At 40.4% G+C, this 115,343-nt stretch carries 100 protein-coding genes, 4 tRNA genes, 2 pseudogenes and 1 riboswitch (2 of these 107 cut by a window edge); of the genes and pseudogenes, 51 read left to right on the top strand and 55 right to left on the bottom strand.

Annotated features, from left to right (window positions below; all coding sequences use genetic code 11):
* Window positions 1–157, top strand: partial view of a hypothetical protein gene (locus ATS75_RS01005; protein ID WP_058558567.1) — the end only. Its footprint begins 254 nt before the window's first position; 157 of the gene's 411 nt are visible here — the last part of the coding sequence; its start codon lies off the left edge, out of view; the stop codon is at window positions 155–157.
* Window positions 158–194: 37 nt separating this feature from the next.
* Here ATS75_RS01005 and ATS75_RS01000 read toward each other — a convergent pair whose 3' ends face one another.
* Entirely contained in the window at window positions 195–1,232 is a 1,038-nt protein-coding gene (locus ATS75_RS01000; RefSeq protein WP_058558566.1) for an AI-2E family transporter, read from the bottom strand.
* A gap of 130 nt (window positions 1,233–1,362) precedes the next feature.
* Here ATS75_RS01000 and ATS75_RS00995 point away from each other — a divergent pair, with 130 nt between their 5' ends.
* Together ATS75_RS00995 and ATS75_RS00990 are read left to right on the top strand one after the other, a co-directional pair.
* Window positions 1,363–2,265 (top strand): TIGR01777 family oxidoreductase, encoded by a 903-nt coding sequence (locus ATS75_RS00995; protein WP_058559057.1) that lies wholly within the window; start codon window positions 1,363–1,365, stop codon window positions 2,263–2,265.
* Between the two features lie 211 nt (window positions 2,266–2,476).
* Window positions 2,477–3,661, top strand: a complete 1,185-nt coding sequence (locus ATS75_RS00990; RefSeq protein ID WP_058558565.1) for a GGDEF domain-containing protein — start codon at window positions 2,477–2,479, stop codon at window positions 3,659–3,661.
* A 46-nt stretch (window positions 3,662–3,707) separates the two neighbouring features.
* Here ATS75_RS00990 and ATS75_RS00985 read toward each other — a convergent pair whose 3' ends face one another.
* Complete coding sequence (locus ATS75_RS00985) at window positions 3,708–4,658, bottom strand: LysR family transcriptional regulator (RefSeq protein ID WP_058558564.1); 951 nt, start codon at window positions 4,656–4,658, stop codon at window positions 3,708–3,710.
* A 123-nt stretch (window positions 4,659–4,781) separates the two neighbouring features.
* On the opposite strand from ATS75_RS00985, the gene ATS75_RS00980 reads away from it, so the two are divergent.
* On the top strand, window positions 4,782–5,729 hold the full coding sequence (locus tag ATS75_RS00980; protein WP_058558563.1) for a sodium-dependent bicarbonate transport family permease: 948 nt from the start codon (window positions 4,782–4,784) through the stop codon (window positions 5,727–5,729).
* Window positions 5,730–5,817: 88 nt separating this feature from the next.
* Here the strand turns inward: ATS75_RS00980 and ATS75_RS00975 are convergent, their stop codons facing one another.
* From ATS75_RS00975 to ATS75_RS00960, 4 genes are all read right to left on the bottom strand, one after another.
* Entirely contained in the window at window positions 5,818–6,201 is a 384-nt protein-coding gene (locus tag ATS75_RS00975; protein WP_152996163.1) for a hypothetical protein, read from the bottom strand.
* Between the two features lie 180 nt (window positions 6,202–6,381).
* Window positions 6,382–6,789, bottom strand: a complete 408-nt coding sequence (locus ATS75_RS00970; RefSeq protein WP_058558561.1) for a hypothetical protein — start codon at window positions 6,787–6,789, stop codon at window positions 6,382–6,384.
* A gap of 317 nt (window positions 6,790–7,106) precedes the next feature.
* The gene (locus ATS75_RS00965; RefSeq protein WP_058558560.1) at window positions 7,107–9,386 is read right to left on the bottom strand and encodes a collagenase; all 2,280 of its coding nucleotides are present in this window, start codon (window positions 9,384–9,386) and stop codon (window positions 7,107–7,109) included.
* 423 nt (window positions 9,387–9,809) lie between these two features.
* Window positions 9,810–10,217 (bottom strand): hypothetical protein, encoded by a 408-nt coding sequence (locus ATS75_RS00960; protein ID WP_058558559.1) that lies wholly within the window; start codon window positions 10,215–10,217, stop codon window positions 9,810–9,812.
* 416 nt (window positions 10,218–10,633) lie between these two features.
* On the opposite strand from ATS75_RS00960, the gene sbcB reads away from it, so the two are divergent.
* Window positions 10,634–12,079: an exodeoxyribonuclease I gene (gene sbcB / locus ATS75_RS00955; RefSeq protein ID WP_058558558.1), complete on the top strand. Its 1,446-nt coding sequence runs from the start codon at window positions 10,634–10,636 to the stop codon at window positions 12,077–12,079.
* 62 nt (window positions 12,080–12,141) lie between these two features.
* Here sbcB and ATS75_RS00950 read toward each other — a convergent pair whose 3' ends face one another.
* Window positions 12,142–13,023 carry an NAD(P)-dependent oxidoreductase gene (locus ATS75_RS00950; RefSeq protein WP_058558557.1) on the bottom strand — a complete coding sequence of 294 codons (882 nt, stop codon included), beginning with the start codon at window positions 13,021–13,023 and terminating at the stop codon, window positions 12,142–12,144.
* Between the two features lie 122 nt (window positions 13,024–13,145).
* Here ATS75_RS00950 and ATS75_RS00945 point away from each other — a divergent pair, with 122 nt between their 5' ends.
* The 3 genes from ATS75_RS00945 (at window position 13,146) to ATS75_RS00935 (ending at window position 15,518) form a co-directional block, all read left to right on the top strand.
* The gene (locus ATS75_RS00945; protein ID WP_058558556.1) at window positions 13,146–13,667 is read left to right on the top strand and encodes a glutathione peroxidase; all 522 of its coding nucleotides are present in this window, start codon (window positions 13,146–13,148) and stop codon (window positions 13,665–13,667) included.
* Window positions 13,624–14,613, top strand: coding sequence for a 2-hydroxyacid dehydrogenase (locus tag ATS75_RS00940; RefSeq protein ID WP_058558555.1), 990 nt, complete (start codon window positions 13,624–13,626; stop codon window positions 14,611–14,613). Before ATS75_RS00945 ends, ATS75_RS00940 begins: the two co-directional genes overlap by 44 nt.
* A 476-nt stretch (window positions 14,614–15,089) precedes the next feature.
* Window positions 15,090–15,518 carry a hypothetical protein gene (locus ATS75_RS00935; RefSeq protein ID WP_058558554.1) on the top strand — a complete coding sequence of 143 codons (429 nt, stop codon included), beginning with the start codon at window positions 15,090–15,092 and terminating at the stop codon, window positions 15,516–15,518.
* A gap of 414 nt (window positions 15,519–15,932) precedes the next feature.
* On the opposite strand, the gene ATS75_RS00930 is transcribed toward ATS75_RS00935, so the two are convergent.
* Window positions 15,933–17,080, bottom strand: a protein-coding gene (locus ATS75_RS00930) for an IS3 family transposase (RefSeq protein ID WP_152996162.1) whose coding sequence is annotated in 2 segments (ribosomal slippage) — window positions 15,933–16,843 and window positions 16,843–17,080 — 1,149 coding nt in all. Because the reading frame shifts where the segments join, the coding sequence is not laid out codon by codon here.
* Window positions 17,081–17,134: 54 nt separating this feature from the next.
* Between ATS75_RS00930 and ATS75_RS00920 the strand changes: the two genes are divergently transcribed.
* A complete protein-coding gene (locus ATS75_RS00920; RefSeq protein WP_152996161.1) occupies window positions 17,135–17,647 on the top strand; it encodes an SLATT domain-containing protein in 513 nt (170 codons plus the stop codon).
* 398 nt (window positions 17,648–18,045) lie between these two features.
* On the opposite strand, the pseudogene ATS75_RS20555 reads toward ATS75_RS00920, so the two are convergent.
* The 6 genes and pseudogenes from ATS75_RS20555 to ATS75_RS00895 form a co-directional block, all read right to left on the bottom strand.
* Window positions 18,046–18,436, bottom strand: a pseudogene (locus ATS75_RS20555) (type I restriction-modification system subunit M N-terminal domain-containing protein); the annotation flags it as partial.
* A 235-nt stretch (window positions 18,437–18,671) separates the two neighbouring features.
* Entirely contained in the window at window positions 18,672–19,016 is a 345-nt protein-coding gene (locus tag ATS75_RS00915) for a hypothetical protein (protein WP_058558551.1), read from the bottom strand.
* Window positions 19,017–19,150: 134 nt separating this feature from the next.
* A complete protein-coding gene (locus tag ATS75_RS00910; RefSeq protein WP_058558550.1) occupies window positions 19,151–19,417 on the bottom strand; it encodes a hypothetical protein in 267 nt (88 codons plus the stop codon).
* Between the two features lie 541 nt (window positions 19,418–19,958).
* The gene (locus ATS75_RS00905) at window positions 19,959–20,438 is read right to left on the bottom strand and encodes a zinc-ribbon domain containing protein (protein WP_058558549.1); all 480 of its coding nucleotides are present in this window, start codon (window positions 20,436–20,438) and stop codon (window positions 19,959–19,961) included.
* A 5-nt stretch (window positions 20,439–20,443) separates the two neighbouring features.
* Window positions 20,444–20,869, bottom strand: a complete 426-nt coding sequence (locus tag ATS75_RS00900) for a biotin/lipoyl-containing protein (RefSeq protein WP_058558548.1) — start codon at window positions 20,867–20,869, stop codon at window positions 20,444–20,446.
* A 36-nt stretch (window positions 20,870–20,905) separates the two neighbouring features.
* Window positions 20,906–22,228: a sodium-dependent transporter gene (locus tag ATS75_RS00895; protein ID WP_058558547.1), complete on the bottom strand. Its 1,323-nt coding sequence runs from the start codon at window positions 22,226–22,228 to the stop codon at window positions 20,906–20,908.
* A gap of 153 nt (window positions 22,229–22,381) precedes the next feature.
* On the opposite strand from ATS75_RS00895, the gene ATS75_RS00890 reads away from it, so the two are divergent.
* Window positions 22,382–23,131, top strand: coding sequence for a 4'-phosphopantetheinyl transferase family protein (locus tag ATS75_RS00890; protein ID WP_058558546.1), 750 nt, complete (start codon window positions 22,382–22,384; stop codon window positions 23,129–23,131).
* On the opposite strand, the gene lysC is transcribed toward ATS75_RS00890, so the two are convergent.
* Entirely contained in the window at window positions 23,105–24,505 is a 1,401-nt protein-coding gene (gene lysC / locus ATS75_RS00885; protein ID WP_058558545.1) for a lysine-sensitive aspartokinase 3, read from the bottom strand. The two genes, ATS75_RS00890 and lysC, sit on opposite strands and share 27 nt — an antisense overlap.
* A gap of 76 nt (window positions 24,506–24,581) precedes the next feature.
* A riboswitch (Lysine riboswitch) is annotated at window positions 24,582–24,753 on the bottom strand.
* A 108-nt stretch (window positions 24,754–24,861) separates the two neighbouring features.
* Window positions 24,862–26,109 (bottom strand): sodium:proton antiporter NhaD, encoded by a 1,248-nt coding sequence (nhaD, locus tag ATS75_RS00880; protein WP_058559056.1) that lies wholly within the window; start codon window positions 26,107–26,109, stop codon window positions 24,862–24,864.
* Between the two features lie 161 nt (window positions 26,110–26,270).
* Here nhaD and ATS75_RS00875 point away from each other — a divergent pair, with 161 nt between their 5' ends.
* The 4 genes from ATS75_RS00875 (at window position 26,271) to ATS75_RS00860 (ending at window position 31,718) form a co-directional block, all read left to right on the top strand.
* Entirely contained in the window at window positions 26,271–27,548 is a 1,278-nt protein-coding gene (locus tag ATS75_RS00875) for a hypothetical protein (RefSeq protein ID WP_058558544.1), read from the top strand.
* Between the two features lie 5 nt (window positions 27,549–27,553).
* A complete protein-coding gene (locus ATS75_RS00870) occupies window positions 27,554–28,099 on the top strand; it encodes a condensin complex protein MksE (protein ID WP_058558543.1) in 546 nt (181 codons plus the stop codon).
* Window positions 28,099–30,876, top strand: a complete 2,778-nt coding sequence (locus ATS75_RS00865; RefSeq protein WP_058558542.1) for a hypothetical protein — start codon at window positions 28,099–28,101, stop codon at window positions 30,874–30,876. Before ATS75_RS00870 ends, ATS75_RS00865 begins: the two co-directional genes overlap by 1 nt.
* A gap of 293 nt (window positions 30,877–31,169) precedes the next feature.
* Window positions 31,170–31,718: a DUF4136 domain-containing protein gene (locus ATS75_RS00860; RefSeq protein ID WP_058558541.1), complete on the top strand. Its 549-nt coding sequence runs from the start codon at window positions 31,170–31,172 to the stop codon at window positions 31,716–31,718.
* Window positions 31,719–31,779: 61 nt separating this feature from the next.
* On the opposite strand, the gene ATS75_RS00855 is transcribed toward ATS75_RS00860, so the two are convergent.
* Window positions 31,780–32,289: a peptide-methionine (S)-S-oxide reductase gene (locus ATS75_RS00855; RefSeq protein ID WP_058558540.1), complete on the bottom strand. Its 510-nt coding sequence runs from the start codon at window positions 32,287–32,289 to the stop codon at window positions 31,780–31,782.
* Window positions 32,290–32,478: 189 nt separating this feature from the next.
* Here ATS75_RS00855 and ATS75_RS00850 point away from each other — a divergent pair, with 189 nt between their 5' ends.
* Window positions 32,479–34,332 (top strand): TonB-dependent receptor plug domain-containing protein, encoded by a 1,854-nt coding sequence (locus ATS75_RS00850; protein ID WP_058558539.1) that lies wholly within the window; start codon window positions 32,479–32,481, stop codon window positions 34,330–34,332.
* A 65-nt stretch (window positions 34,333–34,397) separates the two neighbouring features.
* Here the strand turns inward: ATS75_RS00850 and ATS75_RS00845 are convergent, their stop codons facing one another.
* Window positions 34,398–34,646 carry a YkgJ family cysteine cluster protein gene (locus ATS75_RS00845; protein WP_201020941.1) on the bottom strand — a complete coding sequence of 83 codons (249 nt, stop codon included), beginning with the start codon at window positions 34,644–34,646 and terminating at the stop codon, window positions 34,398–34,400.
* Window positions 34,647–34,786: 140 nt separating this feature from the next.
* Between ATS75_RS00845 and ATS75_RS00840 the strand changes: the two genes are divergently transcribed.
* The 3 genes from ATS75_RS00840 to ATS75_RS00830 all read left to right on the top strand — a co-directional run bounded on the left by ATS75_RS00840 (window position 34,787) and on the right by ATS75_RS00830 (window position 40,770).
* The gene (locus tag ATS75_RS00840; protein WP_058558537.1) at window positions 34,787–35,959 is read left to right on the top strand and encodes an efflux RND transporter periplasmic adaptor subunit; all 1,173 of its coding nucleotides are present in this window, start codon (window positions 34,787–34,789) and stop codon (window positions 35,957–35,959) included.
* A 3-nt stretch (window positions 35,960–35,962) separates the two neighbouring features.
* A complete protein-coding gene (locus ATS75_RS00835; RefSeq protein ID WP_058558536.1) occupies window positions 35,963–39,142 on the top strand; it encodes an efflux RND transporter permease subunit in 3,180 nt (1,059 codons plus the stop codon).
* 173 nt (window positions 39,143–39,315) lie between these two features.
* A complete protein-coding gene (locus tag ATS75_RS00830; protein WP_058558535.1) occupies window positions 39,316–40,770 on the top strand; it encodes a serine hydrolase domain-containing protein in 1,455 nt (484 codons plus the stop codon).
* A 70-nt stretch (window positions 40,771–40,840) separates the two neighbouring features.
* Here the strand turns inward: ATS75_RS00830 and ATS75_RS00825 are convergent, their stop codons facing one another.
* A complete protein-coding gene (locus tag ATS75_RS00825) occupies window positions 40,841–41,779 on the bottom strand; it encodes a LysR family transcriptional regulator (RefSeq protein WP_058558534.1) in 939 nt (312 codons plus the stop codon).
* A gap of 122 nt (window positions 41,780–41,901) precedes the next feature.
* On the opposite strand from ATS75_RS00825, the gene ATS75_RS00820 reads away from it, so the two are divergent.
* On the top strand, window positions 41,902–42,558 hold the full coding sequence (locus ATS75_RS00820; protein WP_058558533.1) for a nitroreductase family protein: 657 nt from the start codon (window positions 41,902–41,904) through the stop codon (window positions 42,556–42,558).
* Window positions 42,559–42,618: 60 nt separating this feature from the next.
* Here ATS75_RS00820 and ATS75_RS00815 read toward each other — a convergent pair whose 3' ends face one another.
* The 6 genes from ATS75_RS00815 to ATS75_RS00790 all read right to left on the bottom strand — a co-directional run bounded on the left by ATS75_RS00815 (window position 42,619) and on the right by ATS75_RS00790 (window position 51,137).
* On the bottom strand, window positions 42,619–43,662 hold the full coding sequence (locus ATS75_RS00815) for a S66 peptidase family protein (RefSeq protein WP_058558532.1): 1,044 nt from the start codon (window positions 43,660–43,662) through the stop codon (window positions 42,619–42,621).
* 197 nt (window positions 43,663–43,859) lie between these two features.
* Window positions 43,860–44,336 carry a transcription elongation factor GreA gene (greA, locus tag ATS75_RS00810; RefSeq protein ID WP_058558531.1) on the bottom strand — a complete coding sequence of 159 codons (477 nt, stop codon included), beginning with the start codon at window positions 44,334–44,336 and terminating at the stop codon, window positions 43,860–43,862.
* A 51-nt stretch (window positions 44,337–44,387) separates the two neighbouring features.
* Window positions 44,388–47,606, bottom strand: a complete 3,219-nt coding sequence (gene carB, locus ATS75_RS00805; RefSeq protein WP_058558530.1) for a carbamoyl-phosphate synthase large subunit — start codon at window positions 47,604–47,606, stop codon at window positions 44,388–44,390.
* 16 nt (window positions 47,607–47,622) lie between these two features.
* Complete coding sequence (gene carA, locus ATS75_RS00800) at window positions 47,623–48,759, bottom strand: glutamine-hydrolyzing carbamoyl-phosphate synthase small subunit (RefSeq protein ID WP_058558529.1); 1,137 nt, start codon at window positions 48,757–48,759, stop codon at window positions 47,623–47,625.
* A 207-nt stretch (window positions 48,760–48,966) separates the two neighbouring features.
* Window positions 48,967–49,767 (bottom strand): 4-hydroxy-tetrahydrodipicolinate reductase, encoded by an 801-nt coding sequence (dapB, locus tag ATS75_RS00795; protein WP_058558528.1) that lies wholly within the window; start codon window positions 49,765–49,767, stop codon window positions 48,967–48,969.
* Between the two features lie 224 nt (window positions 49,768–49,991).
* On the bottom strand, window positions 49,992–51,137 hold the full coding sequence (locus ATS75_RS00790; RefSeq protein ID WP_058558527.1) for an MFS transporter: 1,146 nt from the start codon (window positions 51,135–51,137) through the stop codon (window positions 49,992–49,994).
* 88 nt (window positions 51,138–51,225) lie between these two features.
* Here ATS75_RS00790 and ATS75_RS00785 point away from each other — a divergent pair, with 88 nt between their 5' ends.
* The 6 genes from ATS75_RS00785 to ATS75_RS00760 all read left to right on the top strand — a co-directional run bounded on the left by ATS75_RS00785 (window position 51,226) and on the right by ATS75_RS00760 (window position 59,983).
* Complete coding sequence (locus ATS75_RS00785; RefSeq protein WP_058558526.1) at window positions 51,226–52,950, top strand: IucA/IucC family protein; 1,725 nt, start codon at window positions 51,226–51,228, stop codon at window positions 52,948–52,950.
* 1 nt (window position 52,951) lies between these two features.
* On the top strand, window positions 52,952–53,905 hold the full coding sequence (locus ATS75_RS00780) for a GNAT family N-acetyltransferase (protein WP_058558525.1): 954 nt from the start codon (window positions 52,952–52,954) through the stop codon (window positions 53,903–53,905).
* On the top strand, window positions 53,899–55,197 hold the full coding sequence (locus ATS75_RS00775; RefSeq protein ID WP_058558524.1) for a lysine N(6)-hydroxylase/L-ornithine N(5)-oxygenase family protein: 1,299 nt from the start codon (window positions 53,899–53,901) through the stop codon (window positions 55,195–55,197). The genes ATS75_RS00780 and ATS75_RS00775 overlap by 7 nt, the downstream gene beginning before the upstream one ends.
* Window positions 55,198–55,203: 6 nt before the next feature.
* On the top strand, window positions 55,204–57,423 hold the full coding sequence (locus ATS75_RS00770; protein WP_058558523.1) for a TonB-dependent receptor: 2,220 nt from the start codon (window positions 55,204–55,206) through the stop codon (window positions 57,421–57,423).
* Between the two features lie 373 nt (window positions 57,424–57,796).
* Complete coding sequence (locus ATS75_RS00765) at window positions 57,797–59,116, top strand: Na+/H+ antiporter NhaC family protein (RefSeq protein ID WP_058558522.1); 1,320 nt, start codon at window positions 57,797–57,799, stop codon at window positions 59,114–59,116.
* A gap of 90 nt (window positions 59,117–59,206) precedes the next feature.
* On the top strand, window positions 59,207–59,983 hold the full coding sequence (locus tag ATS75_RS00760; protein ID WP_058558521.1) for an outer membrane protein OmpK: 777 nt from the start codon (window positions 59,207–59,209) through the stop codon (window positions 59,981–59,983).
* Between the two features lie 95 nt (window positions 59,984–60,078).
* Here ATS75_RS00760 and ATS75_RS00755 read toward each other — a convergent pair whose 3' ends face one another.
* Window positions 60,079–60,876 carry a M48 family metallopeptidase gene (locus ATS75_RS00755; RefSeq protein ID WP_058558520.1) on the bottom strand — a complete coding sequence of 266 codons (798 nt, stop codon included), beginning with the start codon at window positions 60,874–60,876 and terminating at the stop codon, window positions 60,079–60,081.
* Between the two features lie 192 nt (window positions 60,877–61,068).
* Between ATS75_RS00755 and ATS75_RS00750 the strand changes: the two genes are divergently transcribed.
* The gene (locus ATS75_RS00750) at window positions 61,069–62,271 is read left to right on the top strand and encodes a Bcr/CflA family efflux MFS transporter (RefSeq protein WP_058558519.1); all 1,203 of its coding nucleotides are present in this window, start codon (window positions 61,069–61,071) and stop codon (window positions 62,269–62,271) included.
* A 25-nt stretch (window positions 62,272–62,296) separates the two neighbouring features.
* On the opposite strand, the gene grpE is transcribed toward ATS75_RS00750, so the two are convergent.
* Together grpE and ATS75_RS00740 are read right to left on the bottom strand one after the other, a co-directional pair.
* On the bottom strand, window positions 62,297–62,905 hold the full coding sequence (gene grpE, locus ATS75_RS00745; protein ID WP_058558518.1) for a nucleotide exchange factor GrpE: 609 nt from the start codon (window positions 62,903–62,905) through the stop codon (window positions 62,297–62,299).
* Between the two features lie 58 nt (window positions 62,906–62,963).
* Entirely contained in the window at window positions 62,964–63,929 is a 966-nt protein-coding gene (locus ATS75_RS00740; protein WP_058558517.1) for a hypothetical protein, read from the bottom strand.
* Window positions 63,930–64,033: 104 nt separating this feature from the next.
* On the opposite strand from ATS75_RS00740, the gene nadK reads away from it, so the two are divergent.
* The 6 genes from nadK to ATS75_RS00710 all read left to right on the top strand — a co-directional run bounded on the left by nadK (window position 64,034) and on the right by ATS75_RS00710 (window position 68,972).
* Window positions 64,034–64,918, top strand: coding sequence for an NAD(+) kinase (gene nadK, locus ATS75_RS00735; RefSeq protein ID WP_058558516.1), 885 nt, complete (start codon window positions 64,034–64,036; stop codon window positions 64,916–64,918).
* Between the two features lie 78 nt (window positions 64,919–64,996).
* The gene (locus ATS75_RS00730) at window positions 64,997–65,557 is read left to right on the top strand and encodes a hypothetical protein (RefSeq protein ID WP_058558515.1); all 561 of its coding nucleotides are present in this window, start codon (window positions 64,997–64,999) and stop codon (window positions 65,555–65,557) included.
* 175 nt (window positions 65,558–65,732) lie between these two features.
* Window positions 65,733–67,406, top strand: coding sequence for a DNA repair protein RecN (recN, locus tag ATS75_RS00725; RefSeq protein WP_058558514.1), 1,674 nt, complete (start codon window positions 65,733–65,735; stop codon window positions 67,404–67,406).
* Between the two features lie 58 nt (window positions 67,407–67,464).
* Window positions 67,465–67,884 (top strand): hypothetical protein, encoded by a 420-nt coding sequence (locus ATS75_RS00720; RefSeq protein WP_058558513.1) that lies wholly within the window; start codon window positions 67,465–67,467, stop codon window positions 67,882–67,884.
* 97 nt (window positions 67,885–67,981) lie between these two features.
* On the top strand, window positions 67,982–68,302 hold the full coding sequence (locus ATS75_RS00715; protein ID WP_058558512.1) for a GRAM domain-containing protein: 321 nt from the start codon (window positions 67,982–67,984) through the stop codon (window positions 68,300–68,302).
* Window positions 68,303–68,531: 229 nt separating this feature from the next.
* Window positions 68,532–68,972: a hypothetical protein gene (locus ATS75_RS00710; protein WP_058558511.1), complete on the top strand. Its 441-nt coding sequence runs from the start codon at window positions 68,532–68,534 to the stop codon at window positions 68,970–68,972.
* 243 nt (window positions 68,973–69,215) lie between these two features.
* Here the strand turns inward: ATS75_RS00710 and ATS75_RS00705 are convergent, their stop codons facing one another.
* Window positions 69,216–71,492 (bottom strand): acyl-CoA dehydrogenase, encoded by a 2,277-nt coding sequence (locus tag ATS75_RS00705; RefSeq protein ID WP_058558510.1) that lies wholly within the window; start codon window positions 71,490–71,492, stop codon window positions 69,216–69,218.
* Window positions 71,493–71,659: 167 nt separating this feature from the next.
* Between ATS75_RS00705 and ATS75_RS00700 the strand changes: the two genes are divergently transcribed.
* Complete coding sequence (locus tag ATS75_RS00700) at window positions 71,660–73,501, top strand: M2 family metallopeptidase (RefSeq protein ID WP_058558509.1); 1,842 nt, start codon at window positions 71,660–71,662, stop codon at window positions 73,499–73,501.
* A gap of 62 nt (window positions 73,502–73,563) precedes the next feature.
* Here ATS75_RS00700 and ATS75_RS00695 read toward each other — a convergent pair whose 3' ends face one another.
* The 13 genes from ATS75_RS00695 to ATS75_RS00635 form a co-directional block, all read right to left on the bottom strand.
* Window positions 73,564–74,352, bottom strand: coding sequence for a putative porin (locus ATS75_RS00695; protein ID WP_058558508.1), 789 nt, complete (start codon window positions 74,350–74,352; stop codon window positions 73,564–73,566).
* A 219-nt stretch (window positions 74,353–74,571) separates the two neighbouring features.
* Window positions 74,572–74,946, bottom strand: coding sequence for a PH domain-containing protein (locus tag ATS75_RS00690; protein WP_058558507.1), 375 nt, complete (start codon window positions 74,944–74,946; stop codon window positions 74,572–74,574).
* Window positions 74,946–75,857: an ABC transporter ATP-binding protein gene (locus tag ATS75_RS00685; protein WP_058558506.1), complete on the bottom strand. Its 912-nt coding sequence runs from the start codon at window positions 75,855–75,857 to the stop codon at window positions 74,946–74,948. The genes ATS75_RS00690 and ATS75_RS00685 overlap by 1 nt, the downstream gene beginning before the upstream one ends.
* Entirely contained in the window at window positions 75,854–76,645 is a 792-nt protein-coding gene (locus ATS75_RS00680; RefSeq protein WP_058559055.1) for an ABC transporter permease, read from the bottom strand. Before ATS75_RS00680 ends, ATS75_RS00685 begins: the two co-directional genes overlap by 4 nt.
* Before the next feature lie 149 nt (window positions 76,646–76,794).
* Window positions 76,795–77,976 carry a cystathionine beta-lyase gene (locus ATS75_RS00675; RefSeq protein WP_058558505.1) on the bottom strand — a complete coding sequence of 394 codons (1,182 nt, stop codon included), beginning with the start codon at window positions 77,974–77,976 and terminating at the stop codon, window positions 76,795–76,797.
* Between the two features lie 15 nt (window positions 77,977–77,991).
* Window positions 77,992–78,915, bottom strand: coding sequence for an NAD(+) diphosphatase (nudC, locus tag ATS75_RS00670; protein WP_058558504.1), 924 nt, complete (start codon window positions 78,913–78,915; stop codon window positions 77,992–77,994).
* 134 nt (window positions 78,916–79,049) lie between these two features.
* Window positions 79,050–79,844: a glucosamine-6-phosphate deaminase gene (gene nagB / locus ATS75_RS00665; protein ID WP_058558503.1), complete on the bottom strand. Its 795-nt coding sequence runs from the start codon at window positions 79,842–79,844 to the stop codon at window positions 79,050–79,052.
* Between the two features lie 214 nt (window positions 79,845–80,058).
* Window positions 80,059–81,198 carry a transmembrane glucosamine N-acetyltransferase NagX gene (gene nagX, locus ATS75_RS00660; RefSeq protein ID WP_058558502.1) on the bottom strand — a complete coding sequence of 380 codons (1,140 nt, stop codon included), beginning with the start codon at window positions 81,196–81,198 and terminating at the stop codon, window positions 80,059–80,061.
* Window positions 81,199–81,262: 64 nt separating this feature from the next.
* Entirely contained in the window at window positions 81,263–82,381 is a 1,119-nt protein-coding gene (gene nagA / locus ATS75_RS00655) for an N-acetylglucosamine-6-phosphate deacetylase (protein ID WP_058558501.1), read from the bottom strand.
* Complete coding sequence (nagK, locus tag ATS75_RS00650) at window positions 82,381–83,295, bottom strand: N-acetylglucosamine kinase (RefSeq protein WP_058558500.1); 915 nt, start codon at window positions 83,293–83,295, stop codon at window positions 82,381–82,383. The genes nagA and nagK overlap by 1 nt, the downstream gene beginning before the upstream one ends.
* A gap of 341 nt (window positions 83,296–83,636) precedes the next feature.
* Window positions 83,637–83,849, bottom strand: coding sequence for a helix-turn-helix transcriptional regulator (locus tag ATS75_RS00645; protein WP_058558499.1), 213 nt, complete (start codon window positions 83,847–83,849; stop codon window positions 83,637–83,639).
* 1 nt (window position 83,850) lies between these two features.
* On the bottom strand, window positions 83,851–84,279 hold the full coding sequence (locus ATS75_RS00640; protein ID WP_058558498.1) for a hypothetical protein: 429 nt from the start codon (window positions 84,277–84,279) through the stop codon (window positions 83,851–83,853).
* Window positions 84,280–84,405: 126 nt separating this feature from the next.
* Window positions 84,406–84,924 carry an NYN domain-containing protein gene (locus ATS75_RS00635; protein ID WP_058558497.1) on the bottom strand — a complete coding sequence of 173 codons (519 nt, stop codon included), beginning with the start codon at window positions 84,922–84,924 and terminating at the stop codon, window positions 84,406–84,408.
* 154 nt (window positions 84,925–85,078) lie between these two features.
* Here ATS75_RS00635 and ATS75_RS00630 point away from each other — a divergent pair, with 154 nt between their 5' ends.
* Window positions 85,079–85,705, top strand: coding sequence for a hypothetical protein (locus tag ATS75_RS00630; protein ID WP_058558496.1), 627 nt, complete (start codon window positions 85,079–85,081; stop codon window positions 85,703–85,705).
* Window positions 85,702–86,445: a DUF3307 domain-containing protein gene (locus tag ATS75_RS00625; RefSeq protein WP_058558495.1), complete on the top strand. Its 744-nt coding sequence runs from the start codon at window positions 85,702–85,704 to the stop codon at window positions 86,443–86,445. The genes ATS75_RS00630 and ATS75_RS00625 overlap by 4 nt, the downstream gene beginning before the upstream one ends.
* 33 nt (window positions 86,446–86,478) lie before the next feature.
* Here the strand turns inward: ATS75_RS00625 and ATS75_RS00620 are convergent, their stop codons facing one another.
* Window positions 86,479–87,891 (bottom strand): DEAD/DEAH box helicase, encoded by a 1,413-nt coding sequence (locus tag ATS75_RS00620; RefSeq protein ID WP_058558494.1) that lies wholly within the window; start codon window positions 87,889–87,891, stop codon window positions 86,479–86,481.
* 129 nt (window positions 87,892–88,020) lie between these two features.
* Between ATS75_RS00620 and ATS75_RS00615 the strand changes: the two genes are divergently transcribed.
* Window positions 88,021–88,443 carry a DUF1801 domain-containing protein gene (locus tag ATS75_RS00615; RefSeq protein WP_058558493.1) on the top strand — a complete coding sequence of 141 codons (423 nt, stop codon included), beginning with the start codon at window positions 88,021–88,023 and terminating at the stop codon, window positions 88,441–88,443.
* Between the two features lie 41 nt (window positions 88,444–88,484).
* On the opposite strand, the gene ATS75_RS00610 is transcribed toward ATS75_RS00615, so the two are convergent.
* On the bottom strand, window positions 88,485–89,324 hold the full coding sequence (locus tag ATS75_RS00610) for an isopenicillin N synthase family dioxygenase (protein WP_058558492.1): 840 nt from the start codon (window positions 89,322–89,324) through the stop codon (window positions 88,485–88,487).
* A gap of 210 nt (window positions 89,325–89,534) precedes the next feature.
* Window positions 89,535–90,269, bottom strand: a complete 735-nt coding sequence (locus tag ATS75_RS00605) for an alpha/beta hydrolase (protein WP_058558491.1) — start codon at window positions 90,267–90,269, stop codon at window positions 89,535–89,537.
* Between the two features lie 419 nt (window positions 90,270–90,688).
* Here ATS75_RS00605 and ATS75_RS00600 point away from each other — a divergent pair, with 419 nt between their 5' ends.
* Window positions 90,689–91,012: a hypothetical protein gene (locus ATS75_RS00600; protein ID WP_058558490.1), complete on the top strand. Its 324-nt coding sequence runs from the start codon at window positions 90,689–90,691 to the stop codon at window positions 91,010–91,012.
* Window positions 91,013–91,050: 38 nt separating this feature from the next.
* On the opposite strand, the gene ATS75_RS00595 is transcribed toward ATS75_RS00600, so the two are convergent.
* Together ATS75_RS00595 and aspS are read right to left on the bottom strand one after the other, a co-directional pair.
* Complete coding sequence (locus ATS75_RS00595) at window positions 91,051–91,656, bottom strand: pentapeptide repeat-containing protein (RefSeq protein ID WP_058558489.1); 606 nt, start codon at window positions 91,654–91,656, stop codon at window positions 91,051–91,053.
* A gap of 79 nt (window positions 91,657–91,735) precedes the next feature.
* The gene (gene aspS / locus ATS75_RS00590) at window positions 91,736–93,514 is read right to left on the bottom strand and encodes an aspartate--tRNA ligase (protein WP_058558488.1); all 1,779 of its coding nucleotides are present in this window, start codon (window positions 93,512–93,514) and stop codon (window positions 91,736–91,738) included.
* Between the two features lie 202 nt (window positions 93,515–93,716).
* Here aspS and ATS75_RS00585 point away from each other — a divergent pair, with 202 nt between their 5' ends.
* The 3 genes and pseudogenes from ATS75_RS00585 to ATS75_RS19990 all read left to right on the top strand — a co-directional run.
* Window positions 93,717–94,565 carry a DUF72 domain-containing protein gene (locus tag ATS75_RS00585; RefSeq protein WP_058558487.1) on the top strand — a complete coding sequence of 283 codons (849 nt, stop codon included), beginning with the start codon at window positions 93,717–93,719 and terminating at the stop codon, window positions 94,563–94,565.
* A gap of 4 nt (window positions 94,566–94,569) precedes the next feature.
* Entirely contained in the window at window positions 94,570–95,070 is a 501-nt protein-coding gene (locus ATS75_RS00580; protein WP_058558486.1) for a M48 family metallopeptidase, read from the top strand.
* Window positions 95,071–95,275: 205 nt separating this feature from the next.
* Window positions 95,276–96,201, top strand: a pseudogene (locus ATS75_RS19990) (TonB-dependent receptor plug domain-containing protein); the annotation flags it as partial.
* Window positions 96,202–96,304: 103 nt separating this feature from the next.
* On the opposite strand, the gene ATS75_RS00570 reads toward ATS75_RS19990, so the two are convergent.
* The gene (locus ATS75_RS00570) at window positions 96,305–98,554 is read right to left on the bottom strand and encodes an EAL domain-containing protein (RefSeq protein WP_058558484.1); all 2,250 of its coding nucleotides are present in this window, start codon (window positions 98,552–98,554) and stop codon (window positions 96,305–96,307) included.
* 418 nt (window positions 98,555–98,972) lie between these two features.
* The gene (gene queE, locus ATS75_RS00565; RefSeq protein ID WP_058558483.1) at window positions 98,973–99,638 is read right to left on the bottom strand and encodes a 7-carboxy-7-deazaguanine synthase QueE; all 666 of its coding nucleotides are present in this window, start codon (window positions 99,636–99,638) and stop codon (window positions 98,973–98,975) included.
* A gap of 131 nt (window positions 99,639–99,769) precedes the next feature.
* On the opposite strand from queE, the gene queC reads away from it, so the two are divergent.
* The gene (gene queC / locus ATS75_RS00560) at window positions 99,770–100,450 is read left to right on the top strand and encodes a 7-cyano-7-deazaguanine synthase QueC (RefSeq protein ID WP_414858273.1); all 681 of its coding nucleotides are present in this window, start codon (window positions 99,770–99,772) and stop codon (window positions 100,448–100,450) included.
* Between the two features lie 49 nt (window positions 100,451–100,499).
* On the opposite strand, the gene ATS75_RS00555 is transcribed toward queC, so the two are convergent.
* Entirely contained in the window at window positions 100,500–100,949 is a 450-nt protein-coding gene (locus tag ATS75_RS00555; protein WP_058558481.1) for a methyltransferase family protein, read from the bottom strand.
* A gap of 183 nt (window positions 100,950–101,132) precedes the next feature.
* Here ATS75_RS00555 and ATS75_RS00550 point away from each other — a divergent pair, with 183 nt between their 5' ends.
* On the top strand, window positions 101,133–101,375 hold the full coding sequence (locus tag ATS75_RS00550) for a hypothetical protein (protein ID WP_058558480.1): 243 nt from the start codon (window positions 101,133–101,135) through the stop codon (window positions 101,373–101,375).
* Between the two features lie 6 nt (window positions 101,376–101,381).
* On the opposite strand, the gene ATS75_RS00545 is transcribed toward ATS75_RS00550, so the two are convergent.
* The 5 genes from ATS75_RS00545 to ATS75_RS00525 all read right to left on the bottom strand — a co-directional run bounded on the left by ATS75_RS00545 (window position 101,382) and on the right by ATS75_RS00525 (window position 107,467).
* A complete protein-coding gene (locus ATS75_RS00545; RefSeq protein ID WP_058558479.1) occupies window positions 101,382–102,410 on the bottom strand; it encodes a hypothetical protein in 1,029 nt (342 codons plus the stop codon).
* A 64-nt stretch (window positions 102,411–102,474) separates the two neighbouring features.
* Window positions 102,475–103,161 carry a tRNA (adenine(22)-N(1))-methyltransferase gene (locus tag ATS75_RS00540; RefSeq protein ID WP_058558478.1) on the bottom strand — a complete coding sequence of 229 codons (687 nt, stop codon included), beginning with the start codon at window positions 103,159–103,161 and terminating at the stop codon, window positions 102,475–102,477.
* Window position 103,162: 1 nt separating this feature from the next.
* Entirely contained in the window at window positions 103,163–104,098 is a 936-nt protein-coding gene (locus ATS75_RS00535) for a class I SAM-dependent methyltransferase (RefSeq protein ID WP_058558477.1), read from the bottom strand.
* Window positions 104,091–106,091 carry an excinuclease ABC subunit UvrB gene (gene uvrB / locus ATS75_RS00530; protein ID WP_058558476.1) on the bottom strand — a complete coding sequence of 667 codons (2,001 nt, stop codon included), beginning with the start codon at window positions 106,089–106,091 and terminating at the stop codon, window positions 104,091–104,093. Before uvrB ends, ATS75_RS00535 begins: the two co-directional genes overlap by 8 nt.
* Window positions 106,088–107,467, bottom strand: coding sequence for an MATE family efflux transporter (locus ATS75_RS00525; RefSeq protein WP_058558475.1), 1,380 nt, complete (start codon window positions 107,465–107,467; stop codon window positions 106,088–106,090). The genes uvrB and ATS75_RS00525 overlap by 4 nt, the downstream gene beginning before the upstream one ends.
* Window positions 107,468–108,562: 1,095 nt before the next feature.
* Between ATS75_RS00525 and ATS75_RS00520 the strand changes: the two genes are divergently transcribed.
* The 9 genes from ATS75_RS00520 to rsxD form a co-directional block, all read left to right on the top strand.
* Window positions 108,563–108,639, top strand: a tRNA-Asn gene (locus ATS75_RS00520).
* 21 nt (window positions 108,640–108,660) lie between these two features.
* A tRNA-Asn gene (locus tag ATS75_RS00515) sits at window positions 108,661–108,737 on the top strand.
* 24 nt (window positions 108,738–108,761) lie between these two features.
* A tRNA-Asn gene (locus tag ATS75_RS00510) sits at window positions 108,762–108,838 on the top strand.
* Between the two features lie 30 nt (window positions 108,839–108,868).
* Window positions 108,869–108,945: transfer RNA gene (locus ATS75_RS00505), tRNA-Asn, on the top strand.
* 150 nt (window positions 108,946–109,095) lie between these two features.
* Complete coding sequence (locus ATS75_RS00500; RefSeq protein ID WP_058558474.1) at window positions 109,096–111,039, top strand: EAL domain-containing protein; 1,944 nt, start codon at window positions 109,096–109,098, stop codon at window positions 111,037–111,039.
* Window positions 111,040–111,408: 369 nt separating this feature from the next.
* Window positions 111,409–111,990, top strand: coding sequence for an electron transport complex subunit RsxA (gene rsxA, locus ATS75_RS00495; RefSeq protein ID WP_058558473.1), 582 nt, complete (start codon window positions 111,409–111,411; stop codon window positions 111,988–111,990).
* A gap of 1 nt (window position 111,991) precedes the next feature.
* The gene (rsxB, locus tag ATS75_RS00490) at window positions 111,992–112,546 is read left to right on the top strand and encodes an electron transport complex subunit RsxB (RefSeq protein WP_058558472.1); all 555 of its coding nucleotides are present in this window, start codon (window positions 111,992–111,994) and stop codon (window positions 112,544–112,546) included.
* A gap of 8 nt (window positions 112,547–112,554) precedes the next feature.
* A complete protein-coding gene (gene rsxC, locus ATS75_RS00485) occupies window positions 112,555–115,128 on the top strand; it encodes an electron transport complex subunit RsxC (RefSeq protein WP_058558471.1) in 2,574 nt (857 codons plus the stop codon).
* A protein-coding gene (gene rsxD, locus ATS75_RS00480; RefSeq protein ID WP_058558470.1) for an electron transport complex subunit RsxD crosses the window boundary here: on the top strand, window positions 115,125–115,343 show its start. Its footprint extends 840 nt past the window's final position; the window shows 219 of its 1,059 coding nt (coding positions 1–219); it begins with the start codon at window positions 115,125–115,127; the stop codon falls past the right edge of the window. The genes rsxC and rsxD overlap by 4 nt, the downstream gene beginning before the upstream one ends.

Here is a 115,343-nt window from a genome sequence, read left to right as displayed (position 1 = left end):
GAGTGTTAAAAGCCAACACAAGTTTTTAGAAGACAGTTGCCGCTGGCGCTACCTACATAAGATGCCTAATGCGACGAAGGCAGCTATTGTCTATAAACTGTGTGAAATACGTATATTAGATCAATACATTGATGTACTAAAACAGCCTTTAAAATAAAAAACCACGCTATTAGTTAACGTGGCTCAGCAAGCGATTAAGTTTGATCTTCTAGCTTTTCCCCGTTACCTAAGAGTGTAGCTAACCAACGCCCTTCATGACTTGTCTCAAGAGCAATTTTAACGATCATGGTCAATGGGACTGACAATAACATCCCAACAGTGCCCATTAACCACCCCCAAAATATTAAAGACAAGAATACAACCAATGTCGATAATCCTAAGCCCTTACCCATATATCTGGGCTCAACGATATTACCCATCACTGTATTTATCGTTAAGTACCCTGCTCCAACGAAGCCCGCAATTAAAGGGCCTTGAGTTATGAGAGCAAGTAATACAGCAGGCACCGCAGCAATGATAGAGCCAATGTTAGGAATATAATTGAACATAAATGCCATGACACCCCACAGCACAAAATAATCAACATTTAATACCCAAAGCAGTAAGGACGCAAGAACACCGGTTCCCAAACTGACGAGGGTTTTGATTGCCAAATAAGAATTGATTGAGTTGAGGAAACGATCAATCTGTTTCATTTTCATATCTGGATCATCCAATGCCATATGTATTTTTTGACTAAGCATGGGCGCTTCAAACAACATAAATACCACTGTGAGTATAATTAAGAATAAATTAGCCATTACTCCACCGAGGCCGGTTAGCATATTTGTTGCAACATCGATCATTTTGCCTGGATCAAACATTGAAATTAACTGCTCTTTATTAATCAAAATATTATATTGTGCAGCCACGTCAACTAACCAAATAAATTCTTTTTGCAGCTTCGCCTTGTATTCTGGTAAATCCTTGGAAAAATCAGTTAAGGATTGCCCAACCAACCCAGCAAGGCTCATACCAATACCAACAACCATTAACATCACCAACATAATGGCGATCCCTTTAGGTATTTTATATCGGGCAAAAAAACTCAGCAGCGGATTACAAATAATTGCAATAAAAGCAGCCAATACGAATGGGATCACAATAACACTTGCAGCTTTAATGCCTGCCAGTCCAATTACCAAAGCAGCAAAAACTACGAGGCTTTTATTAGCACCTGTTAGTCCAGTCAAATGACTATCCTTAAAAATTAAAGTTGCTGTTAGTGTATTTGAAAAGTTAAGTAAATGAAATATTTGCAAAGTGATCAAAAGCGGCTTTACTTCGTATTAAGTACGAATGAATAATCGCTGGGACGTGTTAATGAAAATATTAATGACAGGGGCTACTGGCTTAATTGGCACACAATTATGTGAAAAATTAGTCAAAACGCATTCAATTACCGTCTTAACGCGGGATTGTGATAAAGCAAAAAAAAGGCTCGGTGGCCAAATAGAATATATAAATGCAAGCTGCGATATCGATTTTAATACGCTCGATTGCATCATAAATCTTGCAGGTGAGCCTATTGTTAACAAACGCTGGAGTGATAAACAAAAAGAGGTCATCAGAAATAGTCGTATTGCATTGACCCATGAGTTAGCTGCAGCGATTAAAGCATGTACCACCCCACCTCACACCTTTATCTCTGGAAGCGCTATTGGCTATTATGGCCGTCAGGGAACTCAACATATTGATGAAGAGTTTAAACACGTACACCAGGAGTTCAGTCACACCCTGTGCAACGATTGGGAAAACGCAGCACGTGTTGCAGAGACAGACTCAACTCGAGTGTGTTTAATACGAACAGGTATTGTGTTATCAACACATGGCGGTGCGCTAACAAAAATGCTGCCGCCATTTAAACTCGGTTTAGGTGGCCCTGTAGCGAGTGGCGAACAAGGAATGTCGTGGATTCACATTGATGACATGGTGTCTCTAATCGAATTTGTTATGAATAATCAGCATATAAATGGAGCGATTAATGCAACCGCTCCATCACCTCAAAGTAACCGTGCTTTTAGTAAAGCACTTGCACAAGTGCTCCATCGCCCTGCTTTTTTTCCTATGCCTGCGTGGGTACTTAATGCTGCCATGGGTGAAATGGCTGACTTACTTATTTATGGCCAATATGTTGTGCCAAAAAAAATAGCGGAAGCTGGCTTTAAATTTAGTTACCCCGAACTATTGCCTGCACTTAATGCTTTAATAAATAAAAATGGCTAATTACTTAATAACCTTTTGATAGCTTGTGGTCACTGTAAGCTGTGCAGTTACCACAATTGTCCCCAGAAAACATATTTTTTCAGTGAATAATAAACCAATAAATAAGACTATATCAGTATTTTTTACCAATTCCTTAGTGCTAACTTGCTATGCGCGAAGTAATACATAATACTTAAACCTTGTACTAAATATAACCATAGAGTAGCTTATAATGCTTCACTTACCCACTGTCATTGGCATCTCTTTATTCTTAAACATGCTCATTAGCTCTTTTTTTCTATGTGTTTATTTACGTAAGAAGCAATCATGTTATCTTTACTTTGCACTGGCGTGCAGTGCTTTCGCCCTTGCAGAAATTTTGGCTTGTTTAAGGGTAATCATTGATAACGCATTCATCACGCATTACCTCGCTGATCTATTAATTATCACAAGCCCTCTCTTTGCCATTATTGGTTTACAACTGGCCACTTCATCGCAAAATAAATCATTTACATCCCTTAAGGTTGCTTTAGGGGGCACTGCGCTCGTATTGATGCCAATTTATGATGTAATTGCAGGGCAGCTGCTCACTAGCTTTATAATTGCCTGCTTATTCTTAGTGGCAGCAAACACAGTATATAAAATGAAAACAAATGCAGTATTTCACAAAAAGATATTACTAGGGTGTTTTGTTCTTCATAGTGTAATTATGTTTATTCAAGTCGCAATACTCGGCATTCAGCTAATGGCTATTTCGACCTTCGATTTTAGTCAGCCTCTACAAGTTATTTTAATTAACCACCTATTTTTAGCGACCACGACTGCGCTAATCATGCCATTTGTTTTGTTTGCTGACATAGAAGCGAAACTCCAACGTTTAGTCAATCGCGATACGCTAACAAGCTTACTAAACAGAAGAGGTTTTTTCATTGATGGCGAAAAAACAAGCCGTCATGTTATAAAACATCACCAAGATTTAGCTGTTGTTATGATAGATATTGATTTTTTTAAAAATGTTAACGATCAATACGGCCATAGTACGGGGGATATGGCCATAAAATGGATAGCTCAGCATATTCTGAGCCAATTAAACGACCATGATATTGCAGCTAGAATCGGGGGGGAGGAATTTGCATTGATATTACCTGAGCAATCGCACTCTCAAGCCACTCACACAGCACAAATAATATGCAACGTAATTCGCCAACACACCCTTAAATACAAAGGTAACACTATAAATTTATCGGTCAGTATTGGGGTTGCGTGCAAAGATAATAAAACTCAAACAATAAAAGGGTTACTCGACCTTGCAGATAAAAGATTGTATGTTGCAAAATCGCAAGGCCGCGACCAAGTAGTCGCCATTGACAGCGCGGAAACGCATATGGAGGAAACCATCCTGCTTAATATGAAATAACTTCAAGCCTGTAATCATTAACCTGCTTTATATCAAGCGTGTTAATTTAGATCTCTATCGAACTCAGTTGGCTTAACTCGTTTCTTACCCATTGAGCACCCAAGTAAAGCTCTAAATGCTTCTCTGCAAATTGCAAAAAACTTCGCGCAGCATGAGATAAATGGCGGTCAGTACGAATAACAAAATACCAATGACTGGCTAAATTTGTATCAACGACTGAAAGTACTTTGAATTCCCCCCCTTCATTGGGCAAGACATGACGAGATAATACAGCAATTCCCATTCCTGATGAGACCGCCACGCGAATAGCCTCGTTACTTCTCATTTGTACACTATCGCTGAGTACCAATCCCCTGCTTTGTAACTCACTCTCAAATAACATACGAGTGGCGGATCCTGGCTCCCTGAGTAAAAACCGATACGGCGTTAATTGTTCCAGTTTGATGTTTTGTTCTTTGGTCAGCGGGTGATCTCTCGGCACAATAAACTCCAGTGGATTATGTAGAAACCGAGCCGCTTTTGCATGTTCAAGTGATGGCGGGTGGCTAAATACATAAATATCATCTTCACCACGCTCAAAACGGGCTAATACTTCAGCTCTATTCCCAATTTCAAGCGGTAGCTCTACATGCGGATGACGATTACTATAGGGACCAAGTAACTTAGGTAAAATATATTGCGCTGTATTTACCATGGCTATTTTACATCGGCCTCTTTCGCCTCCTTTCAGTTCAGCTAAAAAGTCTTTGTAATCATCAAACTTACCAAACACTTGCTGACACGTTTTAAATAGTTCAACGCCCGCTTCTGTGACTGTTAGTTTTTGTTGATGCATTAATACCAGCGGCTCACCTACAGCCTCTTGTAATCGTTTAATTTGCAACGAAACAGTTGGTTGAGTTAAGTGAAGGTTACGCGCGGTCTCACTAATAGACCCTGTTTTTACAACACTCATAAATACTTCGAGTAACCTAAAGGAGATATGTCTAAGGTCCATACTAATCCAAAAATCGATAATAACTCATAGATTATAATCTATACCTGACTACTATTCATTTTATTATTTACTATGCAATTTTTTCTCTACAATAACGCCACTTCAAATTGAGAGGAAATCTACGTGCCTGATATTGTTGTTATGTTTTTTATCTTAGGATTGGTTGCTGGGCTTGTACGCTCAGATTTAAAAATACCCCAAGCCACATATGAAACACTCAGTCTATTACTAATGCTCACAATTGGTTTAAAAGGCGGCATGGTATTACATGGCAACTTAAACTGGCAGCTTTTACCAGAAATGGGGTCAGTAATACTATTAGGGGCATTCATCCCACTAATACTGTATCCGATTTTAAAATACATCGTTAAATTATCAGTCGCAAATAGCGCAAGCATTGCTGCACACTACGGCTCAGTTAGTGCTGGTACGTTTGCTGTCGCCCTTGCCTATGCTGAATCATCTCAACTAGTGGTTGGTGCAGAAGTAACACTCTATCTAGTGATGCTCGAGTTGCCAGCAATTATTGTGGGCTTGTTACTTTATAGGCGATTAGATAAAGATCACAATCGGGATAACGCGCTCCCCCTAAGTGCACTCTGGCATGAAACACTCACCAACAAAAGTGTCATTTTACTGGTTGGTGGCGTTATCATCGGTATGTTATACGGCACACAGCAAGGCAGCCAAGTCACCAGCCTATTAACCAGTAGCTTTAAAGTAGTATTAGCTCTATTTCTACTTGAAATGGGCTTAACTGCGGCTAAAACATTGCGCCCTATTCCATGGCATCATTGGCGAATTACTTTATTCGCTTTAATCACCCCATTATGTCTAGGTGTCATTGGCGTGTGTGTAGGCACATTGCTTAAACTTGAACTAGGCTCTGTCGTTGTATTAGCAAGTTTGGTTGCTAGCGCATCATATATCGCTGCGCCGGCTGCAATTAAAGCTGCTATACCCAAGGCAGATATAGGCCTTGCTATGCTTAGTTCACTCGGTGTCACCTTTGCATTTAACGTGACTATCGGCATTGGTTTGTATCATCAACTCGCTGAGCGTATGCAATAAACCACACAGTAAAACGCCACGTTTGTTGATACTCGCGTGGCGCTTTAAACACTTAGATTGGGCATTTACACTAAAACAATTAAAACCCTTAATAGTGCTTGTCAAGGTTACGAGAAACACTTAACCAATTTCTAGCGTCTTCAGAAGAGGAAAATATATGTGCACTCGTGTTCACTTTTTCCCTAAGAATAATTTCCTGAATACGGTTAGACACGACCACCGCCGATAAAACACACCTATTTTCATCGTACCAGCCATGCATTTCTTTACATTTATCAACAACACTCGGGCTTCCTAGCACTTCATTGTCCCAAATTTCCAGTCGTTTCCAGCTTTCACATGATCGGCCGTTAATAGCATTTTTTATTAACGCATTATAATAGTCTAACCCCTCATCATTGAATGGCCCAAAAGCTTCTATAATGAGTAAATCTTTATCCCAAGACAGTGTAACTTTTCCATGTAAATTCAAATAAACCTCTACGAAATAAGTAAGCATATTTTTTAATATAGTCGTTTATTATTAACTTTCCATCATCATAAAAATCGCTAAGACGATTTATCAACAAAAATACACTTCATCTATTAATAGTGCGCCAAAAAAGAAAAAACCACGTGAAGACGTGGTTTTTATCGATTAGATAAACACTTATTACAAAGATAAACTCTTTTTAGCACGGTTTAGGTTATGCGAAACCAATTTGCTGTTAGAGATTTGTACGGCTTCATATAAATCAGACAAGCCCGCAGTGTCATTTTTAGCCATAATACGTGATACGCCACGGTTACTTAATGCAAACGAAGTTAACTGACGAACTTTAAATTTTGGACCATCGCTGTCTTTTAATAATGCAATAGCTTGTGTACAAATGGCCTCTGCCTGCTCGTAATTTTTTAACTTAACGTTTGATACACAGCTATTAAATGACGCTTCAAGTTGCTGTGATGCTGTTGCCTGCTCAATAACCATTAACTTATAGTCACTACCACCTGCCATTGCAGCTGCTGAACAAGTTAAAAGTGAGCCAAGTGCGATAGATTTGATTAGTGAAAGTTTCATGCTTATATTCCTATTAAGTTACGTCGTCTTTGTTGCCGACAACTGAACTTTAGAGTGTTAGCTCAATTTCGACAAACGATAAAAACAAACCTAATAAGTGAATAAAATTAACCTATAGCTTCCGCCTAATTATAAAAATTAATTACTAATATTAATCAGTCTTGAACGTAACTCATTTTGTTATAACTATTCGTGTTTGCCTGAACAGACTTACCTATACTGGGCTGGTAATGTGGTTAAATAGCGCTAATTTTTATTAGCGCCATTTATTAATTAAGTCACTCTATTTTTAACTATGATAGGTAACATTTATGAGTTCATTGACCGAGTAAAAACACATTATCTGTGTCATTCAAATCAAGTACACCAATACAGCTATTACTTTCATCAGTCACCATCATTCGATCCCCCGCAACCCAAAAACTTTCAGTATAAACATCACCCTCTTCTAAAGTGGCATATACATAATTAAGTGCAGGTTCGCCTGTACTATTGTCAATCCAATAAAGCTTTACAGATTCACTCATGGAGTTAAAGACCTGAAGATTTGGTGCGTTATCAGATGTCCTCTCATATGGTACAGCCAGATCACAGCTTTGCATCTGCGCAGTTGCTTCAGGAATTTCGGCCGGTGGCGCTTCATCTAATGCATTGACAACCATTTCATCAGTTACTGTAAATTCATTGGTTTCATCGTTCAACAATGCAATACCTAAACAATTATCAGCACCATCAGTTAGCATGATACGGTGACCCACATTCCAGTTATCTGCGGTATAACGCTCATCTTGACCTAAAGTCATGTAAGAATTCCCCCCCTTTTCACCTGTATTCCTATTAAGCCAATACACGTTAACAAGCTTGTCAGTTGGATTTGTGATACTCAAACCAAGGGCGGGTTTAGACGAATTATAATACGTTTCAGCCAAACTACAGGTACCAAGCGTCCCTTTTTCAGGCCAATGTGGTAAATAAGGCTCTTCGGCAGTCACAATCTCTTCTGGTGCGGGTAAAGCAACTGTGCAGCCATCCCCCGCGCAAGCACTGAAATAGAGATCCAAAATATCTGCCCCAACAAAGTCCGATGCCACCGCTATATAGTATTTTCCAGATTCAGGCATACTGATTGTGCAGTTTTCTATATTCGTTTCTTCTGTTATCGACGTGCAGGTGAACTCTGTTTCGATTGCAGGATGAAATGCAGCCCCTTTTTTAACCCATAAGTCGACATTCCCAGACCCGCCTTGCGTTGCAAAAGTGATTGAAGGGAGTCCATCCGGTACTTCTACAGAAAACAACCAGCCGCCTCGCCCGCTTATCTGTTTATAGTCACCTAACGCAATAGCCTCTGCACTTTGTTCATATTGATCAACTAAATGTGTTGATAACCAGGTTGAAAATTCTGCTTGATTATCTGTTGCAATATTTTCAAGTAGCTTTTCAAAGTTATCCCATTCACCTGCGCGCATATGAACAAGCATTTGATAAACCAACTCAGGGTGATTTTCTATAAGAAAAGCTACAGCTAACTCCCCCCATGAATAGGCATCTGCGTTACCCGCAAAAATATCTGCTAATGAAGCAGTGTCACCATCATGAGCTGTAGAAACACGTGTGTAATATAATTCATTAAACGTACCAAGGTACTCGGCAAGTCCTTCGGTCCACCAATTTACACTACTTTTATAGGCACCTTCTTTATTATATCGACCATCTAATGCATGCACATATTCATGGGCAAGAGAGCGAATAACTGAACGTCCATCACTCCACTCTATCGCATCAAATGTCCAAATATCAGAGCTATGCCACCACTTTGTAGGTGAAGTCTCAAAATAAATTCCACTGGTATTATTGGTATTAACAAGGTGTTCAGCCCAAGCAGCGTGATTAGACAAGCTCGAGAAAATATGAATATTAGTGATCTCATTTAAGTCATTTGGCACTGCTTGTTGAAATTCTGGTGTAAGTCCCGAGTGGAGGGTTTCATCGAATAATTTTTTGGTTTGGCTGATCACATTACATGCATCGACAAGTTCAGCGTTTGACATGGCCTGTGCGCGGATCCTCACAGGCTCATCACACATCATATTTGCGCTAAATAAACCTGTAGTAGCAAACATTGAAGCATCAACTGCATCCCCCCCTTCGTATGCATCTATATAGATGTGGTATCTACCAGCCTTAGGTTTATCAATAATACAGGTTTCATTATTATTGCTCCCTTTATAGGATACGCAATCAAACACCCCATCAGCCCCCGCACTGGCTTCTTCCTCATATTTAACATACAAATCTGGGTCACCGAGATCTTTACCTTCTACCCCTGCAAATAAACTCACAACTAACGTTTCTGCCTCTTGTGGTAAATCAATGTAAAACGATAGCCCCTTGCCATCTTCAGAATTAATATTAGTTTTAACCACATCAAGTGCGAGAGCAAGCTCTTGTGCACTGGTGTAATCAATCTCTGGTTCAGTTGGCGTTGTCGTCACTGGAGAGGTTGGCTCTGGCAAGGTGTTCGTAGAGTCACTGCCACCACAGCCGGAAAGTGCACAGAGTATTGCACTGGTTAAAATCAATTTTCTAAAAGACATATGAGTTTCCTCTTATTATTGTATTTAAATTAAGATGCTGATAGCGATAATGTTTAATGACCAGGTAAACAGTACTTTAGGGCGTGTTCATTCCATAACTAGCCATAATCTTTAAGCCTCACTGAGTATTTTTACGCATACACAGAAAACCCAATTAACGCTCATACTAAGTTCAACACGGTATATGTAACACAAACATTGGTATAATGTAAATTGTATACAATATATTAATTGGCGTTTATAATCTAAACAAAATGAGGGCATGCAAAATGAGTTTTGCTTCAATTTACGTTGTAACAAGAAATGAATAATACGGTATCAAGCTGAAGGTAACGAGAAAGTAAGACGTGTACGAGGTGCTAAAAAGTAAAAACCACGTGGCTAACCGACGTGGCTTTCTAATAATAATTTCTAGGCTAGCTATTACAAAGATAAACTCTCTTTAGCACGGTTTAGGTTATGCGAAACCAACTTGCTGTTAGAGATTTGTGCAGCTTCATATAAATCAGATAAACCCGCAGTGTCGTTTTTAGCCATAATACGTGACACACCACGGTTACTTAATGCAAACGAAGTTAACTGGCGTACTTTAAATTTTGGACCATCACTGTCTTTTAATAATGCAATGGCTTGTGTACAAATGGCCTCTGCCTGCGTGTAATTTTTTAACTTAACGTTTGATACACAGCTATTAAATGACGCTTCAAGCTGCTGTGATGCTGTTGCCTGCTCAATAACCATTAACTTATAGTCACTACCACCTGCCATTGCAGCTGCTGAACAAGTTAAAAGTGAGCCAAGTGCGATAGATTTGATTAGTGAAAGTTTCATGCTTATATTCCTATTAAGTTACGCCGTCTTTGTTGCCGACAACTGAACTTTAGAGTGTCAGCTCAATTTCGACAAACGATAAAAACAAACCTAATAGATGAATAAAATTAACCTATAGACCTTAGTCTAATATTAAAAGAATTAACCTAGCGCATCCTTTGCTAAATAGACATATTAAAATTGTTAATACGTGACTCTCAAATGCCGCTATCATTTTCAGATTAAGCAAAGCATATTGTTTTCAATGAGGTAAGCACATAGCCTTTTTTGGAACTGTTTTACCCAAGCAAGAAAAAACAAAGTTGTGGTAAAGCCACTATAAACTGCCCTACCCATATGCCATAATCTAAGTAATTAATAAATTTAGTAACTTGGCGAAATATCAACCGCGCCAAGCTCACTTAAAAGGTTTTTAAATGGCTTATCAAGCGCAAAATCAAGCAACAATCTACTGGCACGATTATGAAACATGGGGGGCGAGTCCAAAAAAGGATAAGCCAAGCCAGTTTGCGGGTATTCGTACCGATCTTGATTTAAATATTATTGGTGAGCCACTAATTGAATATTGTAAACCTGTGGCGGATTATTTGCCTCACCCTGAAGCCTGTTTGATCACAGGCATAACCCCGCAAATTGCAATGCAAAAAGGCTTAGTTGAAGCGGACTTTATAGCCAAAATTCATGCTGAATTTAGTGTACCTAATACCTGCGTAGCTGGATATAACAGTATTCGTTTTGATGACGAAGTAAGCCGATATAGCTTTTACCGTAATTTTTATGACCCATACGAGCGTGAATATAAAAATAATAACAGTCGCTGGGACATAATAGATTTAGTTCGTGCCTGTTATGCACTGCGCCCTGAAGGCATTGAATGGCCATTAAAAGAAGATGGCAGCCCGAGCTTTAAATTAGAACATTTAACCGTTGCGAACGGCATTGAACACGCAGCGGCTCATGATGCACTGAGTGATGTAACGGCCACTATTGCATTGGCAAAACTTATAAAAGAAAAGCAACCTAAGCTCTACCAATTCTTTTTTAGCTTACGAAATAAAAAAGCCCTGGCTGAATTAGTTGATGTATTTAACATGACACCGCTGGTGCATACTTCATCGCGTATACCTGCTACGCAAGGCTGCACAAGCTGGATTGCGCCCATGAGTTTTCATCCTACTAACAAAAATGCCGTGGTGTGTTTTAACTTAACTGAAGACCCGCAGGTACTAATTGATTTATCTGTTGACGACTTAAGGACACGCCTTTATACAAAACGCACTGAACTTGGCGAAGGCGAGCTCCCCGTCGGTTTAAAGCTCGTACATTTAAACAAATGCCCTATTTTAGCGCCCGCTAAAACCTTATTGCCTGAAAACGCAGCACGACTTGGTATTGATAGAGAGCAATGCTTAAAAAACCTCGCCATATTAAAGGCCAGCCCTAGCCTACGAGATAAAGTGACCGAAGTATTTAACGACAGCCCTGACTACGGTTCAACAACAAATACTGATTACATGCTGTATGACGGCTTCACAAGTCATGCCGATAAAGCCAAGTTTGCCATTATACGTGATGCCAGCCCTGAGCAATTAGCGGGTATGCAATTAGATTTTGAAGATAAGAAATTTGATAACTTGTTATTTAAATATCGCGCCCGTAACTGGCCACAATCTCTAAATCAGGATGAACTAGAGCAATGGCGCCAATACTGCCAAAGCAAATTAATGCATGGTGAAGATCAACCGTCGATCAGCGCACAAGACTTTATGATTACACTTGAAAATCTCGCCCATGAACATGACGATAATGAAAAGAATCTAACCATTTTAAAAGCGTTATATAACTATGCTCAGAGCATGTAACAAAGCCATTTAATTGAATCAACCAATTGCCCTCACTTTATACAATGAGGGCAATCTGCGCATTATTTTTTATGTAACGCTTCAATGCGTGCAAGTAAGCTAGACGTGTCATAACGCCCACCACCAAGCGCTTGAACATCCGCATAGTATTGATCAACTGTGGCAGTCATTGGCAAGGTTGCCCCATTATTTTTTGCCTCATCGAGTGCGATACCTAAATCTTTTCGCATCCAATCCACAGCAAAACCAAATTCATACTCACCCGCTAACATTGTTTTATGGCGGTTTTCCATCTGCCAAGAACCTGCCGCACCTTTTGCGATAGTCTCGATTACTTTTTCACCATCAAGACCAGCTTGCTTGGCAAAATGCAGTCCTTCAGCAAGACCCTGCACAACACCTGCAATACATATTTGGTTTACCATTTTACATAGTTGACCAGCGCCTACTTCACCCAGTAATTGGCTAAAACGGCTAAACGCAGCCATTACGGGTTGTACTTTAGCAAAGACGGCTTCATCACCACCGGCCATAACCGTTAAAACCCCGTTCTCAGCGCCCGCTTGACCGCCTGATACCGGTGCATCAATAAACGCCACATGTTGAAGTGCCGCTTTTGCTGATACTTCACGGGCCACCTCCGCTGAGGTCGTTGTGTGATCAACTAAAATAGTACCCTCGGCCATACCAGCAAGCACACCGTCTTCGCCGTATACAACTGAGCGTAAATCGTCATCGTTACCGACACACATAAAGACAATATCAGCACCTTGCGCTGCAAGTGCCGGTGTTAGCGCGACCTCACCTTTGAATTGCCCTGCCCATTGCTGCGCTTTAGCCGTTGTACGATTATAAACCGACACTGTGTGACCCGCGTTAGCAAGGTGACCTGCCATGGGATACCCCATTACACCTAAACCGATAAACGAAACATTCATTGACATAAAATTGACCTATTTCAGTGGTAACTTAAAAAGATACTTTGATTATCTCAACCGAACAGACAAAAAGCGAATGAAAAAGACTTCATCAAATTTCTTCATGGACGGCAAACAATAGGTACACTATGGATAGCATATATCAATTCAGCGCTCCCCTTAATAACGGCGAAGATTTTGCACTGAGTCAGTTAAAAGGCAACACCGTATTAATCGTTAATACAGCCAGTAAATGTAGCTTTTCAATACAGTTGATGGCTTTAGAAAAACTATATCAGCAGTACAAACACCATGGATTTACCATATTGGCATTTCCATGTAATCAATTTGACCACAATGAACCCATTGAAAATGCCGATATAAAGCGCTTTTATCAAGAGCAATTCAATGTTAGTTTTCCTGTGTTTAGTAAAGTAATGGTAAATGGTCCAGACACCCACCCATTATTTAGTTACCTAAAAGCACAGACCCGAGGCATTGCGCAAAATCGTGCAATAAAATGGAATTTTACAAAGTTTCTAATAAACTCTCAGGGTCAGTTATCTGTGCGCTATGCACCGCGCACTAAGCCCGAAACCTTAAAAATGGTAATAGAGAGTACCCTTGATGAAGCAAACAACAATAGCGCTTTTCAGTTCGCAAAAATATGAGCACCCATTTTTTGACGCCTGCTTAGAAAATCAACCCAGTATTACACTTTCGTATATTGAGCAATCGCTAACAGAGCAAAGTGTTGTTTTAACCAAAGGGTTTGATGCGGTCTGTGTGTTTGTTAACGATGTGGTCAACGAGGCAGTGATAAACCAGTTAGCTGAACACGGTGTAAAATGCATACTACTTCGTTGTGCTGGGTTTAATAATGTAGATTTAGCAGCAGCAAAGCACCATGGAATCAAAGTGTGCCGTGTGCCCGCATACAGCCCTCAAGCAGTAGCCGAACACTGCATCGCACTGATGCTTACGTTAAATCGTAAAACTCATAAAGCATACAACCGCATACGTGAAGACAACTTTGATTTAAACGGCCTATTAGGCTTTAACTTATTCAAAAAAACGATTGGCATTATAGGTTGCGGTAAAATAGGTAAAGCACTGGTCAACATTCTTAACGGCTTTGGTGCCAATGTTTTAGTGTGCGACCCCTACGCCGAACAAGGTGATTATACCCTTTGCGACCTTGATACATTGCTAGGCCAAAGTGACGTGGTCTCTTTGCACTGCCCGCTCAATGAGCAAACACACCATTTAATTGATGAGACTGCCTTTAGTAAAATGAAGCCAGGGGTGATGCTTATCAATACTTCACGCGGCGCGCTGGTCAACAGTAAAGCCTGTATCAATGCACTCAAAAGTAAAAAACTAGGCTACTTAGGCCTCGATGTTTACGAGCAAGAATCAGAGCTCTTTTTTAAAGACCGCCGCGACGAAATCATGCAAGACGATATATTTTCACGTTTAGTGAGCTTTCCCAATGTATTAGTGACAGGTCACCAAGGCTTTTTCACCAAAGAAGCACTCACTGAAATAGCTCACACCACTATTAATAACGCGATTGAGTTTGCCAATAACCAACCGCTGAGTAATGAAGTGAAATAAGGCTAGGTGCTAGGTCAAAGATAAAAGGTTAAAGGTTAAAGGTTAAAAACCAAAGCACAAAAAATCAACCTCGTGAACTTTGCTAAGCCTGTTAAGTTACATCGGCTTCAAAAAAGGACAGACATATATTTCAACCCCGTTGGTATTGCGCATAAATTGTGACTGTCCTGTTTTATCAGAGCTGACGTTCCAACATATAATCAGCAATATAATTTAAAAAATTGGGAGCGGGTCCTCATGTTATCACCAATAAATAAACTGGATAAATACACAGTCTTACTGTTGTGCTCCCATATTCAAGAAAATGAGCGACGAGCGCATTTTCTCTTGCCTGACAATCTTTAGTACCAAGAAATAATTATAGCTGGCAATGAGTTAAGTTATTTGTTAAAAAAGACTTATTAAATACATGAGTGTGGCGTCGGCAGAAAGATGCGCGACGCGCGCACTATAAAATTGTTAAGCGTACGGAGAGTATGGGTAGGTTTCAATCAGCAGTTCATAATATCGGGCATCATGCTGTCAGTGGTCTCTGCAACATTTTAGCTGAAGGGTATGCTTTCTGTGAACGTGAAGGAAGAGAGATTCTAAAGATAGATCTCCTTAATTCAAATAGTAACGCTTCGAAAGAGCTCGATAACGAAATCAGACAATTAAGAGAAAAAGCCGTTTCAATTATAACAACCACATCTGGGACTTCCATAAATGACATTCAGGTTGCGGAGTTGTCAATTAATTACAGATTTAATGAAAAAGCTTACCAACTTCACAAAGCTCATATGGAAAACATTGGTGTTTGGTACGGGCATGACCCTCTATATGACGCAGTTTTAATTTGCAAACTGAAAAATGGTCGAGTTTCTAAAAGTGAATTTAGCAATAGAAATGTGCCCCAGTACGCTTAACAAAGTCGTAAACACGGACAAATAACAGTTGGCTTTGTTCGTGCCTCACAAATTTTAGCCAACTATTATTAGCCGGTTACAACTGCGTTGAGGCTGTAGAATTACTCTTTTTAAAGAAAATCAGCCTGTTTTATGGGTTCCAAATGCATTACCTAATGCTTTAAAAGCGCTTAGAGTTAATTACAGGAGCTCGTTTTTTAATTGAATTCGGCTGTTGGAGTTATTCTACAGTCTCGTTATACGTAAATGGAACTTCTGCAAATATGGATGATTTGAGAAATAAAGATGTACTTTTGATTTGGCCAGTATCTCTTATTGGTTTTCCAATCTTAAGCATTTTATTAACACTCACTTTAGGGTCTTCAGGCACTATATATTCAGGAGGGTTTACCTATATGGATTTCCCAGCTTTCACTAGACAGTTTTTAATTCAGAATAATACGCTTCTTCAAACTTAGCAGGTGAAACACCGCCTGTATGTGAGTGGCGCTTTTTTGGATTGTAAAACATTTCTATAAAATTGAATATCTCAGCTTTCGCATCTTCGCGTGTCGAGTATATCTTACGCTTAACTATTCGCTTTTTAATTGTCGCAAAAAAGCTTTCTGCAACTGCATTATCATGACAGTTCCCAGCTCGACTCATCGAAGGCATAAGATTATGTTCTTTCAAAAATGCGAGATAGTCAGCGCTACCGTATTGGCTACCTTGGTCACTATGTACCATTACCTCAGCCTTCGGTTGACGTTGATATACAGCCATCAACAGTGCATTTATCACCAACTGCTTATCCATATTTTTATCCATCGACCAGCCCACAATGCGCCGAGAGAATAAATCCATCACTGTTGCCACATATAAAAAACCTTCATAGGTTCTTATATAAGTTATGTCGCTCACCCACGACTGGTTCGGCGCTGGCGGGTTAAATTGACGCGCTAATAAGTTATCTGCAATCCGCGATGTCTTACCGCCTTTAAGATGGCGACGCTTATACCCTATTTGTGCTTTAAGCTTATGGTGTCGCATGATCTTAGCAACACGGTTTACGCTGCACCGCTCACCAGCTTCGCGCAAGTCTGCATGTATCCAAGGGCTACCATATGTGCCGCCACTGGCTACATAAAACGCTTTAATGAGCTTCAACAAGCGATTATCTTCAAGCGCTCTATTGCTTAAAGGCTTTTTTAACCACGCATAAAAACCACTGCGATGCAGCTTAAAAAGGCGGCACATCGTCGTAATGGAAAACTCATTTTGATGATCACGAATGAAGCCGTACTTTACTCGGGGTTGCTGGCAAAGTACCTTGCGGCCTTTTTTAAAATATCCCGTTCCTCCGTGACACGTTTCAATTGCGCTTCTAATTTAGCGATCTTCAATTTTTCATCGGATGATTGAACGGCTTCAGGTTTATCTGATAACTGGCTCCGCCAGTGATATAACGTTTTAGTAGAAATATCTAATCGTTCAGCGACTTCTGCGACTGAATATCCGCGCTCAGTAATTTGTTTAACCGCCGCTTCTTTAAACTCTTGGGTATAACGTTTGCCTTTGCTCATAAAACACCTCTTTTTTAGAAGTTACAATGTAACTCATTGGGTGTCTAGCAAACTATGGGAAGTCCACATAAAACACATGAAAAATGTGCAGATATACTCGATGACAAGAACAACCGAATAAAATTTTGGCAAATTGTCCTATCTGCTGTCACAACTACAGGCGTTTTTGCGGCAGTGTTTGGCGACCTTCCTGAAGTTGGCTATGTTTCAGCTTTGGTATCATTACTACTAACCATCATTAATAAGTATGTTAAAAAGTATGATCTCGGCGGTCTATCACAAAAGCACTCCGATGCTGCAAACACTCTTTGGAATATTCGAGAATCATATTTGTCATTGATAACGGATATGCACTCCGACATCATCAAAGATGACGAAATAAGGAAGATGCGAGACTCCTTACAGGCAAGCTTACATAAGCTTTATAAAGGTTCTCCAAGTACTAATATTGGAAAAGCTTACCAAAAAGCATCTGAAGCACTAAAGAAAAATGAAGAGCTAACTTTTAGTGATGAAGAAATAGATATGTTTTTGCCAAAATCATTACGGAAAACAAACAACTCCTAATTTGGTATAGTTTAGAGTGAAAGAGCTAGCTTATTTATGTCCAAAAACGAGTTTATCTGAACGTCTGTTTCTCGCTCATAGCTGCATGTCAGGTGGCTCTATACTTATTAAGCTACTTCAGATTATTTTGCTATCAACTGGTATACATAAATTAAATCGCCCCAACTTAACTGATATGTCATAAGTAGATTAGTACCATTATCATGGCGATATAAAAGATTAGTTTGAGTGATATCATTTAAGACTTTTTATTTGGATTAAACTCAGTATTAATCTTTCGTTGGATTTAAAAAATAGGTAACACTTTAAGCTGCTAAACTTAGGTAGCATTCGCATGATAAATTTGAAGATGACATTATAAAGTGCTCCCCTGCGGTTTCATTGAATCACAACACGTTAGAACTTTCAGCAAAGCTGACGTATTAACTCTTCAAACACTAATCCCATGCCATAGTTATTAATAACATTTGGGTGTAGGTCGGTTTTAACAAAATGTTTAGCTACTTTATAAAGTAGGTCGGCTTCTGCAAGCTGATCTAGGATGTTAAAAAAGTCAAAGTGCTCAAAAATTTCACGCGCATTAGGGCTAAACGATTGAATGTAGCTTTTACGGTTTCGTACTTTTCAAGCACGGCAGGTTTGGTGGCTTCAAGCACACACTCCAAACGCATTAACAGCGTAAAAGGAAGGATAATACGGCCATACTGAGATTGTTTAAAAATCACCGAAAAGTAAGTCAGCGACTGACCATAAAAAAGCAGCGGTTGAAGAGAAGTTGTTGTCTGTCATTTTGACCCTTTATTATTTTTTTCCATAACTTAAATTACCATATCACTAGATATGCTATTTTTTATAGATTTAAGGATTATTTACCAGCACTGAAGGCTGCACTCTTTAATAAGGCTATTGTAACCTTTATTGTGTTGCTTGGAAGAGAGTTTTTAAATTACAGTAGAAGCTTTATATTGATAATGACTGTATTAAACTAGGGTTTAAAAAAGAAGATACTGTTGGTTATGTTGAGTTAAAACCAAGCACTCGGTGGACCGCGCTGAGAATCAACCTTAAAAGCTCGCCATGAAATGAACGAGTGCAATCTTTGGCAGTAATAATTATGATCAAATACAGTTTGAACTATTAATGAATTTATCAAAATTAATTGATTTAAAACCCACAGTAAAGGGTACTCAACTTCTTTGTAAGCATATCTAAAAAAGCTTAAACTTTGACGGCAGTAGTAAGAGCGTTCATATTTGACTGTGTTCTTACTATACTTAGGCTGTTTAGGAGTCTGCGGTGTAGCAATTGCTAGTGCTTTTTCTAAAACAACTGTCATTTTTTGAAGTTTATAATTTAAATCCATATCCATCTAATTATCTATAAGCTAAATATCCGTTGTGATGAGTGATTGCATGAAACTACATCTTAGAAGGTTATTACCCTTCCTCTAAAATTAATAAATCAGTTTAGAGCAATATGAAATATATAAAGCAATCTAAACCCTTATTTTAATAAAATAAATTCTATTACAAGTTTTGCTATTCTGAGGACGGCCGCAAAAGTAATTTTACGTTTATTGTCCCCGTTTAATTTTTTCTCTGTTTTTAAAATCCTCCTGTTAAGTTTTAAAAGTGAAAGTACGCTCCATACAACTAAAGCCATTAAAGTAAAAATACTGCTAACTTCAATATTTGAAATTTTGTATTCAACAACTAATAGCCATAGGAGCAGCTTTAAAAAATCAATAAATTGTTTTACAGTTTTCCTCATCACTAAATCCTAGGTATGAGGAAAGGAACACTGACTTAATTAATTAACGAATATTAGCAAGATAGAAATATGGGTGGTTAAAAATAAATCAAGGGTAAGTTGTTATTATTTTGATATAAACATTTTTATTAAAGGGATAGCGTAGTATGTAGGCTAATCTATATAAGTTGGATGCACACTCACTGGGGTCGCGTCTTGCTTTTTGCCTTTGCTGCTCAAAAGACAAAATTAGGACTGAAATTAGCTTTAAAATATAAACCTTTCCTTTTTAAAATTATAAAAACATATAAATATCATTAGCTTGCAATATACATTTAACCTCGGTGCAGCACGATGTGCCTCTGTGATCTCTGTGGTAAATTTGAATTAAACGCCCTAAAGGACGACCTACAATTTAAACCAACCTACCACACGCGCCAGCAAGCTCAGCGCCTACGCTTGACAAGATAATAGGACAGGCACAATTTTTAGAAAATTAGCGTTCTCACATTCAACCTTGTGGCTGTCCTTTTTTATACATAAGTCCCTCTAATACGCCTATTTACATTTTGCAAATAGCGTTTAGTTTATTTACCTTGTTGATCACACCTAAATCAAACAGTTGCTCCGCTGTAGACTTGAGCAATTGCGTTTCTTCAGGCGTCCTATGCTGCTTAATGACCAAGTTTGCATAGCTAATTTTCAGCCGGTTTATTGCACGGGTTTTCTTTCTGCATTCAAAGCACTTTATCGCATGTGCATCAATCCAAAACTTTAATTGTTCAAACCAATATTGCTGCTCTTTAGCAAAAAATATAAATGGCCTGTGACAATCGACACACTGCTCTGCTATATCAATGTAGAGTTGCCTAGGATATACATTGTCACTTTGTTTTTCGGTTGCTGCGGGAATTGCTGTTTCTGGATAGTAACGCACATTTTTATAGCGCCAATGGGCATTGTCGATTTCTTGCTTTGTGTAACTATTACCTGAGGGAATTGGCTCGCTGCCATATAGTGGGTGGTTTACATAATTGGCCATAGCAGCTAGTTACCCAGCATTATAAGAGTGCCTAAAGCGCCTGCAGCCACACCTATAATAAAACCAACTACCCAGAACACAATATTTAATTTACTCAACCAAGGAGAAACAGCCCATTCTTCTGAGTCGTTTCTTAACTGTTTACTGTTATGAGCTTGCTCAACTGTGGGTCGTGCTGGCAGTTCACTGTCAGTAAGCTGTTTAACAGTCATCACAACTTGCTCAGCATTAACATGGTCACCATTGGCAATCGTTATATTTTCAATAATGCCATTGCAGTCGGCCATCACTTCTAACACGACTTTGTCTGTTTCAACATCAAATAACACATCACCAGCATAAACTAGCTGACCTTCACTAACATAAAGCTTAGCGATGGCTGCTGTGCGAATTGAGTCTGGGAAGACCGGTACTTTCACATCTATGTTCATAATTCCTCCTTGGATAAAACACCGACGGCTGTTCTATTACCCAAACGCGACATTAGCAAATACGGCGGTCATTAAAATTGGGCACACAAAGCGGATATACTGGGCAAACCAAAACTTAAAGCCACTGCTTGCTTGATGCAATTGGTTACCACGGCGCCACAACCAGCCTACCGTAACAAAATAAAACAAGCCCATTAATGGGAGTTGGTATTGCGTTAGCACCATAATCACTAAACCAAATAGCCAATCAAAATTAAAGATGATTAATGACGAGGCTGCAAGCACGGTGAGGCTCACAATAAAAGTCGCTGATTTACGTTCTACTTGATGGTTTTCAACTAAAAATGCAACGGGGATTTCGGTCGATGAAATTGTTGAGGTTAATGACGCTATCGACATTAAAACAAAAAACAATAAGCCTACCACTAAACCTATTTCACCCATGGTATTAAACAACTCTGGTAGAATTGCAAAAATAAGCTGCCCTTCACCAATGAGTTTACCGTCACTAAACACTTGTACACCGTTGTGTTGCGCCACATAAATAGCAGGGATAATTAACAAACCAGCTAAGAATGCCACGCCAGTATCAAGCAACGCCACCGAGGCCGTTAAGCGCGGTAAATTGGCATCAGGCTGTAAGTAAGAGCCGTAAATCATCATACAGCCTACACCGAGTGACAATGAGAAGAACGCCTGCCCCATGGCGGCTATTATCAAGTTTGGGTCGAGTATATGGCTAAAATTAGGCACTAAATAGGCTGCAAACCCTTCATTGGCGCCATCAAGGGTGGCAATGTAGGCAATCAGCCCAACTAATAAAACTAGTAGCATTGGCATCAAACGGCGTGACCAAGTCTCAATGCCCGATTTAACCCCTTTTAAAATGATACTGGCTGTTAAAATGAGCATTAGTGGCGTAAATACAAAATTACGCGCCATTGAGTCTGTTTGTAAAAAAACACTTATATCGGTAAAACCGAAGAAGGTAGTAATGGGCTCAAGCGCATAAGCAAGCATCCACCCTGCTACTATCGAATAAAAGCTTAGCATCACTATGGCACCCGCAAGGCCTAAATAACCCGCTGCCGCACCTACTTTTGGTGCTTGATCTTGCCATGCGTTTTTAAGTGCTTTAACTGGATTAGCTTGCGCTTGGTGCCCTAAATATAGCTCGGTGTATAAAGCAGGCACGGCCAATAAAAATATAACAATAAAATAAACCAGTAAAAACGCGCCACCACCGTGATTAGCCGCTTGGGTCGGAAAACCCCAAATATTACCTAAACCAACCGCAGCACCAGAAGCCGCTAAAACAAAGCCAAGGCGGCTTTGAAAACCATCACGCAATTGTGCCATACATCTACTATCTGTTATTATTTTTCATTAAGGTGAATTAAACCATATTTCATCGCGACTGAGTAATAAATTTGCCAATGCTGGGACAGACCATTATTAAATGTGCATTTTATACTCAGCTTTTATCTTTTCATTGCTAGCCATCTGGACTTTATGCCTAACCAATACTTCGAGCAGCACCTTACTGTAAACCCATTTAGTTTGCCTGATATTAATACGCAATGCGTTTTATTATTGAACGCTGAGCATATTAACCTTACTGATTTTTCATTAACTGATTTACTAAGCCCGTTTGAGCAGGCTGTTATTGAAAGAAGAAAAAGCAGTAAAGCAAAACAAGAGTATCTCGCCACGCGTTTACTGCTTAAATTTTTAGTTAAACACTGCTTTAGTGAATTTGCCGATACACCCGCTAATCATATAAGCTCTGAATTTGACGAGCGAAGCAGCAAGCTGTTATTGCATATTAAAAACACGAACACTGTTTTGAGTAGTTGTTTATCTCATTCGAATGGTTTTGTGGGTGCCGCGCTGAATATTGAACAGGTCGAATTTGGTTTTGATATTGAGAAGATAAGCTTAAAACGCCCGTTTGAGAAATTAGCTAAGCATTTTTATCATCAGCAAGAGGTCGACTTAATCACCGCAAATGAGCAATATGCCGCCCTACGGTTTTATAGAATTTGGACCTTAAAAGAAGCGCTGGCCAAGGCGACTAGCCGCCCTATTGCTCAACTGCTCAGTCCGCATGTATTCACCGAACTTAAAACCGCTCATTTAAATGCTAAAAGTGCTGAGTTTGAAGGCTTTGACATCTCTATCGTGAATAAAAAAAGCACTGACTGGCAGTGCTTTTATATAACTGATTTACACCAATTAAGCGGCGTTTTCGAGTTCAAGTAAACGGCTGTGAATGGCTTGCACAACTAAGTCTGATTCTGCTTGTTCTACTAAAAAGCATAAATTGTGCTTACTTGCACCATGACAAATTAACCGAATATTAAAATCGCTCAGCACATTCATTAAATTAACTTCTTGTTGGCGCAGCTGGATTTCAGAACCTATTAGCGCCACCAGCGTTAAGTTGTTTTCAACCGATACATGGCAAAATTCAGCAAGTTTATCTAAGCAATCTTGATCAAGTTCTGGCCGAGAGGCATTTGGTGCATTATCAAGGGTAATTGCGACACTGATTTCAGAGGTTGTTACCAAATCAACTGAAATATTAAACTCACTTAATATAGTAAATACACGGGCTAAGAAACCACTGGCTAACAGCATTTCAGGGCTTTTTAGTGTCAACAAAATTTGGTTTTTACGTTGGGTTACTGCACGAATACCGGGTACTTGTGACTTTTCTCGCTCGATCCACGTACCACCACGCTCAGGTTCACGGCTTGAACCTACAAATACGCTAATGTGGCTGCGGCTCGCGGGTAAAATTGTTGCAGGGTGTAGTACCTTTGCGCCAAAGGTCGCCATCTCTGCGGCTTCATCAAAACTCAAACGGGCAATGGGTGTGGCTTTGACACATAAACGCGGATCGGTGCTAAAAATCCCCACGACGTCAGTCCAGATATGTACGCTTTTCGCATTAACAGCTTCTGCTAATAACGCCGCACTGTAATCTGAACCACCCCGGCCAAGCGTGGTTGTTTGCCCATGAGCATCACAGCCAATAAAGCCTTGAGTAACCACAACATGTTCTTTTAATAATGGAATTAAATGCGATTTTGCCGCCATTGCTGTGGCTGCAACATCTGGCGTTGCTTTTGAAAACTGACTGTCAGTTTTTAACACGTGGCGCACATCGAAACGTACAGCATCCACACCTTTTATACGCAGAACTTGTGTAAATAAGTAAGACGATAAACGCTCACCAAAACTAAGCAACTCATCGTGTTGCTGTTTTGACTTTAATGCTTCACTGGCAAGTGATTTAAACGCTTTAATTGTTTCGTCAAATCCATGGGCTAAATCAGCATCAAGAGAGAGTTCATTCAAAATAGCGTCTTGAATAGCAATCACACCGCTAATGTGTTCACTGCGTTCTTGTGCTGTTAAGTCTTTTTTGCATAAAGCAACAAGGTGATTTGTTACACCGGCGCTGGCACTTACAGCCACAACGCGCACTGTGCTATCAGCTACAATAATGTCACTGCAACGGCTCATAGCGTCAAAATTAGCTACGCTGGTACCACCAAATTTAGCCACTACGTAATCTGATTTTATATTACTTAGTTGTTGCGTGTTATCTGTAACTACTTGGGAATTCATGTCGTCTCCTGTTGTGGCATTTAACCACGATAATACAAGAAGAACTTGGCAAGGGGGTGCTTGATTAGAAAAGTCCACTGCCAGAAGCTCTCCACCTAAATTGGTGACAGTTTTGAGGATTCAGCCCCATAAACCGAAAAACCACTGTGACGTCAGTTGTTTTTCTCGGCGAGTATTTCCCTCCTTAATGATCAAAAGCAGACGTCGCTTCACATTAAGTACCTAAATATCGCACCTCTTCTGAATGTTAGGTTAACAGCGATTAATTTGCGGCTAAAATAACAAAGCCCACTATAAAGTGGGCTTTGAAATCTATCGTTTAGACGTCTAGCTGTCAAGCAGTTTTATTCAATTGATTAAATAAAACCACCCGCAATATAAGAGCCTATATAACCAACCGTGTAAGCAATAAGCAAGTATAACGACATACGTAAATAACTCATAAACGTCAGTGCTTTTACTTTGCTCATCGCGATAATACCTGCCGCAGAGCCAATGATAAGCATTGAACCACCCACACCTGTGGCATAAGTAAACGACAACCATTGCTGCGGGCTCATGATAATATCTGCTTTAAGTAATGCTGCTGTCAGCGGTACATTATCAACGGCGGCTGAAAGAATCCCCATCAAATAGTTAGCATACTGTGCAGGCATTAATTCATATAAATGGGTAAATTTACTCAGCATCCCAACTTCTTTTAATGCGCCAACCAGGAGTAGCACACCGACAAAAAACAGTAAGGTGTCGTATTCAATCTCACGGATATAATCAATAATTTTTTTGTTTACATCTTTTTTGCGCATTAAGAACTGTGCTGTTAGAAACATTAGCGACAAACCAAACAAAAAAGTTAACAACGGGGGCACATGATACATTACACTCAATGTGAGCGTTGCGATAATGGTCGATAAGAAAATAACCGCAATGGTAATGTCGGTTTTTTCAATACGACGTTCTTCTTGCTTAGTAAATTCAACCGCGCCATTTAAACCAAACGACAGCATTATGGCCAGCAGTGCCACACTTGCCAATGCGGGTATGATAAGTAAAAGCAAATTAGCAATACTGACTTTACCATCAAGGAAGATCATTAAAGTGGTGACATCACCCGTAATCAAAGAAACGCCACCTGAGTTCACACTGAAAATAATGAGTGTTGCGTATTTAATCAACTTTTTCGGGTCAAGCTTTAACGACATCACCACCGCAAGTGAAATCAGCGTGGCGGTAATGTTGTCTGAAATTGACGAGAATATAAAAGAAAATCCACCGATTAAAAACATCAGCCTTCGTTCGCTAATTGCGCTTGGCATAACTCTGTGCACAATATTTTGGATAAAACCTTTGGAGTTCAAATAAGCGACAAAAGTCATTGCAGCCATTAAAAACAACCAGAGTGTGGCAATCTCTAAAATATTGTGATCAAGTTGATGTTGTATGTTTTCGGGGCTTAGCCCGTTGAGCGGCGAGATAAATAAGATAATCCAGCATAAAGTACCAAAAAAAAGCGTGGTTTTGGCCTTGTTTACATGGATAATATCCTCTATAACGATGAGCACGAATGCCAACGCTATCAGGGTTAGGATAATTGCAGATACCATGGTGTTTGAACAACCTTTATAAAAATGTAAAAATTGTATGTTACGCATCACTGATACGACACGGCGCGCAGTCTAGCACCAAAGGGTGTGTAAAACTATTATCAATTAACTATTTTATAACTAATCGCTAATACAGCCTAAATTAGAGTTACTGGAGCGTTATGATCCCAGCTAAAAAGTTACTAAATACTCTCACAGAGCACTGGGGAATGTTGGAACTGCTTTTTAAACGTTTTAAAATGGCAGATTTCAGCTTAAAAGACGTACAAAACGCGATCAAACAAAAACAACCAACATGGTCAAATGAGCGTATATACAAAGAAACAAACCGACTTTTAAACCAAGACATTATTATTCCTTTGGCGAAATCGTCACAACTTGAAATTAATCGTGCTATTGCGGATTTTGCCACTTTTTTATTGCAAGAAGAACACTTGGGGTTAGCGCAAGAAATTAGTGTTTTAGTAGATGATTTAGCACGTTTAGGTGACCGGCTAGCCAATGCCGGTGATATTGAAGATTACGATGAGTTACGCCGCTTTAGCCGTATTATGGATGATCGGGTTCGAAAAATCATAAAGCTCTTCACTCACAACGAAAATGCTATTTTAAACATTGTGGAACACGCTAAAGCAAATAATGCTGTGCAATCACTGCAAAAACGTTACAAAGCCGTGATTGAAGCCTTTGATGAATATATAGAACCTATGCTCGAAATGGTTGATATTCGTGGCGATTTCCATGCCTGCTTTAGTAAGATTGAAACCCAAATAAGTGAACAAATAGCGTATATTGAACGCTCAGGTAAAGCGTACCAAGATAAACGCATGCTAGAGCAATTACGTACGCGAATTTTAGAAATGCACCTTGTTGGCCGTGAAAGCTTGCGTAAAAGTGCCGATATGTTGATGCCACTGCGTGAAGAGTTACGTCGCAATAACATGATCACCCGCCAAGCGGCAAAAGTACTGGGGTTGATCCGAAAAAATGGTGTAGATAACATGCTAAGCAGTGTGCAACCGCACTTTGTTTCTGACGCACAGCGTTTTTCGTTGGGTCAGCAGCGCCATATGGTGGCTTACATGGCCGGTTTGGTGGAGTTTGAACACACTGAATATGAATTGCCTGATCAGCAAGATGTGCCCGCTTATGTGACGCCAAATATTCCTGATTATAACACTGTTAAAACCAGCTTTAAAAAACGCATTAATGCCAAGCGTAAAAAGCCAGAGCCTTTATTAACTTTTCTGGGGGAAAGTTACCCAGAACTTGACGCTGATGAAATGCTGTTTTTATATCAAAAACTCGTTAGCGATACTGATATTGAAATCAGCCAAAGTGATGAAAAAATGCGAGTTAAAATCGCAGGACAACACTTTTCGCTCTTTCCATTTAATACCAAGCCTGACTCAGAACAAAAACAAACAGGGAATGAGTAACCATTATGACCCAAATTAATCTGGATGAATTAACCCATCTGCAAGTAATCAATAAAAAACTCGTCACGGGTTATCATATTAGTGAGCAAGATACGCTCATGTGGCAAGAGCTTGATCAACACATTGAGCAATACAGTGCATTATTTTGCTCTCTCGGCCATGAGTTAAAGCATGATAGCCGTGGCTTCTATTACTTTGCGAGCGATGAAAGCACGCCAAACATGGGCAAAATCTCTCGTGCAATCGCACTCACCGTTTACATATTAATTGAGCACTTCGCCAACACCGGTAAAGACCCCATGCGTGCCTTATTTGATGAAGTAAACGATTTAGAGCTCATGCAAACCTTAGTGCAGATGAACAAGCATTTATTTGACCAGCTCGAAATTTTTTCAGGTTCTGATTTACGTAAAGATGTGTATTTACGGATGATCCGACTTGGCCTTGCCCGTGAAGTTGAAGGCGGTTTTATGCTGCAAGCCCCGGTTTATCGCTATATTGATGCGTTAATGGAAGTGAACGAAGAAACCTACCTAGGCGAGGACGAATAATGAAAAATCTATACGGCCTTAGTAAACTGGCGCTTTTAAACACTGCAGGTTACGCCAAGTGTGTTATTCCCCTTGATAAAAGCAGCTCTATTTGTGCCCCAAATAACACCGGTAAAAGCTCAGTTATAAACGCTTTGCAATTTCCGCTTATTAACGATTTACGCCTGACTGAGTGGGATGGCCATGACTTAGATGAAACCCGTAAGTTTTATTTTTCATCTGATCAGTCATACATTTTACTTGAGGCAAACCTACCACAAGGCCCGGTCGTTATTGGTGTTGCAGGCCTAGGTAAAATAGCCGGCTACGCGCATCAGTTTTTTTGCTATCAAGGCAAACTTGATCTTGAGCACTACACCCAAGGTAAAACCATCATTAAGTTCACTAAGCTCTTTAACCACTTAAAAGAGCAAGGTTTTAATCCAATTGAGCTTAAAGCTCAAGAGCTAAACGCCCTACTTACAGGCGGCGCAACGCCGTTTGATGGCGACATTAACTTAAAAATGATCCCGCTTAATAATGTGCAAGACTCGGCTATTTATAAAGAAATTTTCCGTCGGATTCTAAATCTACACAAACTCGGTGCTGCTGATGTAAAACGCTTTATGCTGCGTGTGTTTGAGCGCCATATGTCTAACTCAAAAGTTGATTTTTATGAAGTTTGGCGCCGTTCATTTGATAAAGTAAACCGCGCAAAGCGTGAGCTGAAAGCCCTTGAATCAATGCAAGAGCCGATTAATGCGCTTGAATCTATGCTTGAAAACCAAACTGTACTCAAAGGTAAACTCGCTGCGTATGCGCCAAAAATAGACCAGGCTTTAATAGACTTCGATACTTACCAAGAAGCGCAACTCAGCGAGCTTAATGTTGCCCTTGAGGACATTGAGCATGAAAAACACGAGTTTGAACAAAAGCAGCAGCTCTATGTGCAGCAGTCGCGTGATATTGAACGCAAACAAACCCAAATTGAGCAATGGTTTTTAGACTTTAATGCACTAAAAGCAGAGTTTGAATTGGTCAACATGGCAACCTTAAAAGCCAACCTTGGCCAGCTAAAACAAGATTACGAGTCTCTGTCGCACTCAATAAATAGTGCGCAAGGGCAAAGTTTACACACCCTTGATTACCGTATCAGCGAAACCCAAAAGCAAATTAAAAGTTTAAAACTGCAACTTAAAAACCTTGAGTTTAATTTGTTCACCCGTATGCGTGAGGATTTATCGCTGAAAGAAGTGGAAGAAATTTCACGTATTTTAAACCCTGATCTTCTCTCGTTTGCGACCACCAGCAATGGCGATATTGATATTAGCGATGAAGATGCATTCGGCGAATTTTTAGCGCAATTATCTGATAACGTAAAAGGCGGCGTACTTACCCTGCCCGGCGCAACCATTAAGCTTAAAAAGCTCTCCCCTGTTCAAATGCAAACAGGCGAGAACAAAGAGCAATTAACGGCTCAGTTAACAGCACTTGAACATTCTCTCAAAGAGTTTAAGCAACAACGCGATGTTGCTGCGAATGTCGCAGATAAACAAAAAGAAAAAGACGCGCTCTATGATGAACTAATGAGCTGTGAAAGCGCGCTAAAACGCTTTGAGCAATTTGAGGTCATGTTGCAATCCATTGACGCCCAAGCCCTGTTAAAGGAGCAGTTATTAGCCGAGCGCGACCAGGTTGATGACTACTTGCAAGATATTCAAAAAAACAGTGGCTCAATTGCTGATAGACGCTCGATAATTAAATCTAAAAAAGAGTTTATTTCTCGCCAAGCAGATCGCCTACGTCAGGTTAAATCTGAACGAATTGACCATACCCTTGACTTATACAGCGGTAAAGTCACTCCTTACATGATTGATATTCAAATCGACTTTGATAACTTAAGCGACTTAGTTCATCACTTTAATAAAGACTGCCAAGAGCTGCGTAATTTTGATATCAACATACGTAATACCTATTTGCATATTTATAACGCCGGTATTACTAAATTTGATAACGAAAACGACGAGTTTACTAAATACCAAAAATTAATTAGTGCATTTCATAATATTGATAACGAACGTGAGGCTGTTGAGCGCCAAGCGCGTGTAGCGCTAACCGAAGTAGCGGCAACCATTAAAGGCCTACGGGAAGATTTAGATCGCCTGCGCCGTGAAATGAATAGTTTTAATAAAGGCATAAGCCAGCACCGAATTTCAAACTTACAAGCGTTCAAAATTAACGTGATACCGCGCAAAATTCTGGTTGATAGTATTGATACCATTATCAGTACTTCCAATCAATTTGAGCAAGGCGATACCCTTGATTTACTAAGCCAAGAACCTAACAGCGAAAGCGCAGTAAACGACGCCAAAGATCACCTTATTCAACTGGCTTCTGATAAAGCAGGCTTAACACTGACCGACTTATTTGATATTCGTTTTGAAGTGGTTAACCGCGCTGGTGAGACAGAGCACTTTGATAAAATTGATTCTGCGGGTTCAAACGGCACACGAATTACCATTAAATTATTATGTGGCATGTTGTTTATTCGTTACTTATTAAGCGACCAAGAACAAAACCTATACCGTATTCCCATCTATATTGATGAAGCGGCTGATATCGATCCGCAAAACCAAAAAGCGATAATTGAAACCGCGCTAAGCTTTGGCTTTGTGCCCATTTTTGCCTCAGTTAAACCGCAAATCAGTTGCGATTATATTGTGCCAATTCGTTCGGTCAAAGATGGCGCACAAAACTGGGTAGATGAAAAAGACTGGATTGAAGTAGAACATACCTAATATATAGGCGTGAGGTATTAGGGTTAATTTATCGTTCAGTAAATAACAACTAGAATTGTTGCGTTGTTATTACTCAACCTGAAAAAAGGTTTAAATACCTCATGCCATATTATTTTAAAATGATAGCTATGATTTAACTTTTCAGACCAAATTATGAAGGACGATAAATCGACGTTACAGTTCACGTTACTTAATTGTATGTACTTAGAAAGTAACAAAAACACATTCCGTTAAATTATTTTTATGTTATGTTATCAAACGACTGGAAAAACTTTTGCCAAGGAGCAAACGCCATGAAAAACCTATTAATTGCTGTAGCTGTATTATTGCTTGCTGCATGTGCTAAAACCCCTGATGTTGATTATGATAAATCAGTTGATTTTAGCAACTATAAAACATTTGCTTGGATGCCACAGGCAACCTTAAAGAATGCTGGTAATTACCAAATTAGCCCTCTAATGGAACAACGAGTTCGAGAGGCTGTGAACACCCAGCTACAGGCGCAAGGTATGGCTATGGCCGATACATCTACAGCCGATGTGTTACTTAATTACCATGCATCAGTTGATACTAAAATTGACGTAGACACGGTGAATGTTGGCTACTCAGCGCGCTGGAATTACTGGGGCATGGGGTATAATACGCAAACGACAACTAGAGAGTACGATGTGGGTACGCTAATTCTAGATGTTATTGACCGTCAATCTAATCAATTGGTGTGGCGTGGTGCTCGTGAAGGTCGTTTAATCAAGAAGCAGTCGCCTGAGCAACGCACCGAAGCTGTAAATAAAGCCGTTGCGACTATTTTAAGTGGCTTCCCACCTGAAAAGTTAAATAAGTAAGCCCTTATACAAGGTTTTTAAAAGCTCACTTTTGGTGAGCTTTTTTGTGCCTGTAAGCAAACTAATCTGTTTTATATTTATGCAGTAAATCTCGCGGAATGTGGCAGTAATCATGTGGAAAACGACTCAATCGGTCTTGGTGTTCCTCGTCACTTTTTACGTAATTTGTTAGCTGCTTTACTTCAACGACGATCTTATGGGCATCGTCACGCTGATTTATGTAATGAGTGGCTGCTGTTAAGTGCTCAGACCGTTGGCTATAAATAGCGGTTCGGTATTTTTCTCCTTCATCTTCCCCCTGCTTGTTGACGCTATAAGGGTCTATAATTTCAAAAAAGTAATCAAACAACTCTGCTAACGCGACGGTTGCAGGGTTGAAAATGACTTTTACGCATTCTGCATACCCATCATATTCACTGTCTGTTGTATTGCTAGTACCGTTTGCTCGCCCTGCTTGTGTATTTACAACACCGGGGACATGCTTCATAAACTCTTGCACTCCCCATAAACAGCCACCAGCAAAATAAACCGTACTTTGCTGCAAGCTTATCGCTTTATCTTCTTTGCTCATTGATAAATTAACCTAAATTCTTAAACGTGCACACTATATGCAGCACTCACTGGGTTGGCTATTTTCACATGCAGTTTTTGTGCATTAATGTACAATACGACAGTCCCCTACAATGCACTTATATTATCACGCACATAATGTGATACGCATTTAATTGTTAGCACTAAACCATAAAGAAGATTACTAAAAATGAAACGTGCCTCGCACTTTATGATCCCAGCAATAATGACTTCACTATCAGGCTATGCCCTTGCTAATGATGCAAATGAGTTAGTCGAAATAGAAAAAATTACCGTTAGTGCATCCCCTACGGCAAACCAACTACCAGTAGGTACTTTCGATGCCCCAGTATCTAACTTAGAGTATGACCCACGCGTTGATTTACAATCGAGAAATATGGCAGAAGCGCAAGCTGATGTCACAATACGCGGCGGTATTTTTGAAAACACAGGCTTTCGCGTTGGGAGTGCGACTTTATTCGATCCGCAATCAGGGCATTATTTTGCTGAAATTCCTATTGCTCCACAAATGCTAAGTGGCCCAGCCATTTTAACCGGTGTTGATAACGCACTCTATGGTATGAATAGCTCTGTTGGAACCGTTGATTTTGGTTGGACACCAATCAACACTGGCGGCAGTGTCTCATTAGGTGCGGGTACTAATAACTTTAATCTACAAAGCGTGAATGCGGGAATTACACTGCCTCTTGAAGATATGAAAGACTGGCAGCTAGGCTTTCAAGGTGAATATTCGCACTCACAAAGTGATGGCACTATAGAGTATGGCGATCATGACTTTAGCCGTGTATCAGGCCGCGTTCAATTGAGTGGGCCGCAATCACAAACTGATATTTTTTATGGCTCCCAACAAAAGTTTTTTGGTTGGCCAAATATGTATACTCCTTTTGGTGTAAATGAAACCGAAGATTTAGATACACAACTATTTTTAGTGAATCATCAGCAAAGTTATGCGGCTGATAGCTCATTTGAAATATCGGCTTATTATCGTAAAAACAACGATCATTATATTTATTCTCGTGAAAACCCCAGTGCCTTTGAAGCTTTTCATGAGACCGAAGTTAAATCGCTAGGTTTTTCAGGTCGTCATGCCCAAAGCCAATCATTTGCTTTAAATTACTCAGCTCAGTTTATTGAAGATTCCATTGAATCAACCACGCTTGAGAATAACTTTACCTCGCGTAATTATTATAAATTAAGTGTGTTGCCTGAATATCAAACAGCTATTGCCAATAATCAATTACTGACAGTTCGTTTAGGTGCAGCCTATGATGATACCAATAGAGATGATTCAGCAATTTCATTACTAGGTGATATAAACTGGAATACAGTTAATACTGACGGCTCTGAGCGTACTGTTTACTTATCATTTGCGCAAGCTAGCCAAGTAGCAGGTTATACGGCGATTGGCGGTAGTGATTCGGGTGGATTATTTAGAAGTAATTACACCCTTGAGCGCGAAACCACACAAAATCTAGAGCTTGGTTTCTTATTTGAGCAACAAACTTGGCAACTAAACTCAGCGCTGTTTTATCGACAAGATGACAACTTAACAGATTGGACTTACAGCTTTGATTCTGTTTTTGCCCGTGCCGCCAACCCGGTTGATATTGACACCTCTGGATTAGAAGTTTTAGTAACTAAACAGTTTGATAGTGTTGAACTGGTTAGCAGCTATGCCTATCTGCACAAGTCTGAAACATACGGCGCACAGGATATTGATGCTAGCTTTTATGCATTAAACTTTCCTGATCACCGAATTACCCTCGGTGCAGTATGGACACCTACCGATGCGTTAGAGTTTCGCATTGATAATGAGTGGCGTAAACAACATGAAAATGCATTGCGCAGCAGCGATGACTCGGCGTTTTTTACTCATTTAAGCTTAAAAGTGACACCGACGAGCCTTGATAATTTATTTATAACGCTTGCTGCTGATAACCTATGGGGTGAATCGTTTGAAGAAATCCCAGGAACACCAGGGCGAGGTGAACAATATACCCTTAGTGCAACCTATAACTGGTAAGTAAAAAAGATATGTCAAAAACCGTGGTTTTTTACACGGTTTTTTTCATGTTCTCACACCAATAACTATGTCATTTGCTCTAACTCTGTAATTAAAGTTAATGCTTGCGCATTCGTTTTCCCACATACATCAAGAGTTGCAGTAAAGTCACTGCACACTTTCGGCCTGCGTTCATCACCAAATAACTTACATAAGTTATTGTTATCTAATTGAATACATCGCTCACCAGCTTTTTTACCATTTGGCATACCGGGGATTGGAGAACTAATACTGGGTGCTATACAGCATGCGCCGCATCCCAATCGACAGCTCATTGGTTGTATTTTCACATTTACCCCTTTTTACCTAATAACGCCACTTTGTTAATGATGTAATGACTTGTTACATCTTCACACGACATATAAATACTTTATTCATTATCATTAGGCTGTCACCTAATTATGAGGAAAGCCCCGTGGCTACTAAAAAACAAATAATCTTACCTATTGCCGTATTGGTTGGCGGCATAGCACTGGCAGCTGGTTTCTCATCAATGAAACAGCCTCCAGAAGAAAAACCAGAACAAGATACTCGCCCGCTCGTTTCTGCTGATGTATTGAACCTTGATGCCATCACCTTAGATGTAAAATCATATGGTGTTGTAAAAGCAAAAGATCACACACAACTGGTCGCTCAAGTCAGTGGACAGGTCGTGTTTGTATCTGAACAGTTTGTTCAAGGTGGATTTGTTAGCCAAGGTGACATTCTAGCACGAATTGACCCAAATGATTATGAGGCTGCATTAATTGAAGCGCAAGCTGGCTTAGCTCAAGCAAGTTCTGATTTAGAAATTGAGCGTGCACAAGCGCATGTCGCTAAAGCAGAGTGGGATCGCATAAAAGATGACTCTAACCAAGTTATTCCTTCTAACCTTTATTTGCGTAAACCCCAACTTGCAGAAAAACTTGCGCGCTATCGCGCGGCACAAGCAGCTGAAAAGCGTGCAGTTAGAAACCTAGAGCGTACCTATATTAAAGCCCCTTACGATGCCATTATTGCTGCACGTGATATTAGCTTGGGCAGCGTCGTCAACCCGGGAAGCCAGTTTGGCTCTTTAAGCTCGACATCAATTGCTGAAATACGTTTACCAGTTGCCGATAAAGAGCTCCAGTACCTAGAAAATGGTGGGATTGGCGCAATGGCAACCTTAACCGCAGAATTTGCAGGTAAGCCAACAACATGGCAAGCTAAAATAGTGCGCAGCGAAGGGGTAATTGACCAGAAAAGTCGCATGAGTTATCTGGTTGCACAAGTAAATACACCCTACCAGAGTAAACAACCACTGCGTTTTGGGTCATACATTAACGCGACTATTACAGGGCAAACATTAGCTAACGCAATCGTTGTTCCACATCACCTTGTAAAAGACGGCAAAATTGCCGTATTGAATGATGATTTAACGTTATCATTCAAAACACTCAACATTGTGCGTGAACAAAATGGCATGGTAATCGCCAATGAAGGACTCAATCAAGGTGAACAATTAATTACCTCAGCGTTAGAGTTCCCCACCGAAGGGATGCAAGTTAAGCTGAATGATTTAGTATCTCCTAAAGGCGCAACACAGCTTGCGTTAAAAGAGGAATAAGCCATGACCATTCACAGTGAAAAAGGCTTAATAGCCTGGTTTGCACGCAACCCCGTTGCTGCAAACTTACTTATGATTTTTATCTTAGTGGGCGGTATCTTAACGGCCTTTTCAATACGCAAACAAATGTTTCCACAGTTTGAAAATAACTGGATCAGCGTACAAGCAGTCTACCCTGGCGCAGCACCTCAAGAGGTCGAAGAAGGTATAACAATTAAAGTTGAGGAAGGCCTTGAAGGGCTAGAAGGCTTAAAACGTAAAATCACCTATTCAAACCGTGGCTTTTCACAAGCATGGATTCAAGTAGATGAAAAATACGATACTAAGGAAGTACTCGACGAAATAAAAATGCAAGTTGACGCTATCAATACCTTTCCTGCAGGTATGGAACGCCCTATTGTTCGTCACAATAAGTTCGAGCAAGAAGTAATGATACTCGCACTCTACGGTGATATGAGTAATTATCAGCTTAAAGAGCTGGGTAACAACATAAAAGATGAGCTGCAAGCACTACCACAAATTAACCTCGTTAATTTTAACGGTGGCTTAGACTACGAAATAGGAATTGAAGTAAGCCCAGATAAACTGCGTGAATATGGCTTAACCTTCAGAGATATATCAAGCGCTGTTCGTGCCTTTTCAGCGAATATGTCAGCGGGGCAAATACGATCTGAAAATGGCTATATTTCGATGCGTGTTGAAAAACAAGCCTACCGTGGTAATGAATTTGAAAAACTGCCTCTGATATTATTACCTGACGGCGCACAAGTCTATTTAGGGGATGTAGCCACGATTAATGACGGCTTTGAAGAAGGTTTACAATACTCTAAATATAACGGCAAGAACTCCCTCTCTTTCGAAATAAATGCATCCAAAGATCAAGACATAACTAAAGTCGCTAAAGTTTTAAAACAATACTTAGCGGATAAAGCTGACACTCTTCCTGCTGGCGTAAAATTAACACCCATTGTTGATTTAACGTACTACCTTGAAGGGCGTTTAGATATGATGATCGACAACATGGTATGGGGCGGCATATTAGTTATGGTCGTACTAGCACTCTTTTTACCTTTGCGCTTGGCGTTTTGGGTAATGATGGGGCTACCTGTATCATTCTTAGGTGCTTTTTTAATGATGCCGATGGGCTTTTTAGATGTCACAATCAATTTAGCGTCATTATTCGCATTCATACTGGTACTAGGGATAGTGGTTGATGACGCCATTGTTGTTGGTGAGTCAGCTAGTGCTGAAATTGAAAAGCACGGTCACTCTCTTGATAACGTTGTACGCGGTGTTAAACGTGTCGCAATGCCTGCAACCTTTGGGGTATTAACCACCATTGCAGCCTTTTTACCACAAACGTTAGCGACAGGCCCAGGGGCGGCGTTTTCTAAAGCTATTGGCGGGGTTATTATTCTCTGCTTAATTTTCTCATTAATTGAGTCAAAACTGATACTCCCTGCTCATTTAGCAGCAATGAAAGTGCGGAAGCCAAACCCTAAAAACCCACTTCATCGTTTACGTACCGTGATGGATGGCGGGTTAAAACGTTTTGTTGAAAATTACTACACACCGTTTATTGCCCGTTGCATTCATTATCGCTATACCGTCATCATTGGGTTTGTGTGTGTACTGATTGTGAGTGGCGGTATGTTCGCGGGTGGTTTAGTTAAATTTGTTGCAAACCCTAAGATACCGCATGATTTTCCTCGCATTTCTGTAGAAATGAATTTGGCGTCATCTGAGCAAGCGACACTCGCAACGGCACAACAAATTGAACAAGTTATCTTAAATGTTGATAAGCAACTAAAAGAACAGTATGGCACGGCAATGGTGCGCGATTTATCAGTAAGCCTGCGTGGCCGCACAAATGCCAGCATCATGGCGGTATTGATTGAGCCAGATTTACGCCCTATTGATACGTTTGCCCTCAGCGCCTTATGGCGTGAACAAATGCCACCTCTGCCTGGAGTTAAAACGCTAACAATTCAAGACAGTATAATGAATGGCGGTCGAGATGATGGCGATATTAGCTTCCGTTTAGAAGGTAAGGACAGTAAGCAACTTAAAGAAGTTGCAGCCAAGCTTAAAGAAAAACTAAATAGCATGGAAGGTGTGGGTGATGTAAATGACTCAATGCAAAGCGCCACTGATGAAGTACAACTTGACCTTAAACCACTTGCTTACAGCATGGGGCTGACACTGTCAGATGTTGCATCACAAGTGAGCTTTAGCTATTACGGTCTTGAAGCACAACGTATTTTACGTAATGGCGAAGAAATCAAGGTCATGATCCGTTATCCAGAAGAAGCACGTAACTCAATCAGTGATATTGAAAGTGTTCGCATTATTACACCAAGCGGTGCTGAAGTGCCACTGGCAGAAATTGCGCAAGTAAATCTAGTCGATGGTGTTAACCGTATTCGCCGCGAAAACTCAAAACGTACAATTAATGTATGGGCAGCGGTTAATTCTGAGCAAGTTGAACCATTTGCAATAGCACAAGAAATACGTGATGAATACTTACCTTCTCTACTGAAGAATTACCCAGGCGTGCAAAGTAGTGTTGCTGGACGTATTCAAGAAGAAATGGACAGTGTGGCTGAGCAAGTACGCGACTTTGCACTCTCAATGATGATTATATTTGCGTTATTAGCGATACCACTTCGTTCGTATTCACAGCCACTCATCATTATGTCAGTGATCCCATTTGGTGTAATTGGCGCTATGTTTGGGCATATGGTTTTAGGTATGACCATGAGCGGCTTATCAATCTTTGGCATTATCGCGGTAGCGGGTGTTGTTGTGAACGATTCATTAGTTATGGTTGATTTTGTTAACAAAGCTCGTGCTGATGGTGTTGCAATCAAAGATGCAGTTATGCAAGCGGGGGCACGTCGTTTTAGAGCTATTTTACTGACTTCGATTACTACATTTATTGGCGTACTTCCAATCATTATGGAAACCAGCTTACAAGCCAAAATAGTTATTCCAATGGCTGTATCGCTGGCATTTGGTGTGCTGTTTGCCACCGTCATTACTCTGATTTTGATTCCGTGCCAATATGTAGCACTGGAGGACCTTAAACGTGTAATTCGTAAAGTCCGTGGTAAAGACCCACTCGTTGATGTTTACTCCAAGAATGGTCTTATTGATAGCAAAACTAACCAGACTCAGTTATAAAATTTGACATCCCAACCAACAAGCCCGCGTTGTTTACAGCGCGGGCTTTTTATATTTTAAAAAGCAACAATCAGTGATTTAATCACAATAAATCAACACGATATAGATTTACTTTGTCTGCTATCCGCGCTATTGATAGGTTATTAAATAATCGACATTATTACAGGATAACGATGAAAACCACCGTTTGTAGACTCTATTTTGCCTTGCTGACAATTGTATTGCTAAGCACTACACAGGTAGTAAAGGCTAACTCGGTTGCCAAAGAAATGGATAACTTTGTCAGTTCGTTTCATCAACTAAAACAATTTAACGGCAATGTGTTAGTGGCAAAGCAAGGCAACGTGATTTTTGAAAAAAGCTATGGTCACGCTAACTTCGAGTGGGAAATTAAAAATACCGCGGAGACAAAATTTCGAATAGGCTCGATTACCAAACAATTCACTGCGCTGCTTATTTTACAATTAGTACAGCAAGGCAAAATACAGCTTGATGCGCCTTTAAGCACATACCTGCCCGATTATCGCCAAGATATAGGTAACAAGATTACAATAAGGCAAATACTCAATCATACCTCTGGGCTTGATAACTACACACGAGCAAAAGACTTTAGATCACATTACAGCCGTAATCCATACACTGTAAACGAGTTTATTACCCTTTTGTGCAGCGAAGATTTACTTTTTGAACCCGGCTCACAATTTCGATATAGCAACTCAGGCTACTTTATTTTAGGCGCAGTCATTGAAGCCGTAACTCATAAGCGCTATCAAGATATATTACAAGAACGTATTTTAACCCCCCTCAATATGAACGATACAGGGTATGATTCTCACACAAAAGTAATCTCACAACGTGCATCGGGCTATAGCAATAATTTAGATGGTTATAAGAATGCTGATTATTTAGATATGTCCATCCCCTACGCTGCAGGTTCAATGTACTCAACTGCACGCGACCTCCTTAAATGGGACCAGGCTCTTTATACAAATACATTACTTAATGAGAAACTGAAAAGCCACATGTACAAGGTTTCCGAACAGCGTAATTACGCACTTGGCTGGGAGGTAAACCAGCTAAAAGTAAACCAATACGGCAAACCACTGACACAAACTCAGCATGGCGGGGGAATTGATGGGTTTAATGCATTTATCAGTCGAATCATTGAAGATCAGTTAGTCATAATCATTTTAAACAACACAGGAGGGGCGCCACTAACTCCAATGACGAAAGGTTTAACCAACATTTTTTATGGCACGCCCTCTGAGCTTGCAACCGAAAACATGGATAGCCTACTTTATCGCGCCTTTCAAACGGGTGGTATTTCTGCCCTTAAGAGAAAATATAATCAGTTAAATAAGCAACAAGCGCCACTGCGCGAAAGAAGCATTAATTATTTAGGCTATGAGTTTATGGCGATGAAACAATTGGATGCTGCCATTGCTGTATTTGAGCTCAATGCTGCTAAATACCCAGAATCATCCAATGCTTTTGATAGTTTAGGTGAAGCATACCTGACAGCAAAACAGTACACGCTTGCACTTCAAAGTTACCAACAAGCACTTAAATTAAACCCCACCAGTGAAAGTGCTCAGCAAGCTATTACGCAATTGAAAGCAATTAAATAACACATCAAGTAAAATATGGGTTGATGAACGAGTCTGTCGATGTGCTTGAAAATGCTCAAGCGCATTAGTTTTAGTCTTCCAACACGCTTTTATCGAGTATGCCTTTATGTATGAGCGCCATAAGCGTTGCCTTCGCTTTTTCACGGCATACGTCGCGTAGTAACCTAACAGCCGGAGTAATTGATTGTCGACTAGGACAAATAAGCCATAATTCACCACATGTGTGCTGGTAATCAGGCATTAGTTTAACCACTCTGTCATGGATTAGATCATCTGCAATATCTAAAGCTGACTTGACTGCCACCCCTTTGCCGGCAATACACCAGCGCCTTACTAAATCACCATCATTTGAAGCACGCTTACCTTTCATTTTTACTTTGTACTTAGTTTGACCGTCCGTAAATTCCCAGACATTATTAATGATGTCTTGCAATTGATAAAACAGACCTTGATGATCCACTAAATCATTGGGATGTTGTGGGTTTCCATGCTCAATAACGTAGCCTTTAGTTGCGCATAATAAACGCGGGACATTGCAAATTTTAAAGCCATATACGTTTGCATCATTAGGCGAACCATAACGAAGTGCAATATCCACTGAATCACGATAAAAATCTATATTACTATCGCTTATATGAGTACGTAGGCTGACCCTAGGGTATTTGTCCATAATTTCATCAATCCAAGGGATCACTATATTTCGCCCTAAGTCAGATGAAAGCGCGACTCTTAATTCACCTTCAATTTCATCGTGCTCACCCTTAAGATTGTGCTTTGCGTTTTCAAGTATCGCAATCGCTTGCTTACATTGAGGGATATAACGCTCCCCCGCTGCTGACAGCCTTAAATGACGTGTCGTACGTACAAAAAGTTCTGCCTCTAATGATGCTTCCACACGTTTGATTGCGGCACTGGCTGTGGCTGTTCGCATATCGAGCTTTGCCGCTGCAAGGGTAATGCTCTTAAACTCGGCAACTTTTAATACAAGTTTTAAATCATCAATCTGCATATTATCTATATTTATTTGATAATGATTCAATAATTATGCTGTTTATCTAACATAATGCAAGGGCTATCATCTGTGTAACTTAATGGCATATATTTTAAAACTTATCTGCGACAGGAACTAAAATGACACACCCAATAATTACTGATTTAGCATCTCGTTACACTACAAAAAAATACGACGCGACAAAGCGCGTACCTGCGACAGACTTAGCAGTGCTTTATGAAGCGATACGACTTTCCCCTTCATCTATCAATTCACAACCTTGGAAATTTATTGTTATCGAATCGGATGAGGCTAAAGCACGTTTGCACAGCACGTTCGCTAATAAATTTCAGTTCAACCAACCACATACTAAAGCCGCTTCACACACTATATTATTCGCATATAACCCACAGTATACCCGCGAAGATTATGCAACCGTGATTGATGCTGATATTGAAAATGGACGCACGCCAAAAGAAAATCGTGAGCACGCTTTTGGCGCATTTGCATTTGTTGATTTAAATACCGATGTAGCTGGCAACAATGCAGCATGGACAAAAGCACAAACGTATATCGCGTTGGGCAATGCAATGCACACAGCTGCCCGTTTAGGTATCGATTCAACGCCTATGGAAGGCGTTGATGCTGAGCTTATTGGTGACGTATTCAAAGAAGAGCTAAATGGCTTTATATGCGACGTAGCATTAGCCATTGGCTACCATGACCTTTCTGAAGATTATAATGCAACACTGCCTAAATCTCGCTTACCAAAGGAACAAGTCATACACGTCCTTTAGGGTCTGTTGACCTTAATTAATGTGGGCTCATGAAAGCATGAGCCCTTTCGTTATCTGTTTTTATTTGAACGACGTAGTTAAGCAGATATCTTTTGCGATCCCTTGTTCAAGGGAGGCGTTCAATGTGCAAAATGCACCGTTAACTAAACTCATATTTGGCGCCACATGACCTATGTCTGCATCGATAATGACAGGGAATATACACTTCCCAAGTGCCAGTTCAATTGCTTCATAATAATCAATATCTTGGTGAACAGCATTAATGACCGCACTGCGACCCAAAATAATGCCGTTTATATCAGCAAATAAACCATTTAACCTTAATGCAATTAAACTTCGAGCAACAGCCGTTGGGCTAAGTTCTGCGTTTTCTAAGTAAAGTACTAATCCTTCAGGCGCATACTTTTGCTTGAATCCATGTAATCCTAAATACGGTGTTGCTAATAAAACACTGAGTGTATCTAAGCAACCACCAAACAAACGCCCTGTTAGTTCGATTTTCCGTGTGTCTTTATAATTTAAGCAACGCCACTGACTTGGCTGTGTAAAATTAAACATAGTATCGGGCTCAGTTTTATAATCAATCGGTTCTGACTGATAAAATTGAGCAGGAACTTGTTCAAACTTTTCAGGTTTTGTAACCTTTAGAACATCAAATACATCCAAGCAGAATGTGTCCGTTTCATTGGGATGCTGTTGCATTAAATTAGCACTATGAAGCGTAGCCCAACCACACCGTGCTGTTAAAACACACATAAAAGTACTGATATCTGAAAAACCAACAATCCACTTTGGACGGCACCTTTTTAACGCATTGAAATCAATGTACTGCAAGATTTCCATCGCTAATTCTCCTCCCCAAGGAGGCATAATGGCTGCTATCGAGTCATCTTCTAAAAAAGCCATTAATTCATTCGCTCTTTCTTTTGCTGATTTTGGTTCTCTTAAGCTCTTTCCTTCCAAGACCTCAAAGCCACGGGAGTTTAACCCACTGATCACTTTATCTAAACGAGGTTGAAAAGATTCATCAACACAGCTTGAAAAAGCACACACCGCAATTTTACTGCTGGTGGTTAAAGGCTCCGGGAAAATAATGGGTTCCATACAACTCCTTGGTGGGTTTAGGCGTTAATAAGCTATTAATGGCTTGTGAAACCTTAACCTATCGGATTTTTGAACCGCTGTCTAATTTATAGGACTGAAAAGAACGATGGGTATTTCTTGAAAACTCGGCCTTAATGACAGGTATAAAAAAACCGCTGTAGAGCAGCGGCTTTTTTTAACGCGTAGTCAGGAAAGTATTAAACGTACTGCACTTCAATAACTTCGTATTCAACATCGCCATTCGGTGTTTTGATAATGACGGCATCATCTGCTTGTTTACCAATTAACCCTCTGGCAATCGGTGAATTCACCGAAATACGATTATTTTTTATATCTGCTTCATCATCACCCACTATTTGGTAAGTTACTTCAACGTCTGTTTCCACATTTACAATGGTCACAGTAGTGCCAAAAATAACTTTACCTGTGTTTGGTAATTTTGTTACATCAATAATTTGTACGTTTGAAAGCTTAGCTTCAATTTCTTGAATACGGCCTTCGCAAAAACCCTGTTGTTCACGCGCAGCGTGATATTCAGCGTTTTCTTTTAAGTCACCATGTTCACGCGCAATTGCAATATCATTGACAATTTTAGGACGGGTAACTGTTTTTAATTCGTTAAGTTCTTTACGCAATAAATCTGCGCCACGAACTGTCATCGGAATTGTTTGCATACTTTTCTCACTTAATCCCAAGGCCGAAAACTTCGGCCTTGGCACATTTCCTTAGTTCAATCGCTGGTGTAGTTCTTGAACTGACGTCACACTGCTACGGTCGTCTGCTTGGTTTGCAGTACAGTTAGCAAATGCCGCATTCAAGGTCGTGGTATAGTTAGTTTTGTGTTGCAATGCACCACGACGTAACACCTTCGAATCTTCGATCGCTTGGCGACCTTCGGTAGTATTAACGATATAGCTATACTCGCCATTTTTAATTCTATCAAGAATATGCGGGCGACCTTCAAATACTTTGTTTACGCGACGAACGGTAATGCCAGCATCTTCAAGGGCTGAAGCTGTGCCACCAGTAGCATCGAGCTCAAAACCAAGGTCTGTCATGGTTTTTGCTAGTTCTACAATACGTGGCTTATCGCTATTACGTACAGATAGTAACGCGCGGCCACCGCGTGGTAAAGTATTGCTTGCACCTAATTGAGCTTTAGCAAAGGCTTCAGCGAAAGTATCGCCCACACCCATCACTTCACCCGTAGAGCGCATTTCAGGGCCACGGATTGGATCCACACCTTGGAACTTAGCAAAAGGTAACACCACTTCTTTTACGCTGTAATAGGGAGGAATAACTTCTTTCGTGATCCCTTGACTAGCAAGGCTCTGACCCGCCATACAACGTGCGGCTACTTTTGCAAGTGCGACACCGGTTGCTTTAGATACAAATGGAACAGTACGTGCAGCACGCGGATTCACTTCGATTAAGTACACTTTGCCATCTTTAACAGCAAACTGTGTATTCATCAGACCAACAACACCAAGCTCAAGCGCCATATCAGTTACTTGTTTGCGCATAACATCTTGCACTTCTTGCGTTAGCGAGTGTGCAGGTAATGAACACGCTGAGTCACCTGAGTGAACACCTGCTTGTTCGATATGCTCCATGATACCGCCGATAATGACCTGCTCGCCGTCGCAAATTGCGTCAACGTCCACTTCAATTGCGTTATCTAAGAAACGGTCAAGTAGAACTGGCGCTTCGTTTGATGCAGATACGGCTTCTGTCATGTAACGACGTAAGTCTTGCTCATCATAAACGATTTCCATCGCGCGGCCGCCTAGTACATACGAAGGACGCACAACGAGTGGGAAACCAATTTCAGCAGACTTTGCAATTGCTTCTTCTGTTGAAGTCACCGTTGCGTTTTCTGGCTGTAATAAATCTAAGCGTTCAACAAGCTGTTGGAATCGTTCACGGTCTTCAGCGCGGTCAATTGCATCTGGTGAAGTACCAATTACTGGCACGCCATTGGCTTCTAGCTCACGAGCAAGTTTAAGTGGTGTTTGACCACCGTACTGCACGATAACGCCTTTTGGCTTCTCAACACGCACGATTTCGAGCACATCTTCAAGCGTAATTGGCTCGAAGAATAAGCGGTCAGAGGTATCGTAATCGGTAGACACTGTCTCAGGGTTACAGTTAACCATGATAGTTTCATAACCGTCTTCACGTAATGCAAGCGCAGCATGCACACAACAGTAATCAAACTCAATACCTTGACCAATTCGGTTAGGGCCGCCACCAATAACCATGATTTTATCACGGTCCGTTGGGTTAGCTTCACACTCTTCATCGTATGATGAATACATGTAAGCCGTATCAGAACTAAACTCAGCCGCACACGTATCAACGCGCTTGTACACTGGAACAATGTTTAACTGATGGCGCTTCTTACGTATTTCTGCTTCAGAAACACCCGCAATTTCAGCAATGCGTGGATCAGCAAAGCCTTTACGCTTTAATTTACGAAGGAAATCAGCGTTTAAGCCCGCCATGCCTACTTCAGCAATTTTAGCTTCGTCTTTTAAAATGTCTTCAATCTGTACTAAGTACCATGGGTCAACTTTAGTCAGTTCAAATACATCATCAACGCTCATGCCATGACGCATTGCATCTGCGATATACCAAATACGCTCAGCACCTGGTTCACGTAATTCACGGATGATCTTTTCTTTTGCCTTAGGGTCGTCAAGTGCCACAATCGGGTTAAAGCCCGTTGCACCAACTTCTAAACCACGTAATGCTTTGTGTAAAGATTCTTGTTGGTTACGACCAATTGCCATGACCTCACCAACTGACTTCATTTGCGTTGTTAAACGGTCGTTAGCACCAGCAAACTTTTCAAAGTTAAAGCGAGGCAATTTAGTTACGACGTAATCGATTGACGGCTCAAATGAAGCGGGTGTTTTACCACCTGTTATATCATTTTGTAACTCATCTAACGTGTAACCAATTGCTAACTTAGCAGCGATTTTTGCAATCGGGAAACCGGTTGCTTTAGACGCAAGTGCAGATGAACGCGATACGCGTGGATTCATCTCAATGATAACCATACGGCCGTCAACTGGATTAACACCAAACTGTACGTTAGAACCACCTGTCTCAACACCAATTTCACGTAACACTGCCATAGAGGCATTACGCATGATTTGGTATTCTTTGTCTGTCAATGTTTGTGCAGGTGCAACCGTGATTGAGTCACCAGTGTGAACACCCATTGGGTCAAAGTTTTCAATAGAACACACGATAATACAGTTGTCTTTTTTATCGCGAACAACTTCCATCTCGTATTCTTTCCAACCAATTAAAGATTCATCAATCAATAATTCACTCGTTGGTGAAAGGTCTAAACCACGCTCACAGATTTCTTCGAACTCTTCCATGTTGTAAGCCACACCACCACCGGTGCCACCCATCGTGAAAGAAGGACGAATGATACAAGGTAGGCCAATGCGCGTCATTGTGTCGCGGGCTTCATCCATTGTATGAGCAATTTCAGCGCGAGGACATTCAAGGCCGATGTTTTTCATTGCAACATCGAAACGTTCGCGGTTCTCAGCTTTATCAATTGCATCAGCGGTAGCACCAATTAGCTCAACGCCGTGTTTCGCTAATACACCGTGCTTGTCTAAGTCAAGCGCACAGTTTAATGCTGTTTGGCCACCCATTGTAGGTAGTACAGCATCCGGCTTTTCTTTTTCAATGATTTTTTCAACAACTTCCCAGTGAATTGGTTCGATGTACGTCGCATCTGCCATTTCAGGGTCTGTCATAATTGTTGCAGGGTTAGAGTTAACTAAGATAACTCGATAACCTTCTTCTCTAAGTGCTTTACACGCTTGAGCACCAGAGTAGTCAAATTCACAGGCCTGGCCGATTACAATCGGGCCAGCACCTAGGATAAGAATGCTTTTAATATCGGTACGTTTTGGCATTATTACTCCAGTCTAATTAGTTGTTACGCGCTTGCATCAGGTCGATGAAGTGGTCAAATAATGGGGCTGCATCATGCGGGCCTGGGCTTGCTTCAGGATGACCTTGGAAGCTAAAAGCAGGCTTATCTGTGCGATGAATACCTTGCAATGTACCATCAAACAATGATTTGTGCGTTGCGCGAAGGTTAGCTGGTAAGCTGGCTTCGTCAGCAGCAAAACCGTGGTTTTGTGCAGTGATCATTACTACATCACGGTCTAAGTCTTTCACTGGGTGGTTACCGCCGTGATGACCAAACTTCATTTTTGCCGTTTTGGCACCCGATGCTAATGCTAATAATTGGTGCCCTAAACAAATACCAAAAATAGGCGTATCTGTTTCTAAAAAGGCTTTAATCGCATCAATTGCATATGTACATGGTTCTGGATCACCTGGGCCATTTGATAAAAAGATACCATCTGGGTTTAGCGCTAACACATCAGCTGCCGAGGTTTGAGCAGGCACAACAGTTAATTTACAACCACGGTCTACAAGCATACGTAAAATATTACGTTTCACACCGAAATCATAGGCAACAACGTGAAACTTTTCATCTGCAACGTCTAAGGTTTTGAACCCTTCGCCTAATGTCCAGCTTGATTCACGCCACTCAAAATTTTCCTTAGTTGAGACTACTTTTGCTAAATCCATACCTTTTAAGCCAGGGAAGGCTTGCGCAGCTGCGAGCGCTTGATTTTCATCTAGTTCATTACCAGCAATAATACACCCGTTTTGAGCGCCTTTATCACGCAAAATACGCGTTAATTTACGGGTGTCGATGTCTGCAATACCTAAGATATTACGTTCTTTTAAGTAATCATCTAACGATTGCTCGTTACGGAAATTACTTGCTAGCAGTGGCAAATCACGAATCACAAGGCCTTTAGCCCAAATGTGACTCGCTTCTTCGTCTTCGCTGTTAGTACCCGTATTACCGATATGTGGGTACGTCAAAGTTACGATTTGTTCCGCGTATGAAGGGTCAGTCAGAATTTCCTGATAACCAGTCATAGACGTATTGAATACTACTTCACCGACTGACATGCCGTCAGCGCCGATTGCAGTACCGCGAAACACTGTGCCGTCTTCTAGAACTAACAGAGCGGATTTAGTCAAGTTAACCTCCTAACAGTAAAAAACGGGCGTAAAGTCATTTGCTTTACTACCCGTTTATAGCGATTGGAAACACGCAATTATGAATTTTTGGCAAATTGGCGCTATTTTATAGTAATTTACGCTTTAGGTCTAACGGTAATTCAATAATTAGCTAAAATAAGCGTTATTGACTTAAAAACACGTCAAACCGCCAAAAAAGCACCTAAACTACTTCAAGTCAAGCACATCTTGCATATCATAAAGTCCTGCAGGTTTATTTTTCAACCAGCCTGCAGCTCTTACAGCACCTAATGCAAAGGTCATTCGTGAACTCGCTTTGTGAGTTAATTCGAGCCTTTCGCCAGAAGTTGCGAAATATGCGGTGTGTTCACCAACAATATCACCTCCTCTTAGCACTGAATAGCCAATTTCATTTTGTGATTTTACCTTTTCTACTTGGCTGCGGTCATACACAGCAACATCATCATGATCCCACTCTTTAGCCTCTGCGATTGCTTCACCAATGGCTAGGGCAGTCCCAGATGGCGCATCTATTTTATGGCGATGATGCGCTTCAAATATTTCAATATCTAAATCATCACCCAATTTAGTGGCTGCGGTTTGTACTAAGTTAAGCAGTAAATTTACGCCAACGCTATAATTACGAGCAAAAACTATGGGAATATGCTTTGCAGCTTCTTTTAGCGCTTGCATGTCCTGATCACTGAGGCCAGTTGTACCGATTACCATCGGAGTTTTACTGTCCAAGGCTGAAGCTAAATGGTTTCTCATACCCGCTGGCAGTGTAAAATCGATAGCGACCTCAACGTTTTCAAAGCACAGGCTTTCATCTGTAAAGGTGATATCTGTATTTGTACTATTGACAACATTTTTTACATTAGTGCCAATTAAGTCATTACCTGCACGAACATAAGCACCTACAAGCTGATTGCCCGCTGACGAAGCGGCTGCTTCACACAATACTTTCCCCATTCGGCCGTTTGCACCGAACACAGCTATTTTTGTCATCGTGAATCCTCATTCAAATTTTATTTTTATACCGCATGCTTGGTTGCATCACCTTAGAGTGCAACTAGGCATTTCACAAAAAGGGAACTCTTAAACGTTATTTTGTATCAAAGCTGCCGTTTTATAAACGAATTTATATCCTCTGTAATTAGTTCAAAAACCGCATATCTTGGCTTAATTAAAGTATGTTACTACAGATACCATCAAATATTCATTAGCCCTTTTTAAAGAGAACTTGCTCGACTAGGGTAAACATGAGCAAAAAATCGGTAAAAAGTTACGCTGAATGCGATCAATAAAGCGATACTGACCAACCCATAAGGCACGTTCAAAGAGAAGTTTACGCACAAAGCTCCGAATGCATAACCCACTGTGTGTACCGTCGAAATATAGTTTGTGAATTGCTTACCAGCCTTAGAGACAATAATGTTGGTATAGGCCAAAGTTGCACTATTAAGCGCCACGAATATAAGCGCAACAAATACGCAGACAGCAAAAATATGGTTAACCACTGAACTCATTAAAGCCATAAACAATGCACCGCTTAGACTAAAAACCAGCAAATTTTCTGAATCTATTTTCTGTTTTTTAATGAAGTATAATTGAAGAAATGTACTCAAAACCGCTGTTAATGCTAGGTTTGCGGCAACCCATTTACTGACTGCCAGGCTATTATCCGCCATTATCTTAGACAGTACTTGCACGAGACTAAATTGCCCATAACACAGGCTAAATGAACAGAGTAACGCCACAAACAATACCCCCCAATGCTGATTCGTTTTTAGCACATTCGGTTCTTGTGAATCAAACTTAGGAAGTGTCGGCGTTGCCAACAGTACAAATACGCCCAAAATTAGCGGCAATACGAATACCCATAGCGGTGAAAAAAGTAATAAACCGATACAAACAATAGGTGTTAAGCACCTCGCTAACGTGCCGCCTAAACTGACTTTAGCTAAAGCGCCAATACTATTATTTGGAAAAAGATGTAATGCACTGACTTGCAATTGAGGAACAATCCCACTGCTAAATAATCCATGTATCACACGGCTTACAATAAAGACTGCCAGCATTAGCTCAGTGGATAACGTTGTATGCCCTACCCATAGAAACAAAAGCAGCAGATTACTCAAGATAAACCCTGTACAAGCTAGCTTAATAACACGCGTACAGCCCTTTTTTTCAACTCGTTTTGCCCACAATAGGCTTGAGAATAAAAATAAAAATGATCCACCCGCTTGCCAATTCACAAGCACCTCATAGGGCACCTGCATTACATCTGCTAATAATGGCAAAACGACTAACGCAATTTGTTGACTCACTCCTAATAATCCACCGCCCACTATTAACCAAATAACATGTTTACTCATAAGTTCCCAAAATAACGCCAAATTTCTATTGACACAGTAATGCAAACCCTTATCATTCGCAATAACTTTATGTTCTAAGGATTCAGACGTGTTAAATAAAAGTTTTAGTTGGTCAAGCTTTGTAAACGCCTACTTGCGTGAAAATACTCAATGGGCACTTACCCATCATGAGCAAGGAGTCAAAGCAATTCGCATCGACCTTGAGAATCAACGCTATATTCTCTTTCCACTTCATTACTTTTCTAAAGTGGGTATTCACGGGTTTACAGGTGACATTCTGCTGTGTAAGCAAGGTAAAAATGCGCCCATTAAATTTGAGAAAGCATTAGCCCTGTTAGTGCAAAATGCAGATAACATTGCCGTTTTCTCTCAGACACACATTAATGAGTTTATTGCTCAAGCGCTTCAAAGCCAGCACTTTATTAAGGCATCTTTAAGCGCTCACCCCGGACTTAAGCATTTGAAAACGGGACCTTTGAACTTTATTGAGGCTGAGCAAGGGTTACTCGCTGGACATAACTTTCACCCTGCAGCAAAAAGTCGTCAACAACTAACCGATGACCAATGGGCAAAGTATAGTCCGGAATTTGCCGCGAAATTTCAGTTGGTATGGTTACAAGTGTCTAGAGAAGTCATGGTTGGAGAAGCAGACGAGGATTCGCTTGATGCCTATTTATCCACTTTGATTTCTCAAAGTGCCCCTGCGCTACTAACCAAAAACAACCACACCCATGCTGTTATTCCAATGCATCCTTGGCAATGGCAGCATTTGAAAACTCTTTCGAGTATTCAAATGCTGTTAAATGACAAGCTAGTTGTCGAATTGGGCGAGTACGGTTTAACATGGTCTGCAACCTCATCCGTTCGCGCTATTTGCCAACCAGACGTTGCATTTCAACTTAAGTACTCTTTAAATATCAAACTGACCAATTCAGTCAGAATGCTCTCTGTAAAAGAGTGTAAGCGTGGTCTACGTGTTTTTGATGCATGCCAAACAAACATTTATAAAGAATGGCAAGCTCATTACCCTGAATTTAATGTGCTTCAAGAGCCTGCTTGGTGCGGCTTATGCTTCAATGGCGAGATCATTGAAGAGAGCATCTTCTTATTTAGAGAGAATCAGCAGCTTAATCAAAAAAATGAAAGCCTGGTTCTAGCAACACTCTGTCAGTTACCAATCGACAACGATCACCACCTATTGCTTGAGCAACTTAATCAGGTAAGTAAATATAACCGAATCACATTGCAAGAAGCCGCAGAACGATGGTTTAAAGCCTTTAGTGAAAAAGTCATTTTGCCGCTTTTTGACCTGCAAGCAAACTTGGGTTTAGTATGCCTTGCCCACCAGCAAAATATTGTCATTGAATTTGAGCATGGACTACCTTGCAAAACGTTTATTCGTGACTGTCAAGGTTTTGGTTTTTCAAAATTAGGCATTGCGCAATTCAATGCACACTGTAAAGACATTACCTATGAAATTGAACATCATTGGAGCCAAGATCAAATAGCACGTTACTTCCCCTATTACGTTATTATCAATAGTAGCTATGCGGTTATCGCGGCGCTAAGCATGCTAGGGTTTGGTAACGAACAATCATGGTGTAACAAACTTCACAATACATTATCCAGTATTGCCGACTCAGCAATCGACTCACTTTGCCTGCAACAAGTACTTAAGCAATCTCACTTTCAATGTAAGGGTAATTTTTACTGCTATTTAACTGGCGATAACGAAAATACCATTGAAGACCCTGCGGTTATTTATTTTGACATGCCTAATTTAGTGGCTCAAACCGAACGGCAGGAAGACTAACATGCTTTTAAACCACCCATTCTCCGTTGAAAAGTCAGCTTATGGCGTATTTAATCATGCCAATAACATAGCCCTTCAAGGTGAAGTCTGTTTTGGTCACTGTTTTGTCGCTGATTACGATGGAAACATTCAATCTGTAGCGCAGTTAATTGCTCTCATTGATGGGCTTTTTTTCTTAAATCCGTATATAAAACACGTGCAATTACCTAAATCAATATGGCACACATCGACTGCATGGCAGGCTTTTATCCGTGCTTTTCATACCGAAAGCTTTTCGCGGCTCGAATTTTACACTCACCCTATCAATGGTTTAAACGAAACAAAAAGACCGTTTTTTAACGGTACGTACTCAGAAAGGGCCTGCCCTCAGCGCTTAATTAACTTAACAGGTGAAGTCTATCGCCGCTTTGATTACGAACTAGGTCAATTTATTAGTTTTAAAGTGGCGGATCCTAGTGCAGATTTGGGGCTGTTTTATCAATGGATGCATGATCCTCGCGTGAGCGAGTTTTGGGAAATGGACCAACCTAAAGAAACACTCAAGCGTTATTTGGCAGATAAACTTACAACCCCCTATCACTTGCCGTTAATTGGGTATTTCAACGATGTACCTTTTGGCTACTTTGAAGTGTATTGGGCAAGCGAAGACCGAATCGCACCTTATTATCCTTGGCAAGCACACGACAGAGGGTTGCACCTTCTCGTTGGTAATGATGCCTTTAGAGGCACACGCTTTTTCAAAGCATGGTGTAAAGCCATTACCCACTTTATGTTTTTAGATTGCCCACACACGCAAAAAATTGTACTGGAGCCAAGGTATGACAATCAAAGGCTCCTTAATCAAATAACCAAGCTTGGATTTATTAAGGAATATGAATTTGAGTTTCCTCATAAGCGCGCTGCGCTTATCTCAATCGAAAAAGTTAAATTCTACAAGGAGAATTTTCAATGTTAGATCTAGCAGGGATCGGAATTGGTCCATTTAATTTAAGTATTGCCGCGCTATTAAACGAAACTGATGAGCTCAATTACCGTTTTTTTGATAACAAACCCCGATTTGCATGGCACCCAGGTTTACTTCTACCTGATGCCCACATGCAAACGTGTTATTTAAAAGATTTAGTCACTGCAGTAGCGCCGACCAGCAGAGTTAGCTTTCTCTCGTACTTAGTCGATAAAAAGCGTTTTTATCGCTTTTTATCCACCGACATTGGCATGATCAGCCGAACTGAGTTCTCTGACTACATGGCATGGGCAGCAAGCAAACTTGAGAACCTAAATTTTGATGATGCCGTTACGGCCATTGAATACGCAAATGGTCAGTTTGTCATTAAGGCTAACAGTGGCGATTACACGGCAAAAAACATCTGTTTAGGCACAGGTAAAAAGCCATATGTGCCCAGTGAATTCACCTCACAACTTGGTGACAATGTGTTTCATGCTTGCGAGATCATGAGTAGAGACATTGATTTAACGGATAAACGAGTCGCCGTCATTGGTGGCGGACAAACGGGTGCTGACATTGTCTTAAATACACTGCAGCAACATTGGGGAAAGCCTGAATCATTATATTGGATCTCTCGCCGCCCTAACTATCAGCCACTCGATGAAGCTACGTTTACAAACGAATTCTTTACACCGCAATACACCGAATGCTTTTTTGATTTACCTGAACTAAGTAAAAAGCGCGAGGTTAAAGCCCAAAAACTTGCCAGCGACGGTATCACAACAGAGTGCTTGAAACGGATCTACCAATATTTATATCAACATTTTGAGGTTAATGGTGAGCAGAAGTGGGTTCACCTATTACCAAATCGAACAGCTCAAGGACTCTCACCTATTGGCAGTGGCTTTAGCGTGCAGTGTCACAACTCATTAAATCAAAGTGACGAAATCATTAATGCTGATTATGTCATTTTAGCGACGGGCTTTGAATCTGCTCTGCCTAACTACCTTGAGCCTTTAAAGCCACTCCTGCATTTAAATGACGATGGCGGATTACAGCTTGATAGCCATTTCAATATTAAATGGAAACACCAAAATAAGAACCAAATTTACGCAGTAAACGCGGGCCTAAATAGCCATGGGATCGCTGAACCGCAATTGAGCTTAATGGCTTGGCGAAGTGCAACAATCATTAATCATTTAGCTGGAACAGTCCTGTTCGATTTGAGCGAAACCCAAAGCTTTATTGATTGGACGTTACCTAAATCATCACACCCTTTATCTTTAACAACGGCAGTTTAAATAACCATGCAAATAAAAAAACACACCCTTACTTTATTAGCCTCAAGCCTATTATGTGCATTCAATTCATACGCTGCATTAGAGGCTCAGACACAAGTCGAAGACACGCTCGAACGTATTCTTGTCACTGCGAATCGAACAGAACAAAAAATATCTGACATTGCAGGGACTGTCTGGCTCGTTGATTTGGACGATCTTCAATCACAAATAAATGCTGGCCATGACTTTAAAACATCATTAGCGCAACTCATTCCAAGCCTTGATTTAGCCAGTACAACACGCACTAACTATGGCCAAAACATGCGCGGGCGCCAAATGGTGGTAATGATAGATGGTGTATCATTAAACTCTTCACGTGGTATTAGTCGCCATCTTGATGCTATTGACCCATTTAATATTTCGCGTATTGAAGTACTCTCTGGTGCTACTGCTATATACGGTGGGGGCAGTACCGGTGGTGTTATTAACATTATTACTAAACAAGGAAATGAAGATAACGCATTAAAAGTTGGATTTGTATCAGGCTTTGCAGGCAGTGATGATTTTGATACAAACTTGGCGGGGGCATACGGCTTTGCTAACAAACACACCAAAGGCCGTATATCAATTGCCTACAACAAAACTAACGCCATGTATGATGGTGATAGTGAAGCCATCATTATGGACACAACACAAAGTGGGCTTCAATACAGTGATAGTGTAGATTTAATGGCCTCTTTATCACACCAATTTACACATAACCAATCTCTATCAGTTATGGTTCAAAAGTACAAAAATCAAAGCGACGGTGAGCATGGTTTGTATTTTGGTCCAAATACTAATGCGCTATTTGGTGATATGACAGGTGTAGAAATACGCAAAGGCCTAGAATCAGATCATACCCCAAAAACAGAACGTACATTAATAAACCTTAACTATGTAAATAAAGACCTTTTTTCGCAGACTTTAAATATACAAGCATTTTTCCGTGAAGAAATTTTTGATTTTTATCCTCGCCCTCGCTTAAGTAATAATGCTATTTCAAGTTTTTCTAGCTCAGAACAAAACACCGATGCTCATGGTTTTAAAGTCGTTATGTCTGGTAAAACAGATAAATTGACATACGCATACGGCTTTGATTATGACAGTGAAGAATTTGACGCTTTACAAACCTACTACGATACAGATATTGCGCAAAATTCGGGTGGGCTAGTAATGAAGGCACTTTACGCAGTTGACCGTTATCCAGGCTTTGAAGTGGACGCAAGTGCGGTGTTTGCTCAAGTGCAGTATCAATTATTTGATAATTTAGCGCTTGCCGCTGGCTATCGTCGACAGACAATGGAAAACACTGTTTATGACTTTGTCGGCACCAATGCAGCCATAAAAGTTAAAACCGGTGCAGCCTCATCCGCTCAAGCTATCAAAGGAGGCAGTACTGACTATGACGTCAATCTATTTAACTTTGGTTTAGTGTTTGATGTGAATGATAATCAACAAATCTGGTTCAACTCTGCTCAAGCATTCGAGCTACCAAATGTGGCAAAATACTATGGTAAAGGCAGTTATGAACAAACAGCAAACAGCACGGTATTATCATTGGTAGAAGGCAGCGTAGTTGATGTAAATAACTCAGCGCTATCAGGTATTAAAACGGATTCCATGGAGCTTGGCTGGCGTTTTAATGACGGCGCACTTCGCGCGCAAATGGCCGCTTATTACAGTACCTCAGATCATAAAATTTCATACAACTCAAAAACCTTGCTTATTTCTGTGTCTGATTCTAAAACACGTACGCAAGGGGTTGAAGCTCAGCTTGATTATGATGTAGACAACGCATGGCAAACGGGTTTATCAGCACACTTCATCACAAAAGAAGCTGAAAACACTGAAGGGGCGTGGGAAAAAGTAACGGTCACCCAAGCTTCAAGTTCAAAATTAACCAGTTATGTAAGTTGGCAGAAAGAGGATCTCAACCTTCGTTTGCAAAGCAAAACAATGTTTGATTTAGAAGATGATGCCAATAAAAAGATTGACGGTTATACACTATTAGACCTGACAGCAAGCTATCCTCTGGCACAGGGCCAAGTGTACTTCTCTATTAATAACGTGCTAGATAAAACCTACACAACACAATGGGGTAAACGTGCAATTTATTTCTACAGCCCAAAATATGGCCCGGAAGCTTTGTATGATCATAAAGGCCGTGGCAGAAGCTTCGCGTTAACTTATCAGTATAACTTCTAAACAACATATACGTAAGCCAACTTCAAAGTCATACGCCGCCTAGTGCGGCTTATGGCAAGGCTAGTTTTACTTACCTTATGGCGTTAAATGCCCCCCATACCAAAAGAGTTTTAGTCTTTGAAAATTTGAGAAAGCTAGATTTTATCTAAAACTCATGTAATAGTCAGTTCACTCTTTTAAAAATAATAATAATAGATACCCATAGACTTTAGCCGTCTATACATTTAAACTTCCTTCTTTGCGCCGATTTGGTCTTTGGCTTGCGGGCGCTGTTGAATTACTTATCATTTTGATAAGAAAACAACTAAATGCTGCTAAAAGAAGGATGTTTTGGCTGCGCTAATTGTTTATGAGTTATCTAACGAGGAATATGATGCAGCCATCATTGAATAAAACTAAAGCAAAGTTATCTTTGTTGCCCCTACTTACTTTTGTGGCCCTATTTTTAGGTGCTGGTTTGTATTTGCAATCACAAGGGGTCGATTACGCTTTCTATCAATTACCTGCCCCTGTTGCGATTTTACCCGCTATTATGCTGGCGTTTATCCTAAATAAAAACACCATTAACCACAGTGTAGAAACCTTTATAAAAGGCGCTGGGCATAACAACATTATTACAATGTGTTTGATCTACCTACTTGCTGGTGCTTTTTCTGCTGTTGCAGGGGCAACCGGCGGTGTTGATGCTGTTGTGAATGCAGGTTTATCGCTTATACCCCCAGCTTTATTACTGCCTGGCCTATTTTTAATTGCCGCGGTTGTATCAACAGCTATGGGTACATCGATGGGCACTATTGGGGCAATCGGTCCTATTGCCTATGCAGTATCAATGAAAACGGGTATCGACCCTGCTTTAATGGCAGGCACTATCGTATCTGGTGCAATGTTTGGCGATAACTTATCCATCATTTCAGATACTACCATTGCAGCTACACGAACTCAGGGCTGTGAGATGAAAGATAAGTTTCGTGAAAACTTAAAAATTGCATTACCCGCAGCCATTTTAACTATCGCATTACTCGTCTTTTTAACCCCAGCTGCGCAGGCGGTTGAAACAAAAGAATATGACCTATTATTAGTGTTGCCTTATGCCTTTATACTTGTACTTGCCGTAATGGGTTTTAATGTATTTGTTGTTTTATTTAGCGGCATCATTTTTGCCGCGCTTATGGGCTTTACGGGGAGCTATGAAGGTGCAAGCTTCGTAAAAGACATCTACAAAGGCTTCACTGATATGCAAGAAATTTTCTTACTTTCAATGTTTATCGGTGGCTTATCTGAATTTATTCGCATTAATGGCGGGCTTGATTACTTAGCAGGCAAAATTCAAGCGATTACAAAGATCATTGCAAAATGGCACAGAAAAGTGGCAGACCAGCTGGGTATTGCCGCACTTGTGATGACAAGCAACTTGTGTATTGCGAATAATACTGTATCCATTATTGTTGCAGGTCCTATCGCTAAAAAGTTGGCTAACGATGGTAAAATTAGCGGTAAACGTTCTGCAAGTTTATTGGATATCTTTGCCTGTGTTACACAAGGCTCTTTGCCTTATGGCGCTCAAGCATTGTTACTCGGTGCTACCTTCAAAATTAGCCCTTGGGAAGTGTCAACATCTTCCTACTACTGCTTCATCTTAGCGTTTACTGCCATTACAGTTATTTGCCTAAGACGTAATAAAGCCGATATTTAGTCTCAATTTAGTCGCAGATACACTCAACTTTGAGTGTATCTGCTATAATCTCGATTAGAAATAGCAAACATTTAAATTCGAGATTCTACTTTGTATAAAACCATTCTTTTAGCTGCCATCTGCGTAGTCTGTAGCTCAGGTCACGCAGCCAGTTGGAGCAACACCTCATTACACCTTAACAAAGGTGACTTTAAAAACCCCTTCACTGGGCAAAAATCAACCACGACCATCGCTTCACTTCAGCATGCTTCTGGTTATGATTATGGTGATAACTTTTTCTTTATTGATTACATAAATGATGCCACTGATGATGGCTATCAAGACAAAGATTTTTATGGCGAATGGTACTCTACATTCAGTTTATCGAAGATTTCAGGCAATGATATGTCATACGGTGCAATTGCTGATATTGGTTTAACGGCAGGATTTAACGCCGCTGGCGACTCTAAAGTATTAAAGTATTTACCTGGCGTAAAGGTGAATTGGCAAGCCCCGGGGTTTAGCTTTTTATCGACGTTAGTTACTGCTTACGTTGACGATAATGACGGCGTTGAGCGTGGTGGCGCACCAAGCGAAACCAACAGTTGGATGCTCGATATTGCATGGGGCTACCCATTTTCAATTGGCGCGCAAAAGTTTAACGTTACCGGGCATATTGAATATATTGCCGCGCGTGAGAATGAGTTTGGTGAAGATGTAAAAGCGTGGGTGCTAGCACAACCTATTATCACATGGGATTTAGGTAATGCGATGAGCATGAAAGAAAACACGTTGCTAATAGGTCTTGAGTGGCAATATTGGCATAATAAACTTGGTACCGATACGAAAGAGTCCGTGCCACAATTACATATAGAATGGACGTTTTAATAAACGACTGTCACGTTAAAAAGGCGTAATATTGGTGTATTACGCCTTTTTAAGTTTTTGCTGTTGAACTTTATAACACTCAGTTAAAGGCAAATTTAAAGTTTACATGCAGGGTTTTTGCCCGCTTTGTTTGCGCTATTTTTAGCCGTCATTGCACCAGACATACTGGCTTGTAATTCTTTGATACGATTACCAGGTGCGGGATGGGTCGACATAAATTCAGGTGTTGCACTGCTCCCTGCTTGACTCATATTTTGCCAAAGTGTCACTGATTCTTGTGGATTGAATCCTGCTTTTGCCATCAAGTCTAAGCCGATAATGTCTGCCTCTGATTCATGTGAACGACTAAACGGTAAAATAACACCAAATTGAGCACCCAAACCGAGCCCTTGCATTATCTCGTTACGGTATTTTACATTACCCATATCAAGAGCTGCACTGCCTACTTGCATACCCGTTTGTAAAAGTGAGTTTTGTGAAACGCGCTCATTCGAATGCTCAGCGATAACATGGCCGACTTCATGACCAATAACCGTTGCTAGTTGGTGTTGGTTTTTAGCCACATTAAGCAACCCAGTATGAACACCGATATACCCGCCTGGTAGTGCGAAAGCATTGGCCGAGTCCTCTTCAAACACGACAACTTCCCAGCTCTGGCTTGCATATTGCTTTGGTAAAACAGCAATTACATCTTTTGCGATACATTTAACATAAGCATTAATTGAAGGGTCACTATTTACTTTTTGAGTTTGCTTCATTTGCGCAAAGCTCTGCTGACCCATTTGACTCATTTGCTGATCACTATACAAGGCAATTTGTGTGCGACCTGTTGGTGATGTTTTACAACCAGCTAACACGGCAGTGGCAAGTACCGCTAACATTAGTTTTTTCATTATCTTTCCTAACTAATAATCCATCTATTCGTATGCAGATTAATATAGCAAATAACACCATAACTTAATATTACTAATCAAATGGCTAAGAACACGTTCTAGAAATTAAAAATGTAACGAAACTATTCATTACCTATCGTATTTCACACCTCACTGATACAATGCGCACCAAATTCTGTTTTCGAGTAGCGCATGCAAATACAATCTTCTCTCCTTAACAAGCGTATCTTACTCCCTCTTTTAGCGAGTATTGTTGCCATTACCCCGCTCGCAATCGACATGTACCTACCCGCGATGCTAATTATTGCAAACGACCTCAATACAAGTATGCCAAATGTACAAATATCGCTTAGTTTGTATTTAGCCGGATATGCATTAGGGATGCTTTTTTTTGGCCCTATTGCTGATCAAATCGGACGGCGTGTATTAGCAAAACTCGGATTAGCTTTGTTTGGTTTAAGCTCCCTAGCCTTAGCATTTTGCAATGACATACACCTATTTTGGTTTTTACGTGTTGTTCAAGCTTTCACCGGCGCAGCAGCAACTGTGGTTGTGCCGGGTATTATTCGTCATATATATCAAAAAGACACGGCTAAAGGTATGTCTTATGTATCTATGATCATGATGGTAGCACCGCTTGTGGCACCTACCGTAGGTTCAATGATAATGGGGCTGTCACATTGGCAAACGATCTTTATCGTACTTGCTAGTTATAGTTTTACTATTTTAGCCCTGACTCAAAGGTTCTTAATTGATATCCCCATCTTTAAAAGTCCCCTATCAGGTTTTGCATTATTTTTTGATAGTTATAAAACTGTGTTTAAAAATAAAAATGCGCGCGCTGACATAGCCAGCTCCATGTTTGTTTCTTTTGGCTTTTTTTGCTTTTTAACTGCTGTGCCCTTTGTTTACCTTGATTACTTTGCTGTATCTGAGCAATTATTTGGTTTGCTATTTGCTTTTAATGTAATGGCGCTGATGTTTGGTAACTTTTTAAACACGCGGTTAGTACCACGCATTGGTTCTCGTAAGATGCTTTATTACGGACTGTTTGTGGGCTTTTTGGCGGGGAGTGCTTTATTATCTTTTAGTGTGCTGCATTTATCGCTGTATTTTATAGTTGCTGCTATTGCACCTCTTATGATGAGCCTAGGTATTATTGCCAGTAATGCAGATGCCCTTATCTTGATGCAGTTTGAAGAAAAATCGGGGACAGCAACAGCCGTCATCGGCACTTTACGCTTTGGCAGCGGCGCCCTTGTTGGACCGATTTTAGCGCTAATGCACGCACAAAGTGCCGTGCCCTTTTCAAGTTTAATGTTCAGTGCGTTAGTTCTGACTTTACTTGCTCAAATGTGGCACAGAATGCAGTGCAAAAAAAATGCCCGTAACTAACGGGCATTTTTTTAAATCTATTAGATTACTCAGCGGCTTTAGATACCATAACCATTGCTGGGCGTAATAAACGACCATTTAAGGTATAACCTTTTTGCATCACGGCTAATACCGTATTTGGCGACACATCGTTACTAGGCTGGATAGACATCGCTTGATGGAACTCAGGGTTAAACTGCTCACCTTGCGGGTTTACAATTTCAACACCAAACTTAGCAACCGCATCATTGAAGCTCTTCACTGTCATGTCAATGCCTTCAAGTAACGGCTTGAGTGTTTCATTTTCTTTATCTGAGAACTCAATTGCTCGCTCTAGGTTATCAATCACTGGAAGTAGTTCATTAGCGAACTTTTCAAGAGCAAACTTATGCGCTTTTTCAACATCCTGTGCCGCACGACGGCGGATGTTTTCAATATCAGCTGCAGCGCGAACAACACCGTCTTTTTGATCATTGATTGTTTGCTTCGCCGCTTCAAGTTCTGCGTAAAGCATAGCAATTTCAGCTTCAGGGCTGACTTCTTCAGCTTCATGCGCATCAGCAGCTTCTACTGCCGCTTCGACATCAGCTTGCATTTGCTCTAACTCTTCGTTTAATTCTACTTCTTGCTCTGGTGATTTTGTCTGCTCAGACATAATAAACGTACTCCAATTCTTTTCAATTGCGGTAATTATGGGGATTGAATAAAAAGATTCAAGAGTCTGATGACTCGATTAGTTTAAATTCTTGTATGATTGCTTCAATTTGCGCCGATTTTGGACAAATAACACAAAAACGACTTTGATATTCTTGATTTTGAAAATAAGGGACACTAATCACCATTAATTCAGAACAATCTGCAAATGGCAGCTGCTCTGAGTTAAGAACAGAAACACCATTCTTAAACGCCAATTTATCTTCAACATAGTTTAAAAATGACACCCCTATATTCAAACTTTGTTGGCAATCCATTTGTTTGTATAAATAATTTTCACCCACAACAATACTGTTATCTGAACCCAACTTTTGGCTCAATTCCCGCGTCCACTGAGTCAATGAATCATGACAATTCCGAGGCGCCGTATTTGCCATTGCTTGCATGCGATACAAGCCTTCCATCAGCGTTTGTTGACTAAATACCGTGTTTAACCAAGTGGCAAACTGATATCGCACAGCGTCTGATGCATCATCAGGTTTGTGAATACAAATGTTATGACTTTGCCCTACTCTATCTATTAGTAAGATTAACCAGTCATTACTATCAAAATCGAGTACTTCTACTCTGAAAACATGCTGTGAGCGCACTTGCGGTAAACCGACACAACAACAGACCTTGAAACGTTGACTTATATCGTGGGCTAATTCTACTAATTTTGACTGGGCGGGATGCCAATATTGAGCAATCTCGTTTAATGCAAAAAACTCCGTTAACCAATATTCAAAACCTGCATTGGTTGGCACGCGTCCAGCTGACGTATGAGGTGAGTACAATAAACCCACTTTTTCAAGCCGAGACATCGCATTACGCACAGTGGCCGAGCACACTGCCATTCCTTTTTGCTTCGCTATTTTGCTTGATGCCACGGGCAGGCCTTCACCGTCACAGTACAAACTCATAACGGCGGAAAATATTTGCTGATCTCGAGGATTTATATTCATATTATCTACATCTTGCTGCATAAAACATATATCGGGGCAAAGAGAAGTTATTTCAAGGCTCTGAGGTTTCCAATTCACTCATTTTTAAGTACTCTAGCGTTATTGTAATTATTTGCGTGAATACCATGGAATCACCTTTTAAAACCATAGGCTTAATAGGAAAAGTAAATCACGATGGCGCAACGGCAACATTAATACGCCTTTACACTTTTTTAAACGCATTAGGCTTTACTGTTATTGTTGAGCAGCGTACTGGACAGCAGATAGCTGATATTCCTAAAGACAAACTCGTTAAGTTAATTGAACTTGGGGAGCAAGCAGATTTAGCAATTGTTGTCGGTGGTGATGGTAATATGTTGGGTGCAGCTCGCGTGCTTGCACGCTTTAATGTCGCGGTTATTGGTGTAAACAGAGGGAATTTAGGGTTTTTAACTGACCTAAACCCTGACGGATTCGAAGCTAGCCTGGAGCAAGTGTTAAGCGGTCAATATATCGAAGAAAATCGTTTCTTACTAGAAGTAGAAGTCTATCGCCATGCTGAACTTAAAAGTGCAAACTCCGCGGTAAACGAAGCCGTATTACATGCTGATAAAGTAGCGCATATGATTGAATTTGAGGCGTTCATTAATGATGCCTTTGTTTTTTCTCAGCGCTCTGATGGTTTAATTGTTTCAACACCCACAGGTTCAACAGCTTACTCATTATCTGGCGGCGGACCCATTTTAACGCCTGAATTAAATGCTATCTCATTGGTTCCAATGTTTCCTCATACCTTGTCAAGCCGCCCTTTAGTTGTTGATGCTGATAATGAAGTTCGACTGAAACTAAGTTTAGAAAACACAGATAGCTTACAAGTAAGCTGCGATAGCCATGTTGTGCTGGCTGTTTTACCTGGCGATGAAGTGGTAATAAAAAAAGCCGATAAAAAACTCAGGCTTATTCATCCAAAAGAATACTCTTACTACCATGTTTTGCGTACAAAGCTAAATTGGGGCAGTCGTTTGTATTAATTTTATTGCGCTAACCCATACTTTAGCGCAAAATATCATGCCATATATAATCACATAAAACAGGAATGTTTATTAGCGATGACTTACGTTGTATTTTTTGCTATTTTGTTATTAATAACATTACTCGGTACATACCTTGTAATTGAAAATAACCGTCGTAATGCACGTGAAGCAGAAAAAAAGCTGTTTAATAACCGTGTGGCAGAAGTCACAAATAATTTAAAAGTAAAGTTAAATTATTTTTGTGAAGCTCATGTATTAAGACCTAAGTATATTCCTCGCCTTCAAGTTATAGCCAGCAACTTTTTTGTTGTGCAACCTCATAGTGATGAGAACTTATTGTATTTAGAGGGCATAGTTGAATCCTTTATATCCACTGTAAATAGTGAACTAACAAAGTCATTTGTAACCGGTGAACGAGACAAACTCGCAGACCAACTTTCTTTATTTGTTGCAGAATTACCGTATGCAGGCATTGAATATAACCACGCTTTTTATTACGAAATATTACCTTCTTTAATAAAAACTTTAGAATCACCAGATATCAGTAATGAACCAGACATCATTGAAAAAGAGGATGATAAAGAGCAAGATGACTCTCAGTCTCACTCATTCACACAACAGTTAAATGTTGGCTAACGTGTTAAACCACAGAATGCGTGAAACGTTCTGTGGTTACTCCTTTATTTTTCCTCACTGTATTCAAGTTCTCTCTAATCTCCTCCCTCTTATTTTTAATAAAATATAAATTTCATTTGCAAAAAAACAAAACACTGTATAAATTAACAGTTATATAACTGGATGGATAAACAGTATGCTAATTGGACTCGAAATTAAAAATTTTGCCATTGTAAATAGCCTAAGCACAGAGTGGTATAGTGGGATGACCGCCATTACAGGTGAAACTGGTGCAGGTAAATCTATTGCTATTGATGCATTATCATTGTGTCTTGGCGAGCGCGCTGATGCGTCTGCTGTTCGCCCAGGTACAGAGCGTGCTGAAATAAGTGCCCATTTTGATATTGCCAGCCTTCCTAATGCCACTCACTATTTAGAACAACAACTGTTAACCAATGATGAGAACGAATGCTTACTGAGACGTGTTATTTGTAAGAATGGTCGCAGTAAAAGTTATATAAATGGCACCCCAGTTACCGCCACACAACTCAAAGAGTTAGGCCAGCATTTAATTTCGATTCATGGTCAGCATGCGCATCAATACCTTTTAAAAGCAGACCACCAACTCAATTTGTTAGATGCCTATGCAGGCCATACAGACTTGGTCAACACTGTAAAGCTACGCTATAAAGAACACCAAAATCTACAGAAAGAATATTCTACTTTGGAACAAGCGCAACAACAGCAAGCAGCACAAAAACAGCTGTTAGAATACCAAGTAGCCGAACTTGACGAGTTTGCTTTGCAAGATAATGAATTTCAACAGATTGAAGCAGAGCACCACAAATTAAGCCACAGCCAAACAATTCTTGAGTCATGTCAACGTGAGTTACAACACTTATATGAAAGTGATGATCAAAATGCATGTTCAATTTTGCAGCATAGTGCACAACGCTTTGCAGAATTAGCGCATTACGACAATAGCTTAACGAGTGTAGCTACTTTGTTAGAAGAAGCCGCAGTTCAAGTAGAAGAAGCCAGCCGTGAAGTTAGAAATTACGCCGATCAAACGGAACTCGACCCTAGTCGGCTACTCGAAGTAGAAGCACGTTTAAGTGGTGCGTTAGATTTAGCCCGTAAACACCATATAAAACCCGAAGAACTTGTCGATTTTCATCAATCGATTAGTAATGAATTAGAAAGCATTAGCAATAATTCATCACGATTAGAACAATTAGAATCAGCTATCATTTTGTCACTCGACCTTTATAAAGAAGCTGCGAGCATATTAAGTGAAAGCAGAATTAAAGCTGCCGCTGACTTAAATATACTTATCAGCCAAAGTATGGCTAATTTATCAATGGAAAACGGACAGTTTGAGATTGCATTAAATCAAGAGCCAACCCGTGCACCTAATAGCCTTGGCTTTGACTCGATTGCATTTTTAGTTTCAACCAATCCTGGCCAACCTTTACAAGCATTGTCAAAAGTAGCATCGGGTGGCGAACTCTCCCGAATTAGCTTGGCGATTCAAGTTATCATTGCGCAAAAAGTAACTACACCAACACTTATTTTTGATGAGGTGGACGTCGGTATTTCTGGCCCTACAGCGTCTGCAGTAGGAAAGTTATTACGCCAATTAGGTAAATCAACACAAGTTATCTGTGTGACGCACTTACCCCAAGTGGCAAGCTCTGGCCATCAACAGTTTTTTGTAGCTAAAGAAATTGCGCATGGTGAAACGTTTACCCATATGAAATCCTTAAATAAAGATGGCAGGATTGATGAGATAGCAAGGCTGCTTGCTGGTGACAACATCAGTAAAATGGCCAAAGCAAATGCTAAAGAACTGATTTCTGCACATCGCTAGCACTTACAGGCCTTATTCACTTGCACTTTATATGCGACTTAAACATTAGATCGAATGTATGAAAAATTACGTATCAAAAATAATTACCCTGTTATTGCCTCTACTAACACTAATGGGATGTGAAACTCCATTGGCACAATCAACTGTTGCCATTGAATTTCATTGGCCGCCCGTTTTAACACTTATCTACGCCAGTATATTACTAACCCCCATAGTGAGCACTGCGTTACTGGTACTTAGCCAATACAAACCACTTGCCTTTAAGGTTAAGTTACAACAACTTATTCATATCTCGTTGCTTGTGATGCTTTTACTGGCTTGGTTTATAGAGTTAAGTAACACTAACACCATGAGTAGTCGATTGGATCTAATCATCATGCTAGCAGCACTCTTTTTACAAATGTTGGTCGCAATTTTAGTTTTTATATCTGTGAGTAAACAGCAAAAAAAACATATCAGAGACAAATATTTTTTGTAACGACAATTTTACAACAAGTAGGCAAAGTTACATTAACAAATTTGACACATTCAAACTGGCAACATAATATTTGATACAAACAATCATGGAGCGAATTATGGGTATGTTACTTCCTGACGTAACGCAGCTAAAAAGCTGCTATGCAACATTGCAACTTGGTTCAGCAAAAGCGGATGGTCGATTAACGTTAACCGAACACTTACTTCACTTTGAATCACTCAATAAACAGTTAAATTTAGGTTCATACACAATTAAATTAAACACCATTAGTCGTGTTGAACGCTCTACAGGAAAAGCGGCTGGCATTATTCCAATCACACGCAGCGGTATTAAAATTACAACCAAGCAGAACCATAATATTGAATTTATTTTGCCCGATCCTGAACAATGGCTAAACAGCTTAGTAGCTGACCATTAAAACAAAATCAGCTTTAATACACTCTATTGCTATGAGTTTATGAGCCACGTTATTATGCCTGCTCAATCTTTCCTTATAGATTACTATTCGTAGCTTAAATTCAATAAATTAAACTACACTTTTAGTACTACAAAATATCACTAAATCTAATTATTACCGCTATTAAACTTTACATCTTTATTAATTCGTCTCACACTTAGATTATCTGGAATTTGTAAAACAATTTAAAATGAAATATTTATTAACTCTTTTTACGCTTATTTCTATGCTTTCGCTACAAGGCTGTGGCGGTGAAGACTCTGCATCAGGCGATAACAACACGCCAGGGCAAAGTGCGACGATGTATTTTGATACACTTTATAATGGTAAAGATCTAAAAAAAGCGATGACGATGGCTACACCAAAATTAGGTAGGATCATGAAGTCGTACGGCACTTCCAAACAATTTGCACGTAATTTAGTTAATATGCAATATGACGAAGTCGTTATTGAAGTAGACATGACGAACATGAGCCTAAGAGAACAATATGGTGATAACGCGAATATAAACCTTATTTTTACCGGTTATTTTAATGGTAACAAAGTGGATGACATGCGCAGCGTAAAAATGGTTCGTAAGAAAGGTAAATGGTACGTTGATAAAATAAACGCAGACCCATTTGCCAGATAATTTTAAATAACCTGAAGTCTGGTTAAGAGATGTACTAATATATTGATACTAAATAACAAGCCTATTTATCCTTCTCCAGCCGGAGACTTTTAGCGATAACAAGGCTAATTTACACGTCAATAACTGGCCTATTGCAAGTAATTTCAACGCAGATAGCATTGAAATTAGCCGCTAGAGATAGATTTATTATCCAGGGTTCAGGTTAATTACTAAGAGCCTTTATCGCTAAAGGCTCTTTTCGTTTTAAAGTGTCCCTTTAGCGAAGTTGTCTACGGAGATGGCTTGCTTTCTAAGCTCATTTGCACCATGTAGTGTCTTAGCCTCTTGCTCTGAAATCAATTGTTTTTCAACTGCGTCATTGATGAGCGTCTCTATCGATGCATTACGACTGAGAACCCCTTCACGTTGCCACTTTTTTATAAGCTTGAATGCATCCGCAGTATCATGCATAGCTGTAAATGCTTGCTCCATGACGCCAGTCCCCGCATTTTTATCTACGTAGCACAAGTGAGTTAATCGATTTCTGAAAACCCCTGGTTTAGTCATATGCTCACATATTGTTTGGGCAATATTATCACTTGGGCGATGGTAATGGTTACCCAGAGGGAAAACAATTCGCTTTAGCAAAACGTTGATAATGGGGTTCGAAAAGTTTTTAAAGAAACCATCAAAAGCTTGGCCAATTTCAAACAAAGAACACTCAACTGAATATTGCACAAATGCCAAGTCTGCTTGTTGACGTCCTTCATCTTCAAAGCGTTTTAGTACCGTTGAAGCAATATATAGGTGGCTTAACACATCACCTAAGCGTGCTGATATCATTTCTTTTCGCTTAAGTTCACCGCCTAAAATAAGCATGGCAACATCAGTACAAAATGCGAGTCCGCGACTCATTCTACCTAACTGCTTATAATAATTAGCTGTTGCGCCGCTTACAGGAGATTTAGCAAAATAACTACGCGTCAGTCCATGTAAAAACGCCATGCCTGCATTAGTACCTGCGAATATAATATGTTGTAACAGCAACCCGTCAAATTGCTTTAAAGCAAGCTCATCATCTTCCATCGCTGCCGCTTCCATTTCCTTGAGTACAAATGGATGACAACGTGTAGCACCTTGACCAAAAATCATTAAATTGCGCGTTAAGATGTTCGCGCCTTCAACAGTAATAGAAACCGGGATCCCCATATATCCGTGGGCTAAATAGTTATTTGGCCCAACTTGAATTCCCTTACCAGAATGAATATCCATTGCATCATTCATAACGGTTCTTCCCATCTCTGTCATATGGTACTTTGCAATAGCCGTGACAACGGATGGGCTCAGTTTTAAATCAATTGCACCTGCCGTCATTAACCGGCAAGACTCGAGGCTATAAGTCAAACCACCAATACGTGCTAATGCTTCTTGCACCCCCTCAAATTGACTAATCGACAAACCGAATTGCTGGCGTACTGTGGCATATGCTGAAGTCATACGCGAGCATAAGTGTCCCGTTGCGCTGCTTAGTGCAGGCAGTGAAATGCCTCGCCCTGCGCTTAGGCATTCAACCAACATACGCCAACCTCTGCCAGCCCCCTGTTGACCACCAATAATCCATTCTAACGGGATAAAGACATCTTTACCGTACGTTGTCCCATTCATAAATGCCATATTTAGTGGGTAATGTCGCTCACCAATTTCTACTCCGTCATGGTCTGTTGGAATTAACGCGCAAGTTATGCCGAGCTCTTTTTCTTTTCCTAACAAACTTTCTGGGTCATACATTTTAAACGCAAGGCCAAGCACTGTCGCCACAGGAGCCAGTGTAATGTAGCGTTTTGACCAGTTTAAACGAAGTCCAATTACTTGTTCGCCATTGAATTCCCCCTTACAGACCACACCAGAATCCGGGATACTGCCAGCATCAGACCCTGCCTCAGGCCCTGTAAGCGCAAAACAAGGCACATCTTCACCCGTTGCTAATGACGGTAACCAACGATCTTGTTGTTCTTTAGTGCCATAATGAAGCAATAATTCGCCAGGCCCCAAACTGTTTGGCACCATAACCGTCACCGCCGCGGTTAAGCTTTTACTCGCAATTTTTGCCACTATGGTCGAGTTTGCAATCGCTGAAAACTGACGCCCGCCAAATTTTTCGGGAATGATCATGGCGAAAAAGCCATTCACCTTGAGGTAATCCCAGACTTCTTTTGGTAAGTCTTTATCTTTTTGAACTATTTGGTAATCATCAAGCATTGCCAGCAATGTTTCTACCTCATTATCTAAAAATGCACGTTCCTTCTTGCTCAACTCTGGTTTCGGGTAGCTGTGAAGAACGGTCCAGTCAGGGTTACCGCTGAACAGTTCCCCATCCCACCAAACATCCCCTGCCTCCATTGCCTCACGTTCTGTTTGTGACAAAGGCGGCAAAACTTTTTTAAAAAACTTAAAGGCTGGCCGACTAATTAAGCTGATGCGGATATCTTTTACAGCAAATATAACTATCACCACAACCAGTAACAATATGAACACAGACATGGAAACGATCCTTTTAAATAGATGAAAATATATTATTTTAAGTATGACCGATCCTTTTATAAATACAATGTAACCACCACTTTGTGTATGCGATAACGTTATCTATTTGCCTTGGTTCAAGACACTGCTATTATCCATTGCGATCAATAACAAATATAAGGGCAAACATGACTACTCCACATTTTAAGCTTAGTTTAAGCGTATTAATGGTCACAAGTGCATTAGCACTAACAGGCTGTAACCAAGACACATCTGAAAAAGATAACACGGCTGTGAGCGCGACAGTTAACGCAACAGATGCACTCACATTCATAGATAAAACCGAACAAGAACTCAATGCACTCTATCTCGAATCAAGCCGTGCAGAGTGGATTTACGCGAACTTTATTACCCATGATACCGCAGCACTCTCAGCAGAAGTAAACCGTAAGATGACTGAAGCAGTTGTTCGCCTTGCAAATGAAGCCGCTCAGTTTGATTCATTGGAGCTTGATTATGATGCGCGACGTAAACTCGATAAGCTAAAATTGGCACTAACATTACCTGCGCCACAAGATGCTGAAAAAACAGCTAAATTATCACAGTTAGTGGCAGAGCTTGGCGGTATTTATGGTAAAGGAAAATACTGTCAAGAAGATGGTCGCTGTTTAAGTTTAGGTGATATGACCGCTAAAATGGCCTCAAGTCGTGATTACAATGAACTACTTGATCTATGGCAAGGCTGGCGTCAAGTATCAAAGCCGATGCGACCTTTGTATGAACAGCAAGTCGCTTTAACGAATGAAGGTGCAAAAGAACTTGGTTATGCTGACACTGGCGCGATGTGGCGTAGCAAATATGATATGCCTGCGGATGATTTCGCGACTGAACTTGACCGCATCTGGGGACAAGTCAAACCGCTTTATGATTCATTACATTGTCATGTTCGTGCAAAATTAGGCGATAAGTACGGCGAAGATAAAGTACCGCAAGATCAACCAATCCCTGCGCATTTATTGGGCAATATGTGGGCGCAAACATGGGGGAATATTTATGATGTTGTTGCCCCTGAAAATGCAGATCCTGGTTATGATGTCACAGCGCTACTAGATGAACATAACTATGATGAACTAAAAATGGTTAAAGGTGCTGAGAAATTCTTTACATCTATGGGTTTTGCCCCCCTTCCTGAGACGTTTTATGAGCGCTCATTATTTACTAAGCCAGACGATCGTGATGTGCAATGTCATGCGTCTGCGTGGAATATAGATAGCAAAGATGACCTGCGCATTAAAATGTGTATTCAACGCACAGGCGAAGAATTCTCTGTTATTCATCATGAGTTAGGGCATAATTTTTATCAACGCGCTTACAATACACAACCACTTTACTATCAAGAAAGCGCTAACGATGGATTTCATGAGGCCATTGGCGATACCATTGCACTTTCAGTTACACCGGGTTATTTAAAAGAAATAGGCTTATTAGAGCAAGTGCCTGACGAATCAAAAGACATTGGTCTATTAATGAAAATGGCACTTGATAAAGTTGCATTCATTCCCTTTGGTTTACTTGTTGACCAGTGGCGCTGGAAGGTATTCTCTGGTGAAGTGACGGCTGAAAATTATAACCAAGCTTGGTGGGACTTACGCCAGAAATATCAAGGTATTCAAGCACCAATAGCGAGAACCGAAGCAGACTTTGATCCAGGTGCAAAATATCACGTACCGGGCAATACCCCCTACACACGCTATTTCTTGGCACATATTCTGCAATTTGATTTTCACCGCAGCCTATGTGAAATAGCAGGAAACGAAGAAGCGATTCACCGTTGTTCAGTTTACAATTCAAAAACTGCAGGCGAAAAACTAAATACGATGTTGGAAATGGGCTCAAGTCGCCCATGGCAGGAAGCACTCGCCACAGTAACAGGCAAAACAGAAATGGATGCCACCGCGTTACTTGATTACTTTGCACCATTACAAACATATTTGGATGAACAAAATCAAGGCCGTCAATGCGGTTGGTAACCTTTATTTGACTAGTGTTCAAAAGCCCGCTTATTAGCGGGCTTTTATTAAATCGTAAAAAATTAGAATTGCAAGCTCACATTAGCATAGTAAGCATCATAGTCTGAGTCATCCCAATTGTTTGAATACCCTAGCTCTAAGCCAACGTTTCTATTAAAGAAGTGTTCTGCACCAAAGCTGTAGTCATCATTTTTATCAAATGTAACAAAGACGGAGGTGGCTTTGGTAAAGTAATAATTAGACCCTAACATCCATGCACTGCCAAAATCATCAGTATCGGCAACAGTACCTTCTACTGTTAAATAATTACCTTGTTGAAGGTCGATAAAATACTTGGCATTAACAGCACGATAATCAAAATCGTCATCAGCCGACACTGTAAAACCGATGTAATCAGTGCTGTTTAGCTTATGGTTGTAAGCTAGGTCAAATCTAAAGCCATCTTCACCATCTTCAACATCCATATAAGTGGCTTTCATAAGTAAATCAGGGTTAAAGAAGTAGCCAGCTGAAAGTTGAAATGCATCTCTGCTGTTAACGTAGTCAACATTTTGGTAGCCCGCACCCACTACAAATTGATTTACAAAATATTCACCACCTACTTGAGTTGCATCACCAAATTCGTCATTAATATACGCACCATACACATTGCTTTGCTTGTTGATGTATTCAAATTGATTGTAAGGACCTAACGTTGCTTTAGGAGAAAAGTAATAAATCGAATCAATACTTACTACGTCGTTACCGTCATTATCCATGTATTTAACATGGCTTATTGACTCATAAGTGTCTGCAGCAGTCGCAGCACTTGAAAGAAGAATACTTGAAATAATCACTGCTAATTTTTTCATAATTAGATTTCCCTATTTACATGGTTACATTGCTGTTTTGTCTTACCTTATGGTTAAGACACGATCATGCTAACGTGGGGAAACTGAATAAAAACTTAATCAAGTTATTGTTTATATTGAATTAATTGTAAATAACTGTAGGGAAATGTAAATAAAAAAATGCCAACCTATCTTATAGGTTGGCATTAAATTAGGTATAAAATTATTTATTTCAGTTAATTAAACTGCATATGTGGCGATTATTTTATACACTTCGTTGATGTTATCACCTGCTTTAAAATCTTTACTAATTGGGGTTGGATCTGAACCTACCCAAATTTTCAGCTCTGCATCCAAGTCGAAATGCCCTGCACTTTCTTTGCTAAATTTGGTTATTTTAGAATACCCAATACTCAGCATTTCAATTTTTGAGCCGGTCACACCTTGTTTATCAATAAGAATAAGGCGCTTATTGGTGAAGATAAACATGTCACGTACCACTTTGTAAGCCTTTTCGACTTGCTCACCATCAACCAATGTATTGCTAAGGACTTCTTCTAAATCACCATCATCGACTTCACTGGCATTGCCCATTAACCCACTTAATAATCCCATTACGCTTTCTCCTGTGTAAAAATTTGGTTCTCTAAGGTATGTCCATTCACTAACTGGCGATAACGCCAACCTTGCTGATAACAAAAGTTAAGTAACTCTATATCAATTTGCTTGTCAGATTTTTGGTATTCAACCACATATTCTTTAGCTTGGCTCATATAGACCCGAGTCACACCCGACAAACTAAGTAGGCTCTGTTCAATGTCCTCATAGTTATCAGTAAAGAGTATAGTCATGAAACGCTGTGTTTGTTGCTCAGAGGATTTTGCTTGATGCTCCGTAAGCTTGCCTTTGTCTAGATGAAGTACATGGTTACACAAGCGCTCAAGCTCTGTTAGATCATGAGAGCTGAGGATAAAGGTCGCTTCATCACTTAAGTTAGCGACAAGCTCTCTGACTTCTCGAGCATGGATAGGATCAAGCCCGGCAGTTGCCTCATCAAGCATAACTATCTGTGGCTTGCCAATGAGTGATTGGCCTATGGTTACGCGCTTGCGCATCCCATGGGATAGATCATCCGATCGTTGGTGTGCAACCTCTGACAAACCAACCAAATCAAGGACACGCAATGCCTCTGATTTACTTTCAGCCGCAGACAGGCCTTGAAGTTGCCCATAAAAGCTAAGCTGGTGCACAATGCTAAAACGAGGGTCTAATTGAGCATCTTGGGGTAAAGCACTCAACTTACCAAATAACGCGCTACTTCCTGGCTGACTCCCCAGAATACTTAGCTGGCCTTGCGAAGGTAAAATGTAACCGCATAATAAACTGAATAGGGTTGTTTTCCCGGCTCCATTAGGACCAACTAAGGCAACTGGTGCCCCTTTGTGTATTTCAAAGCTCACATCATCAAGGGCTAATTTGTTCCCATAGCGCTTTGTAATCGACTGCGCGTGGATTAATGTACTCATAGTGAACTCCTAACAAAAATACGCTGTGCGATAAACAACAACACAGCACTTTGTATAACTGGAATGCCAACGCTATTAAACACACTGGAGTTTTGCCCAGCAACTTCACTAATCTGAACCCCAGGAAACATGTAATCGAGCAGTGAAAACACAGGTAATTGCCATACAAGCACACTCACTATAATGTTACCAACAGCAAAAAATAGCACGGCTAATACAATGGCTAATCGTGCTGAACTGGCAAAGGTGTTTATTAAAGTCATCAGCGCCACAAATGGCATAACCGTTATCAACAAATAAAATAATATGATAGCACCACGGTTTATTCCTGCGCTCAGTAAAGTAACATCACGAAAAGCCATCACTGCCAGAGTTGCAAATAGTGTCACGACTAAGAGCGCAGCCAATATGAGCATTTGCCCGAAAAACCGGCCAAATAAAATTTCAGTACGCGTTGCACGTAACGTTAAAAACCGCAATGTACCCCGGTGTTTATCCCCGACAACTTGATCGCTGCATAAAAACAAGCAAAATACCGGAAAACTGTACAAAGCGATTAACCAATACATAGCCAGCTCTGCTTCAGGCCATTGGAGTAATTTACTAAGCCCAATAGCGCCAAACACTTGCTTGGCAAGTTCAGCCATTTCCGGCGAACTCACAATACTGACCGCTTGCCCAATGGGGTAACGTAATACGAGTAACCAACAAATAGTAAACGCAGCCACGGCTAACAAGCCCCGCTTTGTTAAAAATAATCGAACGAGTTCAAACTGTGCAATTTTCATTAATCGCTGTGGATGTAATTGCGTCACAGGTTTTCCTTTTATGGTCTCAATATACCTACATTAAGTGCAAACGTGTTGAATTACTAGCAAAAAAAAGCTCACTTTAGGTGAGCTTTGTAACAATAAATTAAAATGTAACATACTTACATTTAAAGATGCTGTTGATAAACATCAAGTGCTTGAGCTAAATCCGCTATTAAATCTTCCATATCCTCAAGGCCTATGTGTAAGCGAATTACTGGGCCTTTATCCCACCCGGATGCAGAACGAAGATTTTTCATCGTCAAATTAGCCGTTACCAGACTTTCAAATCCCCCCCATGAGAATCCCATTTTGAAATGATGTAAACTATCTAAAAATGCATTAATCGCACGTTGATTACCCTGTTTCATTACAAATGAAAATAAGCCATTGCTACCATCAAAGTCACGTTTGAAAAAAGCATGCCCCGGACACGTTTCAAACGCTGGGTGACGAATATGATCAACTAAGTTATGCTGCTCTAACCACTTAGCAACCTCAATGGCCGCTTTTTCATGTTGGTTCAAACGCACTGCCATTGTTCTAAGGCCACGTAAGGCTAAATAAGCATCATCAGCCGACGTACATTGACCCAATAAATATGACTGTTCTCTTAAAACGGGCCAATACTTTTTATTCGCAACAGCCACCCCCATCATGACATCTGAGTGACCCACAATATATTTAGTCGCGGCTTGAATACTAATATCAACACCGTGTTCTAATGGCCGATAATGTAAACCGTTGCCGTAGGTGTTATCAAGCATCGTCATCACATCGTACTCATTTGCTGCAGCAACCATGGCAGGGACGTCCTGAATCTCCATGGTAATAGAGCCTGGCGACTCTAAAAAGAGCACTTTAGTATTTTCTTTTATTAACGATTTGATACCCGCACCAATAGTCGCAGGATAATAAGTCGTTTCAACACCAAAACCTGTTAATATTTTATCGCAAAAATCGCGCGTGGGTTCATAGGCTGTATCGACCATTAAAATATGATCACCCGCTTTTAAAAACGCTAGCAATGCACTACTAATAGCAGCCGCCCCACATGGATAAAGTGCGCACCCTTCCCCTCCTTCAAGCTCAGTGATTGCCTCTTGAAGTGCAAAATGCGTTGTAGTGCCACGGCGACCATAAAAAAGTGTTTTATCGCCACGTTTTTTTGCCGCGTTGTGTAACTCTTCAACAGAATCAAAGACAACGGTAGATGCACGTTGTACTACAGGGTTGACAACGCCATGAGTGTAAGCTTTTTTCCTACCACTACTGACTAATTGTGTATTTACATTGGTTTTTCTAGTCATTATTAATCCTTACATTTAATCTTTTTTATCAAGCCAGTAGTTTATTAAATAGCGAGAAATAGAATCTGTTCGAGGTAACTTTAAGTGCTCCCCCTCTTCATGCCAATAACCGAATTGACTAAGCTCATCGCGACTAAACCAACGCGCATCATCTAATTCATCTTTATCTACTTGTATATTCTCAGTCACGGCTTCAGCGATAAACCCCAACATGATTGAAGAAGGAAATGGCCAAGGCTGAGAGGCAATATATTGCACATTTTCAACAACAATGCCTGCTTCTTCCATCACCTCACGGGCAACAGCTTGCTCTAAGGTTTCACCAGGATCGACAAACCCAGCCAATGATGAAAACATGCCCGGCGCCCAGGTCGCTTGTCGGCCTAAAAGGCAACGCTCTATGCCATCAGCAAATTTACGTGTAACCACCATGATCACCGCGGGATCTGTTCGAGGGAATGTTTGATGTTTACAGTGTGGGTTTGTACATAGTCGCGAATGCCCTGCTTCCACTAATTCATTTTGTGTACCACAACGCCCACAAAAACGATGTGTTGCATGCCAATAGCACAACCCTCGAGCTAAGGCAGCCATTGAGCCATGCGCTAAATCAACCTGCACACCATAACGGCGAATATCCATAAATTCAGCGTCTTGCGTCAGCGCGACTAAATCAGCTTCGTCCAGCTCACTAACATCTAACGCAAAATAACCAATATTCTGTTCATCACGCCCTAAAAAAATGCCTTGGTTTAAGTCGAGATGACTCACGGTACTCTGCGACAAAAAAGTCACGGTAACACTGCCAAGGTTAAATAAAGTGCGATTATTATGCACTAATAACCACTGTGCTTGCTCATTGCGCTTTGCAGACAACCACGCGGGGTCCTTTCGTAAGTTAGATGCGCGGTCTAATGCCATGTGGCTGTAATTTAGCATATTCGGCCCTTTTGCTATTTAGATGGCTAAAACTTAACATATCACTACATTAAACCCAATTTATAAATCAACGAAAAACAAGCAAAAAAAAAGCCCATAGGGCTTTTTTGAACACACAATAAATTCGAGTTAAATTACAAGGCGTCGAGCCTTTCTTGTAACTTTTGGTTTTCAGCTTCTATATGCTGATAAAATTCTAAATCGTCTAACTTACTTGCAGCTGCTTTATCTATAACGATAACCGCATCTCTATGCAACTGCAGTGCAGATGCAGGGCATTTAGCCATTAACGGGCCTTCTACCATGGCAAGTACAGCGTCCGCTTTATTTTCACCCGTCGCTAAAAGTACAACCTTTTTCGCTTCTAAAATGGTACCAATGCCCATCGTGATTGATAAGTGAGGTTGATACTCATCCGCTTTGAAAAAACGTGCATTGTCTTCAATCGTTGCTTTTGTTAACGTTTTAACACGAGTACGAGATGTTAAGCCTGACGATGGCTCATTAAAGCCTATATGACCATTACGCCCTATGCCTAATAGCTGTACGTCAACACCACCAGCATCGCAAATCTTTGTTTCATACTCATGACATGCTTTTATTGGATTTAAAGCATCACCCGGAGGCACAAACGTATTCTCTTTATTAACATCAACATGATTGAACAATTGCTCATTCATAAAATAACGATAGCTTTGTGGATGCTCACCTGTGAGCCCTAGGTATTCATCTAGGTTAAACGTCGTAGCATGAGAAAATGAAATTTCTCCAGCTTTATTCTTGCTGATTAATTCTTGATATAGAGCAACAGGTGTTGAACCCGTTGCTAAACCGAGCACTGACGTAGGTTTTTTTTGTAATTGTTTTGCGAAGATATTTGCGCCATACGCCGCTACGGCTGCCGCATCATTTAAAATGACTATTTGCATATTTAGTTTGCTCAGTTTAATTAGTTGATGAAAAAATGGGATCTAAAACCCAATTCCACGTGCAATCGAATTGGGCCTTAGATCAAACCTAACTGGGATACATCAGTCTAGGTCAATACCATTATGACAACGCTGTCATTATTACTACTTAGCTACTTTTTGTAAAGTAAAAGTGAATAAAAAAATCACATTTTTTGTACCCAGCCATAAAACATTAAACACTGACAAAGATTTTTCGCTTGTACATCCAATGCAGAACAAGCATTTGAACCAGTAGTAACGCTACTACTGCGAATAAAGGCTGCCAGTCAGCACTCACAGCAGCGATAAAGCCACCAAACACGCTTAGACTGATATATTCCCAATTAACCAAGCTGGAAGCTAGGTATATAATGATCGAGTTTGCCCCAGTGATAACAAAGGGGTAAGCGAGCTTTTGTCCATTTAAAATATCAACCAAGGCATAGAAAATTGCGAGTAAAATGGCGCTCCAACCTACAGTGACTAAAACAAATGAACTCGTCCAAAGCTCTTTATTAACTGGAAACTGTAAATCCCAAAGCCATCCAAGGCAAACACTCAAAACACCACAGGCAAATAAAATACCCGCCACTTTCCACTCACCAAGTTTGCTCGCTTTAGCGATTAGCTGCCCAGCGAATACCCCTATCATTGCATTAACAACAGCTGGCAGACTTGAAAGAACACCTTCAGGGTCTACCGGCCTATTTTGATAACTAATACCTGGCAATAAGTATTTATCGAACCATGCATTCCAACTACCTATTGCGCTTAAGTCGCCCGCACTGCCACCGGGAACCGGGATAAAGCTCATTAGAACCCAATAACCTAGTAGTAAACCTACGGCTATAAAAGCCTGCGTACGTATACTGGTATGCCAAACTAACATGGCACAGAAAAACCAAGCGATTGCAATTCGTCCTAGCACACTTGCATAACGGATTTCATCAAACGCTAAAGGAATACCAGTGCCCCACCCATGGTTGTACATAACACCCAATGCACACAATAAAAATAATCGTTTAATCGCTTTTCGGTAAAAAACCTTTCGTTCGTTCCATGGCAAATGGTCAATCCGCTTTGGCGCAAGCCCCATTGCAACGCCAGACAAAAAGATAAATAATGGGAAAATCAAATCATAAAACGTAAAGCCATGCCATTCACTGTGCAGTGTATGTGCCTCAAATACTTTCCAGCCAGTCCAGCCTGTAAGCACAAATAAAGCGGCAAAAATAGATTGTCCGCCTAAAATCCAAAACATATCCATACCACGCAGTGCATCTAATGACGCTAATCGTTTTTTGGCTGGTTTTGTTGATGTCTGTGTTGTCATAACTTATTTACTCTAAAAACAAAAAATCCCCGCGATACTACGGCGGGGTTTTTTCAGGGAAACTTTAAATCGCATTACCTGCAATATATGTTGCTTTTACGTACTGATGTTCATCGAGTACAATAAAATCTGCATCAAAACCATCAAGTAAACGGCCTTTTTTCTTAAGATTTAAATACTGCGCAGGATAAAGTGAAGCCATCCTTAAACTTTCAGCGAGGCTGACATCCAGAGAATTCACGGTGTTTCTAACAGCGCTTGCCATATCTAACACGCTGCCTGCAAGTTCACCTGTGCTCGAATTCAATCTATCACCTGTTCTGATCACTTTACGGCCATCAAAAAAGTCAAATTCCATGTCGTCAGTGCCAACAGGGGGCATCGCATCAGTAACTAACATGATTTTTCCGCGCTGTTTTGTTCTTATCGCAAGTTGCGCAGATAATGGGTGCACATGGTGACCGTCAACAATCAATCCACACCAGCTGTTATCATGCCAAAGCGCAGCCCCTACAACACCCGGCTCACGAGAAGTAAAGGCAGACATTGCATTATATATATGAGTAAAACCGTCGGCACCTGCATTTAACGCCGCCATGGTGGTAGCATAATCTGCATTTGTATGGCCTATAGATACTTTTACGCCGCACTCAACCAAACGTTCTATATCGTTGATGCTGACATTCTCAGGTGCGAGCGTCACCATTTTAATACCTAAGTCTTGTCGAGCATAAATAGCGAACTCTTGTTCGCTGATAGGACGGATGAATTGCTCACTGTGAGTGCCTTTTTTAGGAAAGGATAAATGCGGGCCCTCAAAATGAATCCCTAATATGCCAGGCACACCTTCGCGAATGGCTACCGCCGTTGCATCCGCTGCCGCTTGCATTATTTCAACTTTATCTGTAATGAGCGTTGGCATTAATGCTGTACTACCAAATTGACCGTGAGCTTTGGCTATTTTATCTAAGCAAGCTGGTGTTTGTTCAGCATTAAAAAAGGCTCCTCCGCCTCCATTTACTTGCACATCAATAAAACCTGGCGCAACTAGCCCTTCCAGTTCAATAACGTCGGTTGCAACTGCATCTTCTAATCGAAATACACCTTGCTCAACGCTAAACAGCGCATCATCAATAAAGTTTTCACCTGTAAATAAACACTCAGCACGATAATATGTTTTCATCACACATCTACCTTTTGATTTTGCTCTAAGACCGTCTGCTGAGCAAAATAGATTGCTCCCATTTCTGGGGGTTGGATAGGTACCTCAACAAGCTTAGCAATCGCTGGGTCTAGCCATTCATTTAGAGGTTCAGCGAGGCCACCAATCATTGATAATCTTGGCGGGTTATTCTCAAGTAAACGTTTTGCCAATGAGCTAATATATTCAGCACCCTCTTTGACAATATGAAGTGCAATTTCATCATTCTTTCTTGCAGCATCAAAAACGTATCGTGCAAGTTTTGCGTAACTACTTGAAGGTTGTCCAGCCATTTGCTCGGCGATTCCCATGCCGCAATCAGTATTGAAGTGATCTTTAACAACACCTGTTAGTGACGTATTAGGGCCTAAACCATCTAGGTCAACCAGTACAGCTTTGACTGCTTCAAGTCCCATCCATGCACCACTGCCCTTATCACCCAAAGCGAATCCGTGACCACCATAATTAACAGACTCGCCTTTCACATGAGAAAAACCACACGAACCTGTCCCAGTGATTATTACTGCACCATCACCACCATCATGTGCGCCAATACAGGCAGTGTGCAAATCAGTCGTTAGAAACATTTCCTTGAAGGGGTGCTCCCACTCGCTAATTTTCTCGTAAAGGCTTGGCAGATTTACGCCCGCCAATCCTAAGCCAGCATAAATTTGATGAATGCTTTCTAACGGAAGACCCGCATCACGCATTGCAAGTTGAGTTGACACCATAATTGACTCTAACGTGCGTTCTAAACCATGTAGTGGATTCGCGGGGCCACCAAGACCAGTCCCTAATACGCCGTTTTTAGCAGAGTATATAGTTGCACGGCACTTTGTTCCGCCACCATCGATACCAATATACAATTGGTCCTCATTCGCACTTTTAGCCATCATCTAACGACCTCTAACCTTCGTTTTATATTTGTATTAACCGCACTTTTTTATTTTACGAATGCGATTCGCCCTCAACCCATGTTGAATTAATGTTACACAACAAATGACAGCGTTGTCATTATATTTTTTATAAAAATTCATATATCTTCTATATTTGAGTTTAATTGATTGAAATAAATAAACATTTAATAAAGAGAAAAAACACTTTACTGCATCGAGTACGACCAAAACACAATCGGAAGTACCCTTTGCAGTAACAACTTGCAACTTTTCATGTCAAATCTAGGCAAACAATCCAACAATTTAAGCAAAAATGAATTTATAACTGAAATAGTAGACCTTTATACCTTGTATTGAAATATATTTTCCAGTGGCTGTCCAAATACAGCGGCTATTTTAAAGGCAACCTCTAGTGAAGGGGAATACCTAGCCGCTTCAATTGCGGCGATTGTCTGGCGTGTCACACCAACGTGATCCGCTAGCTGCTGCTGGGTCATCTCATTTTGATGGAACCGATGTGTCTTTATTGAGTTTATAATTGCTAATTTTGTCATCTCAACCCCTGTACAATAACCATAACTCAACACCCCCACCTATCACCTCACTCAATAAAGCTGCAATCACTAATTGGTGTACAGGGCTCAAAGGAATTGGGTAGACCGAATTAACAAGCAATGCAAATACAGCATTAATAACACCTAATTGTAAAATAAATAAACTCACGCTTTTTGCTTTTAACGCAATCGCTTTCTCACGCTCATCTTTTGCCTGATTAGCATATTTAGCATTAAACGCGGCTAAGATGCTGTGTAGTACAACAACCATAACGACTGTTTGTATCACAAGCTGTATTATCAACCCACCTGCAAGCCTTGGATCCATTTGTGCTTCAGGTGCCATCGATAAGACAGTGTGTATGTAATTAAACATAACGATTAAAGTAATACCAACCTCAAGTAATCGTGATTTTTGTGTATAGCTCATAGCCTGTTCCTTATGTAAAAAATAGCAAACTTAATGTTAAATATACTTAACATTAAGAACTATAAGTAAACTCGGTCACCATGTCAAACATATTTAACATGATGTTTATTAAAACTTACATTGCTTCTATAGTAATAATGAGCTGTCGATACAGTAAAAGTTTTCTGCACTGTGCTTTAATGCTTCTGCCGTTAATTTATCTGCTCCATACACATCGGCGGGTACATTATATTTATGCTGTAAATGGCCCAATAACAAAGCAAAGTCACCATCACCAGAAAGTAAGATAACCCGATCTAAGTGTTGCGCATGCTCTAACATATCAATTGTAATGCCGACATCCCAATCCCCTTTGGCACTGCCATCTTTTCGTTGAATAAATTGCTTAAGCTTTACCTCAAAACCAATTGCTCGCAAGATATTTTGAAACTGTGATTGTTTATCATCGCCTCGGTAAATCGCGTAAGCAAACGCGCATTCAATATCGAAACGTTCGCTCACTTTTGCCCAAAACATATTGTAATCAAAGTTTTTACCGTAACTTTGCCTACAGGTGTAATAAATATTCTGTACATCAACAAATACTCCAACTCTGGGCTTTGGGGCTATTTGCGATTTTGCTAACGACTCTGATGATTGCGACATAAACGGCTCTTCAATTAAGTTTTAAGCAATGTAGCATAGTTAACTTGAAAAAAAGCTAAAAGTAACCTAAATTGGTTACTTATTAATAAGTAACCTATTTTGGTTACATATCCAAAAGTAACTAAAATAGGTTACATATAGCTAGGTGAAGATAATGATTGCAGTCATCAGTGGCGATTTGATCAAATCACAAAAAATTCCGCAGCAAGAATATGATGATATGCTTTATCAGCTAGATCAAAGTCTGCGTTTTATTGCGAGCAAATTTAATGGTAGATTCAGTGTTTATCGTGGTGACGCCCTTCAAATACAATTACCTGATCCAACGGATGTGTGCTGTGCAGCCGTGTTGCTTTATTTACAACTAAAATCTGCCAATTACTCATTACGCCAAAGCCTTGCTGTTGGCAATCTGGATAACCCTCGCGCTGATATAAAAACAGCCACGGGATCAGCATATACACTCTCAGGCCAAGGCTTAGATACAATGAATCAACGGTTACTATTACAAATTGAACATTGTCCGCTCGATACAAGCTTCGCGCTAAACATAGATTTAATTGATGTTCTTCTTGATAAAATGAGTCAAAAACAAGCCAATGCGTTGTTTTACTATTTAACCACTCACAATAACAGTCATAGTGAGCTTGCCAAAGAGCTTAAAACCAGTCGAGAAAATGTGACTAAATTACTTAATTTAGCGCATTACCAACTAATAGAACGCTTTTTAAATTACAGCAAACATACAATTGCGCAACAGCTCAAGGGAGTCACGACATGAGCTTTTATCTATTATTAACAGGGCTTGTTATTGCTCATTTACTGGCCGACTTTTATTGGCAACCAATGAGCTGGGTACATGATAGAAACACACGGCACTTTAAAGCGAGTAAGCTTTATTTACATGTTTTGATGCATTTTATAGTCAGCGCACTCGTTATTGCTACATGGGAGTACCACTATGGTTGGGGAGATTGGTTGAATATAGCACTCGCGACTGTGGCGATTGCAATTACGCATTATTTTATTGATATCGCCAAGTCTTACTCAAATAAAGGGGTGATCCCTTTTGTGCTCGATCAATGTGCTCACTTTATTGTCATACTCATGGTCGCTGTGTGGCTTGCTGATAACCACAATTTTTACAATCAACTGTTACACCAGCTTATTGCTATTGATAGTTTAATTATACTAACAGGCTACTTATTAGTACTTAACCCAAGTTCTGTCTTTATTCGCATGGCACTTGAGCGCATCACCAATGGGTTTTCTACATCGGGCAGTATTCCTGCTGCTGGGCACAGCATTGGTATATTAGAGCGGATTTTGATGCTAACATTTATTTTATTAGGTGAGTATGGCGGTGTTGGTTTTTTACTGGCGGCGAAGTCTATTTTTCGTTTTGGTGATTTACGAGCCAGTGAAGAAAAGCAACTCACTGAGTATGTGATGCTAGGTACTTTGTTAAGTGTAACCGTCACTTTATTTATCGGTTTAACCATTAACTTTTTAACTGCATAATAAAACGCGCCATTAAGGCGCGTTATGTATTAGTTAAGCATTACCCTGAGAGCCACCATTACTCGGGCGACGACGGCGTTGCGAGTTACCGCCAACCGACTGACGTTTTGCCCATGGGTTTTGTTGCTCCCCTTCGCCTTTAGCGACAGGCTTTTTAGAGCCACCACGGCGTGGACCAGTGCCATTACCACCATTGTTCGTCTTTTTGCTATTTGACTTACTGCTATCTGATTTAGGCTTATTAAATGGCTGCTTTTTCTTTGGTTTTTTAGCTGGTAATGGTCGTGCATCAAGTGCCCGCTCAGGCACTGGATTACTTGGTTCAAAGCCTTCCTCTTGCGCGCGTGGAATTAGCTCGCCAATAAATCGCTCAATTCCATATAGGTCAACTGCATCTTCTGTAGTCACAAATGAAATGGCATGCCCGGTGGCACCCGCACGGCCAGTACGGCCAATACGGTGTACATAATCTTCATAAATGTTAGGTAAGTCGTAGTTAACAACATGTGGCAACTCAACAATATCTAATCCTCGTGCAACAATATCTGTTGCAACAAGTACACGGACTTCACCGCTTTTAAATCCATCCAGAGCTTTAACACGGGCACCTTGTGATTTATTGCCATGAATGGCTGCGCCAACAATATCATCACGTTCTAGTTGTTTCACGAGACGATTCGCACCATGTTTAGTACGGCTGAACACCAATACTTGCTGCCAGTCATTACTGCGAATTAAATGGCTTAATAGTGCAGTTTTTCGCGCTTTATCCACAGCGTAAACCGATTGAGTCACACTTTTAGCCGTGGTGTTTTTTGCCGCGACTGATATTTCAACGGGATCGTTTATCAACCCTTTAGCCAATTCACGGATTTCATCTGAGAACGTAGCAGAAAACATTAAATTTTGGCGTTTTGCCGGTAATTTACTAATAATACGCTTAATGTCGTGGATAAAGCCCATATCAAGCATGCGATCGGCTTCATCAAGAACCAGTACTTCGAGGTTATCGAATTTCAACGCATTTTGATTATGTAAATCAATAAGTCGGCCTGGTGTTGCAACCAGAATATCAACACCTTTACGCAGTTTCTGCATTTGCGGGTTTATTTTAACGCCGCCGTAAACGACAAATGAGCTAATATTAGAATGTTTAGCATACTCTTCAACATTCTCACTTACTTGCAATGCAAGTTCTCGCGTAGGTGCTAAAATTAGTGCACGAACTTGATTCGACTTAGCTTTTTGTCCTTTGGACAACGATTCGATAAGCGGTAGGGTAAAACCTGCCGTTTTACCTGTGCCTGTTTGCGCTGCGGCCATGACATCACGACCTTCAATAATCGCAGGAATGGCCTGAGCCTGAATAGGTGTTGGCGTTTCATAGCCCTTTTCTAAAACTGCATTAACTAAAGACTGTGATAAACCTAACCCATCAAAACTCATATAAACTCTCTTTTAAATAAGGCCAAAGTGGCCAGTTGCGCGCATTATACCTATCGTGGCCAATAATGCATTGAATATTCACGGTACTGTTTCTATGCTAAGTAAATAAGTACAAGCTGAGACATCTAAATGACGATAAAAACACAAGCAAATCAAATTACTTTACAAGACTGCTTAACACACATCGACCCTAAGCGCTTAGATGATGCCAATACGTTAATTGCTCTATTTGAGAAAATAACTCAAGAACCTGCTGTGGTATGGGGAAAAGATATGATTGGTTTTGGCTGTTATCAATATAAATACGATTCGGGCCAAAGTGGCGAGTGGCCTTTGACTGGCTTTTCACCTCGCAAGACTAAGTTATCTCTCTATATAATGTCGGGCTTCGAAAATAAAGAGATTACTACATTACTTAAACAGTTAGGTAAACACAGTGTAAGTAAAAGCTGTTTGTATATTAGTAAATTAGACAAGATAGATTTATCAGTGCTTGAGCTCATCATCACACTGTCAGTAAAACTAATGAAAGCTAAATACCCCGCGCAATAAAAAAGCGGCTAACAGCCGCTTTTTTATTGCTTATTAAACAATTACTTTACGCCTAGCTCACGAAGACGCTCTTGTAAGTAGCTGTCAGCCGTGTATCGCTCAGACAAAATAACATCAGGGCGAGGGTGCAAAAACAAAGGTAAAGAGATGCGCGATTTCGTAGACGCTTTACCTGTTGGGTTAATAACGCGGTGAATCGTTGATGGGAAATAACCACCTGATGCTTCTTGCAACATATCACCGATGTTAATAATTAAACTACCAAAATCACACGGCACGTCTAACCAACCGCCATCTGTTTTTTGCACTTGTAAGCCAGGCTCATTAGATGCTGGTAATACTGTAAGTAAGTTAATATCACCATGTGCAGCGGCACGAATAGCGCCAGGCTCTTCATCACCCGTCATTGGTGGGTAGTGCAATATACGTAATAACGTTTGCTCAGAATCAGCAATCATATCTTTTAAGTCAATTGAAAATTTAGCACGTACATCAGCCGGGGCTTCAGCTTGCACCCAGCTTAACAAGGTTGCCGCAAAGTCATTTGCTAGACGGTAGTATTCACGCACGTCAGCTTCAAGCTGTTCAGGCACACGGCCTTTTGGATAAACATGAAAATATTCTTTAATGTCTTTTACTGTAAACCCTTTAGCAACCTCAGATACTGACGGTGGGAAATAGCCGTCTTGCGTTTCTTTAGAGAATAAGAAATCATGCTTTTGCTCAGAATTAAAAAACGCCTGCCAGTTCTCATAAATTGATTCAACTAAAGATTGCGGGATTGGGTGGTTTTTCAGTACACCAAAACCAGTGTTTCTAAGAGATTCAACAAATTGAGCGGCTGCATCGCTCGCTTGATAATCGACGGTAGGTAGTTGCATGTTCGTATCCAATGAATTAAGTTGTCAAAAGCCTTTGCTAATCATAGCAGTTGCTCCATTGTTGCGCTCCGCGAGCATAATAAACTAACCCTAAAAACATAAGGACTTATGTCCTTAATGCTGGGGTAACAATCCAATTATTGATACAGATCAAAAGCTATAAGCCTGCGAGTATTGAACATAATTAAGAGGTAATATAAACCGATTCCCTCAATCCTCTCTCATAAATACATTTAGCTCTTTGCTCATTCTATCCACCAGCCATTTAGGCCCACCGTCATACATATCATTATGGCGAGAGTTTTCGATGGGAACGTGCTTCACTCGATATTGGGTTAGTTCATCGGCATTCAGTAATACTTGGTGATCGGCCAAAAAGTCACTACCACGCAATGTGAGCACTCGAATATTTTTATTACGAGGCAATAACATGCGCCGGTGATCAAGTGTAATAATACGCTCCACTTCACTAGGGTAAAGTGCCGCATAAAGCGCCGAGATATCCCCGCCATTGGAATGGCCAAATAAAGTCAGCTGGCTGAAGTCATAAGATGGATAACGGCTGCTTAACTCATTGACTAAAAACTTTAAGGTCACCACACCTCGATGCCAGTTCTCTAGCCGAGTTGCCATATAAGGCGGTGTTCTGTTAAGTGCAGGGTCACCCTTTAACTCGTGAGCAACGGCAATTGTTAAATATCCTTTGGCCGTGAAAATATCAGCCGCAAATTGGTAATCTGTGTGCGCAATACCATACCCAGCATTAATAAACGCCACAGGGCATTTATTATGTTCACTGCAGGTGGATGAATTACTCGGCTCTGAGATATAAACGGGAATTGCGCGATCGCGGGCTTTATCAACAATCACTTCACTTTTGGCAAAACTGGCAGTAGTAAAAATAAAACAGCCTAATATAATGAAAGACTTGAAAACGTTCATCATGCTATGAATCTTATATTTTTTATCTTAATTACAATAAGTTTAAATTTTTTAATGTGTTATGTATACCCAAGCAGCCTCAAGATGCAGAATTCAGCGTTTCACAGGGACTTAATATCAAGGCGTTACTTTGCAAGAATGGCAATCCCTTTTAAGAAGTAACAACGATGAGAGTGAGTGCCTGTGAAGCGCCCAAGGGGTTGGTTTAAAAGCGATTTATACGGCGTTATTGATTTTAACAATAGAACCACTATTATTTGCAATCAGTGCCTTGCCTAAATCGCTTTTAATTCCAACTGTAAATTACATCTTGAGGCGACTTGGGTATATACACTCAGACAAGTTAGTCGCCGCTAAACGATTATTTATTGCAAATATATGCGATAATGGCGTTAATATTTATGTTTATTTAAAAGTGCCCCATGAAATCATACAGCAGCATTGAACAGCGTATCGACATTTTACAAAGTCGCATCGAAGCTTACCAAGAAGAAATAGCAGTACTACAAGCCGAGCCAAAAAGTAATAACGAGCGTATTATTTTTAAGTTTATTGAAACCGGCAGCACCGGTAAAACGAAAGATTTTGTGCGTGAACTTGGCATTAAATCACCTCGTGATAGCTTATACTCATCGGGCGATGTAACAAAGCTAGTTAAAGATGGCGCTGATGACATTAACCCTGCGCTGCTTGAAATTGCTCGCGCGCTTGCCAGCGCTCGCAATAAAAATGGCCCAAGCTGTTAGAACAACGGTTTATTATAAACTTAGCCGTGTAATAACGGCTAATCCACCAGCTCAATATCCAGTCCTGCTAATAAATTTAACGCCTCAAGTCGTTCAAACTTAGCACCACTAACGTCGTTATTTTTTATATCAATATTGAACTGTGTGGCACCGACAAAGTTAGCGTTACTTAAATTGGTCTGATGAAACACACTGTCTCTAAAATCTGTGCCTATAAACTGACTTTTCGCTAAGTTGGCATGTCTAAAATCGACATCCTTTGCAAAGCAATCTGTCATTGTTAACGCTTTTAATTGCGACTCAAAAAATGAGCTATGGCTAAGCTCGCAGTCTTTAAAACTAACCGGTGCAGTCAATGCCAGTTGCGGCCAGTTTACTTGTCCCCAAACGATACTATTGAGTTTGCAGCCTTTAAAAATCACTTCTTCTAATGAGCTGTAATTCCAGCTTAAATCACTCAAATTGCAATTGATAAACTCACAATCGATAAAACGACAGTTACTAAATTGACTGTTGCTAAAGTCACACTCAATAAACTGGCATTGCTCAAATTCAATCTCACTAAAACGCAGTGACGTCGCTTTAGCCTTTAAAAATTCGTGCTCATAGTAATCGTTTTGTGTAAATAACATACCTTCTGCCATAACTCCCTCTTAAAACAGCAATAAAAAAACCCTAAGAGTAAGCTTAGGGTTTTTAACATTAAACTAGTTTTTTCGTCACTTATTCAGCTGGTTTTTCAGCTTTTTCAACAACATTGATAGCAAGCTCTGTCAATGAATCTGCATTGGCTTTACTTGGTGCGTCAGTCAGTAAACATGATGCTTGTGTTGTTTTAGGAAAAGCAATAACGTCACGAATATTGTCTGTACCACATAGTAGCATTACTAAACGGTCTAAACCAAACGCAAGACCTGCATGCGGAGGTGTACCGTATTTTAATGCATCAAGCAAGAAACCAAACTTGTCTTGCTGCTCTTGTGCATCAATACCTAAGATTCTAAAGGCCGCTTCTTGCATGTCTGCGTTGTGAATACGCACAGAACCACCGCCCACTTCGTAGCCATTTAGAACCATGTCGTAAGCATCAGAAATTGCGGCTGCTGGGTTTGCTTCTAGCGCTTCAGCATTGATATCTTTTGGTGCAGTAAATGGATGATGCACAGCATGAAGTGTGCCTTCGTCATCTTCTTCAAACATTGGGAAGTCAACAACCCAAAGTGGTGCCCAGCTATTAAGGTTGGTGATTTCTAAATCAACACCAATCTTCAAGCGTAATGCGCCCATGGCTTCATTTACTGTGTTGCGTTTATCAGCACCAAATAAAATGATGTCGCCCGTTTGTGCATTAGTACGTGCAAGAAGTTCGTTAATCACTTCTTCGTTTAAGAACTTAGCGATTGGCGATTGAACACCTTCAGCACCTGCATCACGGTCGTTCACTTTCATCCAAGCTAGGCCTTTCGCACCGTAAATACCAATAAACTTGGTGTAGTCATCTAATTGCTTACGAGAAAGCTTAGCACCACCAGGTACTGTTAGTACTGCAACACGGCCTTTTTCATCATTTGCAGGACCTGAGAATACTTTAAACTCAACGTCTTTTACCAAATCAGCAACGTCAATCAGCTTCATTGGGTTACGTAGGTCAGGTTTATCAGAGCCGTACAAGCTCATCGCCTCTGAATAAGGCATGATTGGGAACTCGCCTAAATCAACATTAAGCAATGACTGCCACATTTCACGGATCATCTTTTCAGTCATACCGCGTACTTGATCAGAGCTCATGAACGACGTTTCTAAATCTATTTGAGTAAATTCAGGTTGACGGTCAGCACGTAAATCTTCATCACGGAAACATTTAACGATTTGGTAGTAACGATCAAAACCAGACATCATCAATAATTGCTTAAACAACTGTGGTGATTGCGGTAATGCGTAAAAGCTGCCTTTGTGAACACGACTCGGTACTAAATAATCACGCGCGCCTTCTGGCGTCGCTTTCGTTAATACGGGTGTTTCAATATCTAAAAATGCATTTTCATCTAAAAAGCGACGAACAAAGCTGCTTGCTTTAGCACGTAACTTAATACGGTCGCTCATCTCTAAACGACGTAGATCTAAATAACGGTACTTTAAACGGCGCTCTTCTGAATTCACTTGGTTAAAGTCAAGTGGTAACGGCTCTGAGCGATTGATAATTGTAAGGCCTGTGCCTAAAATTTCTACTTCACCTGTTGCCATGTCTTTATTTATTTGGCTATCAGGGCGCGCACGAACAACACCTTTAAGTTGCACACAAAATTCTTGACGAAGTTTATTCGCTGTATCCATTAAGCCTTCAACTTCAGGATCAAATACAACTTGTACTAAGCCTTCTCTGTCGCGTAAGTCAACAAAAATCAGACCACCCAGGTCACGTCGTTTATTTATCCAACCACATAGTTCAACTTCTTGATCTACGTGAGTTTTATTAAGCTGTCCGCAGTATATAGAGCGCATAGTATTCCTGTCAGTGTAAGACTCATAGCCGCTTTCCCTAAGAATTTGCCGTTTTTGGGGAGTTAAAGCCACTATTTATTAATCATTTTAGGGGGTGCATTATACCCAAGTTACTTAAAAATGCGAGCGCGGCAGCGGGCACTGTGCTTTCAATTTATAGATTTGATATACTAGCCAAAACACACAATCAGTTAACCGTTTTATGTTGTATTTAGGGTGTCCGCAGTGGTCAAGCACCGCGTGGAAAGGCAATTTGTTATCCAGCCATTGTAAAAATGCTGACATGCTGCATGAATACGCGCAGGTGTTTAATTCTGTAGAGGGTAATACCAGTTTTTATGCCGATCCTAGTATTGAGTCACTCAAGCGCTGGCGTGATGCCGTTAATAACGATTTTAAATTTACCTTTAAATTTCACCGTCGCTTTAGCCACGAATTGCAATTAACCAACATTGATGACGAGCTTACAGCTTGGTTTAATTTGTTCGAACCGCTATTACCCTATATTGGCCAAATCATGTTGCAACTACCCAATAGCTTTAGCCCTGCGCAATTGCCCCTTCTCGAGCAGTTTATTAGTAAGCTGCCAGACAATATAAATTACGGGGTTGAAGTACGCCACGGCGAGTTTTTTAAAAAAGGCGATGCAGAAGTTGCGTTAAACCGGTTATTAATGGCTAACAACATTAACCGTATTGCCATGGATACGCGCGCACTGTTTGCGGTAAAAGCTAATACCGAAGCCTTGATAGATGCACAGCAAAAAAAACCTCATCTACCAGTGCATGCCATCGCCACTGGTGAACAACCCATGGCAAGGTTTGTGATTGCCAGTTTAGAGCATGACTATAAACGTTATTATCAGCCGTGGCTGAAAAAAGTACAACAATGGCTTGATGAGGGGAAAACTCCTTATGTGTTTTTTCATACTGCAGATAACCGCCAAGCTCCATTGTTAGCACGTCAATTTTGCCAAGACTTAAATTATAACCACCGCGTTTTATCACCTTTTATAGGTGAAAAAGAAGCCACTCAATCGAGCTTATTTTAAATTTATGAAAGACTTCTCTCGCTATTTTACCGGCTACCCTGAGCAAATTATTACACAAATCATGCAGCTCATTAATAACAACAAACACGGTGCGTATTTAACAAAAAAATACCCACACGCTCATACGATAACGAGTGACAAGTCGTTATACGCTTACGCAACCGAGCTTAAAAAACGCTATTTAAAAAATGCACCGCCGTTTGGCCGCGCCGCATTTAAAAAACAAGGTGATATGGTCACTAACGCACTAGGTACGCATACCTACCGAATGCAAGGTAAAACCCGTAAACACGATTTAGCCATCAACAGTGATTTATTGCGCGCGCCAGAGCCATTATTAAAAGCATTAGTGGTGCATGAACTCGCCCACTTTAAAGAAAAAGATCACAACAAAAGTTTTTATGCCCTGTGTTGTCACATGGAACCTGAGTATCATCAGCTCGAACTAGATTTGCGAATATTTTGTGTATTGGTCGAGCAAAATAACAACCCTTATCTAGCCTAGTGTATCCATTAGTAATATTGACTATACACCCACTACAAACTTAGTTAGCTCTATCAGTTTCCCTGACTCAGTAACAACCTGCATTTGCCATTTCCCAACGGGATCTGCGGGAAGCTCATTTTGTGGGTCTATGCTCTATAACCTTGCTCACGGCCACCTGTAATATCTAATGCAATTCGTTCCACGACTTGGTTATTAAGGATCCACACATGAAAGTTATTTATTAGAGTCAAGTATCTCTGGTTATACCGACAACATAGTATGGCTAGTCGGTGCCGCGTATCAATCTGAAAAATACCAATCAGAAGACTTTTCTGCATTTGATTATCACTACGAAGTACCGGGTGTTTTTTCACAAGTTGATTATGAAGCAAGCGAAAATATATCGTTGTCGTTGAGTGCACGCGCCGACTGGCACAATGAATACGGCACGCAATTTAGCCCGCGAATTTCCATGCTGTATAAACCAGAAAACTGGACCGTAAGGGGCTCCTACGGTAAAGGATTTTTCGCCTCTATCGATATTAGCTACACATTTGATAGCGTCGAAACAAGCGTCACCCTTTTCTCATCCGATGTTGAAAATGTGACAGAGTTAGAAGGTATTAATCAGCAACTCACACCATCATATAAAAGCGTTCGCATTATCAACAGCCCTGGCCAAAGTGAAATTCGTGGTGCAGAATTTCTATTACGCTACCGCTGGAATGATATCAAGCTAACGGGTAGTTATTTATATACGGATGCTAGTAAACAAAGCAACTCAGGAATAGGTCGCGTACCTCTTACACTCACCCCAGAACACTCAGCGGGTGCAGTCATCATGTGGGAAGAGCATGGTAGTCACTTAGTTGGTTTTGAAGCCTACTACACCGGCACACAACACCTTGAGAATAATCCGTACAGAGATAGAAGTGATGCTTACTGGCACTTAGGTTTACTTGGGCAAATTACAGTTGGGCGGATTAGCTATTTTTTAATGCAGAGAACTTACTCAACATACGACAAACAAAAGAGGATTCACTAGTGTTGCCACTACAAGCTCCTAGCGGGCGTTGAACGACTGATATTTGGTCTCGAAACGATGGCTTTACTGTCAACGCAGGCATTCGCATCAAGTTTAATGATTAAGTCATAAAGTAGTATGCTGGTTAACCTATAGCCAGCATACACAACAGAGCTTTAGTATCTGAAACCTAGCAAGTAAATATTTAAAACACGGTTAACTTTATGCTCAGTCACGCTTAAAGTTTTTACTGTGATTATTTAAATAGTCGTTCATTGGCATGGGTTTAGCAAAGTAATAACCTTGTATAGAATCAATATTACAATGCTTGAGAATAGTAAACTGCTCTTTGGTTTCAACGCCTTCTGCAACCACGCCCATTCCTAAGTTATTTGCCAAATCTATAATTGTCTTAACAATGCTAAAGCCTGACTCCTTATTAGATATTCTATCAATAAAGCTTTTATCTATTTTTAACTGTTTTACAGGATAAGCATGCAAATAAGCCAAGCATGAATACCCTGTGCCAAAGTCATCTATTGAAAAGGTAAAGCCTTCTGACTTAAGTTCTTCCATTTGCTGTACTGTGTGTTCAACATCGTGAGCCAGCATGCTTTCCGTGATCTCTAAAGTTATTTTTGATGGCGAGACATGATGCGAGTGAAGAATGTTAAGTAACGCTGATTTTAATAACGAAGACTTAAATTGTGAAGGACTTATGTTAATCGACACTTTAAAGTCATCATCAATAACGCACGGGTTTAAGCGCTTAAGTAAGTTACAAATGTCATTCAGTACTATATTTTGCAGTCGTTGTATTAAACCAAATTGTTCAGCAACGGGTATAAATTCACCTGGCGCAATAATCCCTTTCACTGGATGAACCCAACGAATCAGCGCCTCAGCCCCGACGACTTTGCCTTCATTATTAATCTGAGGCTGAAAGTAAGCACAAAACTCTTGGTTCTCAATCGCTTTTAAAATCTCTGTTTCAAGCTCTATTTTTCTATCTAACAATGTCTGTAATTGAGGGTCATAAAAGCTATAGCTATTCCCGCCTTTTGCCTTTGAGCGATACATGGCTGTATCAGCAAACTTTAAGATATTACTCGCGGATACATTCGTACCCTCGATTAAACAAATACCAATACTACAACTTACCTGAAATTTTAAGGCACCCACTTTGAACTCTTCATCAAAAGTTTTATGGATTTTTTGTGCCACAATGGCTGATTCTAGGTTGGCTTTTTCATTGTCATCACCAAGGTATTCTAATAAAACAACAAATTCATCACCTCCCAACCGAGCCAGCGTATCAGACTTTCTTATCACTGTTCCCAGTCTTCTTGCCACCTCAACGAGAAGTTCATCCCCAGAAGAATGACCGAGAGAATCATTAAGGCGTTTAAAGTCGTCTATGTCTAAAAATAATAAAGCCCCAGTTTCACCTGAGCGCTTTATTTTTTCAACCGTCATGTCCAAACGCTCGTTAAGCATTCTTCTATTAGGGAGTTTTGTTAAGGGATCATAATAGGCCAGCTTTTCGATTGCTTTTTCAGCCTGTTTTCTTTGCGTAATATCCCTTGCTACCCATAAAACGTGCCTGGAATAACTGTTTTTTGATTGGTAATGCTCCACAGGCACCGTTCGCCCCTCAAAAACGATTCTGCCTTTTGGAACATCTAACTCATATTCAAACACTTGAATTTCATTCGAGGAGAGCGTTTTTTCCAGTATTGTCATGATTGGTTGCGAATCTTTAGGGGCTAAAAAGTCATTGATACTTTTCCCCTTAGTTTGCGCTAACGAAGCGTATAAAAAGTCATCCGAAGAACCATAGACGTCAACATACTCACCCTGTTCCCCCAATATGAGCACAAGGTCAGGCATCACTTGAGTGAAAGCCTCAAATTTCTCATTACTATGTTTAAGTTGGCTGATAACTTCGTTTAACTCTGATGCATTGGCATCATTTTCAAGCGCAATACTTGTAAAGTTTACAAAGTAGTCAATCAGCTCTAAATCTTGTTCAGTCGGTGATTTTGGGCTCGTGTGGTAAACAGCGAATGTTCCTAACACGGTAGATTTTGTTGATATAATCGGCGTCGACCAACATGATGCTAAACCAAAGTTTAGGGCTGTTTGCTTAAAATCTTTCCACAGTGGCGATGTGTTAATGTCATCAACGATAATTCTTGTTTCTGAAAATGCTGCAGTCCCACACGATCCTACGTTAGGGCCAATTTCAACGCCGTTGATTATTTGACAATACTGAGCATCGATACTCGGAGCTGCACAATGAAACAGCTGGTTACCTTTAAGCGATAAAATTGAACACTTAGCAGACTCATCCTCTAACATCTCTTCGATCGCTAAACAAATCTCTTCGCTTATTTCACTTAAAGGCTGCCCTAACGCTATTTTTGAGAGAATTTTTTGTTGTTGCTTTAATAGCTTTAAAAGTTGCTTATCCTGCATGTTTCACAAAGTCCTGACTATTACTTCATCGTGGTGTACGAAAAAGTGGTATGACGTTTAAGTGGCAATGCCGCGCTAAAGTTTTATATTTCTCATTATTGCAATGTTATCTAAAAGTAAAACAACAAAGGCTAAATAAATTATAGTCAATAACCAATAAGCCACAGCATTAATTCTTATGAGTCATCAAATTACTTAGTGCGTTTCCATTAGCGTAACAGTAACGCAAGGCACTCATTTTTTCTATATGTGCAGAAGTAGCAATTTAAATAATCAACACATATAAAACGAAATTAAAAAGGCTGAAGAGTGTTATGACGCAAAGATAACGCAGGACAGTTAACAAGCTAATAAGGTGTTGCTCTAGTAGAGTGCTTACTTTCAAATTACTAAGCCCTCTACTAGAGTGCATTTGAAACTAACTTATCCCTAAATATTTATGAACTTGCACAGATAATCGCCAGTTTTTGTCTATACACGTCTCTATCGCCAATTTTGTCGCAGACACTTTTTGACTAATGGGCTGTAAATATACAAGCCTTGGGTTAACACCTGTTTTTAAAAATAGCGCTTCTAGCTCTTCCACATGTTTTTGCATCGCAATAGGGTGTTTTATCTCATCTGCACGTTTCATTGCTGAAGTAAGGACTTCAAAGCCGCCACGCATGTTAATTTTTGGCGAGACTGTTACCCATGTAGTAGTCGGAGCCAAAATTTCGAATGTGCCACTTGTTTCTATCTGCGTACTAAAGCCATTTTCATGCAATAAGTCACATACTGGGTTCAAGTCATACATGCAAGGCTCGCCACCGGTTATAACCACATGTTTTGCACGATAACCCCGCTCATTAAACAGTGCTAATATCTGTTTAGCTGAAGCATCAGCCCAATGATCTGAGTCAGCTTTTTTCTCCACCGTATCATCAAGCGAGACTTTGTATACATTGTCGACTTCCCACGTTTGCTTTGTATCACACCAAGCACAGCCTACAGGGCACCCTTGCAACCGTAAAAATACGGAAGGTGTACCGGTAAAGCTTGCTTCACCTTGGATGGTTTCAAATATTTCATTAATTTTGTACAAACGTTATCTCACTTACTACTTAGCACTCGTCAGACTGATTAGAGTGGCATATCAAAAAATCAAAAAGCACGGGCAAAAATTGTTATTTATGCTCCAGCCGTGTAGTATATCGCGCCCTGATATAAACCTCTATTAAAACTAAGAGCAAAACAGATATGACGCAAAAAGTTGTTGTGATTTATTCCGGCGGTATGGACTCATTTACCGTATTAAATAAAGCCCTACAAGAAGGCCACGATGTATACGCCCTATCATTTGACTATGGTCAGCGTCATGTCAAAGAGCTTAAAGTCGCCGCACAAGTGTGTGAAAAACTGAATGTTCCTCATAAAATCGTCGATATATCAGCGATTAATCAACTCATAGGTGGCTCATCGTTAACCGATGATATTGATGTGCCTGAAGGGCATTATGAAGAAGAAAGCATGAAAAGCACCATTGTCCCTAATCGCAATATGATTTTGCTTTCTTTGGCCGTGGGTTATGCTGTATCGCTTAAAGCGAGCCAAGTTTATTATGGCGCTCACTCTGGAGACCATGCTATTTATCCAGATTGCCGCCCTGAGTTTGTGAAAAAAATGGATGATTTGTGCCGAATTGCTAACTACGATGCCGTTGAAATTTTCAGCCCGTACTTAAACAATACCAAAATTGATATTTTAACCGATGGCATAAAAATGGGCTTAGACTATAGCCAAACATGGACATGTTATAATGGCAGAGAAAAAGCATGTGGCAAATGCGGTGCATGCCAGGAGCGATTAGAAGCATTCAACTTGAATAATATTACCGATCCATTAGATTACGAGTAAGCGATAGCGCGTCGGTTAAAAGGCTATCTTTGATAGCCTTTTTTGGGTTTTATAGCCAACGTCTTACTTTTGCCTTGTAGTCTGTGAATTGCTGCCCAAAAAGAGTGGTCAACGCACGCTCTTCAGGAATAATTTGGAACTGCGTTAAATAAGTAACAAAGCCCACAATAGTTAAAATAGCCAAAATTGAGGCGAGCCAAACACCCCACCCGAGTAAAATAAACGCGAAACCAACATACATTGGATTACGGGATATTCTATAAACACCTGATGTGACAAGCTCTGAGGCTTGATCTGGTTTACTTGGATTAACCGTTGTTTTTGCTATTTTAAAACTCACAACACCAGCAACACAAAAAGAAACACCCGTACACACTAAAATAACCGTCACATGTATAATATACGCATTAAAGTCGACAACACTAAAATGAGCAATTAATGCCATCAGCCCTGCAAAAATCAACACCACAATAACCGGGGGTATTTTATTATTTAACATCAACATCTCTCTCAGCAGTTTTTCACTTTAATGATCAAATACTTTCTCGTTTTCATAACATTATCAGCGCCAAAATAAGCGGTAAATATAAAATACAAATAAAGTTACAATTGTCAGCTTTATAGGAGCACAAAGCAGGTTATACTTTATACTAACTAAAGACGTATTAGGGAAATAAAAACGATGTCAGGCACTACAATGATCGTATTAATTGTGTTTATCTCTGTGGGTTCAGGGGTTATTTACGATATGTATAAAAAGCACCTTGAGTTTAAGCACAAAATGCAAAATAACAACACTGACGCGAATAAACAATTGGATGCTGTTAACGCTGAAGTACGCGCCTTGAAAGAACGCGTACAAACGCTTGAAGCCATTGTTACTGACTCAAGCTTCAGTGTGAAACAAGAAATAAACAGGCTTTAAAGCCCGTTAAACGCTAAACTGATTAGTATACAAGTGGGCATTCTGTGGCCGCTCCACACCATGGGCGGCTAAAAATCCAGATATTTCGCTACTACAGCCGTGGGGGGCTCGCCCACTATCGATTTCAAAATTGAGCTGATTTGCATGCTGCTCACCTAATGAACACAACCGTAAAGCATTATGTGAACGTAGTTTAATGCTCAACTCCCCGATTCTCTCTACTGATATTTGCTTACTAAAACGAGCCAGTTCATTGTATTTAAAGTGTTCACTCACATACTCATTGCTCACTTTAATTAACGCATCAACTAAACCATGTAAAAATTGATTACTGCTGGTATCTTTTGCCAAAAATGACACACTGGTATTATTGAATTCATTGAGCTGACAATCCTCACAACTTAGCTGTACCTGGAATACAATTGTCTTATTATCAATTCTATTCATGGCTGAAAGTTTTATTGCAGCTCCCGCAAATTTACAACTACCTATTACTTCTTCCACATGACGTAAATCATTATTATCGGCCATGACCAATTCAGCATTTTGTGCCATTAGCGGTAAATCATGATGGTTATTAAATGGCGTGCTTGTTCCACGAGAATGTTGAAACTTAATAAGTTCTCTGACTTCATGCTCTCTGGCAACCTTTAATGCCAAGAAAGCCGTTTGAATGAGTTCAGATGTTGGCAAATTATCTTCTACATACCAGCGCCTGCCGAACAGTAGCTTTATGGACTCTTTGTTCGGTCCGTTTGACTGGTAATTATCAGGGTTCAAAATAGCGACTTGCAAGTACACTTGTTCATCTTTTTCAGCTGCAAGTACACGAAAGTGAGCTGGAAAGCTGATATTACTTAGTACTTCATTCACTGATTGCAACGTATGCTTATAACGCAAAAAGTGTTGTGGTACGACCCAGTTGTTATTAGAAAGTTGTACCAAAGGCGCATATGATATGGGCTGCTCAAAACTGTGTGGCCACTTCGCATTATTGGCAGTGGAAGGTTTGAAGTCTTTTATTTTATTGTTCATACTTAAATAACATTAATTCATACAAGTCGCGTGAAAGTGGTACGAATTTAATAGAGTAAGTAGATCACACTCCTCTGTTAGTTTTAACTAAATTTAATTGCTTATAATCTGCAATGACCTGTCCATAATATGTAGGATCTTTTTTGATCATTCGCGTGTAATGCTCAATGAGCTTGTTCAAATACTGGTGATGATTTTTATCCGTGAAATCCCACATTTTATCGCCCGTTGGTTCAATGGCAGCTCCTGATTTAAAGCCGACATGTAATACCTCATAAAAACGTTTATTTTCTGTGATAATTTGTTCCGAAATTAAGCCAAGCCCTAAACGAGCGAGCCCCTGCCTTAATGAGTAAGTGTGATGTACGGGACACACTATAAAACTCAACCCTCTGAGGGTTTGCTGTTCATGATTTAGAATTATTTTTTGCATTAATCTCAGTAACAACTCCCCGCCTACACCTGCAATAATCACAAGTTGTTTCGCATTCGGCTGAAGTTCAATGCCTGCCACGTCTTGACATTGAACTTGCCACTCACAAGGTAAGTTGGGATCCATCAATTGGGTAAGCTTGTTACTCAAGCCGTTCATGAGCTCAGGCACAATGTCAACAAACATCACTTTTTTAGCTAGCTTACGCTCAAGCAGTGTCATCCCTAATAAACCATGGTCACAACAACAATCCCAAATCACCTCGTAAGATTCATTGACTAATAGGTTAATTGCATTTAAACGATGGCTAAGTTTCATATTATGTAAGTGTTGAAGCCGTTTTATAAATAAGTGCTTTTAAACTACGATCACTATCTACTTCAATAAACCCTAACGTAGGTGCTAAACGCTCAACAAAAGTGATAGCACCTTGTGTATGCTCTTCAATTAATGCTTTAAAAGCGTGCTCTGTTAATTCAGGGCTGTTTGCACATAACAAGAGTTGCGTGTTGCTATTTAATAATTCTGGTAAGCGACGCAGTACTTTTTGATAATCTTTTGTCAGTATAAAGCTGCCTTTTTGAAAACTGGGTGGATCAACAATGATTAAATCAAAAGGGGCGGCTTTTTTAAGTTTGCCGAATGACTTTAAAATATCATGAGGCAAGAAGCTTACGCCTCGCTCAAATCCATTTAGTTGGTGATTTTGTTTACCCGTTCTCAATACTCCTTTATTCATATCCATATTTATAACTGAGTCAGCACCTCCCTGCATTGCAGTGATTGAAAACCCACAGGTATACGAAAAAAGATTTAACACTTTTGCATGTTGACTGTGTTTAAGCACAAATTCACGGCCACTGCGCATGTCTGGAAAAATCCCCGTATTTTGGCGGCTCATTAAATCAACAATAAACTGCGCAGCACCTTCTTTTACTACATGTGGCGCTGGTAGCTCACCCTGTACTAACGTATTTTGAGTTTGTAAGCCCGCTCGTTGTTGATAAACCATGGCTTTAATGTGCTCGGGTGCATACGTTTTTGCCCATTGCCAAACTTGCTCAGTCAACTCCTCAAGCGTGTTTGAGTCTATCTCATCATAAGACACTAAGAATAAGCTAGGGGGATAAAAATCTAAATTCAAATGGCTTAAATGCTCAACAGTATGGCCACGACCATGAAAAATACGGCATAGCTCATTTGCTGCGATGGGTGCATCTTCAAGTGCACGAATAAGAGGAGAAAAATTATGCATTTTTAATCAACTGTTGTTGTAGTTCATGGATTTCATCACGTACTGATGCGGCTTTTTCAAACTCAAGATCACTGGCATAAGCATGCATTTTACTTTCAAGCTCTTTCATTTGTATGGCGATCTCTTTAGCACTGAGCACTTTACTGCTTTCTTTGCGAATGAGTTTTAAATTATCTTGTGGGCCTGCCTGTTCACCTACATCCATGATGTCGGTTATCTTTTTCAATAATGCTTTTGGTTCAATTCCATGCTTAACATTATAAGCATGCTGAATTTCACGACGGCGTTGAGTTTCATCTATCGCTTTTGCCATAGATTTAGTGACTCTGTCTGCATATAAAATTGCACGCCCATTCAAGTGACGCGCAGCACGCCCAATGGTCTGTATAAGTGAACGTGCCGAGCGTAAGAAGCCTTCTTTATCGGCATCGAGTATTGCCACTAGAGAGACTTCCGGCATGTCTAAACCTTCACGTAAAAGGTTAATCCCTACCAGAACATCAAATACACCCGCACGAAAATCTCTGATTATTTCAACGCGCTCAACGGTGTCGATATCAGAGTGTAAATAACGGACTTTAACATTATGCTCGTTCAAATAATCCGTTAAGTCTTCTGCCATACGCTTGGTCAGCGTGGTCACGAGTACGCGTTCATCAATCTCAACACGTTTGTATATTTCCGATAACAAATCATCGACTTGGGAGCCAACCGGACGGACTTCAATTATGGGATCAAGTAACCCCGTTGGGCGGATAACTTGCTCTGCAATATCATCACCACAACGCTCCAGTTCAAAATCGCCAGGGGTGGCAGAAACATAAATAGTTTGCGGCGCGATGGCTTCAAACTCTTCAAAACGCAATGGTCTATTGTCCATTGCTGAGGGCATTCTAAAACCGTACTCAACAAGGTTCTCTTTTCGGCTTCTGTCACCTTTATACATGGCCCCAATTTGCGACACAGTGACATGGGATTCGTCAATAATCATTAGTGCGTCATCAGGTAAGTAATCAAGTAAGGTTGGCGGCGGATCGCCCGGTGTACGACCTGATAAATAGCGGCTGTAGTTTTCAATGCCCGAACAATAGCCAAGCTCGGTCATCATTTCAATATCATACTGCGTTCGCTGCGCAACACGTTGCTCTTCAACTAACTTATTAGCGCTGAGTAACTGAGCACGGCGCTCTTTTAGCTCAACCTTAATATGTTCTATTGCATCGAGGATCTTCTCTCGTGGTGTCACATAGTGCGTTTTAGGATAAATGGTGGCTCGTACTATGTGTTTTTCAACTGCGCCTGTGAGAGGATCAAAAATACTTAATCGCTCAATTTCATCATCGAACATTTCTACCCGTACAGCATAAGTCTCTGACTCTGCGGGGAATATATCAATGACTTCACCTCGTACTCGATATGTGCCACGACTAAAGTCGATATCGTTTCGCGTGTATTGCAATTCAGCAAGACGGCGAAGCATATCGCGTTGATCGACCGTTTCGCCTACTTTAAGTAGAAGCATCATTTTCATATACGAATCGGGATCACCCAAACCATAAATAGCGGATACTGAAGCAACTATTATCGTATCTCGGCGCTCTAACAAGGCTTTCGTTGCACTTAATCGCATTTGCTCAATATGTTCATTAATCGACGCATCTTTTTCAATAAACGTGTCGCTAGCAACAACATACGCTTCAGGCTGATAGTAATCATAATACGATACGAAATACTCTACCGCGTTGTTAGGAAAGAACTCTTTCATCTCCCCATATAACTGCGCTGCAAGCGTTTTGTTGTGTGCCATAATGATCGTAGGACGATTAAGATCATTAATAATGTTTGCCATGGTAAATGTTTTACCTGTGCCAGTAGCACCCAATAAAGTTTGATGTGCTAAGCCAGCCTCTAAACCTTCGCATAACTGCGCTATCGCAGTCGGTTGATCACCACTGGGGGTAAACTGCGATACCAATTGGAAATGATCACTCATACTTGGCACTCCTTGACGGGTTGATTATTAATGGCATTGAGTTCTTTAATAAACCACTTATACGCTAGTACGCCAGTAAACACGTTGCCTATTACTGCACCTATTAATAAACCAGGTAAATCGGCAACTAAACTGCCAACATAAGCAAACGGAACATAAAATACAAATAGCCGAATAACGCTAAGAATTAACGCATTCATCGGCTTGTGTAAGGCATTAAAAGAGGAGTTAGACAATATTATAACGCCTTGAAAACCGTAACTAAGCGGTAATGTATATATAAATAAAGTAATAACATCGATGACCATTTTCTCTTTACCAAACAACTGACTGATTACACCTGAAAACGCAATCAATAATAAATAAATGAGAAATTGCCAGATCATTACAAACTTTAACGTTGAACAATACGCTGCTTTTACACGACCCAGTTTACCCGCACCAAAGTTTTGACTTATAAAAGGCGGCAATGTCATAGACAGTGCCAACACAACAAGGCTTGCTATCGATTCAATTCTGCTGCCCACCCCGAATGCTGCAACGGCTTCAGGCCCATAACTTGCAACTAATGCCGTCATGACAGCCATCGCAATAGGTGTCAGCATATTCGCCCCCGCAGCCGGAAATCCAATTCTTAAAATTTTCTTGACGGAAGCCATCGGCGTTTGATTTGTCGCGTGTAAACTCAACAGGCCTTTTTTTACGGCTAAAATATATAAAATGATCACCACAGCCACTGACCAAGCAATGACACTGGCAATCGCGGCCCCCTTAATACCCATGGCAGGTATTGGGCCAAAGCCAAATATAAAGATTGGATCAAGTATTGCATTTATTAACCCTGCCCCTCCCATCACAATACTAGGCGTTTTTGTGTCGCCACTTGCACGCAAAACAGAGTTACCGATCATCGGGGTGATTAAAAACACACTGCCCATAAACCAGATACTTATATAGTCGTGGATTAATGGCAGTGTGTTCGGTCCTGCTCCTAATAACTTAAATATCGGCTCAATTAATAAATAACCAAATAAAGATAAAATAAGCACCATAATGACAGCAATTACCAATGCCATACTGGCATCAAATCGTGCCTCTTCAATATTATTACTGCCTAATGCTTTTGCTATAACTGCTGAAGTTCCAATGCCCAAGCCTATCGCTAAACTAATCACTGTAAACGTAACGGGGAAAGTAAAGCTAACAGCAGCTAAAGGCTCTGTTCCCAACAAACTAATAAAAAATGTATCAACAATATTAAACATCATTAACGTGATCATGCCGAAGATCATCGGGATCGTCATTCGTTTAAGCGTCGGCACTATTGGAGAGTTTAATAAATCAGGGGGTGTGTTTGTTTGCAAATTTGCGCGCATGGGAATAAATAAGCCTCTTTTATTAGCCTATCATTTTAAAGCATCAAGGCGTTGCAAGCCACGCATTTATCAAATGAATCAATATACTTATTAATATATGCAGTTTTATGGTGCTTTATATGTATAAAATACAAAGTAAAGTGTAAGTTTTAGGTCGTTTCATAACAATTACACTACAACTCGACTTAAAAACAATAAAAATACAATTATGTCACTTTTTTAACAAATCCCTCTCAGCGAGCGCTGATTTTTTACACAAAACTTGCTTATATCTTATCGTCACGAATAATTTTCCTCATCAAGGTCTACTCATTCAGGCTGATTTTTTAAGTTGCTGTTTTTAATATAAATAAAAAAAATGTTTTTAGTGCTTGATATCCTTACAGCGCCCGAAAAATATAGCGTAGATGATGTTCTTAAACTTTAATAAACAGAGTTATCCACAGAAACCGTGGATAACTCTTGCAAACCCGCACCAATCAAGGGGTTTAACTCACCCACAGATGGCCAATATCATTTAAGTTGGCAAATACTAACTTAAATGATTTTGGCTTTTCTGCTGAAAAAACACGCTTTATGCCTGCTGAAATCGCTTATTTACCCTCATGTATTACACAGGGGTAAACATTTAACCTAGTTAGGATTATGAATTTAAAGTACAAAATGCTTTTTATGTTGTTTTTTATGTATTATTTATTAGTAGGCGATTGATACAAATCACACGTTATAACTATTTAGCATTTTTACAAAGTAACCGATTTGTAGAACACAACAAGAAATAGTCATTAAACTTTAAAAATTAATGCAAAGCATACAAAAGCACTCTTTTTGTATTTTTGATATTAAAATTGATACCAAATCATGATTTTTTAAAATTTCAGTAAAGTGAGATTTCGAAAAAATTCACCTAATTATTCGCTCTTCTGCTGAAATGTTTCTTTTTGGTGTGTTATTAATTGCACGATTACTGCTAGAAAACACGCAGATCGAACATAAAAACATCGAATAAACTACTTTTTTGAATTTATGAAGTTTTTATGTTGACACTTTGCGGCTCCATCATTAATATTTCGCCCCGTTGAAAGGCATGACGCTTCCCCCTTAGCTCAGTTGGTTAGAGCGACGGACTGTTAATCCGCAGGTCCCCCGTTCGAGTCGGGGAGGGGGAGCCAAGTTTTTCAGCCATAAACGATTCCCCCTTAGCTCAGTTGGTTAGAGCGACGGACTGTTAATCCGCAGGTCCCCCGTTCGAGTCGGGGAGGGGGAGCCAAGTTTATGTAATATGATATGTAGTTCCCCCTTAGCTCAGTTGGTTAGAGCGACGGACTGTTAATCCGCAGGTCCCCCGTTCGAGTCGGGGAGGGGGAGCCAAATCATATAGTAAGTTTAAGTTATTGTAGTTCCCCCTTAGCTCAGTTGGTTAGAGCGACGGACTGTTAATCCGCAGGTCCCCCGTTCGAGTCGGGGAGGGGGAGCCAACTTAACGAATCAATTAGACATTTCTCAGTATTTCCTCTAATCTAAGCCAATCAAAAGTAATTATCTTAAATTACACAATTTATTAGATATATACGTTGATATATCAAGGACTTGATTCCTTCCCTTTTGAACGAATGAAAGACTAAAACATGGCTGGTTTTAAAAAACTCATATTTATACAACTCATATCCTGGTTACTATTCGCTAGTATTGGGGGTTACTTTGTTGCATCTGCTTTTGACAATGCCGTAAGTAATAAACAAAAATCTGCACAAAACGTAATTAGCTCTTACATAAACGCACAAACAATGGATGATTTTTCTCCGCAAAAAATCCAACAAGCGTTACTCGATGGAAGTGCATTTTCTTCGTTTATATTGCGCGATTATGATGGGAAAGAAATAGTTAACATTCAGTCCCCTACTCCTTTACCAGCTTTTGCTTCATTAGTTAATTCAACCTTTAACTCCATCAGACCACAGTTTGCAGTTAATAACGCATCCGATATAAAAGTTGAATTTACGATTAACGCAAATAATTTGGCGCTTTTGCTACAGCACGCTATTTTTATTGTAATATTAGTGTCTGGTGTAATGGCCGTTATTCCTGTTATCTTCATGAAAGCAATGCTTAAAAGGCTAAACCGAAATATCAGTATGACGGTTGCAGATGTTGTTGATGTTTACATAAATCAAAATCAAGTTAATGATGGCCTAGATACCGCAATCGATAGCAGTAAAATTAAAAAATTAGCCTCAGATCTTGTGCCAAGCTTTAATCGATTATCACACTTTTTACAAACTAAGCATGACGATATTCAAAATGCTGCGCATTCTATAAAACAAGAAGCCTATAAAGATACGGTTACAGATCTTGGTAACAGGAATATGTTTGTAGAGTATTACGAAAAACACATAGAAAGCAGCGAAAAAAGCACATTTGGCTCTTTAGCAATGGTTCGTTGTAGTGAATTACAAGTTATCAACCAAACACGTGGCTATCAAAAAGGCGATGAGTACGTGAAAGCGGTAGCTGATATTATCAAACATATTAGTGGCACTTATACTGCGAGTAAGGTTTTCCGATTAAACAGCTCTGACTTTGCCGTGGTACTGCCTAATATTCCGTTAAAAGAATCTGAACGATTTGGTGACAATCTTCAGTCGCGATTTACGCAATATCAACAAAATCAAGAACTCAGTTCAGTTGCAAATACTGGAATCGTTGGTTACGAAAAAGGGAAGCCGTTAGGTGAATTGCTTTCTATTGTTGATAATGCAATGAGCATGGCTCAATCAAAACAAGCCAACGCGTGGCATGTACAACGTGAAACTGACCTTATCAATAATGTGAGCGCAGGGTTTGGTAATCAAAATTGGCGTAAAGTGATTAACGAAGTAATAGAAGAAAAGCGCGTACACTTAGTCATGCAAAACATTATGCCGATAGGCAAAAGCGCAAAAGCGTATGCAGAAATACAAGTGCGCTTTAAAACTGAAGAAGGCCAAGTGCTCCCTACCGCTTCATTTTTAGCCATGGCCGAAAAGCTTGATATGGCAATTGAAATCGATCGCTTGATTATTGATACTTCATTAGAAAAAATTAAGAGCCGAAATTTTTCAGAGAAGTACTTTGGCATCAACGTGACTGCATCAAGCGCACATAATGATCAGTTTGTTATTTGGCTTGAGCGTCGTTTACTTAAAGACACAAATATTGCATCAAAATTGATATTTGAAGTCAGTGAGTTCGGCTTGCAACAAAACATTAAAGCCAGTAAGCGCTTTATCGATATGGTACACCGTGTTGGCGCGCGTATTACGGTTGAACGCTTTGGTGTAGGTTTAACTTCATTTAAGTTCTTCCGCGACTTAAAACCTGACTTTATCAAAATGGATGCCAGCTATACTCGAGGTCTTGAGGAAGATAAAAATAATCAATACTTTATGCGCTTGATGGTCGACTTAGCTCACAGGATAGGCGTTAGCGTTTTTGCAGAAGGCATAGAAAGCCAAGAAGAGAAACACATTGTTGAAACGCTCTGTTTAGATGGTGTTCAAGGGTATTACATCGAAAAACCCAAAGACATTTAAGTACCCAACTATACATTAGAGCCTGTTGATCTTTGCGGATTAAAACCCGTTCACACTAGTAGCGGTTTAATCGCGGCGCGAGTTTTTTAACCTCGTGGGCTCGATAACTGCTCACGGCCCTTATCACCATCCATGGTGGCAACAAAGAGTAAATCACCCTATGCAGCGCTTGCTTGGCATTGAAAGGCCAACAGGCGCTCACAGCGCCTCTAATTTAAAACCCCAAATACTCCCCCAAAGACTAATCATTTACTTTAAACATTACGTATTACTTTCAGCACTGCAAAAGCAGCTTTTTTACACTTGATGTGTTGTTAAACCAGTGAGAAAAAAGGATAATGTCGACGATTATTATAGCTTGAGGCGAATATGACAGAATATGTCTTGCTGTTGATTGGCACCGTGCTGGTTAACAACTTTGTTTTAGTACAGTTTTTAGGATTATGCCCTTTCATGGGTGTGTCTGGAAAGTTAGATACTGCTATCGGTATGTCTTTGGCCACAACTTTTGTGTTAACTCTCGCGTCTGTTACAAGCTATTTAGTGAATCAGTATGTTTTGATCCCTCTGGACATCACCTTTTTACGTACTATGAGCTTTATCCTTGTGATTGCTGTCGTGGTGCAATTTACCGAAATGGTTGTTAAAAAAACAAGCCCAACTCTTTATAGATTACTTGGCATATTTTTACCTTTAATTACCACTAACTGCGCTGTACTTGGCGTTGCACTTTTGAACATAAAAGAAGATCATACATTTCTTCAATCCGCTGTGTATGGCTTTGGAGCTGCTGTAGGCTTTTCTTTGGTTCTTGTATTGTTTGCAGCACTGCGTGAACGTTTAGCCGCAGCTGACGTCCCTGCTCCTTTTCAAGGTGCATCTATCGCGATGATCACAGCAGGTCTTATGTCGATGGCCTTTATGGGTTTTACCGGATTAGTGAAGTTTTAACATGACCTTGTTTTATGCATTACTGGCGCTTGGCTCGCTAGCACTTATTTTTGGTTTAATTTTAGGCTTTGCCGCGGTGCGATTTCGCGTGCAAGGCAGTCCTATCGTTGAACAAATTGACACTATTTTGCCACAAACTCAGTGTGGTCAATGTGGCTACCCGGGATGTCGCCCTTACGCAGAAGCAATCGCGAATGGTGACGAAATCAATAAATGCCCTCCCGGTGGCGAAGCTACTGTGAAAAAGTTAGCCGACTTAATGGGCGTAGAAGCCAAACCTTTAGCCGGTGGTGAACAAGCTGAACCTGTTAAAACAGTTGCTTATATACGTGAAGATGAATGCATTGGGTGTACTAAATGTATCCAAGCTTGCCCTGTTGACGCCATTGTTGGCGCAACAAGACAAATGCATACTGTACTAATAGATGAATGTACTGGCTGCGATTTATGTGTTGAACCTTGTCCTGTTGATTGTATTGATATGTTGCCTCTAGAAACCACTAAGCAAACGTGGAAATGGCAGTTAGATGCAATCCCTGTTACACAAATAGATTGAGGTCACACGTGGAAAAGTTAATTCAACAGATCAAACAAGGTAAAGTGTGGCCATTTGCGGGAGGAATTCACCCACCTGGTCAAAAATCACTTTCTAATGCCAATCCGATCACTCGACTACCGTTACCAGATAAGCTGGTTGTTCCACTTAAGCAGCACATTGGTGCTAATGGCCAACTTATTGTTGAAAAAGGTCAAACCGTATTAAAGGGGCAAGCCCTTACTAAGCCTGTTGCTAATTGGTCAGTGCCAGTTCATGCGCCTACTTCAGGCATCATCACCGATATTTGCCAAATGCCCTCAGCGCACCCCTCTGCACTGCCTGAGTTAAGTATTATTATTACACCTGATGGAAAAGATTGTTGGTGTGAACTTATTCCTCACGTATCTTTTGCTGACCTCTCGCATGATGAATTGATTAATATAATCCATAATAGTGGTATTTCAGGTATGGGGGGCGCAGGCTTTCCTACATACATCAAAGCGGATAGCCGAAAGCCCATTGAGTTTTTAATAGTTAACGCCGTTGAGTGTGAACCCTACATCACGGCGGATGATGTATTGATGCGTGAACATGCCGCTCAGATTGTATCTGGCATTAAAATAATGCAACAGCTCCTCTGTCCCACGTTAACGATTATTGGTATTGAAGATAATAAACCAGAAGCCATTGAGGCGATGAAACTCGCTGCAAAAGACGATGAAAGTATCGTTGTACAAACTGTGCCGACCGTTTATCCCTCAGGCGGTGAGCGACAGCTAATACAGTTATTAACCGATAAAGAAGTACCCAGTGGTGGGATACCCGCTGATATAGGCGTACTCGTCCATAATGTGGGCACCTTGTACGCTATTGAGCAAGCAGTCATTGAAGGTAAGCCTTTAATTGAACGTGTTGTTACGGTAACAGGCAATACAATCCATAATGCTGGGAATGTATGGGCATTACTGGGCTCAGAGATAAAACATTTGCTAGATTGCCAAGGTTTTTCACCTGTTCCTCAGCAGCGTGTTGTAATGGGTGGACCAATGATGGGCTTTACCTTACCCACGGTGCGTATTGGGGTCATTAAAACGACCAACTGTATTTTAGCACCTGATCATAACGAACTTGCAGAACCGGGCCCTGAACAAGCGTGTATTCGCTGTAGTGCGTGTGCTGATGCATGCCCAGCTTCGTTACTACCGCAACAGTTACAATGGTTTGCCAAATCAAAAGAGTACGACAAATTAAAAGAATACAACCTATTCGATTGTATTGAATGTGGCGCATGTGCCTATGTCTGCCCAAGTGAAATACCTTTGGTGCAATATTACCGTGTCGCAAAAGTTGAAATAAAAGAACAGCAAGCCGAAAAAGTTAAAGCTGAAAGAGCCAAAGAACGCTTTGAACTAAGAAAAGAGCGGTTAGAGCGTGAACAAGAAGCTAGACAAAATAGGCATAAACGTAAGCCTGCAATAACAAAATCTGCCGACGAAAAACAAAAAGTGGCGGATGCGCTTGCGCGAGTTAAAAGCTCAGATGAAAAATCAGACAACAAGTCAGCCGTAGCCGCAGCTATCGCCCGCGCTAAAGCGAAAAAGAATTCTGGTGAACTTGAACCAGATAACAGTGAAGTCGCAAAAGAACGTGCTGCACGAAAAGAACAAGCACGTGCTTACAAAGCACAAAAAGAGGCTGGTTCGAGCACAGATGAAACCACTGAAGATAAAAAGTCCGCAGTCGCCGCTGCGATTGCCCGTGCTAAAGCGAAAAAAGCAGCTAAGGCTGATGAAGCTACACCTTCAGAAAAATCCCCTGTAGATGATAAAAAAGCCGCCGTCGCCGCAGCTATCGCTCGTGCCAAAGCCAAAAAAGCAGCTAAAGTTGAGGAAGCTTCAGCAACAGAGCAACCCCCTGCTGATGATAAGAAAGCCGCTGTCGCCGCTGCGATTGCCCGTGCTAAAGCGAAAAAAGCGGCCAAGGCTGATGAAGCTAAAGCGTCATTAGAAGTAATCGCAGCTGCTGAGCCTGAACAAATCCAAGACAGCGCCCCGTTAAGCGCTGAAGATAAAAAGAAAGCCGCTGTCGCCGCTGCGATTGTACGTGCTAAGGCCAAAAAAGCGGCCAAGGCTGATGAAGCGAAAGCGTCGTTAGAAGTAACCGCAGCCGGTGAGCCTGAACAAATCCAAGACAGCGCCCCGTTAAGCGCTGAAGATAAAAAGAAAGCCGCTGTCGCCGCTGTCGCCGCTGCTATTGCGCGTGCTAAGGCCAAAAAAGCAGCCAAGGCTGATGAAGCTAAAGCGTCATTAGAAGTAACCGCAGCCGGTGAGCCTGAACAAATCCAAGACAGCGCCCCATTAAGCGCTGAAGATAAAAAGAAAGCCGCTGTCGCCGCTGCTATTGCGCGTGCTAAGGCCAAGAAAGCGGCGAAAGCTGATGAAGCTAAAGCGTCATTAGAAGTAACCGCAGTCGGTGAGCCTGAACAAATCCAAGACAGCGCCCCATTAAGCGCTGAAGATAAAAAGAAAGCCGCTGTCGCGAAAGCAATTGCTCGTGCTAAAGCCAAGAAGACTCAACAAGAAGGAAGTGATAAGTCATGAAATTAACCATGGCAAGCTCGCCCCACAACCATAGCCATAAGTCTTTAAATAAACTAATGCTTACGGTGATTGCTGCCTGTATTCCGGGTTTTATCGCGCAAGTGGTATTTTTTGGTACTGGCGTAATCATTCAACTTGTACTTGCGCTTATTACCGTGAGTGTCGCTGAGGCGGCAATCATGAAAATGCGAAAGCGTCCTACTTTTCAGACTTTA

This window comes from Pseudoalteromonas sp. H105 (assembly GCF_001469215.1).
Taxonomy (GTDB): domain Bacteria; phylum Pseudomonadota; class Gammaproteobacteria; order Enterobacterales; family Alteromonadaceae; genus Pseudoalteromonas.
The sequence above is the reverse complement of the archived record's forward strand: the minus strand, read 5'-3'. Positions and strand labels throughout refer to the sequence as shown.

What these genes read in the sequence shown, in the direction of transcription:
- ATS75_RS00995 (WP_058559057.1), top strand. Translation starts at nt 1,363, where the DNA reads ATGAAAATATTAATGACAGGGGCTACTGGCTTAATTGGCACACAATTA.
- ATS75_RS00990 (WP_058558565.1), top strand. Translation starts at nt 2,477, where the DNA reads ATGCTTCACTTACCCACTGTCATTGGCATCTCTTTATTCTTAAACATG.
- ATS75_RS00985 (WP_058558564.1), bottom strand. Translation starts at nt 4,658, where the DNA reads ATGGACCTTAGACATATCTCCTTTAGGTTACTCGAAGTATTTATGAGT.
- ATS75_RS00970 (WP_058558561.1), bottom strand. Translation starts at nt 6,789, where the DNA reads ATGAAACTTTCACTAATCAAATCTATCGCACTTGGCTCACTTTTAACT.
- ATS75_RS00965 (WP_058558560.1), bottom strand. Translation starts at nt 9,386, where the DNA reads ATGTCTTTTAGAAAATTGATTTTAACCAGTGCAATACTCTGTGCACTT.
- ATS75_RS00960 (WP_058558559.1), bottom strand. Translation starts at nt 10,217, where the DNA reads ATGAAACTTTCACTAATCAAATCTATCGCACTTGGCTCACTTTTAACT.
- sbcB (WP_058558558.1), top strand. Translation starts at nt 10,634, where the DNA reads ATGGCTTATCAAGCGCAAAATCAAGCAACAATCTACTGGCACGATTAT.
- ATS75_RS00950 (WP_058558557.1), bottom strand. Translation starts at nt 13,023, where the DNA reads ATGTCAATGAATGTTTCGTTTATCGGTTTAGGTGTAATGGGGTATCCC.
- ATS75_RS00945 (WP_058558556.1), top strand. Translation starts at nt 13,146, where the DNA reads ATGGATAGCATATATCAATTCAGCGCTCCCCTTAATAACGGCGAAGAT.
- ATS75_RS00940 (WP_058558555.1), top strand. Translation starts at nt 13,624, where the DNA reads ATGAAGCAAACAACAATAGCGCTTTTCAGTTCGCAAAAATATGAGCAC.
- ATS75_RS00935 (WP_058558554.1), top strand. Translation starts at nt 15,090, where the DNA reads ATGGGTAGGTTTCAATCAGCAGTTCATAATATCGGGCATCATGCTGTC.
- ATS75_RS00920 (WP_152996161.1), top strand. Translation starts at nt 17,135, where the DNA reads ATGGGAAGTCCACATAAAACACATGAAAAATGTGCAGATATACTCGAT.
- ATS75_RS00915 (WP_058558551.1), bottom strand. Translation starts at nt 19,016, where the DNA reads ATGGATATGGATTTAAATTATAAACTTCAAAAAATGACAGTTGTTTTA.
- ATS75_RS00910 (WP_058558550.1), bottom strand. Translation starts at nt 19,417, where the DNA reads ATGAGGAAAACTGTAAAACAATTTATTGATTTTTTAAAGCTGCTCCTA.
- ATS75_RS00905 (WP_058558549.1), bottom strand. Translation starts at nt 20,438, where the DNA reads ATGGCCAATTATGTAAACCACCCACTATATGGCAGCGAGCCAATTCCC.
- ATS75_RS00900 (WP_058558548.1), bottom strand. Translation starts at nt 20,869, where the DNA reads ATGAACATAGATGTGAAAGTACCGGTCTTCCCAGACTCAATTCGCACA.
- ATS75_RS00895 (WP_058558547.1), bottom strand. Translation starts at nt 22,228, where the DNA reads ATGGCACAATTGCGTGATGGTTTTCAAAGCCGCCTTGGCTTTGTTTTA.
- ATS75_RS00890 (WP_058558546.1), top strand. Translation starts at nt 22,382, where the DNA reads ATGCCTAACCAATACTTCGAGCAGCACCTTACTGTAAACCCATTTAGT.
- lysC (WP_058558545.1), bottom strand. Translation starts at nt 24,505, where the DNA reads ATGAATTCCCAAGTAGTTACAGATAACACGCAACAACTAAGTAATATA.
- nhaD (WP_058559056.1), bottom strand. Translation starts at nt 26,109, where the DNA reads ATGGTATCTGCAATTATCCTAACCCTGATAGCGTTGGCATTCGTGCTC.
- ATS75_RS00875 (WP_058558544.1), top strand. Translation starts at nt 26,271, where the DNA reads ATGATCCCAGCTAAAAAGTTACTAAATACTCTCACAGAGCACTGGGGA.
- ATS75_RS00870 (WP_058558543.1), top strand. Translation starts at nt 27,554, where the DNA reads ATGACCCAAATTAATCTGGATGAATTAACCCATCTGCAAGTAATCAAT.
- ATS75_RS00865 (WP_058558542.1), top strand. Translation starts at nt 28,099, where the DNA reads ATGAAAAATCTATACGGCCTTAGTAAACTGGCGCTTTTAAACACTGCA.
- ATS75_RS00860 (WP_058558541.1), top strand. Translation starts at nt 31,170, where the DNA reads ATGAAAAACCTATTAATTGCTGTAGCTGTATTATTGCTTGCTGCATGT.
- ATS75_RS00855 (WP_058558540.1), bottom strand. Translation starts at nt 32,289, where the DNA reads ATGAGCAAAGAAGATAAAGCGATAAGCTTGCAGCAAAGTACGGTTTAT.
- ATS75_RS00850 (WP_058558539.1), top strand. Translation starts at nt 32,479, where the DNA reads ATGAAACGTGCCTCGCACTTTATGATCCCAGCAATAATGACTTCACTA.
- ATS75_RS00845 (WP_201020941.1), bottom strand. Translation starts at nt 34,646, where the DNA reads ATGAGCTGTCGATTGGGATGCGGCGCATGCTGTATAGCACCCAGTATT.
- ATS75_RS00835 (WP_058558536.1), top strand. Translation starts at nt 35,963, where the DNA reads ATGACCATTCACAGTGAAAAAGGCTTAATAGCCTGGTTTGCACGCAAC.
- ATS75_RS00830 (WP_058558535.1), top strand. Translation starts at nt 39,316, where the DNA reads ATGAAAACCACCGTTTGTAGACTCTATTTTGCCTTGCTGACAATTGTA.
- ATS75_RS00825 (WP_058558534.1), bottom strand. Translation starts at nt 41,779, where the DNA reads ATGCAGATTGATGATTTAAAACTTGTATTAAAAGTTGCCGAGTTTAAG.
- ATS75_RS00820 (WP_058558533.1), top strand. Translation starts at nt 41,902, where the DNA reads ATGACACACCCAATAATTACTGATTTAGCATCTCGTTACACTACAAAA.
- ATS75_RS00815 (WP_058558532.1), bottom strand. Translation starts at nt 43,662, where the DNA reads ATGGAACCCATTATTTTCCCGGAGCCTTTAACCACCAGCAGTAAAATT.
- greA (WP_058558531.1), bottom strand. Translation starts at nt 44,336, where the DNA reads ATGCAAACAATTCCGATGACAGTTCGTGGCGCAGATTTATTGCGTAAA.
- carB (WP_058558530.1), bottom strand. Translation starts at nt 47,606, where the DNA reads ATGCCAAAACGTACCGATATTAAAAGCATTCTTATCCTAGGTGCTGGC.
- dapB (WP_058558528.1), bottom strand. Translation starts at nt 49,767, where the DNA reads ATGACAAAAATAGCTGTGTTCGGTGCAAACGGCCGAATGGGGAAAGTA.
- ATS75_RS00790 (WP_058558527.1), bottom strand. Translation starts at nt 51,137, where the DNA reads ATGAGTAAACATGTTATTTGGTTAATAGTGGGCGGTGGATTATTAGGA.
- ATS75_RS00780 (WP_058558525.1), top strand. Translation starts at nt 52,952, where the DNA reads ATGCTTTTAAACCACCCATTCTCCGTTGAAAAGTCAGCTTATGGCGTA.
- ATS75_RS00775 (WP_058558524.1), top strand. Translation starts at nt 53,899, where the DNA reads ATGTTAGATCTAGCAGGGATCGGAATTGGTCCATTTAATTTAAGTATT.
- ATS75_RS00770 (WP_058558523.1), top strand. Translation starts at nt 55,204, where the DNA reads ATGCAAATAAAAAAACACACCCTTACTTTATTAGCCTCAAGCCTATTA.
- ATS75_RS00765 (WP_058558522.1), top strand. Translation starts at nt 57,797, where the DNA reads ATGCAGCCATCATTGAATAAAACTAAAGCAAAGTTATCTTTGTTGCCC.
- ATS75_RS00755 (WP_058558520.1), bottom strand. Translation starts at nt 60,876, where the DNA reads ATGAAAAAACTAATGTTAGCGGTACTTGCCACTGCCGTGTTAGCTGGT.
- ATS75_RS00750 (WP_058558519.1), top strand. Translation starts at nt 61,069, where the DNA reads ATGCAAATACAATCTTCTCTCCTTAACAAGCGTATCTTACTCCCTCTT.
- grpE (WP_058558518.1), bottom strand. Translation starts at nt 62,905, where the DNA reads ATGTCTGAGCAGACAAAATCACCAGAGCAAGAAGTAGAATTAAACGAA.
- ATS75_RS00740 (WP_058558517.1), bottom strand. Translation starts at nt 63,929, where the DNA reads ATGCAGCAAGATGTAGATAATATGAATATAAATCCTCGAGATCAGCAA.
- nadK (WP_058558516.1), top strand. Translation starts at nt 64,034, where the DNA reads ATGGAATCACCTTTTAAAACCATAGGCTTAATAGGAAAAGTAAATCAC.
- ATS75_RS00730 (WP_058558515.1), top strand. Translation starts at nt 64,997, where the DNA reads ATGACTTACGTTGTATTTTTTGCTATTTTGTTATTAATAACATTACTC.
- recN (WP_058558514.1), top strand. Translation starts at nt 65,733, where the DNA reads ATGCTAATTGGACTCGAAATTAAAAATTTTGCCATTGTAAATAGCCTA.
- ATS75_RS00720 (WP_058558513.1), top strand. Translation starts at nt 67,465, where the DNA reads ATGAAAAATTACGTATCAAAAATAATTACCCTGTTATTGCCTCTACTA.
- ATS75_RS00715 (WP_058558512.1), top strand. Translation starts at nt 67,982, where the DNA reads ATGGGTATGTTACTTCCTGACGTAACGCAGCTAAAAAGCTGCTATGCA.
- ATS75_RS00710 (WP_058558511.1), top strand. Translation starts at nt 68,532, where the DNA reads ATGAAATATTTATTAACTCTTTTTACGCTTATTTCTATGCTTTCGCTA.
- ATS75_RS00705 (WP_058558510.1), bottom strand. Translation starts at nt 71,492, where the DNA reads ATGTCTGTGTTCATATTGTTACTGGTTGTGGTGATAGTTATATTTGCT.
- ATS75_RS00700 (WP_058558509.1), top strand. Translation starts at nt 71,660, where the DNA reads ATGACTACTCCACATTTTAAGCTTAGTTTAAGCGTATTAATGGTCACA.
- ATS75_RS00695 (WP_058558508.1), bottom strand. Translation starts at nt 74,352, where the DNA reads ATGAAAAAATTAGCAGTGATTATTTCAAGTATTCTTCTTTCAAGTGCT.
- ATS75_RS00690 (WP_058558507.1), bottom strand. Translation starts at nt 74,946, where the DNA reads ATGGGATTATTAAGTGGGTTAATGGGCAATGCCAGTGAAGTCGATGAT.
- ATS75_RS00685 (WP_058558506.1), bottom strand. Translation starts at nt 75,857, where the DNA reads ATGAGTACATTAATCCACGCGCAGTCGATTACAAAGCGCTATGGGAAC.
- ATS75_RS00680 (WP_058559055.1), bottom strand. Translation starts at nt 76,645, where the DNA reads ATGAAAATTGCACAGTTTGAACTCGTTCGATTATTTTTAACAAAGCGG.
- ATS75_RS00675 (WP_058558505.1), bottom strand. Translation starts at nt 77,976, where the DNA reads ATGACTAGAAAAACCAATGTAAATACACAATTAGTCAGTAGTGGTAGG.
- nudC (WP_058558504.1), bottom strand. Translation starts at nt 78,915, where the DNA reads ATGCTAAATTACAGCCACATGGCATTAGACCGCGCATCTAACTTACGA.
- nagB (WP_058558503.1), bottom strand. Translation starts at nt 79,844, where the DNA reads ATGCAAATAGTCATTTTAAATGATGCGGCAGCCGTAGCGGCGTATGGC.
- nagX (WP_058558502.1), bottom strand. Translation starts at nt 81,198, where the DNA reads ATGACAACACAGACATCAACAAAACCAGCCAAAAAACGATTAGCGTCA.
- nagA (WP_058558501.1), bottom strand. Translation starts at nt 82,381, where the DNA reads ATGAAAACATATTATCGTGCTGAGTGTTTATTTACAGGTGAAAACTTT.
- nagK (WP_058558500.1), bottom strand. Translation starts at nt 83,295, where the DNA reads ATGATGGCTAAAAGTGCGAATGAGGACCAATTGTATATTGGTATCGAT.
- ATS75_RS00645 (WP_058558499.1), bottom strand. Translation starts at nt 83,849, where the DNA reads ATGACAAAATTAGCAATTATAAACTCAATAAAGACACATCGGTTCCAT.
- ATS75_RS00640 (WP_058558498.1), bottom strand. Translation starts at nt 84,279, where the DNA reads ATGAGCTATACACAAAAATCACGATTACTTGAGGTTGGTATTACTTTA.
- ATS75_RS00635 (WP_058558497.1), bottom strand. Translation starts at nt 84,924, where the DNA reads ATGTCGCAATCATCAGAGTCGTTAGCAAAATCGCAAATAGCCCCAAAG.
- ATS75_RS00630 (WP_058558496.1), top strand. Translation starts at nt 85,079, where the DNA reads ATGATTGCAGTCATCAGTGGCGATTTGATCAAATCACAAAAAATTCCG.
- ATS75_RS00625 (WP_058558495.1), top strand. Translation starts at nt 85,702, where the DNA reads ATGAGCTTTTATCTATTATTAACAGGGCTTGTTATTGCTCATTTACTG.
- ATS75_RS00620 (WP_058558494.1), bottom strand. Translation starts at nt 87,891, where the DNA reads ATGAGTTTTGATGGGTTAGGTTTATCACAGTCTTTAGTTAATGCAGTT.
- ATS75_RS00615 (WP_058558493.1), top strand. Translation starts at nt 88,021, where the DNA reads ATGACGATAAAAACACAAGCAAATCAAATTACTTTACAAGACTGCTTA.
- ATS75_RS00610 (WP_058558492.1), bottom strand. Translation starts at nt 89,324, where the DNA reads ATGCAACTACCTACCGTCGATTATCAAGCGAGCGATGCAGCCGCTCAA.
- ATS75_RS00605 (WP_058558491.1), bottom strand. Translation starts at nt 90,269, where the DNA reads ATGATGAACGTTTTCAAGTCTTTCATTATATTAGGCTGTTTTATTTTT.
- ATS75_RS00600 (WP_058558490.1), top strand. Translation starts at nt 90,689, where the DNA reads ATGAAATCATACAGCAGCATTGAACAGCGTATCGACATTTTACAAAGT.
- ATS75_RS00595 (WP_058558489.1), bottom strand. Translation starts at nt 91,656, where the DNA reads ATGGCAGAAGGTATGTTATTTACACAAAACGATTACTATGAGCACGAA.
- aspS (WP_058558488.1), bottom strand. Translation starts at nt 93,514, where the DNA reads ATGCGCTCTATATACTGCGGACAGCTTAATAAAACTCACGTAGATCAA.
- ATS75_RS00585 (WP_058558487.1), top strand. Translation starts at nt 93,717, where the DNA reads ATGTTGTATTTAGGGTGTCCGCAGTGGTCAAGCACCGCGTGGAAAGGC.
- ATS75_RS00580 (WP_058558486.1), top strand. Translation starts at nt 94,570, where the DNA reads ATGAAAGACTTCTCTCGCTATTTTACCGGCTACCCTGAGCAAATTATT.
- ATS75_RS00570 (WP_058558484.1), bottom strand. Translation starts at nt 98,554, where the DNA reads ATGCAGGATAAGCAACTTTTAAAGCTATTAAAGCAACAACAAAAAATT.
- ATS75_RS00555 (WP_058558481.1), bottom strand. Translation starts at nt 100,949, where the DNA reads ATGTTAAATAATAAAATACCCCCGGTTATTGTGGTGTTGATTTTTGCA.
- ATS75_RS00550 (WP_058558480.1), top strand. Translation starts at nt 101,133, where the DNA reads ATGTCAGGCACTACAATGATCGTATTAATTGTGTTTATCTCTGTGGGT.
- ATS75_RS00545 (WP_058558479.1), bottom strand. Translation starts at nt 102,410, where the DNA reads ATGAACAATAAAATAAAAGACTTCAAACCTTCCACTGCCAATAATGCG.
- ATS75_RS00540 (WP_058558478.1), bottom strand. Translation starts at nt 103,161, where the DNA reads ATGAAACTTAGCCATCGTTTAAATGCAATTAACCTATTAGTCAATGAA.
- ATS75_RS00535 (WP_058558477.1), bottom strand. Translation starts at nt 104,098, where the DNA reads ATGCATAATTTTTCTCCTCTTATTCGTGCACTTGAAGATGCACCCATC.
- uvrB (WP_058558476.1), bottom strand. Translation starts at nt 106,091, where the DNA reads ATGAGTGATCATTTCCAATTGGTATCGCAGTTTACCCCCAGTGGTGAT.
- ATS75_RS00525 (WP_058558475.1), bottom strand. Translation starts at nt 107,467, where the DNA reads ATGCGCGCAAATTTGCAAACAAACACACCCCCTGATTTATTAAACTCT.
- ATS75_RS00500 (WP_058558474.1), top strand. Translation starts at nt 109,096, where the DNA reads ATGGCTGGTTTTAAAAAACTCATATTTATACAACTCATATCCTGGTTA.
- rsxA (WP_058558473.1), top strand. Translation starts at nt 111,409, where the DNA reads ATGACAGAATATGTCTTGCTGTTGATTGGCACCGTGCTGGTTAACAAC.
- rsxB (WP_058558472.1), top strand. Translation starts at nt 111,992, where the DNA reads ATGACCTTGTTTTATGCATTACTGGCGCTTGGCTCGCTAGCACTTATT.